Annotated in this window: 92 protein-coding genes and 1 pseudogene (1 of these 93 cut by a window edge); 50 read left to right on the top strand and 43 right to left on the bottom strand. The window is 62.2% G+C overall.

Annotation, left to right across the window (positions count from 1 at the left end; all coding sequences use genetic code 11):
• Positions 1 to 286: 286 nt before the first annotated feature.
• Both FCU66_RS03180 and FCU66_RS03175 read right to left on the bottom strand, forming a co-directional pair.
• On the bottom strand, positions 287 to 1,225 hold the full coding sequence (locus FCU66_RS03180) for a threonine ammonia-lyase (protein WP_136619320.1): 939 nt from the start codon (positions 1,223 to 1,225) through the stop codon (positions 287 to 289).
• A complete protein-coding gene (locus tag FCU66_RS03175) occupies positions 1,215 to 2,318 on the bottom strand; it encodes a succinylglutamate desuccinylase/aspartoacylase family protein (protein WP_246093751.1) in 1,104 nt (367 codons plus the stop codon). Before FCU66_RS03175 ends, FCU66_RS03180 begins: the two co-directional genes overlap by 11 nt.
• Before the next feature lie 95 nt (positions 2,319 to 2,413).
• Between FCU66_RS03175 and FCU66_RS03170 the strand changes: the two genes are divergently transcribed.
• The 10 genes and pseudogenes from FCU66_RS03170 to FCU66_RS03120 all read left to right on the top strand — a co-directional run bounded on the left by FCU66_RS03170 (position 2,414) and on the right by FCU66_RS03120 (position 13,232).
• A complete protein-coding gene (locus FCU66_RS03170) occupies positions 2,414 to 3,199 on the top strand; it encodes an IclR family transcriptional regulator (protein WP_136619321.1) in 786 nt (261 codons plus the stop codon).
• Between the two features lie 129 nt (positions 3,200 to 3,328).
• Positions 3,329 to 4,078 carry a GntR family transcriptional regulator gene (locus FCU66_RS03165; protein WP_136619322.1) on the top strand — a complete coding sequence of 250 codons (750 nt, stop codon included), beginning with the start codon at positions 3,329 to 3,331 and terminating at the stop codon, positions 4,076 to 4,078.
• Between the two features lie 68 nt (positions 4,079 to 4,146).
• Positions 4,147 to 5,694 (top strand): putative N-acetylmannosamine-6-phosphate 2-epimerase, encoded by a 1,548-nt coding sequence (locus tag FCU66_RS03160; RefSeq protein ID WP_136619323.1) that lies wholly within the window; start codon positions 4,147 to 4,149, stop codon positions 5,692 to 5,694.
• A gap of 53 nt (positions 5,695 to 5,747) precedes the next feature.
• Entirely contained in the window at positions 5,748 to 7,073 is a 1,326-nt protein-coding gene (locus tag FCU66_RS03155; RefSeq protein ID WP_136619324.1) for an ABC transporter substrate-binding protein, read from the top strand.
• Between the two features lie 56 nt (positions 7,074 to 7,129).
• Positions 7,130 to 7,996: a carbohydrate ABC transporter permease gene (locus FCU66_RS03150; protein WP_136619325.1), complete on the top strand. Its 867-nt coding sequence runs from the start codon at positions 7,130 to 7,132 to the stop codon at positions 7,994 to 7,996.
• 2 nt (positions 7,997 to 7,998) lie between these two features.
• The gene (locus FCU66_RS03145; protein ID WP_136619326.1) at positions 7,999 to 8,820 is read left to right on the top strand and encodes a carbohydrate ABC transporter permease; all 822 of its coding nucleotides are present in this window, start codon (positions 7,999 to 8,001) and stop codon (positions 8,818 to 8,820) included.
• Between the two features lie 137 nt (positions 8,821 to 8,957).
• A pseudogene (gene lhgO, locus FCU66_RS03135) lies at positions 8,958 to 10,133 on the top strand (L-2-hydroxyglutarate oxidase); the annotation flags it as partial.
• Positions 10,134 to 10,411: 278 nt separating this feature from the next.
• Positions 10,412 to 11,401 carry a sugar ABC transporter substrate-binding protein gene (locus tag FCU66_RS03130; protein WP_136619327.1) on the top strand — a complete coding sequence of 330 codons (990 nt, stop codon included), beginning with the start codon at positions 10,412 to 10,414 and terminating at the stop codon, positions 11,399 to 11,401.
• An 8-nt stretch (positions 11,402 to 11,409) separates the two neighbouring features.
• Positions 11,410 to 12,447, top strand: a complete 1,038-nt coding sequence (locus FCU66_RS03125; protein WP_136619328.1) for an ABC transporter permease — start codon at positions 11,410 to 11,412, stop codon at positions 12,445 to 12,447.
• Positions 12,444 to 13,232, top strand: coding sequence for an ATP-binding cassette domain-containing protein (locus FCU66_RS03120; protein ID WP_136619329.1), 789 nt, complete (start codon positions 12,444 to 12,446; stop codon positions 13,230 to 13,232). Before FCU66_RS03125 ends, FCU66_RS03120 begins: the two co-directional genes overlap by 4 nt.
• A gap of 7 nt (positions 13,233 to 13,239) precedes the next feature.
• Here FCU66_RS03120 and FCU66_RS03115 read toward each other — a convergent pair whose 3' ends face one another.
• Complete coding sequence (locus FCU66_RS03115) at positions 13,240 to 14,688, bottom strand: ROK family transcriptional regulator (protein ID WP_246093749.1); 1,449 nt, start codon at positions 14,686 to 14,688, stop codon at positions 13,240 to 13,242.
• A 19-nt stretch (positions 14,689 to 14,707) separates the two neighbouring features.
• Here FCU66_RS03115 and tkt point away from each other — a divergent pair, with 19 nt between their 5' ends.
• The 5 genes from tkt to FCU66_RS03090 all read left to right on the top strand — a co-directional run bounded on the left by tkt (position 14,708) and on the right by FCU66_RS03090 (position 21,521).
• Entirely contained in the window at positions 14,708 to 16,768 is a 2,061-nt protein-coding gene (gene tkt / locus FCU66_RS03110; RefSeq protein WP_136619330.1) for a transketolase, read from the top strand.
• Entirely contained in the window at positions 16,765 to 18,360 is a 1,596-nt protein-coding gene (locus tag FCU66_RS03105) for an FGGY-family carbohydrate kinase (protein ID WP_136619331.1), read from the top strand. Before tkt ends, FCU66_RS03105 begins: the two co-directional genes overlap by 4 nt.
• Positions 18,361 to 18,562: 202 nt before the next feature.
• Positions 18,563 to 19,579 (top strand): substrate-binding domain-containing protein, encoded by a 1,017-nt coding sequence (locus FCU66_RS03100; RefSeq protein ID WP_246093747.1) that lies wholly within the window; start codon positions 18,563 to 18,565, stop codon positions 19,577 to 19,579.
• Positions 19,580 to 19,713: 134 nt separating this feature from the next.
• On the top strand, positions 19,714 to 20,700 hold the full coding sequence (locus FCU66_RS03095; protein WP_136619332.1) for an ABC transporter permease: 987 nt from the start codon (positions 19,714 to 19,716) through the stop codon (positions 20,698 to 20,700).
• Complete coding sequence (locus FCU66_RS03090) at positions 20,700 to 21,521, top strand: ATP-binding cassette domain-containing protein (protein ID WP_136619333.1); 822 nt, start codon at positions 20,700 to 20,702, stop codon at positions 21,519 to 21,521. Before FCU66_RS03095 ends, FCU66_RS03090 begins: the two co-directional genes overlap by 1 nt.
• A 28-nt stretch (positions 21,522 to 21,549) precedes the next feature.
• Here FCU66_RS03090 and FCU66_RS03085 read toward each other — a convergent pair whose 3' ends face one another.
• The 6 genes from FCU66_RS03085 to FCU66_RS03060 form a co-directional block, all read right to left on the bottom strand.
• The gene (locus tag FCU66_RS03085; protein ID WP_136619334.1) at positions 21,550 to 22,278 is read right to left on the bottom strand and encodes an SDR family oxidoreductase; all 729 of its coding nucleotides are present in this window, start codon (positions 22,276 to 22,278) and stop codon (positions 21,550 to 21,552) included.
• 33 nt (positions 22,279 to 22,311) lie between these two features.
• Positions 22,312 to 23,418 carry an ABC transporter ATP-binding protein gene (locus FCU66_RS03080; RefSeq protein ID WP_136619335.1) on the bottom strand — a complete coding sequence of 369 codons (1,107 nt, stop codon included), beginning with the start codon at positions 23,416 to 23,418 and terminating at the stop codon, positions 22,312 to 22,314.
• 4 nt (positions 23,419 to 23,422) lie between these two features.
• Positions 23,423 to 24,256 carry a carbohydrate ABC transporter permease gene (locus FCU66_RS03075; protein ID WP_136619336.1) on the bottom strand — a complete coding sequence of 278 codons (834 nt, stop codon included), beginning with the start codon at positions 24,254 to 24,256 and terminating at the stop codon, positions 23,423 to 23,425.
• Entirely contained in the window at positions 24,256 to 25,194 is a 939-nt protein-coding gene (locus FCU66_RS03070) for a carbohydrate ABC transporter permease (RefSeq protein ID WP_136619337.1), read from the bottom strand. Before FCU66_RS03070 ends, FCU66_RS03075 begins: the two co-directional genes overlap by 1 nt.
• A gap of 64 nt (positions 25,195 to 25,258) precedes the next feature.
• Positions 25,259 to 26,545: an ABC transporter substrate-binding protein gene (locus FCU66_RS03065; protein WP_136619338.1), complete on the bottom strand. Its 1,287-nt coding sequence runs from the start codon at positions 26,543 to 26,545 to the stop codon at positions 25,259 to 25,261.
• 126 nt (positions 26,546 to 26,671) lie between these two features.
• Positions 26,672 to 27,688 (bottom strand): hypothetical protein, encoded by a 1,017-nt coding sequence (locus tag FCU66_RS03060; RefSeq protein ID WP_136619339.1) that lies wholly within the window; start codon positions 27,686 to 27,688, stop codon positions 26,672 to 26,674.
• 406 nt (positions 27,689 to 28,094) lie between these two features.
• On the opposite strand from FCU66_RS03060, the gene FCU66_RS03055 reads away from it, so the two are divergent.
• From FCU66_RS03055 to fghA, 4 genes are all read left to right on the top strand, one after another.
• Positions 28,095 to 29,357 carry an ADP-dependent glucokinase/phosphofructokinase gene (locus FCU66_RS03055; protein ID WP_136619340.1) on the top strand — a complete coding sequence of 421 codons (1,263 nt, stop codon included), beginning with the start codon at positions 28,095 to 28,097 and terminating at the stop codon, positions 29,355 to 29,357.
• 12 nt (positions 29,358 to 29,369) lie between these two features.
• Complete coding sequence (locus FCU66_RS03050) at positions 29,370 to 30,143, top strand: SDR family NAD(P)-dependent oxidoreductase (RefSeq protein ID WP_136619341.1); 774 nt, start codon at positions 29,370 to 29,372, stop codon at positions 30,141 to 30,143.
• A gap of 49 nt (positions 30,144 to 30,192) precedes the next feature.
• Positions 30,193 to 31,026 carry a DeoR/GlpR family DNA-binding transcription regulator gene (locus FCU66_RS03045; protein ID WP_136619342.1) on the top strand — a complete coding sequence of 278 codons (834 nt, stop codon included), beginning with the start codon at positions 30,193 to 30,195 and terminating at the stop codon, positions 31,024 to 31,026.
• A gap of 174 nt (positions 31,027 to 31,200) precedes the next feature.
• On the top strand, positions 31,201 to 32,052 hold the full coding sequence (gene fghA / locus FCU66_RS03040; protein WP_136619425.1) for an S-formylglutathione hydrolase: 852 nt from the start codon (positions 31,201 to 31,203) through the stop codon (positions 32,050 to 32,052).
• Positions 32,053 to 32,114: 62 nt separating this feature from the next.
• Here fghA and FCU66_RS40985 read toward each other — a convergent pair whose 3' ends face one another.
• From FCU66_RS40985 to FCU66_RS03030, 4 genes are read right to left on the bottom strand one after another with little or no spacing between them, the layout of a single operon-like run.
• Positions 32,115 to 32,288, bottom strand: a complete 174-nt coding sequence (locus tag FCU66_RS40985; protein ID WP_167458684.1) for a hypothetical protein — start codon at positions 32,286 to 32,288, stop codon at positions 32,115 to 32,117.
• Between the two features lie 32 nt (positions 32,289 to 32,320).
• The gene (locus FCU66_RS03035) at positions 32,321 to 33,445 is read right to left on the bottom strand and encodes a WD40 repeat domain-containing protein (protein WP_168991958.1); all 1,125 of its coding nucleotides are present in this window, start codon (positions 33,443 to 33,445) and stop codon (positions 32,321 to 32,323) included.
• 13 nt (positions 33,446 to 33,458) lie between these two features.
• Positions 33,459 to 33,782: a hypothetical protein gene (locus FCU66_RS40980; protein ID WP_168991959.1), complete on the bottom strand. Its 324-nt coding sequence runs from the start codon at positions 33,780 to 33,782 to the stop codon at positions 33,459 to 33,461.
• A complete protein-coding gene (locus FCU66_RS03030) occupies positions 33,779 to 34,252 on the bottom strand; it encodes a hypothetical protein (protein WP_136619344.1) in 474 nt (157 codons plus the stop codon). The genes FCU66_RS40980 and FCU66_RS03030 overlap by 4 nt, the downstream gene beginning before the upstream one ends.
• A 557-nt stretch (positions 34,253 to 34,809) precedes the next feature.
• On the opposite strand from FCU66_RS03030, the gene FCU66_RS03025 reads away from it, so the two are divergent.
• The 9 genes from FCU66_RS03025 (at position 34,810) to FCU66_RS02985 (ending at position 44,477) form a co-directional block, all read left to right on the top strand.
• Positions 34,810 to 36,483, top strand: coding sequence for an aromatic/alkene/methane monooxygenase hydroxylase/oxygenase subunit alpha (locus FCU66_RS03025; RefSeq protein WP_206077143.1), 1,674 nt, complete (start codon positions 34,810 to 34,812; stop codon positions 36,481 to 36,483).
• Between the two features lie 53 nt (positions 36,484 to 36,536).
• Positions 36,537 to 37,598: an NADH:ubiquinone reductase (Na(+)-transporting) subunit F gene (locus tag FCU66_RS03020; RefSeq protein WP_136619345.1), complete on the top strand. Its 1,062-nt coding sequence runs from the start codon at positions 36,537 to 36,539 to the stop codon at positions 37,596 to 37,598.
• A gap of 47 nt (positions 37,599 to 37,645) precedes the next feature.
• Positions 37,646 to 38,704, top strand: a complete 1,059-nt coding sequence (locus tag FCU66_RS03015; protein WP_136619346.1) for an aromatic/alkene monooxygenase hydroxylase subunit beta — start codon at positions 37,646 to 37,648, stop codon at positions 38,702 to 38,704.
• Positions 38,705 to 38,720: 16 nt separating this feature from the next.
• A complete protein-coding gene (locus FCU66_RS03010; protein WP_109661584.1) occupies positions 38,721 to 39,092 on the top strand; it encodes an MmoB/DmpM family protein in 372 nt (123 codons plus the stop codon).
• A gap of 73 nt (positions 39,093 to 39,165) precedes the next feature.
• Positions 39,166 to 40,188 carry an amidohydrolase family protein gene (locus tag FCU66_RS03005; protein WP_136619347.1) on the top strand — a complete coding sequence of 341 codons (1,023 nt, stop codon included), beginning with the start codon at positions 39,166 to 39,168 and terminating at the stop codon, positions 40,186 to 40,188.
• 5 nt (positions 40,189 to 40,193) lie between these two features.
• Entirely contained in the window at positions 40,194 to 40,991 is a 798-nt protein-coding gene (locus FCU66_RS03000; protein ID WP_136619348.1) for an iron-sulfur cluster assembly protein, read from the top strand.
• A 77-nt stretch (positions 40,992 to 41,068) separates the two neighbouring features.
• On the top strand, positions 41,069 to 42,700 hold the full coding sequence (groEL, locus tag FCU66_RS02995; protein WP_136619349.1) for a molecular chaperone GroEL: 1,632 nt from the start codon (positions 41,069 to 41,071) through the stop codon (positions 42,698 to 42,700).
• A 46-nt stretch (positions 42,701 to 42,746) separates the two neighbouring features.
• Positions 42,747 to 43,790, top strand: coding sequence for an NAD(P)-dependent alcohol dehydrogenase (locus tag FCU66_RS02990; protein ID WP_136619350.1), 1,044 nt, complete (start codon positions 42,747 to 42,749; stop codon positions 43,788 to 43,790).
• A gap of 189 nt (positions 43,791 to 43,979) precedes the next feature.
• Positions 43,980 to 44,477 carry a DUF1097 domain-containing protein gene (locus tag FCU66_RS02985; protein WP_136619351.1) on the top strand — a complete coding sequence of 166 codons (498 nt, stop codon included), beginning with the start codon at positions 43,980 to 43,982 and terminating at the stop codon, positions 44,475 to 44,477.
• Positions 44,478 to 44,581: 104 nt separating this feature from the next.
• On the opposite strand, the gene FCU66_RS02980 is transcribed toward FCU66_RS02985, so the two are convergent.
• Complete coding sequence (locus FCU66_RS02980) at positions 44,582 to 46,660, bottom strand: sigma-54-dependent Fis family transcriptional regulator (protein WP_136619352.1); 2,079 nt, start codon at positions 46,658 to 46,660, stop codon at positions 44,582 to 44,584.
• An 85-nt stretch (positions 46,661 to 46,745) separates the two neighbouring features.
• On the bottom strand, positions 46,746 to 47,219 hold the full coding sequence (locus FCU66_RS02975) for a hypothetical protein (RefSeq protein WP_136619353.1): 474 nt from the start codon (positions 47,217 to 47,219) through the stop codon (positions 46,746 to 46,748).
• Between the two features lie 445 nt (positions 47,220 to 47,664).
• On the opposite strand from FCU66_RS02975, the gene FCU66_RS02970 reads away from it, so the two are divergent.
• The 4 genes from FCU66_RS02970 to FCU66_RS02955 all read left to right on the top strand — a co-directional run bounded on the left by FCU66_RS02970 (position 47,665) and on the right by FCU66_RS02955 (position 53,063).
• Positions 47,665 to 50,214, top strand: a complete 2,550-nt coding sequence (locus tag FCU66_RS02970; protein WP_136619354.1) for a caspase family protein — start codon at positions 47,665 to 47,667, stop codon at positions 50,212 to 50,214.
• 17 nt (positions 50,215 to 50,231) lie between these two features.
• Positions 50,232 to 50,522 carry a hypothetical protein gene (locus FCU66_RS02965; protein WP_246093745.1) on the top strand — a complete coding sequence of 97 codons (291 nt, stop codon included), beginning with the start codon at positions 50,232 to 50,234 and terminating at the stop codon, positions 50,520 to 50,522.
• 188 nt (positions 50,523 to 50,710) lie between these two features.
• Positions 50,711 to 51,811 (top strand): OmpA family protein, encoded by a 1,101-nt coding sequence (locus FCU66_RS02960; RefSeq protein ID WP_136619355.1) that lies wholly within the window; start codon positions 50,711 to 50,713, stop codon positions 51,809 to 51,811.
• 73 nt (positions 51,812 to 51,884) lie between these two features.
• Positions 51,885 to 53,063: a caspase family protein gene (locus tag FCU66_RS02955; RefSeq protein WP_246093744.1), complete on the top strand. Its 1,179-nt coding sequence runs from the start codon at positions 51,885 to 51,887 to the stop codon at positions 53,061 to 53,063.
• A gap of 36 nt (positions 53,064 to 53,099) precedes the next feature.
• Here the strand turns inward: FCU66_RS02955 and FCU66_RS02950 are convergent, their stop codons facing one another.
• On the bottom strand, positions 53,100 to 53,693 hold the full coding sequence (locus FCU66_RS02950; RefSeq protein ID WP_181956523.1) for a DUF6931 family protein: 594 nt from the start codon (positions 53,691 to 53,693) through the stop codon (positions 53,100 to 53,102).
• 190 nt (positions 53,694 to 53,883) lie between these two features.
• Between FCU66_RS02950 and FCU66_RS02945 the strand changes: the two genes are divergently transcribed.
• Positions 53,884 to 54,420 (top strand): OmpA family protein, encoded by a 537-nt coding sequence (locus tag FCU66_RS02945; RefSeq protein ID WP_136619358.1) that lies wholly within the window; start codon positions 53,884 to 53,886, stop codon positions 54,418 to 54,420.
• Positions 54,421 to 54,433: 13 nt separating this feature from the next.
• Here FCU66_RS02945 and FCU66_RS02940 read toward each other — a convergent pair whose 3' ends face one another.
• The 8 genes from FCU66_RS02940 to tagH (FCU66_RS02905) all read right to left on the bottom strand — a co-directional run bounded on the left by FCU66_RS02940 (position 54,434) and on the right by tagH (FCU66_RS02905) (position 69,305).
• Complete coding sequence (locus tag FCU66_RS02940; RefSeq protein WP_136619359.1) at positions 54,434 to 56,059, bottom strand: caspase family protein; 1,626 nt, start codon at positions 56,057 to 56,059, stop codon at positions 54,434 to 54,436.
• 198 nt (positions 56,060 to 56,257) lie between these two features.
• Positions 56,258 to 58,651, bottom strand: coding sequence for a M23 family metallopeptidase (locus FCU66_RS02935; protein ID WP_136619360.1), 2,394 nt, complete (start codon positions 58,649 to 58,651; stop codon positions 56,258 to 56,260).
• Complete coding sequence (locus tag FCU66_RS02930; protein WP_168991960.1) at positions 58,648 to 59,058, bottom strand: DUF1036 domain-containing protein; 411 nt, start codon at positions 59,056 to 59,058, stop codon at positions 58,648 to 58,650. Before FCU66_RS02930 ends, FCU66_RS02935 begins: the two co-directional genes overlap by 4 nt.
• A gap of 105 nt (positions 59,059 to 59,163) precedes the next feature.
• Entirely contained in the window at positions 59,164 to 61,641 is a 2,478-nt protein-coding gene (locus FCU66_RS02925; protein ID WP_136619361.1) for a serine/threonine-protein kinase, read from the bottom strand.
• Positions 61,638 to 62,420, bottom strand: coding sequence for a PP2C family protein-serine/threonine phosphatase (locus FCU66_RS02920; protein ID WP_136619362.1), 783 nt, complete (start codon positions 62,418 to 62,420; stop codon positions 61,638 to 61,640). Before FCU66_RS02920 ends, FCU66_RS02925 begins: the two co-directional genes overlap by 4 nt.
• Before the next feature lie 159 nt (positions 62,421 to 62,579).
• Positions 62,580 to 66,143 carry a type VI secretion system membrane subunit TssM gene (tssM, locus tag FCU66_RS02915; RefSeq protein ID WP_136619363.1) on the bottom strand — a complete coding sequence of 1,188 codons (3,564 nt, stop codon included), beginning with the start codon at positions 66,141 to 66,143 and terminating at the stop codon, positions 62,580 to 62,582.
• A gap of 22 nt (positions 66,144 to 66,165) precedes the next feature.
• A complete protein-coding gene (gene tssL, locus FCU66_RS02910) occupies positions 66,166 to 67,671 on the bottom strand; it encodes a type VI secretion system protein TssL, long form (protein WP_136619364.1) in 1,506 nt (501 codons plus the stop codon).
• Positions 67,672 to 67,973: 302 nt separating this feature from the next.
• Entirely contained in the window at positions 67,974 to 69,305 is a 1,332-nt protein-coding gene (tagH, locus tag FCU66_RS02905) for a type VI secretion system-associated FHA domain protein TagH (protein WP_342778118.1), read from the bottom strand.
• Here tagH (FCU66_RS02905) and FCU66_RS02900 point away from each other — a divergent pair.
• The 3 genes from FCU66_RS02900 to FCU66_RS41790 are packed head-to-tail and all read left to right on the top strand — an operon-like array spanning position 69,272 to position 73,127.
• Positions 69,272 to 71,599 (top strand): type VI secretion system Vgr family protein, encoded by a 2,328-nt coding sequence (locus FCU66_RS02900; RefSeq protein ID WP_136619365.1) that lies wholly within the window; start codon positions 69,272 to 69,274, stop codon positions 71,597 to 71,599. The two genes, tagH (FCU66_RS02905) and FCU66_RS02900, sit on opposite strands and share 34 nt — an antisense overlap.
• A gap of 8 nt (positions 71,600 to 71,607) precedes the next feature.
• A complete protein-coding gene (locus FCU66_RS02895; RefSeq protein WP_136619366.1) occupies positions 71,608 to 72,033 on the top strand; it encodes a DUF6484 domain-containing protein in 426 nt (141 codons plus the stop codon).
• On the top strand, positions 72,033 to 73,127 hold the full coding sequence (locus FCU66_RS41790; protein WP_168991961.1) for a HEAT repeat domain-containing protein: 1,095 nt from the start codon (positions 72,033 to 72,035) through the stop codon (positions 73,125 to 73,127). The genes FCU66_RS02895 and FCU66_RS41790 overlap by 1 nt, the downstream gene beginning before the upstream one ends.
• Before the next feature lie 6 nt (positions 73,128 to 73,133).
• Here FCU66_RS41790 and FCU66_RS02885 read toward each other — a convergent pair whose 3' ends face one another.
• From FCU66_RS02885 to tssA, 17 genes are read right to left on the bottom strand one after another with little or no spacing between them, the layout of a single operon-like run.
• Positions 73,134 to 74,009: a hypothetical protein gene (locus tag FCU66_RS02885; protein ID WP_136619368.1), complete on the bottom strand. Its 876-nt coding sequence runs from the start codon at positions 74,007 to 74,009 to the stop codon at positions 73,134 to 73,136.
• 1 nt (position 74,010) lies between these two features.
• A complete protein-coding gene (locus tag FCU66_RS02880) occupies positions 74,011 to 75,066 on the bottom strand; it encodes a PAAR-like domain-containing protein (protein ID WP_136619369.1) in 1,056 nt (351 codons plus the stop codon).
• Positions 75,063 to 76,085: a hypothetical protein gene (locus FCU66_RS02875; protein ID WP_136619370.1), complete on the bottom strand. Its 1,023-nt coding sequence runs from the start codon at positions 76,083 to 76,085 to the stop codon at positions 75,063 to 75,065. Before FCU66_RS02875 ends, FCU66_RS02880 begins: the two co-directional genes overlap by 4 nt.
• Positions 76,082 to 77,170, bottom strand: coding sequence for a DUF2169 family type VI secretion system accessory protein (locus FCU66_RS02870; RefSeq protein ID WP_136619371.1), 1,089 nt, complete (start codon positions 77,168 to 77,170; stop codon positions 76,082 to 76,084). The genes FCU66_RS02875 and FCU66_RS02870 overlap by 4 nt, the downstream gene beginning before the upstream one ends.
• Complete coding sequence (gene tagF / locus FCU66_RS02865; protein ID WP_246093743.1) at positions 77,170 to 77,730, bottom strand: type VI secretion system-associated protein TagF; 561 nt, start codon at positions 77,728 to 77,730, stop codon at positions 77,170 to 77,172. The genes FCU66_RS02870 and tagF overlap by 1 nt, the downstream gene beginning before the upstream one ends.
• On the bottom strand, positions 77,712 to 81,248 hold the full coding sequence (gene tssM / locus FCU66_RS02860) for a type VI secretion system membrane subunit TssM (protein WP_136619372.1): 3,537 nt from the start codon (positions 81,246 to 81,248) through the stop codon (positions 77,712 to 77,714). Before tssM (FCU66_RS02860) ends, tagF begins: the two co-directional genes overlap by 19 nt.
• 1 nt (position 81,249) lies before the next feature.
• Positions 81,250 to 82,572 (bottom strand): type IVB secretion system protein IcmH/DotU, encoded by a 1,323-nt coding sequence (icmH, locus tag FCU66_RS02855; protein WP_136619373.1) that lies wholly within the window; start codon positions 82,570 to 82,572, stop codon positions 81,250 to 81,252.
• Positions 82,573 to 82,576: 4 nt separating this feature from the next.
• On the bottom strand, positions 82,577 to 83,911 hold the full coding sequence (gene tssK / locus FCU66_RS02850) for a type VI secretion system baseplate subunit TssK (protein ID WP_136619374.1): 1,335 nt from the start codon (positions 83,909 to 83,911) through the stop codon (positions 82,577 to 82,579).
• A gap of 39 nt (positions 83,912 to 83,950) precedes the next feature.
• Positions 83,951 to 84,403 carry a type VI secretion system lipoprotein TssJ gene (gene tssJ / locus FCU66_RS02845; protein WP_136619375.1) on the bottom strand — a complete coding sequence of 151 codons (453 nt, stop codon included), beginning with the start codon at positions 84,401 to 84,403 and terminating at the stop codon, positions 83,951 to 83,953.
• A gap of 3 nt (positions 84,404 to 84,406) precedes the next feature.
• Positions 84,407 to 85,879 (bottom strand): type VI secretion system-associated FHA domain protein TagH, encoded by a 1,473-nt coding sequence (tagH, locus tag FCU66_RS02840; protein ID WP_136619376.1) that lies wholly within the window; start codon positions 85,877 to 85,879, stop codon positions 84,407 to 84,409.
• Entirely contained in the window at positions 85,876 to 86,943 is a 1,068-nt protein-coding gene (gene tssG / locus FCU66_RS02835; RefSeq protein WP_136619377.1) for a type VI secretion system baseplate subunit TssG, read from the bottom strand. The genes tagH (FCU66_RS02840) and tssG overlap by 4 nt, the downstream gene beginning before the upstream one ends.
• On the bottom strand, positions 86,907 to 88,781 hold the full coding sequence (tssF, locus tag FCU66_RS02830; protein ID WP_136619378.1) for a type VI secretion system baseplate subunit TssF: 1,875 nt from the start codon (positions 88,779 to 88,781) through the stop codon (positions 86,907 to 86,909). The genes tssG and tssF overlap by 37 nt, the downstream gene beginning before the upstream one ends.
• Before the next feature lies 1 nt (position 88,782).
• A complete protein-coding gene (gene tssE, locus FCU66_RS02825; RefSeq protein WP_136619430.1) occupies positions 88,783 to 89,538 on the bottom strand; it encodes a type VI secretion system baseplate subunit TssE in 756 nt (251 codons plus the stop codon).
• A complete protein-coding gene (locus FCU66_RS02820; protein ID WP_136619379.1) occupies positions 89,525 to 89,986 on the bottom strand; it encodes an Hcp family type VI secretion system effector in 462 nt (153 codons plus the stop codon). Before FCU66_RS02820 ends, tssE begins: the two co-directional genes overlap by 14 nt.
• Positions 89,987 to 90,032: 46 nt before the next feature.
• Positions 90,033 to 91,538 (bottom strand): type VI secretion system contractile sheath large subunit, encoded by a 1,506-nt coding sequence (gene tssC, locus FCU66_RS02815; RefSeq protein ID WP_136619380.1) that lies wholly within the window; start codon positions 91,536 to 91,538, stop codon positions 90,033 to 90,035.
• Between the two features lie 3 nt (positions 91,539 to 91,541).
• Complete coding sequence (gene tssB / locus FCU66_RS02810) at positions 91,542 to 92,081, bottom strand: type VI secretion system contractile sheath small subunit (RefSeq protein ID WP_136619381.1); 540 nt, start codon at positions 92,079 to 92,081, stop codon at positions 91,542 to 91,544.
• Positions 92,082 to 92,087: 6 nt separating this feature from the next.
• Positions 92,088 to 93,260: a type VI secretion system protein TssA gene (gene tssA / locus FCU66_RS02805; protein ID WP_136619382.1), complete on the bottom strand. Its 1,173-nt coding sequence runs from the start codon at positions 93,258 to 93,260 to the stop codon at positions 92,088 to 92,090.
• A 314-nt stretch (positions 93,261 to 93,574) separates the two neighbouring features.
• Here tssA and tssH point away from each other — a divergent pair, with 314 nt between their 5' ends.
• The 4 genes from tssH to FCU66_RS02785 all read left to right on the top strand — a co-directional run bounded on the left by tssH (position 93,575) and on the right by FCU66_RS02785 (position 100,773).
• Positions 93,575 to 96,379, top strand: coding sequence for a type VI secretion system ATPase TssH (gene tssH, locus FCU66_RS02800; protein ID WP_136619383.1), 2,805 nt, complete (start codon positions 93,575 to 93,577; stop codon positions 96,377 to 96,379).
• A gap of 376 nt (positions 96,380 to 96,755) precedes the next feature.
• Positions 96,756 to 98,291 carry an FGGY-family carbohydrate kinase gene (locus FCU66_RS02795; protein WP_136619384.1) on the top strand — a complete coding sequence of 512 codons (1,536 nt, stop codon included), beginning with the start codon at positions 96,756 to 96,758 and terminating at the stop codon, positions 98,289 to 98,291.
• A complete protein-coding gene (locus FCU66_RS02790) occupies positions 98,288 to 99,064 on the top strand; it encodes a DeoR/GlpR family DNA-binding transcription regulator (protein ID WP_136619385.1) in 777 nt (258 codons plus the stop codon). The genes FCU66_RS02795 and FCU66_RS02790 overlap by 4 nt, the downstream gene beginning before the upstream one ends.
• Positions 99,061 to 100,773: a glycerol-3-phosphate dehydrogenase/oxidase gene (locus tag FCU66_RS02785; RefSeq protein ID WP_136619386.1), complete on the top strand. Its 1,713-nt coding sequence runs from the start codon at positions 99,061 to 99,063 to the stop codon at positions 100,771 to 100,773. Before FCU66_RS02790 ends, FCU66_RS02785 begins: the two co-directional genes overlap by 4 nt.
• Here the strand turns inward: FCU66_RS02785 and FCU66_RS40975 are convergent, their stop codons facing one another.
• On the bottom strand, positions 100,774 to 100,971 hold the full coding sequence (locus tag FCU66_RS40975) for a hypothetical protein (protein WP_136619387.1): 198 nt from the start codon (positions 100,969 to 100,971) through the stop codon (positions 100,774 to 100,776).
• A 227-nt stretch (positions 100,972 to 101,198) separates the two neighbouring features.
• On the opposite strand from FCU66_RS40975, the gene FCU66_RS02780 reads away from it, so the two are divergent.
• From FCU66_RS02780 to derI, 10 genes are all read left to right on the top strand, one after another.
• Positions 101,199 to 102,209, top strand: a complete 1,011-nt coding sequence (locus FCU66_RS02780) for a sugar-binding transcriptional regulator (RefSeq protein WP_136619388.1) — start codon at positions 101,199 to 101,201, stop codon at positions 102,207 to 102,209.
• Positions 102,210 to 102,242: 33 nt separating this feature from the next.
• Positions 102,243 to 102,899 (top strand): DUF2291 family protein, encoded by a 657-nt coding sequence (locus FCU66_RS02775; RefSeq protein WP_136619389.1) that lies wholly within the window; start codon positions 102,243 to 102,245, stop codon positions 102,897 to 102,899.
• Complete coding sequence (locus tag FCU66_RS02770; RefSeq protein WP_136619390.1) at positions 102,896 to 104,437, top strand: sugar ABC transporter ATP-binding protein; 1,542 nt, start codon at positions 102,896 to 102,898, stop codon at positions 104,435 to 104,437. The genes FCU66_RS02775 and FCU66_RS02770 overlap by 4 nt, the downstream gene beginning before the upstream one ends.
• A 26-nt stretch (positions 104,438 to 104,463) precedes the next feature.
• Positions 104,464 to 105,594, top strand: a complete 1,131-nt coding sequence (locus FCU66_RS02765; RefSeq protein ID WP_136619391.1) for an ABC transporter permease — start codon at positions 104,464 to 104,466, stop codon at positions 105,592 to 105,594.
• A 37-nt stretch (positions 105,595 to 105,631) separates the two neighbouring features.
• Positions 105,632 to 106,573 carry a D-ribose ABC transporter substrate-binding protein gene (locus tag FCU66_RS02760; protein ID WP_013533072.1) on the top strand — a complete coding sequence of 314 codons (942 nt, stop codon included), beginning with the start codon at positions 105,632 to 105,634 and terminating at the stop codon, positions 106,571 to 106,573.
• Positions 106,574 to 106,675: 102 nt separating this feature from the next.
• Positions 106,676 to 108,235 carry an FGGY-family carbohydrate kinase gene (locus FCU66_RS02755; protein WP_136619392.1) on the top strand — a complete coding sequence of 520 codons (1,560 nt, stop codon included), beginning with the start codon at positions 106,676 to 106,678 and terminating at the stop codon, positions 108,233 to 108,235.
• The gene (locus tag FCU66_RS02750) at positions 108,232 to 109,749 is read left to right on the top strand and encodes a glycerol-3-phosphate dehydrogenase (RefSeq protein ID WP_136619393.1); all 1,518 of its coding nucleotides are present in this window, start codon (positions 108,232 to 108,234) and stop codon (positions 109,747 to 109,749) included. Before FCU66_RS02755 ends, FCU66_RS02750 begins: the two co-directional genes overlap by 4 nt.
• Positions 109,749 to 110,687: a sugar phosphate isomerase/epimerase family protein gene (locus FCU66_RS02745; protein WP_136619394.1), complete on the top strand. Its 939-nt coding sequence runs from the start codon at positions 109,749 to 109,751 to the stop codon at positions 110,685 to 110,687. Before FCU66_RS02750 ends, FCU66_RS02745 begins: the two co-directional genes overlap by 1 nt.
• Positions 110,688 to 110,744: 57 nt before the next feature.
• Positions 110,745 to 111,512, top strand: coding sequence for a triose-phosphate isomerase (locus FCU66_RS02740; protein ID WP_136619395.1), 768 nt, complete (start codon positions 110,745 to 110,747; stop codon positions 111,510 to 111,512).
• A 34-nt stretch (positions 111,513 to 111,546) separates the two neighbouring features.
• Complete coding sequence (gene derI, locus FCU66_RS02735) at positions 111,547 to 111,984, top strand: D-erythrulose-4-phosphate isomerase (protein WP_126068158.1); 438 nt, start codon at positions 111,547 to 111,549, stop codon at positions 111,982 to 111,984.
• Positions 111,985 to 112,019: 35 nt separating this feature from the next.
• Here derI and dhaL read toward each other — a convergent pair whose 3' ends face one another.
• A protein-coding gene (gene dhaL / locus FCU66_RS02730; RefSeq protein WP_136619396.1) for a dihydroxyacetone kinase subunit DhaL crosses the window boundary here: on the bottom strand, positions 112,020 to 112,584 show its 3' portion. It continues 77 nt past the right edge of the window; the window shows 565 of its 642 coding nt (coding positions 78–642); its start codon lies off the right edge, out of view; its stop codon occupies positions 112,020 to 112,022.

The raw sequence follows: 112,584 nt of genomic DNA, 5'->3' as shown, positions 1-112,584 counted from the left end.
TCATGCGGACGAAGAAGGAATTCTGCAGGTCGATTGCCGCGAGCCCCAGAACCTTTTCCGCGGCAAGCGAGGGCGTCGCGATGGCGAGTGCGAGCAGAGCAATGGATGCTTTCAAGGAAATGCGCATGTTTCAGTTCTCCTCTTGTTGCGACAGGGCGATTCTTCGCCTCTTTTTCATGTCCCGCACGACGACCGTCCCAGCGACAGGCATTCCGGCGGTATTCCGCGGCACTCGTGCCGTATCCATGTCACGGCCGCGTCCTCCGTGGACCGGCCTTTCTCAACCTCAGCCGTTCAGGCCTTCGACACCGGCGCCGCAGACAAGCCCGGCGATGCAGGCGCCGCGCGGTGGCTTGAAAGCTCCGCTCATCAACGCGGCCAGCGACGCCGCGCCGCTGAGGTCGGCGGCAATGCCGAATTCGAACCAGAGCAATTCAGCGGCCTTCTGCATGTCGGCATCCTCGACGAGGACGATGTCGTCGACGTGCTTGGCGACGATCGCGTAGATGCTTTCGTCCGTGCGGCCGCAGGCCATGGTCGCCACCTTCGTCGTTATCTCGGGCAAGCGAACGACACGGCCGGCAGCCAGGGAGGCGTGAAGGGTCGGTGAACCGGTCGGCTCGACACCAATGATCCTGGCTTCAGGTTTGACGTGCTTCAGGACTTCGGACATGCCGCTGATGAGGCCGCCCCCGCCGATCGCGACGATGTAGATGTCCGCATCGGGAATCTGATCGACCATCTCCAGCGCCACGGTTCCCTGACCGGACACGATCTGCGCATCGGCGAAGGGATGCATGTAGAAGGCGCCGCACGCCTTTGCCTCGGCCAATGCCGCCTCATGCGCTTCATCCCAGACATTGCCTGCGAAGCGAACGTCAGCGCCCCATTTGCGCAGCTTCTCCGCCTTCAGCGGGCTCGCATTGTTCGGCAGGTAGATGGTGGCGGGAACGCCGGCCTGGGCAGCCACATAGGCGGTCGCCAAGCCATGATTGCCGCCGGATGCGGCGACCAGTCCGTTTTCGATCCGGCTCGGCGCGAGCGTTTTCACCCGGTTCGTGGCGCCCCGGATCTTGAAGGAGCCGCTCACCTGGAGGCATTCGAGTTTCAAATAGACATCATTTTGAAGATTTGCGCCCGTGGCATGGTCGAGCTTGACGACCGGGGTGCGCCGTATGAAGGGGGCAATGCGCCGGGCAGCCGCTTCGATGTCCTCATGGTCCATCGGTCAGTGCCTCCGGATATTCGTTGGCAAGCACGAAGCAGCAATTCCCCGGACGCACGCGGCCGGGCTGACGCTTGGCGAAAACGATGCCGTCGATAGGGTGAAGGAGATCGATGGGCGCGCGTGACGGCGTGTGGAGGAAGTGAATGCGTCCGGCAAGGTCGCCTTTGCTGACGGCACTGCCGAGCGGGCTCAAGGGCTCGAAGACACCGTCCTCCTCGGAAAGCAGATAGCCTTCGCTTCCGGGCACCTTGAGCACGCGTGCGTTGGCACCAGGGGCAATGTCAGGCGCGCCTTTCAGGACGCCTGCGTGTTTCAGCACATTGCGGATGCCCCTGCGGCAGATGGCCAGCGCATCCTGACTGACAAGGCCGCCGCCGGCCATCTCACTGCCGATCACGATCAGCCCCTGTTGGTTGGCGGACGCGGTCGAGGTGCGGGTTTCACCGAGATTGTCGACCATGACAACGGTCGGCGCCCCGAAGGCGAGCGTCGCCTTGATGTTCTTGCGATGCCCCTGCGCGGTCGGGGAGGGCTCGATGATCGCGCTCGGCAGGATCATCAGGGACGAACCGCCGGAATGGAGATCCAGGAAGTAGTCGGCCTTCGGAAACAGGATGTCATGCACATAGGCCGCGATCTGGCTTGTCAGCGTGCCGTTGAAATCGCCCGGAAAACTGCGGTTGAAATTCAACCCGTCGACCGGGGAGGTGCGGGTGCCGGCCTCGACAGCTCGAATGTTGATGGCCGGGATCGCGATGATGCGTCCGGCAATATCCCGTGGATCGATCTCGCGCAGAAGCTCGCCGAGCGCGATCGGCCCCTCATATTCATCGCCATGGTTGCCGCCCTCGATCAGGACTGTCGGACCCTCGCCATTCTTGATGACGGCGAGCGGAACGCGGACTGTGCCCCAGGCATCGTCATGCGGCGATTGAGGCACATGAAAGAAGCCGATCTGCTTGCCCTCGCGCTCGAAATCGACCGACGTGTAAACGCTGTTGGGCCGAGGGCTTATCGTCGGGCGCGCTGTGTTGGCAGGTCTCGGTACGGTCATCGGTTCGGCCTCGAAATTCATCATCTCGGGCATCATGTCAGTTTTATATATGGTGTCAAGTTTGGATATAAAACCAATGGCAATTCCGATTTCTTGTCTTTATCGTGCGTGGACCACCGGGGATTCTTCGAATGGCAGATGACGCAAAAGAGAGTGGCAAACCGACCTATTCGGCTCCGGCGCTGACCAAGGGCCTCGATGTCCTGGAGTTGCTGGCGGAGGCGAGGGCGCCCTTGACGATGAAGGAGATCGCGGAAGGCCTCGGCCGTTCGAAGAATGAGATTTTCCGTATGCTGATCGCGCTGCAGGAGCGTCAATATATCGAGCGCAACGCCGAGACCGACGCCTATTCGTTGACCGACAAGCTTTTCAAGCTGGGGCTGCACACGCCGAGCGCGCAGGATCTCATGTCCGCCGCCATGCCAGAGCTGACGCAGATTGCCGGGGACTCAAATCAGTCGCCGCACCTGGTCGTCTTCAATCATGGCTTGACCGTCGTGACGGCGGCCGTCCCCGGCGGCGAGGACATGGCGTTCACGCTGCGCCTCGGCTACGGCCGCCTAGCCACCGACGCGACCTCCGGCCACGTGATTCTTGCCTTCCAGCCGCCAAAGGTCGCGGCGCGGATGATCGATGAATGTGCGGCGCATTCCCCGGCGCCGCTGGATCGTGACGCGCTGGAAAAGCAGCTTCGTATCATCCGCGCCGACGGCTACTGGATGCGCGAGAGCCGTGACTTCGTCGGGATCACCGATATCTGCTGTCCGGTCATCGGACCGGACGGCAGCGCCGTCGCCTCCATTATCGTCGCCTATATCAATCGCCATACGCGTGAAAGCCGCCATGCCTATACTCTGGAGGTCCTGCGTGCTGCCTGCGATCGCATCTCCATGAAGCTGTCACCGCGGGTTCGCTGAGGGATCGTGGTGCGCCGAGGCGCGGACGAAGCACCGTCCGCGGGCCGTTTGCACCGGGTCGATAATACCAGTATAGGTCCAGTCAGGAATATTTTGATCCTGGGTGCTTCTCGCGCGGGAGGAAGGGCAATGGCAACCGTGAACCTGATCGGGCTTGTCAGTCGGGAAATGGAAGCGACAGCGTCCGATGTGCCGCTTTACAGACGATTGAAATCGGCGATCGAGGCAGCGATCCGTTCCAATGCATTGAAAGCCGGCGCGGTTCTGCCGGGCGAGCGGGTTCTGGCGGAAGCCCTGTCGATCTCGCGTGTCACTGTGAGAAAAGCTCTGGCGTTGCTCGAAGAGGAAGGGCAGCTCAATCGCCGGCATGGTTCCAAAACCGAGATCGGGTCGCGGGTCGAAAAATCGCTTTCGACGCTGACGAGCTTTTCGGAGGATATTCTGGCGCGCGGCCTGAAGCCTGGATGTCTGTGGCTTTCCAAGCAGATAAGCCGTCCATCCCCAGCCGAAATGATGGCCCTGGGTATTGCCGGCAATACCAATGTGGTTCGCATGCGTCGTGTGCGGACAGCCGATGGCGCGCCAATCGCCGTCGAGGTTTCGGCCGTGCCGGTTCGCTTCCTTCCTTCGCCCGAGATGGTTCAGGATTCCCTTTATGAAGCGCTTGATGCACGCGGCTTCCTGCCTCAGAGGGCAATCCAGCGCATGCGCTCGCGCGGCGCGTCGCTGGAGGATGCAAGGCACCTTCATTGCGAGGCGGGCGCACCGCTGCTGATGACCGAGCGCCGCTGCTTTCTCGCCGACGGACAGATCGTCGAATACTGCGAGACACGCTACAAGGGCGACGTCTACGATTTCGTCTTCGAGCTGCAAAGGTAATACCAGTTATGAACTGGTTGTAATCTGGTATTTTCCATTTATCGTGATGGCGACAGGGGAGTGCCGACGTGCAGCGAGAAGACATCGCCAACAGTCTCATCGTGTCCTGCCAGCCGGTTCCCGGCGGCCCGATGGACAGTGCACAATTCGTGACAGGCTTTGCCAAGGCCGCGCTTGCAGCGGGGGCTAAGGCCCTGCGCATCGAATCCGTGCTCTATGTCGCCACCGCCCGCTTGGCCGTGCGCGCGCCGATCATCGGTATCGTCAAGCGCGATCTCACCGACAGCCCCGTGCGCATCACACCCTATCTGGCCGATGTCGAGGCCTTGGCCGAGGCGGGCGCCGATATCATCGCTTTCGATGCGACGGACCGTGTCCGTCCCGTTGCTGTCGAAGCGCTTGTGAAAGCCGTCAAGGCCCGGAACAAGCTGACCATGGCCGATTGCTCTTGCCTTGACGATGCGCGCCGGGCCCTTGCCGCGGGTGTCGATTTCGTCGGCACGACGCTGTCCGGCTATGTCGGCGGGCCGGAGCCGGAGGATCCGGATATCGCCCTCATCGCGCAGATGCGAACCTTGACCCCCTACGTCATCGCCGAAGGGCGTATCCGGTCGCCGGAGCAGGCGGCTGCCGCAGCGCACGCCGGCGCCTATGCCGTGGTTGTCGGCTCGGCGATCACCCGTACCGAGCATGTCACCTCATGGTTCCACCAGGCGATTTCCGACGCCTATGCGGCGGGAGGCGCGCAAACCGTGCTTGACCCAACCATCCTTGGCCCAACCGTCCTGGGCATCGACATCGGGGGAACCAAGACCATGGCCGCGCTGGTCAGCGGCGGCAAGGTGATCGAGGACATGATCGTGCCGACCGCGCGAGAGGCCGGACCCGACGTCTGGCTTGCATCCTTGGCGCAAAGCACGTCGGCCTGGTCCGGCCGCTTCCATCGCATCGGTATCGCGGTGACCGGACTGGTCCAGGATGGGCGCTGGTCGGCATTGAATCCGGCAACCCTGGGTATTCCCGATGGCTACCCGCTGGTCGAAAGGGCATCCGCTGTTTTCGGCAAGCCGGTCTGTGCGTTCAACGATGCCCAGGCGGCGGCCTGGGGCGAATACAAATTCGGCGCCGGGCAGGGTCGCGACATCGTCTTTCTGACCATCTCGACCGGAATTGGCGGCGGCATTGTCTGCAACGGCCGATTGCTGTCGGGTCTTGCCGGTCACTTCGGTCTGATCCGTGGTCTGTCTGAAGACCGGGCCCCGCTCGAAGACAGCACCTCCGGCCGCTGGATCGCTTCGCAAGCCCTCAAGGCCGGCTTCAAGGCCGATGCCGTCGATGTGTTCGGGCGCGCGCTGAAGGGCGAGGCCTGGGCCGGCGCCATCGTCTCGCGGAGCGCCTTGCGGGTCGCGACGCTGTGCCGGGACATTCAGATGATATTCGATCCGAAATCGATCGTCATCGGCGGCAGTATCGGTCTTGCCGAGGGCTATCTCGACCGGGTGCGCGCGCATCTGGGCGAGGTTCCACCGCGCCTTTCCTCCGATCTCGTGGCGGCGAAGCTCGCAGGCCACGCCGGCGTCATCGGTGTTGCCGACCTTGCCGAACGGGCAGGGTAACGGCGCCACGCAGCCGTGCCATGCAAAAATCATCAAAAAAGAAGGGAACGATCATGAAACTGAACAGGACGTCTTTTGCGCTTATGGCCACCCTCCTTGCGGGGACGGCTTTGCCGACCTTTGCCAACGCAACCGTGACCGTGCTTGGCTGGCCCGGCGGCTCCGAGGAAACCGCACTGCGGGCAACCGTGGAAACCTATAACAAGCAGGCAAGCGATGCCGACAAGGTGGAACTGCTGTTCTTCAACCGCGAAGGCTTCTACGACAAGCTGCAGGCCGACATGGCGGCCGGATCCAGTGCCTTCGACTTGAACCTCGTCGCCACCTACTCGATCGGTCGCTACGCGCCCTATATGGAGCCGGTCGATCTTGGCGCGGACGCGGCCAAGGTTTTCGGCGAATCCGTTCTCAAGACGATGCAGTTCGACGGCAAGCAATACGGCGTGCCGACCGACCTTTCGCTGCACTTCATGTACTACCGCAGGGATCTCATCGACGCCTTGATGAAGGATGACGCCGCCAAGAAGACCTATGGTGAAATCGCCCAGAAATATCTTGGCAAGCCGCTGCAGCCCAAGGATCCGGACAGCTGGACCTGGGACGACTGGGCAGCCACCGCCCTCTATTTCACCAAGCAGGTGAACCCCGACAGCCCGGTGCGCTACGGCACGGTCCTGCAGATGAAGAACCTGCTGTTCAACATGATGGTCTTCCAGTCGCTGCCGCGTTCCTATGGCGGCGACTGGATGGACAAGGACGGCAATGTCACGGTCGATTCTGATGCCTACAAGACCTGCCTCGAACTCTACAAGAAGCTCTATGATGCCGGTTCGTCGCCCAAGGATTCGCTGAGCTACGAATACGCGGAAACCAACGCGGCCTTCGCATCCGGCCAGGCCGCGACAGCGCTGCAGTGGAACGCCGCGGCGGCGGATCTGACCAGCACCGAAAAATCCCCGGCCGTCGCCGAGGTGACCGGGATCGTCGCGCCGCCGGCAGGTCCCGACGGACGCGCTGATCATATCCACGGCCTTGGTCTGGGTCTCAACAAGAACGCCAAGAACAAGGAAGGCGCCGTCAAGTTCCTGAAGTGGCTCGCCACCGAGGATGCGGCCTTGCTCTATGCGCGCAGCGGCGGTTCGCCGGCATTGTCTCCCGACGTCGTCGCCAAGGTTGCGAAGGAACGTCCCGACCTCGTCAAGCTCGGCGAGTTCGCCAGCAAGTACGGCTACGTCATGACCGGAGCGACATCCGCGAGTGCGCTCCCGGTCTATGAGCTGCAGGCAAAGGAGTTCATCGGCTACTGGTCCGGCCAGCAGAGCCTCGAGGATGCGCTAGCCCACACCAAGGCGGGCATGCAGGATCTTCTCAAGAAATAAATCATTGGCCGGACGCCGGGTCGAGGCCTGGCGTCCGGCGTGTTTGGCGGATCGACATGGCCCTTGTGACACGTGCCGAAGGCAGGATGTATCTGACGCCGCTGGTCGGCTTCCTGCTTCTGTTCCTCGGCTTTCCGGCGATCGTCAATCTGATCTATTCCGTTTCGACCGTCACATTCGAGACGCTGCGCAGTCCGGTGTTGAGCGGTCTTGGCAACTATGTCGCCGTGTTGAACGACCGGGAATTCTGGAGCTCGGCCTGGTTCTCTCTGCGCTTCGGTCTTTTGACCGCATCGGCCGAATGTCTGATCGGCCTTTTCCTTGCCATTTTCCTGGCGCCGCTTCTGAGCAAGCGTCCGGTCCTGATGGCGCCGTTGATGCTGCCGCTGATGGTCGCGCCGGCCATGGTCGGTCTCATGTACCGGCTGGTGCTGCATGAATTCGCAGGCCCCGTCCCCTACTATCTCTTCGAATGGTTCGGTGACAGCCCGGCCTTCCTTGACATCAACAATGCCTTCCGCACCCTTGTTGTCGTGGAAACGCTGCAATGGACGCCTTTCGCCTTCCTGCTCTTCTACATGGCCTATTCGGCCATACCGCTCGACGTGCGCGAAGCCTCCTCGCTCGACGGTGCATCACCGCTTGAGATCGTCCGGTGGATCGACCTGCCGTTGATGAAGCCGACGCTGGTCATCGCGTTTTTCATCCGGTTCATCGACGGTTTCCGGGTGTTCGACAATGTCTATGCGCTGACCGGCAGCGGCGCCGGCGGCTCGACAACCTCCTTGTCGATCTACATCTACCAGGCTTTCTTCAAGGAAGGGGCCATCGGCAAGGCGGTCGCCGCTTCGGTTGTCCTGTTTCTGGCGTCGTTCATCGTTCTCCACGGCCTTAACCGGCTTGCCGGCCGCAGGAAGGGTTGACGATGGTGAAGGCACTGCGCTGGATCGTTTTTGCCATCGCTGTGCTGGCGATGAATTTCCCCATTGTCGTGACGTTGATCACATCGCTCAAAAGCCAGCGCGAGCTTTCGACGAACCCCGGTTTGTGGATCAGCCGGCCGACATTCGACAACTATCTGGAGGTCCTGACACAGACCAGCCGCTTCAACATCTATGCCTATCTGTTGAACAGCACGGTGGCGGCACTGATCGGAACCGGCCTTGCGATCGTGCTCGCGTTCCCGGCTGCCTATGCGATCGCGCGCAGCGAGGCGGGAAAGCGCTTGGTCCTGCCGATCGTCATCAACCTTCGCGCCGTGCCGCTGATCATCTTCGCGATCCCGCTTTACATGATGTATCAGTGGCTGGGCCTGCTCGATACGCGGATCGGGCTCGGGCTCATCCTGACGATCGTCAACGCGCCGCTTGCGCTCGTCATCCTGGTGAACGCGATTTCCGATGTGCCGGTCGAACTCGACGAGGCGGCGAAAGTCGATGGCGCAAGCTCCTTGCAGGTGATGATGATGATCGTCCGGCCGGTGATCCGCCCGGCGCTCGTCACAACCTTCATCTTCGGCTTCATCACCGCCTGGAACGAATTCCTCTTCGGCCTCATGCTGACAACCAGTCGTGCCGTCCCGATGACGGTCGGCGCATCCTTCTTTTTCGCCGCGAGCGGCGGTGGCGTAAAATGGGGGACCGCTTCCGCGGTCATGATGCTGGGCGCCTTGCCGCCGGCCTTGCTGGGGCTTGTGATGTATCGGCAGATATCGGGATCCATGACCGCTGGAGCGGTCAAAGGCTAAGGCGGTGACAGGTCATGGTGGAGAGATTCCATGGAGTATGCAATGCAACCGCCGTGCGGCTGGCGGAAGAGCCGCTTATCGTCGCGAATCTCGTCGGACCGCAGCCCGAGGGAAGCTGGATCGGACAGGAGGCTTGATTGATCTACGACTTCTGCGTGATCGGCGGCGGTATCGTCGGACTTGGCCCGGGAATTGCTGGCGCTGCGCCCGCAGGCCAGCCTGCTTCTGCTCGAGAAGGAGGATACGGTCGGCAAGCACCAGACAGGGCATAATAGCGGCGTCATCCACGCCGGCATCTACTATGTGCCGGGCAGCCTAAAGGCGCGGCTCTGTATCGAGGGGGCACGCGCGACCAAGGAGTTCTGCGACGAACATGCGATACGCTACGACACCTGCGGCAAGCTGATCGTCGCGACCAACCCGCTTGAGATGACCCGCGCCGACGCGCTCCATGAACGGGCGACGTCGAACGGACTCAGTTTGCGGCGGGTGGGAGAATCCGAGCTGAGGGAACTGGAGCCGCAAATTGCCGGCGTCGGTGCCTTGCTCAGTCCGGAGACGGCGATCGTCGACTACCGGGAAATATGCCGGAAAATGCTAGCGCTTCTGCAGGCCGCCGGCGCGACCAGCCATTTCGGCGAAACGGTGAACCGGATCAAGGAGACCGGCTCTATCGTTGAGATCGGCTCCAAAGGCGGGAGCTGGCAGGCGCGACAACTCGTCTGCTGCGCCGGGCTCCAGTCCGACCGGCTGGCGCGCATGGCAGGCGCGGATATTTCCTACAGGATCGTGCCGTTCCGGGGCGAATATTTCCGCCTGCCGCCAAGGCTCAACCGGATTGTCAGCCATCTCATCTATCCGGTGCCGGACCCCGACTTGCCGTTCCTCGGAATCCATCTCACGCGCATGATCGACGGATCGGTGACGCTCGGTCCCAATGCGGTGCTCGGCCTGTCCCGGGAGGGCTATCCGAAATTTTCCATCAAAGCCGCGACGCGGCCGACATGATAGGTTTTCCGGGATTCTGGAAGCTTGTGATGCGGCATCGGCGCCATGCGGCGCACGAGCTTGCCAATTCGCTTTCGAAGCGTGGGTATCTGGAAGAGTGCAGGAAATACTGTCCGACGCTCGAACTCGCGGTCCTGACGCCTTACCCGGCCGGCATCCGTGCGCAGGCGGTTACGGCATCTGGCGAGGCCGTGCACGATTTCCTGTTTGCACAGACGCCGCGCACCCTGCACGTTGGAAACGCACCGTCACCGGCGGCGACTTCGGCCATTCCCATTGGTCGGATGATTGCGTCCAAGTGCATCCAACACATGCGCCAAAGCTCCTACTCCCAGTTGGAAATCGTCCTGCTCTATCGCACCACCGGTCCAATTGGGAAACCGGGGGAGGTCGGCCTTCGGTTCTGTTGAACGGGCGCTTGTGCCCGGTCACGCATCGGCCCGTCGGCATCATGTTATGTTTAAAAATAAACAAAATTGACCTGTAATTTAGATGAAGATAGACATATCGATTGAGATGGCATATCGTCAGATGGAGGCTGACATCGGGAAGTGGCCTCGACACCCAGGGAGGAGACATAAAAATGAAATCGAAGCTGGTTTTGCGCGCTTCCATTGCGACCTTGCTTGCGGCAGGCTGCTGCGTCGCCTCTAGCGCTTTTGCAGGTGACAAGCCCAAAGGGCTGATGCTCTTTTCGTACCTCGGCGATCAAGCCTATGTTCGCCAGTACAATGTTGCCAAAGGCCGGGCGGGCAAGATTGAAGATGTCCAGATCGACGTCAAATCGGGGACCTCTCGCGGCGACGTCAATTTCTTCATTCAGGAAATCGTCAACGCTCCCGCTGAAGGCTACAAGGTTATCGGCGTCAATACCGGCGCCACCTCCAAGGAACTGGTAAGCGCGCTCAACGATGCGACCAAGCAAGGCATCAAGGTGCTGTCCTTCGACGGCGCGCCACCGCCGATCGACGACCTGACTGCGCAGGTGAATTATGATCCGGTCGGGGCCGAGAAGGCAGTCGTGCAGGAGTTTGCCAAACAACTCCCTGCGGGAGGCGAGATTGGCGTCATCCGCTGTATTGCGGGCCTGGCGGATACCGACGCGTTCATCAATGCTTTCAAGGACGCGTTGAAGGGTACGAAGTTCAGCATAGTTGCCGAGGGCGACGCCCGCTGCGATCCCGAGAAGTCGCGCACGATCGCCGAAGGCATGCTGAACGCGCATCCAAATCTGGTCGGCATTTACGACATCTTTGACGTCTCGGCACAGGGAACGCTGCAGGCGCTCGAAGCAGCTGGCTCCAATGTCATCGTGGGTTCAGTCGGCGGTCAGGAATACGCGCTCAAGGCGATCGCTGCGGGCAACAAGAACTGGAAGTTCACGGTGCCTTACCCGTTCGAGGTGATCGCCAGAACAGCCACGGACACCACCGCTGACCTGGTGCGCGGTAAAAGCGTTGAAAAGCTTGTGGTGGTGCCGGCGCAGCCCGTCCAAACCTCGGAGAATGCTGGCGGCATGCTGAAGACGGTCTCCGACGTGGTGGCCGGCAATGTTGATGACGTCGTGAAATAGCGCCACCGATGGAAGCGCATGTCGACATTGCGGGGAAGTCGTCCGAAACGGCGGCAGGACGCCGCGACTACCTCTCCGTCCTGCTATGGCTTCTGCAGGCCGGGCCGATCATAATTCTCGTAACCCTGGTCGTGGCATTCGGCCTGCTTGCCCCGCATTTCATATCGGTGCGCAATCTTCAGAATCTCCTGGCCCAAAGCGCGATTGTCTGCGCCTTGGGCCTGGGACAATTCCTCGTGATCCTGGTTCGCGGCGTCGATGTTTCCGTCGGCAGCGTCATAGCGCTGAGTGTCGTAACGGTGGCCACGTTGACCGGTGTCGATCAGCCCAGCTCGGTTGCGCTGGTCATCTATCCGCTTGTTGGCCTGATTGTCGGACTGATCAACGGCTTCCTCATCGTCAAAGGCGGCATTCCGCAGCCCCTCGTGGTCACCGTGGCGATGCTTGGCATTGTTGCCGGTGTCGCCTTGCTCATCAGCGGCGGCAACACGCTCGTGGGTGTTTCGCCTGCCGTGCATTGGCTGGCAAACGGCAAGGTGCTGGGCATACCTGCCGGCGCGTTGATGGTGCTGGTTCTTGCCGGCCTGTTCTGGCTCATGTTGCGGCGCACGCAATGGGGCCGCTGGCTCTATGCGGTGGGTGGCAATCCGGATGTCGCGCAATGGGTTGGCCTTCCGCGCGACAGGCTGATCATGAGTGCCTATGCCATCTGTGGTACCACAGCGGGTATTGCAGGCATGCTGTATCACGGTCGGACCGGGTCGGCTTCGCCTCTTTCCGGCATCGGCTATGAACTGGATGCCATCACGGCGGTGGTTGTCGGCGGGGCAAGTCTCTTCGGCGGTCGCGGCAGCATCACCAACGTGCTGTTCGGCGCGCTCATCATCGCCACCATCCGCAGCGGCCTTCAGCAACTCGACGTCTCTCCGTTCTGGTCGTCGGTGGCAATAGGCATCGGCATCCTGCTGGCACTTGAGCTCGATGTCTTGCGCAAACACATCGAGACCCGCATTCGAACGCTGCGCGCGAGACAGGTGAGCCAATGAGCGTCGCCTCGCCTGATAGTATTTCGAACGTGGCCTCCGCTGCGCGTCTGGCTCTCTCGGTGCGGGACGCGCGCAAGGCCTACGGGTTCGTAACAGCTTTGGCTGGTGCGTCGCTTGACCTTCATGAGGGCGAGATTGTTGCCTTGCTCGGCGACAACGGCGCCGGAAAGTCGACACTCATCAAGGCCATCACCGGCATAGTAACGCTGGATTCCGGTGACATCGAGCTTGACGGGCGCCCACTGCGGCTGCGTTCGCCCGCCGACGCGCGTGCATCGGGCATCGAGACCGTATTTCAGGATCTTGCTGTTTTCGACAATCTGACCGTATCCGACAATTTCCTGATCGGGCGCGAGCAGACGTGGCCACGCTGGCTCGGTCCGCTGGGCTTGCTTTCCGCCGGACAAGAGCAGAGACAGTGGCGGGAGCATGCCAGCGCGTTGAGCGTCAGCCATGTCTCGCCTTCCCAGGAGATCGGACTGATGTCGGGCGGCCAGCGTCAGGCCGTGGCGGTTGCACGGGCAGTGGCGTTCGCCCGCCGGGTGGTCATTCTGGATGAACCAACGGCGGCACTCGGTGTGCGCGAATCCGACGAGATATTGACGATGGTAAGACGCCTGCCGGAGCGAGGCCTGTCAGTCATCATCGTAAGCCACAACATGGACCACGTCGTGCGCGTGGCGGATCGTGCTGTCGTCATGCGGCAAGGCCGAAGTGTCGGCGAGATGACTGTACGCCAAGGCGTTCAGAAGGATCTTGTCGCAATGATCATGGGCGTCACCTGAAACAGCGTCATCCGGAAATCGTGCTGCTTTGTGAAAGTGGATTGGCGCGGTCGATGGCAAGTCGGTCGATGAGTTCCTCCACTTTCCCGAGGCTGAAGATATCCTCAAGCGCCAGATAAGCAGCGCCAAAAAGGGCACTGTCCTTCTGCGGGTTGGCAAGGACGATCTGCAACTCGCGCGTGGCAAGTGGAAGGCATCGCTGGTAGACGAGTTCGCGGATACCCGACAACAGAAACTCTCCACCCTTGGCGAGTGTGCCGCCTACCACGATCAGGTTTGGGTTGAGAATACTGACGACATCGGAGGCGACTTCGCCGATCACCCGCCCAGCGCTGCGCAGCAGCATCAGGGCTTCCGGCTTCTGCATTTCGACAAGCGATATGACATCACGGGCGTTCTCCGCCTTGAAGCCTTTGCTCGAGAGATCCCGGGCAATCGCCCAGCCGCCGGCGCGGGCTTCGACACAACCGAGCTTGCCACAGCGGCACAAAGGCGCGTTCTCGGAATTGAACTGGATATGGCCGATGTCGCCGGCCGCGCCCTGAGCGCCACGAAAGATCTTGCCGCCTGCGATAATGCCGCTGCCGATACCCGTTCCCGCTTTGATGAAGAACATGTCATCCACATGCGGGAAATTCTGGCGATGCTCGTGGATCGCCATGAGGTTCACGTCATTTTCGACATAGATCGGCACATCGAAGCGACGGCGCAGCCAGCTGATGATGTCGAATTCGTCCCACCCGTGAAGCACCGAAGGACCGACGACGCGGCCGCGTTTGAAATCGACCGGCGTGGGCATGCTGAGGCTGACCCCAAAAAGCGAGCCATGGCTGGTTCGAGCCTTCGCTGCGAGGATGTCGAACCCGTCGGCAATCTGCTCAAGGGAAGCCGCCGGTCCGTCCGACGCGTTGAATGGTATTGTGCTTTGCGAGACGATTGCGGGTTCGAGGTCCATGGCGGCAAGATGGATGTAGGTTTCGCCAATATTGGCGACGAGAAAGAAACCCGCCCGTTCATTGATCCCAAGCACGCGCGTCGGCCTCCCGCCACTCGGCATGGTGCGCGCCGTCTCGCGGATCAGGCCTGAGTCGATCAGCGCATTCAGGCGCTGGGTGACAGTCACGCGTGACAATCCCGACGCGTCGAGCAACGCCGACCGGGACGTGGCGGCACCGGTGGCAATCAGCGAGAGAATTTCACCGCTGTTTGCAAGGGCGGGATGCTCCGCCGTACCATTTGTCCTGACCATTTCCGCACTTCCCCGTTCGCCCTGAGATTTAGCCATAAACCCTGGGGAGATAAAGCCGTGTCCGCAAGAAAGCGGCACAACTTTTGTACAAAAATATGCAATAATACGTTGACTTAAAGATATATCGATGACTAAGAGGGTGTCGTCCGGGAGGAACGGATGAACCTGCGTGGACCGACTCGCGCTGTTCCGATGTTTCTCCGTCACTCGATCGACGGAATCTCACATGTTGTCAGCGCAAAAGGATTTCGCCCGCCCGGATCTCCTGGCGAATGCCATTCGTGCGCTGTCCATGGATGCGGTCGAGAACGCCAAATCCGGCCACCCAGGCATGCCGATGGGCATGGCCGAGATCGCAGTCGCGCTCTGGCACCGGCACCTTCGCCACAATCCATCCAATCCAGCCTGGACCGACCGCGACCGGGTTGTGCTCAGCAATGGCCACGGCTCGATGCTGCTCTACAGCGTGCTCCATCTCACAGGGTACGATGTCTCGATCGACGATCTGCGGCAGTTTCGGCAGCTTGGCAGCAGGACGCCCGGCCATCCCGAATTCGGCTATACGCCGGGAGTTGAAGTTACGACCGGGCCGCTCGGGCAAGGCCTCGCAAATGCGGTCGGCATGGCAATCGCCGAAAAGACGCTGGCCGCCGCATTCAACCGACCTGGACACGACATTGTCGACCACCATACCTTTGTCCTGGCCGGCGACGGCTGCCTGATGGAAGGCATTTCGCATGAGGCGTGCTCGCTTGCCGGAACGCTCGGTCTGGGCAAGCTGATCGTGCTTTACGACGACAATGGCATTTCCATCGATGGTCATGTCGAGGGCTGGTTTTCGGACGATACGCCGAAGCGGTTCGAGGCCTATGGCTGGCAGGTCATTGCCGACGTGGACGGGCACGATATCGAGGCGGTCGACCAGGCGATTTCAGCGGCAAAGGCGCATGCAACCCGCCCGACGCTGATCTGCTGCAAGACCACGATCGGCAAGGGGGCGCCGACGAAGGCGGGAAGTCACGATTGCCATGGTTCTCCGCTGGGCGCCGACGAGGTCGGCCGGGCTCGGCTGGCGCTCGATTGGCCGCATGCGCCGTTTGACGTCCCAACAGAGATTGGCGAAGCGTGGAACGCCTCGGCCCGAGGGGCTGTGTCGGACGCCGACTGGCGCCGCCGCTTCGAGGCATACCGCGAGGCCTATCCCAATGAAGCGGCGGAGTTCGAACGGCGAGCCAAACACGATCTTCCCATGGCCTTCGCCGCCAAGGCGAATGCGTTCGTTGCGCAAACCGTCGAAAAGGCCGAAACGCTGGCGACACGCAAGGCAAGTCAGAACGCCATTCAGGCCTTTTCCAATTTCCTTCCCGAACTGATCGGCGGTTCAGCAGATCTCGCCAGTTCGAACCTCACCCTTTGGAAGGGGGCCGAACCGATCACCTCCGTTTCGGGCGGCAACTATATCTATTATGGCGTGCGCGAATTCGGAATGGCCGCGATCATGAACGGTCTGATGTCCCATGGCGGGTTTCGTCCCTTCGGCGGCACGTTCCTGATGTTCTCGGAATACGCTCGCAACGCCCTGCGGATGGCAGCGCTGATGAAGCTCGGCGCCATCTATGTCTTTACCCACGATTCCATCGCGCTCGGTCAGGACGGTCCGACGCATCAGCCCATCGAGCAGTTGGCGACGCTCCGGCTGATGCCCAACATGGACGTATGGCGACCATGCGACACCGTCGAAACGGCGGTTGCCTGGCAGGTTGCGCTGAAGCAGGTGGCGACGCCGACTAGTCTTGCGCTTAGCCGCCAGAACCTGCCGTTTCAGCCGCGCGACCAAGCCCAGGTTCAAGCGGTGCGCAGGGGTGGCTACGTGCTGCGCCGGGAGGAGGGACCGTTGGATGCCGTCATCATCGCGACCGGGTCCGAAGTGCAGCTCGCTGTCGGCGCCCGCGAGCGGCTTGCGCGGCGAGGGGTTCAGGTTCGCGTGGTGTCGATGCCGTCCACCAGCGCTTTCGACCGGCAGGATGACGGCTACAAGGCCGAGGTGCTGCCGCGGGGCGTTGCCCGCATCTCCGTCGAAGCCGGCGTCACCGACTATTGGCGCAAATATGTTGGCCTCGAAGGCGAATGCGTCGGCATCGACTCGTTTGGCGAATCGGCCCCGGCCGAGATGCTCTACGAGCATTTCCACCTGACCGTCGAGGCGGTCGAGAAGGCGGTCTGCAGGGCGCTCGAGAAACATCGCCGTGTTGCGTCGCCGGAGTTGGGAAGGCAGCAGGCGAGATGACCGCTACCTATGTCATCGGACTGGACTACGGCACCGGATCAGCCCGCGGCGTCCTTTTGGATGCAGCAACCGGCGAGCAGATCGGCAGCCACACGCATGCCTATCGCCATGACGTCATGACGCAAAGCCTTCCTGACGGCACGCCCTTGCCGCGGTCATGGGCGTTGCAGAATGCCGCCGACTATCTCGATGCGGCGGAAGAAATCCTTGATGTGCTGGGGCGCGGACGGGTCATCGAGTCGATAGGGCTCGGCTTCTCGGCAAGCTCGCCGATGCCAACCACCACCGACGGCACAGCCCTTTCCGAACTTCATCCCGGCGAGCCTCATGCCTATGTCAAGCTGTGGAAACATCGCGCCGCGCAGCCCTACGCGGACGCGATCAACCGCCGGGGCGGAACCTTCCTGCGCAATTTCGGCGGCAAGCTTTCCGGGGAATGGCTGCTTCCGAAGGCCGCCCAGATCGCGGACGAGGCGCCGCACATCTGGAGTGCGGCGGGCAGGTTCATCGAGTCCGGCGATTGGCTTGTCTGGCAGTTGACCGGCTGTGAAGTGCGCAGTCTGGGTTTTGCGGCCTACAAGGCCCAGTATTCCGAGACCGAAGGCTATCCGCAGGGGATCGTGCCGGGTCTTTCCGAAAGGCTGTCGGTGCCACACCGTATTGGCACTCCGGCTGGAAGCCTATCCGAGGCATGGCGGACTCGCACCGGGATCAGCGGCCGCGCGATCGTCGCGGTGGCGGTCATTGATTCCCACGTCGTGCTGCCCGCGGTCGGGGCCGTGTCGTCCGGCTGTCTCGTCGGCGCGCTCGGAACGTCTGCGGTCTATCTCTTTTTGAACGAACAGTTCCGTCCATTGCCGCCCGGTATCGAAGGCGTGGCCAAGGATGGATCGGTTCGCGATCTCTGGTGCTACGAGGCCGGGCAGGCCGGGTTTGGCGACACGCTCGCCTGGTTCGTGAAGGCCTTTCCGCGTGGCGCGGACGAGGCGGAGAGTTTTCGTATCTACAACCGCGAGGCAGCCGGGCTCGAACCCGGCGCCAATCATCTCGTGGCGCTCGACTGGTGGAACGGCAACCGGGTGCCGCTTGCGGATTCAGACCTCAGCGGTCTGCTTCTCGGTCTCACAACAGAAACCACGGGCGTCGGCATCTACCGCGCACTGATCGAGTCGCTGTGTTTTGGCGCGCGCACGGTGGTCGACCTCTTCGAGGCCGGCGATTTTGCCATCAACCGCGTCATCCTGACGAGCGGGCTGGCCCAGAACAATCCATTGCTGGTGCAGATCATGGCTGACGTGCTGGGGCGCGTCGTGGAGGTTCCAAGCATTGCCCATGCAACGGCCGTCGGCGCGGCGGTTCATGGCGCGGTCGCGGCGGAACTGGTGAACGGCTTCGCCGAAGGCACGGCCCGGTTTGGCGCGCGCACCTTCACGCCCTATCACCCCCGCCGCGAAAACGCGGCCGCCTACCGGTCTCTCTACAAGAACTACCGGCAGCTCAGCGACAGCCATACCGTGCGCAACGCTATGCACGATCTGAACAGGGCGGCGTCGCTCGACCGGCCGGAGGAAGAAACGAAATCGGTGGCCTGAATAGGGGCGATTGCCAGCCGCGTCGATGTCTGTTGCGGGACCGCCATCCTCGTCGTGCAGAGCACGCCTGAGGCGCGACTCGTGTCTGCAATTATGTATAAAAACATACATAATTGCAGACATAATGTTTGACTATATGCAAAACTTATGCGTAACTCGGCGAGCCTTTGAGGAGAAAGGTTCAACAACTTGGGAGGAGTTCATGTCCACTTTGCCTATGTCGACCGGCACCAAATCCGGAACCATCGTGAAATCAGCCGTTGCGGGCTTTGTGTTCTTCGGGACCGCTTTTGCAGTGACCGGCCATGCCTCGGCTGAGGAAGTCATTGTCGGCCTCGTCACCAAGACGGAGGTCAATCCGTTCTTTGTGAAAATGCGTCAGGCTGCCGAAGCGGAGGCCAAGGCCAAGGGCGTCAAGTTGATCGCCCGTGCCGGCAAGTTCGACGGCGACAATGAAGGCCAAGTCACGGCGATCGAGGATCTGATCAGCGCCGGCGCCAAAGGCATACTGGTGACGCCGAACAATTCGACCGGCATGCTGGGTGTCATCAAGAAGGCGCGCGATGCCGGGGTGCTCGTGATTGCGCTTGATACCGCGACCGATCCGGCCGACGCCGTCGACGCGACGTTTGCCACGGACAATTTCGAGGCCGGCGTGCAGCAGGGCGCCTATGCCCGCAAGGCGCTCGGCGACAAGAAGCCGGTACTGGCGATGCTCGACGGAACGCCTGGCGGCACGGTCGATACGTTCCGGCACAATGGATATCTGAAGGGCTTCGGGCTTGCCGAAGGCGATCCGGCCATTGCCGGCTCGGCCATCACCAATGGCGCGCAGGACAAGGGCCAGGTCGGCATGGAAAACCTGCTCTCCAAGAACGGCGAGATCAATGCGGTCTACACCATCAACGAACCAGCCGCCGCCGGTGGCTACGCGGCGTTGAAATCCTTCGGCAAGGAAGCCGATGTCATGCTGACCTCGATTGACGGCGGTTGCGCCGGCGTCCGCGACGTCAAGGCCGGCAAGATCGCCGCGACCGTCATGCAGTTCCCCTACAAGATGGCGGCCATGGGTGTCGATGCGATCGTGGACTATGCGGCCAGCGGCAAGAAGCCGAGTGGGTTCGTCAATACGGGTTCGTTCCTGATCACCGACAAGCCGGTTGAAGGGATCGACTCCAAGGATACCGAATGGGGCCTCAAGAACTGCTGGGGCGACTGATTTTTAGAATCCTCCCGGCGGGACCATGCTGGACAGGCCGTCGACAAGGCGGTGTATCTGTATCGGCATGGTCCCGTTCGTTTCCGGCCCAACCCTTGAGGCCGGCAGACGTGGCGACCGTTCCAGAGGGCACTATGAATTCGGCATCAGCACTCTCTTTCGGCAGGACGTCCAGGATTGCCGCGAAGTTCGTCGGCACGCCATCGGTTGGTCCACTGCTTGTCCTGCTCGCTTTCGGCGTGATCTTTTCCCTGACCAATCCGCGTTTTCTCGCCACTCAAAACCTGTCGATCATTCTCCAGCAGACGGTGATCATCGGTACCTTGGCCATTGGCCAAACCTTGATCATCCTGACGGCCGGCATCGACCTCGCAGTGGGGGCGATATGCGTCTTGGGCACCATCCTTGCCGGAAAACTGGCCAACAGCGGCTATGATCCGGTCGCGGCCATGGTCTTGGCCGTTCTGGCCTGCTCGGCGGCCGGCGTCGCGGCTGGAAGCCTCATCAGCGGCCTGCGGCTGCCGCCCTTCATCGTGACCCTCGGTATATTGGGCATTATCACGGCCGCGCTCAGGCTGATTTCGGCGGGTGGAGCATTTTCGGTCACCGACGAATTTCTCGGCTGGACGGGAAACACCGTCCGCCTGAACGGCTTCATCGTGACCTACGGCGTCATCATCATGCTCCTCCTCTATGGAATGGTCTGGTTCCTTCTCAACCAGACCCAATGGGGACGACATGTCTACGCGGTCGGCAACAATCCGGAAGCCGCCCGGCTTGTCGGCATACCGGTCGGCCGGCTTCTCCTCTCGGTCTACGTCCTTGCGGCGTTCATCTATGGGATCGCGGCCTGGCTGGCGCTCGGCCGAATCCCCAATGCCGACCCCAATGCCTTGCAGACTGCCAATCTCGATTCCATCACTGCCGTCGTCATCGGCGGCACCAGCCTGTTCGGTGGCCGGGGCGGATTGATCGGCACCCTGATAGGCGCGCTGATCGTCGGCGTCCTGCGCAACGGGTTGACGCTCGCCGGCATTGATCCGCTCTGGCAGGATCTGATCACAGGCATTCTCGTGATCGTTGCGGTCGCGCTCGATCAGCTGACCAGAGGGAGGCGGTGATGGCGCCTGTCGAGCCGAGAGTGCAGGCGGCGACCACCCCAGGTGGCGTCATCCTCGAAGCCCGCAATTTGGTCAAACACTACGGCCACGTCACCGCCCTCGACGGTGTCGATTTCGAACTGCGCTCCGGTGAAATCCTGGCGGTGGTCGGCGACAACGGCGCTGGAAAGAGTTCGCTGATCAAGGCGCTGACCGGCGCAATCGTCCCCGACAGCGGCGACATCCTGCTGGACGGCCAACCAATCCATTTCAAGGGTCCGCTGGACGCGCGCAAGCTGGGCATCGAGACGGTCTACCAGGATCTCGCCGTTGCGGCCGCGCTCGATATCGCCAGCAACCTGTTCCTGGGTCGAGAACGCCGCCGCCCCGGATTCCTCGGCGATGTCCTGCGCATGCTCGACAAGAAGGGTATGCGCGCGGAGGCGGAACGCAGCATGGCGGAGCTGAAATTCCACCTGCCGTCGATCGGCAGCGCGGTCGAATCGCTGTCAGGCGGACAGCGTCAGGGCGTCGCGGTCGCCAGAGCGGCATTGTTCGCCAAGAAGCTCGCGATCATGGATGAGCCAACGGCAGCGCTCGGCGTGCGGGAAACGGGCCAGGTTCTCGACCTGATCCGGGCCATCCGGCAGCGCGGATTGCCGGTGGTCCTGATCAGCCACAACATGCCGAATGTCTTCGAAATCGCCGACCGCATCCACATCATGCGCCTTGGCCGACGTGCGGCCGTGGTCAGTCCGAAGACCCACACCATGGCCGATGTCGTCGCGATCATGACCGGCGCAGCGAAGTTCGAAGAAGCGGCATCACCACAAGCCGGTTAGCAAGCAACATCTGTCCCTGCCACAGGCCTCATCGGCAGGTGTAGCCGCCGTCGATGGGAAGGTGAATGCCTGTTATCATCGAGGCGGCGTCGCTGAGCAGGAAGACGATCGGTCCGGCGACTTCATCCTCCGTCGCCCAGCGGCCGAGCGGCATCTGCTTCAGGAACGGCTCGGCGACATGCGGCTGGCTCCAATGGCCCGATGAGATCGGCGTCATGACCACGGTCGGGTTCACGCTGTTGACGCGGATATTGTATTTGCCCAGCTCCAGGGCCGAACAGCGCGTGATGTTTTCCAACGCCGCCTTGGAGGAGCCGTAGGAAATGTGGCCGTCGAGCGCGACCAGCGCCGCCTGGCTGGAGACGTTGACGATCGCGCCGCCCTTGCCGATCGCCACCATCTGCCGCGTCGCATATTTGGTGACCAACAGCGCACCACGCGCATTGATGGTGATGACCTTGTCGAAAATGGCGATGTCGGTGTCCATCGGTGTCGCGATCTCGCCGCCGAAACCGCCGCAATTGACCACGCCCCAGAGGTCGAGCCCTTCGAGCGCGTCGCGGATCTCGTCTTCCGAGGCGAGGTCGAAGGTCACGGTCCGGCAGCCCGTCTCTCGGGCGATGGCGTCGAGCGCCTTTTGCGAGCGCCCGGCTGCAATCACATTGGCGTTGGCCCGCACCAGATGCCGCACAGTGGTGCCGCCAATGCCGCCGCTGCCGCCCGTCACCAGAATATTTCGTCCGTGAAAATCCGTCATGGTTCCCTCTTCGTGGTGTTCTTCAAGCTGGTGTCAGGCGGGCTCGGTGGCTGCCGCCGCATCGAAAATTCGTTGACCGGTTTTGTCGAAGAGATGGCACGCGCGGGGCGGCAAGGAGATCGCGATACGATCCCCCGCGCGCGCCATGCGGCCGCCGCTGTCGCGGATGACCAGGCTCTCTTCGCCTTCGCGAACATGGATGAAGGTGTCGCTGCCCAACAGTTCGACCACGCTCGCCTTCACGACGAACGCATCGGCCTGGCCCTCGGCGGACAGCACGATGTGTTCAGGCCGAATCCCGACAGTCACTTCGACGCCCGCCTGTGGCGCCTTCGAAACCGGCATTGTGAGCGAAAGCCCGATGTCCAGGCTAACCGTCACCTGGTTGCCCTCAACTCTATCGACACAGCCTTTCAGGAAATTCATCGCCGGTGAACCGATGAAGCCGGCAACGAACAGATTGGCCGGCCGGTGATAGAGCTCGAGCGGTGTGCCGACCTGCTCGATGCGCCCACTGTTCATCACCACGATACGGTCGGCAAGCGTCATGGCTTCGACCTGGTCGTGCGTGACATAGACCATGGTGGACGCCAGTTCGGCCTTCAGCCGCGCGATCTCCACGCGCATGCCGACACGCAGCGCTGCATCGAGATTGGAGAGCGGCTCGTCGAGCAGGAAGAGTTTCGGCTTGCGCGTCATGGCGCGGCCGATCGCGACGCGCTGGCGCTGCCCGCCGGAAAGCTCTCGCGGCTTGCGCTTCAGGTAAGAGCCGAGCCGCAGTTTTTCGGCGGCACGGCTGACACGTTCGAGGATCTCGGCGGCAGGCGTCCGGGCGATTTTCAGGCCGAAGCCGATGTTGCGGCCGACATCCATATGCGGATAGAGCGCATAGGACTGGAACACCATGGCCACGCCCCTTTCCGGCGGCTCGGCATCGCTCATATCGACGCCATCGACCAGGATCCGGCCGGAGCTGATGGGTTCCAGCCCGGCGATGATCCGAAGCAGTGTGGACTTGCCACAGCCCGACGGCCCAACCAGCACGCAGAACTCGCCGTCCTCGATCGTCAACGACAGTTCCGGAATGACCGTGGTGTTGCCGAAGGCCTTGGTGACTTTGTCGATCGAAAGCGTCGCCATGGATCTAGCCTTTTACGGCACCGGCCAGCAGGCCACGCACGAAGGCGCGCTGCACCAGCACATAGAGGAGGATGAGGGGGAGCGCGATCAGCGTCAGGATTGCGAAGAGGGCACCGGGGTTGGCCATGTAGAGGCCGGAATACTGCATCGGCACGATGGTGAGTGTCTTCATTTCGCTTTTGGTGAGGACGATGAGAGCGAGGAAGAACTCGTTCCACGTCACGATGAATTGCCAGATCGTGACGAAAACCAGGGCCGGTCGCACCAGTGGCAAGGCCACGTGCCAATAGGTCTGCCAGGCATTGCAGCCATCCACCCGCGCCGCCTCGAAGAGTTCGTGCGGGGCATCCTCCATGAAGGATTTGAGGATGACCATGGCAAACGGCACGCCGAGCGCCGCATAGGGCAGGATGAGGCCGATATAGGTGTTCACCCAGCCGAAGTTCTGAAGCAGGATGGCGAGCGGCAGGACCATGGAAGCGAGCGGAACCATCAAGGTCGTCAGCAGCGTCGTATAGAGGAAGATCGAGCCCTTCAGCCTCAGGATCGCGCAGGCAAAGGCAAAGAGCGAGGAGACCGCGACCACGATCACCACGGTGGCGACGGTGATGATCAGGCTGTTCAGGAAGATGGCTCCCAGCGGATTGTCGCGGATCACGGTGACGAAGTTGTCGAAGGTCACCGGCCAGGTGAACAGTTCGGCGTCGAAGGCCTGCGCCGGGGTACGCAGCCCGATCGACAGCATGTAGATTTGCGGGACCATCCAGAAGCCGAGCACGATGAAAAGAACCGCATGGATGACCATGCCGCGGATTCGGTTGCGGGCGAGCGGCGTCATCACGGGCGCTGCCTCCCGGCGGGCGACAGGCGGGCACCCAATGCCGCGATCTGGATCAGCGAGAGCGCGAGTGCGATGACCAGCACGATGACGGAGAGTGCGGCGCCGCTGCCGGTGTCGCCCAGCACGAAGCTCTGCTTGAAGATGAAAGTGCCGAAGACCTCGCTGGCCCGGTTCGGGCCGCCGCCGGTCATCAGGTGCACGATGGGGAAGGTCTGCAACGTGCCGATGACACCCAGAAGCAGCAAGGATTTCGTTGCGGGTGCCAGCATCGGCACGATCACGTGCACGGCAAGCCGCCAGCCCTTTGCGCCGTCTATGCGGGCGGCATCGAGCACCTCGCCGGGCAGGTTGGCGATGCCAGCGATGTACATGAGCATCGAAAAGCCGGTCCATTGCCAGATGTTGACGATGATCAGCGCGTAGATCGCGGTCTTCGGATCACCGATCGGCGACGTCACCATGACGATGCCGACATCCTTCAGATACTCCTGGGCGATGCCGTAGTAGGGCGCATAGATTTGCACCCACACCAGGCTGATGACCGAAACCGAAGTCACCACCGGCAGGAAGAACATGGTGCGAAAGAAGCCGCGAAGGGCATGCGTATGCCGCTCGATGAAATAAGCGAGCAGCCCGCCGATCAGCATCTGCACCGGTATGGTGATGACGCCCCACAGGAACATGTTGCGCACCACGGTCCAGAAGGTCGGATCGCCGAGAACCGTTATGTAGTTGGCAAGCCCGGCAAAGACCGCTCCGCCAGTTGTGCCGACATAGAGGCTCTGCCCGGCAACCCAGAGGATCGGATAGGCGATGAAAACGACGAACAGAAGCGTCGCCGGAAGCGCGAAAAGATAGAGCTTCGAAGCTCTGGATGCCGATCGCCGTTTGACCGCCGCGACGGCGGACCCGGCTCGCATGGCTTCTGTGCTCATGATGCTCGCCACTTCAGGCTGAAAGGGACCGGGCGCGCTTCGGCGCCCGGTCGTTCGTCTCAGGTTACTTTGCAGCAAGTGCCTTGTCGGTCGCCGCCTGAACGGTGGCGAGCGCTGCTTCCGGCTCGATGCTGCCGGCTGCGACACCGGCAAGCGCATTGTCGAGCGCCTCGGCGACTGCCGGCGAGGCAAAGCGCTGGTTTTCCGCCTTGGGCAGATCAGCCATGAAGCGGGCCGAAATCTCCTTCACATGATCGGTGATGTCGCCCTTCGGGGAATTGCCCTCGAAGGCGGGAAGGTCGTTGAGGTCGTTCAACGCCTCCTGCAGGCCGACGCCGTTGGTGAGTTCGGCAAGGAAGGTCCAGGCTTCGGGGTTCTTGCCACCGTTCTTGGTCAGGCCGTAGCCGATGTCGATGCCGCCGACGGGCGGGCTGGCGGAATTGCCGTCCTTGACGGGGGGCATGTAGAAGAAATCGAAGCCGTCCATGTTCTGGACATACTCCGAAAGCGGCGGCGGGAACTTGCTTTCCTGCATCCACCAGGAACCGAGCGCCATCATGCCGACCTTGCCTTGTGCAAAGAGCTGGGCGCCGGTCGGATAGGCATGCGCGCCAAGCGCTCCCTGCTGGAAGATGCCGTCGTCGAAAAGACCCTTCCATGCTTTCATAGCGGCGACGAGTTCCGGCGCCGTCCAGGGCGTTTCGCCAGCTTGAGCCTTGTCGACGATGCCAGGCGAGAACTGGTTGGCGAGCATGAGGAAGACGTTCTCGTTCTGCCAGCCGTCGGCCGCGCCCTGGAACATCGGGATGTAGCCGCCGTCCGTCAGGGCCTTGGCCGCCGCCTTCAGGTCGGCATAGGTCTTCGGGGCCGAAAGATTGAGCTTCTCGAAGATCTTGCGGTTGTACCAGATGCACAGAACCTGGGACTCCTGCGGAATGATGTAATAGTTCTCGTCGCCCTTCGGATTGCCCATCAGCATCTGCTTGCGGTTGACGGGGAAAACCTTTTCCGCCCACTTGTCGCCCCACTGCTTGGCGGCGCGTTCGTTCACCGCTTCGAGATTTTCGCGATACTGCTGGGTGAGCGAACCCGGCTGCAGGCCGATCACGTCAGGCAGGCTGCCGGATGCCGCCGCCGCCTTCAGCGCGGTGATGTATTCGGGCGAGTAGTTGTAGTAGGTATACTTGACCTTGACGTCCGGATGGACCTTCTCGAAGGCGGCGATCGACTTGTCCATCGTGCTCTGGATGAACCAGGACCAGACCGTCACCTCTTTCTGTTCGGCATTCGCCGAAGCAGCAGAAAGAGCGGCGCCGAGGATCGTCGTCGCAAGAAACAGCAGCTTCCTCATTTTATTCCTCCCTTTTTCTCCCACGTGGTGCGCGTCGCGAGCCTCCTACTCGCGGGCGCAGTGACCCATCGGGTCACGTTCCAAACGGAGCGATGGTTATCTCTCCACCGCTCACCAGTTCCGGCGTCAGGCGGCCTTGGCGGCCGCGACAGTCAACACGTCTTCCGTGATCGCCCGGTCATCGGCGAGCGAACGGTTCGGCGTCAGCCCAAGCTTCTGCAAGTCACCATGATAGGCGCGCACCGCTTCCTCCGGGCCGATCGTGCCGTCGGCAACCGCCCGCATCAAAACGATGAGGTGAAGTGGCGCCTCGGCGAGGTTGATCTTGCGGCCGAAGAGCGCCAGACGAGCGCCATAGCGCTCCGACTGGGCGACGAGCTCGAACGTGTCGCGCGTGGTGCCGGCACCGCCGCCGAGCACGCCGACGATCAGTTCGGAGTCGAAACTGGCGAGTTCCTCCAGCGCTTTCGGCCCGTTATAGGGCGTCTTCAGGAAAAGCGGACGTTCGGCCTGCGGCACGCTCGCCAGCGACTTGATGATGTGGTCGTTGACGAATTCGCCGATCTGCTCGCGGTCGAGCCCGATATCGACGCTCGGATTGAAGACCTCGTAGAAATATTTGAAGTTGGTCTTGGCCGCCTCGGCGCGGAAGGCGGCAAATTCATTCAGCGTGCGGATGTCGAGTTCGACATTGTTGCTGAAGGAAACCGAATAGAGGGCAAGGTCCGTACCGCGTTTCGGATAGCTGGCAATGGCGCGCGAGAGATTGGTATCGCGGAACGGCACTGACGGCTGCTGCGTATAGGCGCCGTGGCGCACGGCGCCCCAGCACATTGTTTCCAGATTGCCGCGGATCGCAGGTTTCATCTCGCTGCCGAAGAAGGCGCCGCGCTCGTCGAGAAGATCAAGGTTGGACTGCGACACCAGCATCAGGTCGACGATGTCCTGTTTGATGATCTCCTCGATCTGGGCGATGAATTCCTGACGGCTGCGGCGGCGCGGCGGCTTGACCGAATAGTCGAAGCCCGTAGCGGTCACGCCGGCGCCGACATCGCTGTCCTTGGCATCGGCAATGACGAAATCGGTCGGTTTGTAGCGGCCTGCGCGGATGTTCGCCAGCTTCCTGTCGAGTCTCGTGAGCATAGGTTTTCCTCGGTAGAAATGTTGTAAGGCCCTGCTGTCGGCGCTCTTCCTTCGCCGCTCCAGGCTCGGCGCCATATGCGGATATTTCTCATAATCTGTCAATAGCTATCTAAATCTTTCTAATTTTGCGCCGACGCAGGCCGGTTTCCGGCGCTACGTTGCGGATGCGCCCTGTTCGCCGAGAGGGGAATTTGCATTAGGTGATTGTTTACAAACAAAAAAATTTCTTCAGCCCGATGTATGAAGCAGTTTGAGCATTTGCAGCAAAATTTCTTGCTGCACTGCGCAAAGACAGGGTTTGTAATGGCATATCTGTGCAATTCAGGCGCGAGACGGCAAAAATCGCATTGACGATTTGGAAGATAATGATAGCAATTGGCAGCGTCGGGTGAGGAGGATCGCGGCCTTGAGTGATGGTTTCGCCACGTCGTGCGCAGAGCGCTATTCCGCCCTGATCGATCCACGGTCCGGTCCGCTTGGCACGGACGCCCTTTCGTCGGCGGGCCTTTTCTTGTGCGGCATCAGCGCGTGCGTCGATGCGCGGGTCGAGATGCACGACATCCAGCCGCTTCTGGACGCGCCCGCCGATACGCCAGCGGCGCGACTTGCCAATCTCCTTCTGTCCCGTGCGGCGCGCGGGGTGGGCGGCGAGGTCCGGTTCGACTGGCCGGAGGGCCCGGCATGGCTGCGCGAGCGGCTGCGGCCGCGCTATGCCCTGGGCGGAACCGGGCCCCAGGCAGCCTGGGTGCTCGGGCAACTTGGCGTTCGCTCTGTGGTCGCCCTCGAGGATCGCCACGCGGCAATGCTGCGGCAGATACCGGCAGGCGTTCTGCTGGCGGAAAGGGGGGCGCTCAAGACGTCGGATGCGGTATCGACCGCTGGTCCGCACATCCCCGAAATCTTCATCTTCGAATTCACGGCCGGCCGCGCGATCGGCGCTGTCGTGCCGCCTCGTTCCTCACGGGTCATCATCCGCTTCTGCGACCGCGGCATTCAGCGCGACAAGGATTTCGAAGTCATGTCGCGCCGGTTGGCGGCGTCGGCCGCCGCTGGGCTTCTTTCCGGATTGAACGACGAGGCGGTGGAGAATGTCGGCGCCGCCAGCCGGCACGTCTTCGCGCTCAGCCGCGACTGGAAGGCAGCCGGGCTCCAGACGATCCATTTCGAGCTGGCGGGCTATGCGACGCAGCAGGCAGTCGAGGAGCTCCTTTCCCACACCCACGGCGCAATCACCTCACTTGGAATGAGCCATTCCGAACTGCTTGCCATGAACCCGTCTGCTCATCATCCCATGGAGGCTCTTGTGGCGCTGGGCGAGCGGTTCGATCTCGAGCGAGTCTGCGTGCATGCCGATACCTGGGCCGCCGCTGTGACCCTGAACGATCCGAAGGAAGAGGAACGTGCGCTGATGGCAGGCTGCGCAATCGCCAGCGCCAGGGCGGCGAATGGAGAACCGGCACGAACCATCGCGATCGCGCCGACGGCCGAGTTCCATCCGCTTCCCTTCGAAACGCCGGTCCGCAAGGGTCGCTGGACCTTCGTTGCCTGTGCTTCTCCCTATGTGGAGAAGCCTGCGACGACGCTCGGCCTGGGCGACAGCTTCACCGCCGGCTGCCTGCTCATCCTCGGACGCAACCGCCACGCCGATGCCACCCTCCAACACGCCTGAAGGACAATCCTCATGTTTCTCGAACGGTTCCGCCTTGATGGCAAGACTGCCTTTATCACCGGCGGTGGCCGCGGCATTGGCCTGTCGACGGCCGAAGCACTCGCCGAGGCCGGCGCACGGGTCATCATATCGGACATGGATCCGCAGGTGCTGGAGACAGGGCGCGACGAGCTGAAGCGGAAGGGCCACGATGTCGAGGCGGTGCAACTCGACGTAACCGATTCCAGGGCGGTTGCCGCAGCTGCGCGATCCGCCAACGAGCGTCACGGCGCGGTCGATATCCTGATCGCCAATGCCGGGATCGCCTGGCCCGACACCGGCGGGGAGGAGATGAGCGACGAGGTATGGCTGAAGGTGGTCGACGTCGACCTGAACGGCGCCTATTGGTCCTGCCGGGAGTTCGCAAGACCCATGCTCGAACGTGGCCGTGGCTCGATCGTCACGCTCGGTTCCATGTCCGGACTGATCTCAAACAAGCCGCAACGTCAGGTGCACTACAATTCGGCGAAGGCAGCGGTCCACCACATGACACGTTCCCTTGCGGGAGAATGGGCCGAACGCGGCGTCAGGGTAAACTGCGTCGCGCCGACCTATGTCGATACCGTCATGTCGCGCGGCGGCTTCACCGACGACAGACTGATGCCGGTATGGATGGAGATGACGCCGATGAAGCGCGTTGCGCGCGCCGACGAGATTGCCGCGCCCATCCTCTTCCTCGCCTCGGATGCCGCGAGCGCCATGACCGGCGCGGTTGTGGTTGTGGATTGCGGTTATACGATTTGGTAGAGATCGATCAATCTGTCGACCTCGCTGTCGGCCATCAAGCGGGTGAAGCATGGAGTCTCCGAGCAAACGCGTCGATATCGTTCCTGCCAAACGGCAGGCGCTGATCCTGGAGCACCTGCGCGTCAGCGGCGCGGCCAGCATCCAGGAGCTCGCCGACACGATCGGCGGATCGCAATCGACGGTGAGGCGCGATCTCGAACATCTGATGGAAAAGGGGTATCTCGAGCGGACCCATGGCGGGGCGCACCTGCTGCAGCCGATGCGCGCCACCTTCGAACGCGAGATGACCGTCAATGCGGAGCTGCAGCATGCCGAAAAGGTTGCGATCGGCCGCGAAGCGGCGCAGCGGCTGAGCGCTCGCGACAGTGTCATCTTCGACAGTTCCTCGACCGTCATGGAGGTGGTGCGCGCCGCCGCCGAGCGGGATTTGCCGCTGACGGTGGTGACAAACAGTCTCCAGATCGCCGATTTCGCGGCCGACATCAAATCCTGGCGCATCATCCTGCCCGGCGGCACCGTCCGCCCCGGCTACCGGCACCTTGCCGGCGAGCCGGGCGAGAGCTTCATCAAGACGCTCCATGCCGACCTCTGCATGACCGGTGCTTCGGCTGTGACGGGCACGCTGCTGACGGAAACGTCGCTGGAGGTGGCGTCGCTCAAGCGCGCCATGATCTCGTCCGCCCGCAAGACGATCCTGCTCGTCGACAGCTCGAAGTTCACCGCGCCGGGCTTCTGTACGCTTTCGGATATTTCCGAGATCGACGAGGTGATCACCGACGAGGGCATCTCCCAGGACGCACTTTCGTCCTTGCGCTCCGCCGAGCGAAAAGTGACGGTGGTTAGCGTCAGCACTTTTCCGGCTCCAGGGCGTCCCAAATTGTGATGGCCCGGCGCCGGGACGCTCGGTTAATTCGAGTGCGTCCAACGCCGGCAAAGTGACCGTTGGCTGTCGCGCCCCCGGTCGATTCACCAGGGTTGCCGCGATCCCAACCGATGCCGTAGACACCACCCGTGGTTGGCGTTTGAAATTGGCGGAGAGAAGCACGTGTCAGAACAGATGAAGGTCATCTCCGCTGCCAAGTCGCATGGCGGCGTGCAGGGCGTCTATTCCCATGCTTCGGAGGCCTGCGCCTGCGACATGAATTTTGCCGTTTTCGTGCCGCCGCAGGCTCGTGAAACACCTTGCCCGGTTGTGTGGTACCTCTCCGGCCTCACTTGTACCCATGCGAATGTGATGGACAAGGGCGAGTACAGGCGGATGGCCGCGGAGCTTGGCCTGATCGTCGTCTGTCCCGACACCAGTCCCCGCGGCACCGATATTCCTGACGAGAAGGACAATTGGCAGTTTGGCAGCGGCGCTGGCTTCTACCTCGATGCGACGCAGGAGCCTTACGCGAAGAACTATCGCATGTACTCTTACATCACAGAGGAACTGTCGGCCTTGATCGCGCAGGCGTTTCCGGCCGACATGGGACGTCAGGCAATCTTTGGCCATTCGATGGGTGGCCATGGTGCGCTGACGATTGCCCTGAAAAACCCGAAACGCTTCAAAAGCTGTTCGGCGTTTGCGCCGATCGTGCAGCCAGCCACCGCCGGCTGGTCGAGGCCGGCCTTCGAAAAATATCTCGGCAAGGACGAGGCCTCGTGGCGCAGCTACGACGCCACTTCGCTCATCGAGGATGGGCGCCGTTTTCCAGAATTTTTCATCGATCAGGGCACCTCGGACGGATTTCTCAATGATGGGCTGAGGCCCTGGCTTCTGGAAGCGGCCTGCGCCAAGGCCGGCATTCCGCTGACACTTCGAATGCAGGACGGCTACGACCACTCGTATTTCTTCATTTCGACATTCATGGACGACCATCTGAGATGGCACGCCAAAAGATTGTCTGATGCAAAAGCTGGCGCATAGCCTGGTCGTGCGCCACGCTGTCCATTTCGCCTCGTTGCCCGAAGACGGACAATCTCGTTGGTTCAGTTCGTCTTCAGCTTGCCGACGCGGTTTTCGGCAATCCAGCGGGCGGCGAGCACCAGCGCGCCCATGCTGAAATCCTTGCCGTGCCTGGCCACCATCTCTTCCGACAGCTTGGCCAGCCGCTCGAAAAACTCGTCCTTGCTCTCGTCCTCTGCGGTGAGTTCGGTCTGCATTCTATCCTCCTGTTTGATGTGGACTGCGTCCGTTATTTGAACATCTGCGCGGGAAAGGTGACGATCGCGGCAGTGCCGTCGACGGCGCCCACCGCCAGGTGCCGTCCGTCGCCGGACCAGGCAAGCGCGGTGACCGCGCTGCCCAAAGGCCTGACGAGGAGTTCGTCGCGGGCGCCGATCTCGGCGACGGTGATACGGCCGTTGGCGTAACCCGCCGCAATCAATTTCTTCTGCGGATGCGCCGCCATCGTTTCGACCAGAACCAGTCCGGTGCGACCCGTCTCCAGCGCGCCAGAGGTTTCGCCGCCAACCGGCGGCGCGGTCATCGACCAGCCAGCGATCCGGAAGGCGCCCGAGGCAAACAGCGCATTCGCCGGGCTCCAGCACACGGTCCGCACCGGCGATGGAAATCCCGTGACGATGTCGGCGCGGCCATCGGCCATGCTGACCAGGGCAAAGCCTCCGGTTTCGAGCCCGCAGGCCAGCCACGTGCCGTCGCCACTCCAGCGGATCGACACCGGGCGCGCCGGAAAAGAGACATCGCGTATCAAGGCGGCGTCGCCTTCGACAGACCAGATCGATAGTCCCTCATCCAGGCCGCAGGCGAGGCGACGCCCGCCAGGTGAGAAAGCAAGAGCGTCCATGGACGATGTCACGGCATGTTTCAGTTGCACTGCGCCGCCTTGGCCGCGCGACAGGAAGACATCATGCCCATTGCTGATGCCTGTCATGTCCGTCCTGGCGCTGTGGTCGATGGCGACGATCGGTCCGTCGATCCTCACCGAGGGGGCCGCTGCTTCACCGTCGGCGGCCAGATGCAGCACATCGCCGCTGGCCGCGCCGACCAGAAAGCCGGAATGCGCATAGGCGGCGATCGGGACATCGCCATCTCCGAATGCCGCCGTGGCGATCAACGGGACGGGTGGCTTTTCCCTTGGCCGGATCGTCGTCTGCCCGAGATCGTTGCTCACCCTGATCCGCGTTTCCGGCGGCTCGTGATCCGCGACCGTGGCAATGGCGATGGTTCCATCCACACAGGTGAAGGCAACAGCCGAACCGTCGGTGCTGAAGCGCAGATCGGCGATTGCCGACGGGCGACGCCAACTCCGCGCCAGAAGGTCGAACAAGGTCAGGTTCTGCATTGTCTGCTGGTTCATGCCGTCTCTCCCGTCAGTCCTTGTTCGCCGTTGCGGCAAGCCGGCGATCAACGTCCTCGACATCGCCTTCCGCCGCAACGATGCGGTCCTCGCACGCCGCGCATGCCTGCATGACCGCCGCCGCGCTCTGCTCTGCCTCATGCAAGTCCCGCACCAGTTGCTCGCTGGCGCCGTTTCTGCCGATTTCCAGCTCCAGGCGCAGCACATCCATCTCGATGCCGGCGCGTTTCTGATTGAGCCGCAGCGCCTCGGCATTGAGCGCGGAGACGCTCGCGACTAGGTCGAGCCGGTGGGCGAGCAGCGCGTCGCGTCTGGCGATATCGGATCCTCCCGTCATTTTTTGCTCCCCAACGGCCCGGGTGGCTTTTCGAAAGCCGACAGCAATTTTGGCAACGTGCCTGCCTGTGACTGGAACTGTTTTTCGGCCGTTTCGATGTGGCTCTTGAGCTGATCCCAGATGTCGACGCGGATCATCGATGTCGTGTCGCCGGTCAGGCGCTCGATCTCGTCGACGCGGAACTGGCGCGTCAGCGAAACGCCGGAAAACACGAAGTCCCGCAACAGGATCGCGTGGTTTTCGATGAACAGATGGATCATCGGATGCGTTTCCGTGGTGACGCCGCCGGCGGCAAGCTCGGCCCGGATGAAGTCCTGGAAGTGGCTCTGCAGGCGATGTTGGCTCTCGCCCATGAAGCGCATAACAAAGACCAGATCGCGCGGCATCAGCCTGACAAGATCGCCGGTGACGCCGTCGGCCTGGCTGGACATTGGCCCAGGCGGCCCACTCCTGTCTCTATCGCTCGGCATTGTCTCTCTCCAGCGCGAGGCCCGTCCATGGGCGTCGCCTTCAAATAGTAGAGAAAGACGTAGAATTGAATAGATGATATTTGTTTTCGTATCTGCTGCGTGTGCTAACTACACATATTGCAGTTGCGAATAGACAATAAATATTACAGGCGTACGTTACGAATGTAAAAGAACGTTACAGTTGGCCGTATGCTCATGCGTTGCAAGAGCAGCGATTTTGTTTTGAGCCCCAGCCATGGGCGCCATTTCGGAACTGGCACGGCGCTTGCTTTGTACATTTCCACAAGAAGCCCATCGCGCTTTGACGCGGTGCCAAAAGAACGAAGGAACGGAGGAAGCAGGGGTCGCTTCGATACGCCCATCGCATATGCGGTTGGCGTCGCGGATCCTGCCAAAATACCTCGAAAACCTTTGCCGCGATCCACTTGAACGGCCGGACCATGAGTCGCGCCTGAATGCGCAACCCTTTGTCGTGCCGCTCGCACTCTCACTGGCGGTGCTGTGTGCCGCTTCATGCCGGGGTCAAGGGACCTGCGGCTCAAACCTGGTGGAGGCTTATGACCATGACGTCTCTGACGCTCAACAAGATTACCTCGCAACGCGGAATCTCCGTCGGCGAGGCAACCAAGAAGATTGCCGATCTCGGCTGGAATCCTTCCTACGTCCAGGAAGCGATGACGTTTCCGACCGACTACAAGATCAACAAGACGCCGCGCGATCCGATGAAGCAGGTCCTGCGGTCGTATTTCCCGATGCAGGAAGAAAAGGACAACCGCGTCTATGGCGCTCTTGATGCGGCGCTGCGCGGCGACATGTTCCGCAACGTCGAACCGCGCTGGGTCGAGTGGATGAAGCTCTTCCTGGCCATCATTCCCTTCCCGGAAATCTCGGCTGCCCGCTCGATGGCGATGGTCGCCCGCATCGCGCCTGGTGAGGAGCTCAGAACCGGCTTCACCATGCAGATGATCGACGAGTTTCGTCACTCGACGATCCAGATGAATTTGAAGAAATGGTACATGGAGAACTACATCGATCCGGCCGGCTTCGACATCACCGAGGAAGCCTTCGGAAAATGCTACGCCACCACCATCGGCCGGCAGTTCGCCGAAGGCTTCATCACCGGCGACACGATGACCGCCGCCTGCATGTACCTGACCGTGGTGGCCGAGACCGCCTTCACCAACACGCTGTTCGTCGCCATGCCTTCGGAAGCCGCCCGCAACGGCGACTACGCGTTGCCGACGGTGTTCCTGTCGGTGCAGTCCGACGAGAGCCGGCATATCGGCAATGGCCACTCGCTGCTGATGGCAGCGCTCAAGGAGCCGGAAAACCACCTCTTGCTCGAGCGCGACCTGCGCTACGCCTTCTGGCAGAACCACGCCATCGTCGATGCCGCCATCGGCACCTTCATCGAATACGGCACCACCAACCGCGACAAGAACAAGGAGTCCTACGCGGAAATGTGGCACCGCTGGATCTATGAGGACTACTATCGCACCTACATGCTGCCGCTCGAAAAATACGGCATCAAGGTCCATCACGACGACGTCCAGGCGGCTTGGGAGCGCATCACCAAGAAGAACTACGTCCACAAGGTCGGGCAGTTCTTCGCGGTCGGCTGGCCGGTCAATTTCTGGCGCATCGAAGCCCAGACCGACAAGGACTTCGAGTGGTTCGAGCACAAATATCCAGGCTGGTATGCCGAGTTCGGCGACTTCTGGAAATGGTATGCCAAGCTCAGCCACAAGGGCGAGAAGGTGCTGCTGTTCAACAGCGACGTCGGCTACGTCTACCCGCACCGCTGCTGGTCCTGCCTCGTTCCCTGCCTGATCCGCGAGGACATGGTGGTCGGCGAGATCGACGGCCAGCTCCACACCTTCGCCCACGAACTTGACAAGTGGACCGCAACGGTCGCCTTCGCCGACGAGTATCAGGGTCGGCCGACGCCCGCGATGGGCCGCTTCAGCGGCAAGCGCGAGTGGGAAACGCTCTATGACGGCTGGGATCTGGCCGATGCGATCAAGGACCTGAACTTCGTCCGTTCCGACGGCAAGACCTTGGTTCCGCAGCCGCATCTGCGCTTCGACGACAAGGAGATGTGGACGCTCGACGACGTGCGCGGCAACACGCTCGGATCGCCGCTCAACGCGCTGCGTGCCATGTCGCCCGCGGACCGCGAGAAGCACCTGGCGGAGTACGCCAAGGGCTTCACCATCAACCCCTGCAACTGATCAGGCAAAGGGGGGCGGGTTCGTCCCGCCCCTTCCTTTCACTGGAGGTCCGTATGTCGGAAACCCACACGGTAAGGCTCAGCCCGGTCGGCGTCGAATTCGATGTCGAGCATGGCGAAACGGTGCTTAACGCCGCGTTCCGCCAGGGCATCGCCCTGCCGCACGGCTGCAAGGAAGGGCAATGCTCGGCCTGCAAAAGCGTGTTGCTCGAAGGCGAAGTCGACATGCTGAAATACTCGACCTTCGCGCTGAACGACATGGAGAAGGAGAGCGGGCACGTCTTGTTGTGCCGCTGCATCGCCTTCTCCGACCTGGAAGTCGAGCTTCTCAACTATGACGAGGAGATTTTGGCGAAAGCGATCGCCGTGAAGACGTACAAGGGCCGGATTGCTCGCATCGAGCAGCTGACCCACGACATTCGCGGCATCGAGATCGAACTCGGCTCCCCAATGAAGTTCTGGGCGGGGCAATATGTCGACATCACGGTTACCACGCAAAAAGGGGAGACGATTACGCGCTCGTTCTCCATGGCAAATACGCCGGACCAAACCGAAAAACTCTCCTTCATCATCAAAAAATACCCTGAGGGAAAGTTCTCAGGCGAGCTCGATTCCGGAGGCATCAAGGCCGGAGCCGAAGTCACCGTCGTCGGACCCTACGGAACCTGCTTCCGCCGCGACGAACGGCAAGGACCCCTGATCCTGGTCGGCGCCGGCTCGGGCATGTCGCCGATCTGGTCGATCCTCAACGATCACCTGAAGAGTGGCGAGAAACGTCCGGTCTATTTCTTCTACGGCGCCCGCACCCGCAACGACCTGTTCTATCTCGACAGGATCGCCGAGCTGGTGGGCAATCATTCCGACGTCACCTTCATTCCCGTGCTGTCGCACGCGAACGACGACGCCGAATGGCAAGGCGAACGCGGCTTCGTGCACCAGAGTGTCGACGCCGTGCTCAAGCAACTGGCGGTCGATGGGCAGGGCGATGTCCATGCCTGTGGCCCGCCGCCGATGATCGATGCGCTGCAGCCGGTCCTGTTCATGAACGGCTTCGAAACGGAGCGGATCTTCTTCGACAAGTTCACCACATCGGCAGGTGCAACGCCGGCTCATTGAGGCCGGCCGCGCACAGCCAACCACAACTGCAACAAGGGAGAGAGACTATGCCTGCAACCTCGAGTTCAGTCGGATCAGGAGCCGCCGGCGCGGCAATCTTCGCCGACTCCGACAGCCGGAAATACCGGTATTTCGACCCGAAAGGCCAGCGCGCCACCCACTACGAGGACATGACGGTCGACGTCCAGCCCGACCCGGAACGCTATCTGATCCAGGACTGGATCATCTCCTTCGCCGACGGCAAGGGCGCCTATGTCAAGCAGAACACCGCCGCGCAGAGTTCCAACTGGCATGCCTTCCGCGCTCCCGACCAGGAGTGGGAACGCACGCACTACCAGCGCCAGTCGAAGATCGAGACGATGGTGCAGAGCGTCATCAACAACGCGCGCAAGTCGGGCACCCCGAAGACCTTCGACAAGGCTTGGGTCAAGATCCTGCAGACGCAGCTCGGCGCCTGGAAACACGCCGAATTCGGGCTCGGCACGTCGCTGATGCAGGCGCAGCGTTACGGCTACACCCAGATGATCAACAACGCGACGCTGACCAACTCGTCCTACAAGCTCAGGCTCGCCCAGGACATCACCCTCTACCTTGCCGAGATCGGCATGGACTTGCCCGACTGGGACGACGAGCTCGGCAAGAAGGCCTGGCTCGAGGACAAGAACTGGCAAGGCACGCGCGAAGCGGTCGAGACCATCATGGGCGCGACCGATTATCTCGAGCAGTATTTCGCCATCAACATCGTCTTCGAGCCGCTGGTGGGCGAAGTGTTCCGCTCCGGCTTCCTGATGCAGATCGCCGCCGCCAACCATGACTTCATCACCCCGGCGGTGATTTCGGCGGCCGAGGCCGACTACGAGCGCAACCTCGCCAACACGATCGACCTCATGCACCTGCTCGCCAATGACGAGAAGCATGGCGCCGCCAACAAGAAGCTCTTCCAGGGCTGGGTCAAGAAACACGGCGCGCTCGCCGACAAGGCAGCCGCCGGCCTGCAGCCGATCTGGTCGATGCCGCATTCCAAGCCGGTCGCTTTCGCGGACGTTCGCGCCAAATCCGAAGAGCGGATTGGCCAGATCCTCGGCGAACTCGGCCTCAAGCGCTGAAACAGGAGAAATCGTCATGTCACTATCAGCACGCGACGCAACGCATTCCAACATCTTCAAGGCGATGAAGGACATCACCTTCGAGCAGACGATTTCGCACCAGTGCGGCGTCACCATGAACGACTCGGTCGAGGCGAGGGCCATCGCTGAATTCATGGGTCTTAAGCCGAACGTAACCGTCACCTACCAACCGGCGATGATCCGCATCGATGGTACCGGCAAGCTGATCTTCAAGATGGACGAGATCAGCGAATATCTCGGCCGCGAGATGACGGCGGAAACCTTCGAGGTCAACAGCTCCACCCACTACGGGCGGATGGTGCGCATCGACGACAACACCGTGATCCTGTTCGGCAACATGGACGAGATGTTCGAATACATCGAATAGCCGTCAAAAAAATCCGGCGCGCCGCTGGGTGCGGCGCGCCGAACCGATCAACGCGATTGCTGCGGAGGCAACCATGTACAGAACACCGGAAGGCAAGGACATTTTCGTGGTCGACGGCCACACCCATTTCTGGGACGGCAGCCCGGAAAACCAGAAGAACATCCACGGCAAGCAGTTCATCGAGTGCTTCTATGCCTATCACACGGGCTTGAGCCCGAAGGACCAGCTGTGGGAGAAGAGCAAGTTCGAAAAATACAGCGCCGACGACCTCTATCGCGACCTGTTCATCGACGGACCCGATGATGTGGCGATCGTCCAGTCGACCTATCTCAAGGATTTCTACAAGAACGGCTTCAACACGATCGAGCGCAACGCCGAGGTGGCCAAGCGCTATCCGGAGCGGTTCATCGTCAACGGCGCCTTCGATCCGCGCGACGGCGAGAAGGCGCTGGAATACATCCACTTCCTCAAGGAGACCTACGACGTCAAGGGCGTGAAGATGTACACGGCCGAATGGAATGGCGCCTCCAAGGGCTGGAAGCTCACCGATCCCGATGCCTACAAGTGCTTCGAACTCTGCGACAAGCTCGGCATCCGGAACATCCATGTCCACAAGGGCCCGACGATCCTGCCGCTCTCGAAGGATGCGTTCGACGTTCATGACGTCGATCAAGCGGCGACGGATTTCCAGGGCCTCAACTGGATCATCGAGCATTGCGGCCTGCCGCGCCTCGACGATTTCTGCTGGATCGCGACGCAGGAAACCAATGTCTATGGCGGGTTGGCGGTGGCACTGCCCTTCATCCACGCGCGCCCGCGCTATTTCGGCGAAGTCATCGCCGAGCTGCTGTTCTGGCTCGGGCCGGAGAAGATCCTGTTCGGTTCCGATTACGCGATCTGGACGCCGCGCTGGCTGGTCGAGAAATTCTGGGCCTACCAGATCCCGCAGGACATCGCCGCCGAACGGGGTGTGCAGCTGACCGACGAGATCAAGGAGAAGATCCTCGGCCTCAACGCCGCGCGTCTCTACAACATCGACATCGAAGCCAAGAAGAAGGCGCTTGCCAGTTCGCCCTTCAGCATCGCGGCGGAGTAGCAGCCATGGCAACCGCCAATGTTTCCGGCGGCCGCGAGAACGAACTCTGGCGGCGCCTTGGTGAGGTCAACGACCCGGAACTCGACGAACCCGTCACCGAGATGGGCTTCGTCGAGCGGGCGCAGGTGACGAGCGATGGCAGCGTGGAGATCGACTTCCGCCTGCCGACCTACTGGTGCTCGCCCAACTTCGCGTTCCTGATGCTGGACGGCGTCCGCAAGGCGCTCGACCAGCTCTCCTGGAAGCCTGCCTATCGCGTCCAACTGCACGACCACATGTTCGCCGAAGAGGTCAATCGCGGCATGGCGGAGGGCAAAAGCTTCGGCGATATCTTCGCCGTGCTTGCCGAGGATCAGGATCTCGGCGGCTTGCGCGAAACCTTCAGGGTGAAGGCATTCAAGCGCCGCCAGGAGGCAGTCTTGCGCGGCCTCCGGCAGCACGGTCTGACCGATCGCGAAATCCTCGGCATGGACCTGCCGGCTTACGACGTCGCGCGGTTCGAACCGGGCGAGGCGGCCAAACAGCAGCCGAGGTACCGGGCGGCTCTGCTTGAGCGTTTTCCCGACCGCCGGGCGGACGATCCTGTCTTCGTGACCTGGGAAGGACAGAAAATCCCACCGGCCGCGCTCAGTGCCCATCTCGCCGAACTGCGCGGTGTGCGCATCAACATGGAGTTCAACGGCGCGCTGTGCCGGGGGCTCAAGCAGACCAGATACAAGGAACTGGATGTGGTCGACGGCGAACCGACGCTGGTCGATTTCATTCTGGATCGCGTGCCGCCCGGGACCGCACCGACCGCCTGAAGCAGAGCCGACAGCAACGGCCTCCCTCGCACGAGGCCCCTAACCAACAACCCGCCCGTAAGGCGGAAGGAGGAATCATGCCCAAGATAATGCTTCACAATTCCGAAGCCCGCCGGGCTCTCGCCCGTGGCGTCTTCCGGCTTGCAGCCGCTGTCGAGCCAACGCTCGGCCCCAAAGGCATGAACGCCATGATCGACCGGCCGATCGGCACGCCGATGGTGACCCGCGACGGTGTCAGCATCGCCTCCGAGATCGAGCTGCACGACCGCTTCGAAAACATGGGGGCGCAGGTCGTCCGCGAAGTGTCGATGCAGACCAACGAGATCGCCGGCGACGGCACAACGACGGCCATCGTGCTCGCCAACGCGCTTATCCAGGGCGGCGTCGAGGCGAATGAACGCGGCGTGAAATCCGTCGATCTGTGCAAGGGCATCGACCTCGCCGTGGCGGCGGTGGTGGCGGCACTCAAGGCATCGGCCAAGCCGGCCAAGGGCAACGGCATCCTGGCTTCGGTCGCCAATATCGCGGCAACCAACACCAAGCTTGGCGCGCTGGTGGCGGAAGCCCATCAGCGGGTGGGCGCCGAAGGCGTCATCACCACCGACTTCAGCGTCACCACCGAGACCACGCTCGATGTCGTCGAGGGTATGTCCTTCGAACGCGGCTACCTCTCGCATCACATGGTGACTGATCAGGAGAAGATGGAGGCCGTGCTCGAACGGCCTTACATCCTGATGACCGACCTCAAGATCAAGGAACCCGGGCAGCTCGATGCGGTTCGCCGCATCGCCGACGAGGATGGCCGGCCGCTGCTGATCGTGTCCGAGGAAATGTCGCCGGACGTGGTGGTCACGCTGCTCGGCAAGCAGGGACCGGGACGGTACCTCGTCGTCCACCCGCCGGAATATGGCCACTGGCGCAAGGCGATGATGGAGGATCTGGCCATCATCACCGGCGGCAAGGTGATCGCGCGCGATCTCGGCGGCCGGCTGGAGGATATCACCGCAGAGGATCTCGGCACGGCCGACCGGGTGAAGACCAGTTCGTCCTACACCTCGATCATCCGTGGCGGCGGCGACCATGCGGCAATCGCCTCGCGTCGCGCCCAGGTGCAGCGGCAGTATGAAGCCTCGCCGCCCAACATCGACCAGGACAAGCTGCGCGAACGCCTGGCCAAGCTCTCCGGCGGCACCGCGATCCTCTATGCCGGCGGTGTCACGCCGGTCGAGCAGAAGCGGACCATCCAGCTGATCGAGGATTCCTTGAACGCGGTGCGCGCCGCGTCCGAAGAGGGCGTGGTCGCCGGCGGCGGCTCGGCGCTTGCCCAGATCGCGCCGCTGCTCGACAAGGTGGCGGCTGGCGTCGATGGCGATGTCGCCGAGGGCGTGCGCCTGGTGCGCTCGGTTCTGTCGCGGCCGCTGTGGCGCATCGCCGCCAACGCCGGCGCCGATCCCGAAGCGGTGGTGACCGAGGTCACCCGCATCAATGGCGGCTATGGCTACAACGCGTCGACCGGCGCGTATCAGAACATGTTCGAGGCCGGGATCATCGATCCGGTTCGTGTCACCTACACCGCGCTCGCCAACGCGGCTTCGGTGGCGACCCTGATCCTGACCACCGAAACGCTGATTGGCGATCTTGCCGAAGATGAGGATCCGACGGCCGGCCCGGCGCGTGGCGGCGGCTCCGAAAAGCTCGGCCGCGCCTGAGGCGACAATTCCGACGGAACGATTTCGACGTTGAAAGGACACAGCCATGAAAGCTGCCAGACTCTACGAATACGACCCGAAGATGAACGTCCAGCTCAAGATCGAGGAGGTCAAGGCGCCGACAATCACCGCTCCCGACGAGGTGATCGTGCGGGTGGGTGCCGCCGGCCTCTGCCGCACCGACCTGCACATCATCGAGGGCGTGTGGAAGCCGACCATGGATCCCGAAGGCACGCTGTTGCCTTACATCATGGGCCACGAGAATGCCGGCTGGGTCGAGGAGGTCGGCAGCGGTGTCAGGTCGGTCAAGCGCGGTGACGCCGTGATCTGCCATCCCTTCCGATCCTGCGGCATCTGCCTCAACTGCCGCCATGGCGAGGACATGTATTGCGACAACGGCCAATTCCCCGGCCTTGGCATGAATGGCGGCTTCGCCGAGTATTTCATCACCAGCGAACGCTCGCTGATCAAGCTGAACGCCAACATCACGCCGATCGAGGTGGCGCCGCTGGCCGATGCGGGCATCACCGCCTACCGCGCCGCCAAACGCGCCGCCAAGCTCTTGCGGCCAGGCAGTTATTGCGTGCTGCTCGGCATAGGCGGGCTTGGCCATATCGCGCTCCAATCGCTGCACGCGATCTCGGGCTGCCGCATCATCGCCGTCGACCGCGAACCGGCGGCGCGGGTGCTGGCCAAGGATCTGGGCGCCGACTTCATCCTCGATGGCGGGCCGAACGTTGTCGAGGAGGTCGCCCAGATCACCGGCGGCGGTGCCCATGTGGTGATCGACTTCGTCGGCGAACTCGGCGTCGAGAACATCTGCTGGAAGATGGTGCGCAAGGGCGGGCAACTGTTCGTCGTCGGCTATGGCGGCAACATAAACGTGCCGACCGCGCATTTGGTCATCGAGGAGATCAACATCGGCGGCAGCCTGGTCGGCAATTTCACCGAGCTTGTCGAGCTGATGGAACTCAACGCCGACGGCAAGGTCAAGATGCACTACACCGAATACAATCTCGCCAGCATCAACACCGCCCTCGACGATTTCAAGAACCGTCGGTTCACCGGACGTGGCGTCATCGTTCCCTGAAGCATCCGGACCGGATGCGGCGCCGAACGGGTGCCGCGTCCGGTTCGATCTGACTGCTTGCCTGACCGGCAAGCCTTCCTTCTCGAGCTCCGTGGCTGATGCCATGGCATTTCCGTATCGGGCCGTCGGCGAAGCGCGATCCCCATACGAATTACCTTGCTTCGTGGTGTGGAAAAACGGGAGGACAACATGGATCTTGTTACAGGGCTGGCCGTCGTCATCGGCATTATGGGTGGCATTGCAACATGGGCGGCGATCACGATCGGCAGTCCTTATCTGCTAATCTGGGCGGTATTCGTCGGCTGGGGGAGCTTCTATCACTGCGGCGGCAAGGAAGCCGGGTTCAAGAGTTCGGCGGTTGCGAATTTGTGGGGCGCGATTTGCGCGGCCGGCGCATTGATCGCGCTGACGTCCATAGGCGTTACGGCGATCATGGCCGGCATTTGCGTCGGTATTTCAATCATCGTCCTGATCCTCGCCGCCAAACTGCCATTGCTGAGCGCCATTCCGTCAGCGGTCTATGGCTACGCAACGACCGCAGCACTTTTTCTGCTCGGTGCCGCCGCCTATGGCGAAGGCGCCGGCGGCATAGTCAAGGTCGCGGCGGCCGTGGTGATTTCGCTGATCATCGGCAACGTCCTCGGCTACGTCTCGGAGAAAGGTACCGGTGCGGTCGTAAAGAGCTGATCATCAAGAGCTGATCATCCCCGCGACCGCTGCCTGAAGGCAAATTCGGTCGAACGAACTTCCCCAACCCCGCGGCGCAAATGCCGCGGTTTTTTGTGTCGGGTCTAGAGGAAGCCGCGCCGGATGCCGTATTGACCGAGCTTGCGATAGAGCGTCGGCCGTGAAATGCCGAGCCTGAGCGCAACCTTGCTGAGATTGCCGCTCTCCGCGGCAAGCGCGTTCTTGATCGCCTGGCGTTCCGCGTCCTCGAATGTACATACGGGCGCTTCGAGCATGGCTGTGGGATGGTCGCCGTGCATGGCCATGGTGTTGCGATTGCCCGCATTGATTTCGCCGGGAAGATCCTCCAAGTCGATCGTGCTGCCGCGCGCCAGTATATGCAGGCGTTCGACCAGATTCTTCAGTTCACGCACATTTCCCGGCCAGCGATAGGCAAGCAGCGCATCGAGCGCGTCGTTCGAAAATTCTAGCGGATCATTGCCCGCCAGCTTCGCGATTTGCCGGTTGAAATGCTCGAGCAGCAGCAGCACGTCGTCGCCGCGCTCGCGCAAAGCTGGGACATGAATCGAGACCGCGCCGATGCGGTAATAGAGATCGCTGCGGAAGCGCCCTGCCGCGACTTCCTGCTTGAGGTCGCGATTGGTCGAGGCGACCAGTCGCACGTCCACCGGCCGACCTCTCGAGTCGCCGATGCGGTGGACCACACGCTCCTCGAGGACACGCAACAGGAAGGGCTGGATTTCGAGTGGCAATTCGCCGATTTCGTCAAGGCTGAGCACGCCGCCATTGGCGAGTTCGAAGATGCCCGGCTTGCCGTCACGCGAAGCGCCGGTAAAGGCGCCGGCGACATGGCCGAACAATTCGCTGCCGAACAGCTCCTTGGTGATTGCACCGCAGTTCATGGCGATGAACGGATCGTTTTCGGTGCGCCGGCTGCCGGCATGGACAAGCCGTGCGAACAACTCTTTTCCGACGCCAGTTTCGCCTTCGATCAGCAACGAGGTGACACCCTTCGACCCGGCCACCCGGGAGGCGACATCGACGGCGGCCAGCAACTTTTCGCTTTCGCCGACGATCATCGCCGCGGCTGTCCGCAGATGCTTGTTCTCCTCCCGGCGGATCACCGTCATGCTCGAGACGGCCGGCACCGAAGGAAACACCAAAGCCGCGCCACGAAGATCGCCATCAAGCTTCAGCGGCGTGACATGGCAGGATCGCAGATGCGCCGGCAGCGCGTTGGCGAGATCGGTGTCGGAGCCGGAGGCCGGCAGGTTCATCAGCCAACGACCACGCCCAGGTTCCATCGGGCCGTCCATCATCTCCGTCGCGTCGCCATTGGGCACATTGTTGCAGAAGATCGCGCGGCCACGATGATCGACGATCACCAAACCGTCTTTCCGTCGGTAGCTGGGTGCCGAGGAAATGAAGGCTTCAAGCAGGCGCGTGCGCTGCTCCTGCTGTTGTTCGGCGAGCGCCTTTTCAATCTGCCTGGCGGTGGCGGCGACCAGCGCCGTGTTGTGCGGCCGGAAGATCGGCGAATAGCCGGAAAGGTCGACAACGCCGATGATCTTGCCGTCCAGCGGATCGCGGATCGGCGCACCGGCGCAGGTCCAGGATTTGATGCCGGCGCAGAAATGTTCGGCCGCGTGGACGAAAATCGGTTCGCCAGTCCACAGCGCCGTGCCGATGCCGTTGGTTCCGACGGCGTCCTCGTTCCATTTGCCGCCGATGCCCAGATGAATGTCCATGCCGTCATGCAAGGTCTTCTTGTCGCCGATCGCGTCGATCAGCACGCCATCGCTGTCGGCGAGCACCAGCATCGCTCCCGTCCCTTCCAGCAACTGGCCAAGGGAGGCAAACGATCGCCGCGCCGCCGAAAGCAGCTCGGCGTTGGCACGGGTCAGATATTCGATCTCGTCACGATCGCTGCTCAGCGGCGCTTCGATGCCTTGCGCGTTGATGCCGCCGGTGGCGCTGCGATACCAGGAATCGTGGATCAGCGAGCGGACATGGACCGGATCGCGGGCGCATTTCGGCGCGTCAGCCAGAAAACTTTCCCAAGCGCGCATGGTGGCGCGCTCGTCATAGTCGATGTTGTCCAGAACCAACTGTCCGGCGGCCATCGACGCACGCGCCGGAAGAGCATCGGTCTTCATCTGATCGGGGCCGTTCGCGTGTCTCATTCAGTCATCACAGTACCTTTGAGGTATGCCATTTCTGTATGCTGTCGCGGATTGGGCGTGCTCAGCGACGCCCGAGTGCCGGTGGTCAGTCGATGCCGAGTTTCGCGCCGATGTCGGCGGCAAGCTGTTCTTCACCATAGGTCGCAGTCAGGTGGGCTCCGTCCAGTTCGGCAAGCGCCTCGGCGACGGTTTCGTCGACTGGTGAGAAAAAGCCGTTCTGCTTCGTTGCCAGGACGAAGATCTGTTCCCCATTCCGGTCGCGGACATCGCCGATATGATGAAGCTGGCGGCCGGTGTTCTGATCCTTGGAGATCACCCGGCCGTTCATGGTGACGCGGATGGACGGCTTGGCCTCAGTCACGGTGGCCGCACTGCCGCCAACATGGATGATCAGACCTTCCGCCTTGGGTTGCTGGCGCGGCTTCTTGGAAGCCGAATAGCCGCCGCCGCTAATCTGGTCGGCAAGGCGAACAATGGTCGAGCGGTTCTGCTCGATCAGCCTCTTGACCTGCATGTCCTCGCGCCGCGGGCCATCCCGCTTGGAGATGATTTCGACCATGAATCCTCCCAGATTCGCTTGGCGCCGTGAGTTCGGCTCAGTTCTTCTTGGTGCGAACCCTACACCGTCCCTGTGAAGTCCGCCATTCACATCAGGTAGCACTAAGATTTGTACCGATGGTAGCAACTGGCTGCTACACCGGGTTCGAGTGGACGCCACCGAGTTGCCTCTGGATCCGCGTTTCATTCTTCGGCGGCACCCGTCGCTGGATTGAGGCCTGGCGGGTGCGTCGGATCCAGACAACCATGCCGGTGCCGTTTGACACTCATTGCGGATGGTGCGGCTCTGAGGTAATTTAGACCCCAATCGGATGGGGAAGGTGCCTGCTGTCGCGACGGTTTTTCTTTCTGTTCCTGTCTCGGCGGATTGTGAGCTCTCTAACGGACCTTGATACCGCAACCTGGGGGCTTGTGGTCATCAGGTAGCGACGGTTGAAACAGTTGCCATGCTCCGACTTTGCGGATTCATCGCGGTCTTCCTCGTAGCGGCCTTTACGACCTTCAATGCGTCGGCCGATCGAAGGGTCGCCTTGGTGATCGGCAATTCTCAGTACCGCGACATCCCGGCTCTCAAGAATCCTGGCAAGGATGCCGAGGACGTATCCAAGACGTTTCGGTTGGCCGGTTTCGAAGTGTTCGTCGCCAAGGATCTCACAAAGCTGCAGTTCGAGGCACAGTTCCGCAACTACCTCGCGGCGGCGGACGGCGCCGATCTGTCCGTCGTCTACTATTCAGGTCACGGCTTCCAGATCGGTGGCGAGAATTTCCTGATCCCCGTGGATGCCTCGCTGAAGAATGCGGCCGACATAGAGGTCCAGGCGGTCAAGCTGGACGATGTCCTGCAGCAATTGCGCGCGAAATCGAAGATCCAGGTGATCATCCTCGATGCCTGCCGCAACAATCCGTTTCCGCGCAAGGATTATTGGCTGAGGGACCAGTTGATCACGGCCGGCAACACCGGCCTTGCGCAGGTCAAAAGCTCCTTGAACACGCTGATTGCCTTTGCCACCGAGCCAGGGGCGGTCGCCTATGATGGAGCGGGAGACCTCAGCCCGTTTTCATCCGCATTCTCTCGTCGCGCGCTGGCGCCGAACCAGGAGATACGCACGGTCATGGCCGCGGTGCGCCGCGATGTGGTCGAGGCCACCGACGGCAAGCAGGTTCCCTGGGAAAACTCCTCACTCATCGATGAAGTTGTCCTGATGCGCCGCACCAGCCGGCCCTCGCTGCCGCCGGTTCTGGAGAAGGTCGTGCCGTCGGGTGTCGGGCCTGTTGCCCTGGACTTGCCGGAACCGGTCGATGTCGATGGCGGATCAATCACCGTCAGCATCGAAAGGCCGCCTGCGCTCGGACGCCTGCTGCTGGACGGCAAGGCTGTCGCGGTGGGCGAACAGATCCAGGGCAAGGACCTGCCGCGCCTGAAGCTGGATGTGCCCAAGGGCGCCGGTGCGACGGAAGATGTGGACATGCTGGCCTACGCCACGCATGACAATTGGGGCGGCGAAGCCCAGGGCATCATGGTGTTCCGCGTCAAAAGCGGCCAGGGCGCCGAGGGCGAACAGATTGTGGCCTCGCTCGAGACCGAGCAGAAACAGCAGGTGCTGGAGCGAGGCATCCATATCACCGGCGCCGCCGAGGCGATCGAAAACCGGCAGATCAGCGTCCCGGTCGGTGTCGGCCCGGTTCCGCTGAAGCTGGACTTCCCGACCAAGGATCCCGCGGTCAGCCTGAAACTCGCGAGCTATCCGGCAACGGGTACGCTGTCCCTGCCGGATCGTGCCCTGTCGCCAGAGTCGAGCCTGATGGCCGATGAGGTCGATAATTTGCGCTATGAACCCCAGATCGGTGCCGCCGAAACGGTCGAGGTCGGCTTCGAAATCCGTGCGGACAGCAGTTCCTCCAAGCCCGCCACGATGAAGCTGTCGCCAAGCGTCGATCCTTGCGACCAGGCTGCGGGCGAGCCTCTCGATCTGCAAGGCGTGGTCCCCGGCCTGCTGCCGAACGAAATCGGCGCCGCGGCCGTGAAGGCCTGTGAGGCGGCGGTGAAGGCCTATCCCGATGTCGCCCGCTTCCGCTACGAGCTGGGCCGAGCGCTGCTGGCAGCCGGCAAGGTCGATCAGGCGAAGAAAGCCATTCAGGAGGCGGCCGATAAGGGCCACGTCCGCGCCGTGTTCGAGCTCGGCTACCTCAACGCGACGGGAACCGGAATGCCCATCGACCGCAAGCAGGCCAACACCTTCTACGCGGCGGCCTCCGACAAGGGCGATCCTTACGGGATGACGTCATGGGGGCGTGCCTTGTTCAATGGTTATGGGGTCGAACGCGACACTGGCAAGGGCCTGGACCTGCTGCTCAAGGGGGCGGCGATGGGACATACCTATGCGATGAACGATCTCGCCGCGATCTTCACGGAAGGCCGCAACGGCGTGCCCGCCGATCCAGCCCGCGCCGTTGCCTTTTTGAAGGCGGGTGTCGAGCGGCAAGACATGTATTCGATGAACCTGCTCGGCCGTAACTACTTGGCCGGTGTGGGCGTCGAGAAGGATCCCGGGCAGGCGCAAGGGCTATTCCAGCAGGCTATGGATCTAGGCCAGCCCTACGCTCCGGCCAGCCTAGCGCGCATGTACCGGGATGGCGTTGGTGTGGAGCAAAACCTCGACGAAGCGCAAAGACTGTTCGAGCTGGCCACGGCACGCGGCGATCAGTCCGGCGCATATGATCGCGCGGCGCTCGAAATGCAGAAGGGCGCCAATGCCGACCAGACGATAGCGGTACGCTATCTGGCCTTCGCGGTCGCGCTTGATCTTCGCAAGGAATTGCCGGGCGCCCAGACGACGCTGACGAAATTCGCAGTGAAGGCGAAAACGGCGGCGCTCAAGCAATTGCGCGACGAACTCAAGTCGAAGATCCCGGCGAAGGGCTCGCTTGACGACCAACTGGTCAATGCGGCCAGAGCGGTCTGGGAGCAAGCCAATCCGCGTCGGGACTTGTTTTGATCAATGAGGAGGCAATCGTGGGCAGGGCAGTGAAGCAGGCATTGATCGCCACAGTTCTATCCGGCGCTCTGGCGGCAGTAACGGGCTGCATGTCCGTCGCGCCCAAGGCCGAACCGACGGTGACGACGACAAAGCACAGGCCGAAGCTCATTCGCACGACGACCACGCCAAAGATCAGCCAGAAGAAGATCGTCGCCAAGAAACTCGTCAAACCGACTGAGGAAACCGCACCTGTCATCGTTCCACCTATGGGCGGTGGCAATGGCGGTGGAGGCAGCGGCGGTGGAGGCAGCGGCGGCTGGGGATGAGCGCTTGACAGCAGGTCAAGGTTTCGCGGCACCGCTTGCCGTGGCCGCCTGCTGCCATTTGGCACACCAGCTCCGCAGCTCGGACCTTGACCGGAAGACCGGTTGCAACTGCTCGCCAACCAGTCGCAAGTGCTCTATGCTCCCGCCAGGTGTCGTGTCGATACGGTGGTCCTGGGCAGGGGCGTTCCATGTTCGAAGTCGTCGCATTCTGGTGGAAGACGGGGCTGAAAGGCCCCGCCGCACGAGGTCTAGGCCTGATCGTCGCGCTTTCCGGCTTGCTGCTGCTCGGATCGCAAGCCGCCAACGCCGCGCCGAACTGGACGCTCGATCCCACGGCTTCAGTCATCACCTATCAGTCGGTGAAGAAGAACACGATCGTCGAGACAAACAAGATCAGGAACATCACCGGCACGCTCAGCTCGGCGGGTGATGCCAAGGTCACGTTCGACCTCAATTCGGTCGATACCGGCGTCGACCTGCGCAATGTCCGCATGCGCTTCCTGTTCTTCGAGACATTCAAATACCCGACGGCCGAGCTGACGGCCAAGGTGGATCCCGCCGCATTTGCCGATCTCGCGACAAAGCGCAGGGTGAAGTCAACTTTGCCTTTCCGTCTCAATCTGCACGGCGTCGACAAGGACCTCGAGGCCGGCATCGTCGTCACCATGATCAGCGACACCATGGTGTCGGTCGCTTCGGAGGCTCCGGTCGCTGTCCATGTGGAGGATTTCGGCCTGCTGCCGAACGTCGACAAACTCCAGCAGGCGGCCAATGTGACCAACATCGTGCCCACCGCGTCGGTGTCGTTCGATTTCGTCTTCACCGCCGACGGCAGCAAACCAGCCGCCACCCAAACCGCCGCGGCGACTTCGGCCGATGTGGGCCCCGTGGCCACCGACGCCGCCAAGGTGAACTTCAGCGATGAGGAATGCCTGAACAGGTTTGCCGTGCTCTCACGCACCGGCGCCATCTACTTCCGGCCGGCCAGCGCGCGGCTCGATGCGAAGAGCCGCCCGTTGCTGACGGAGGTCGAAGGTGTCGTCGGCAAATGCCCGAGTCTCAAGGTCGAGGTCTCCGGCTACACCGATTCCGACGGGTCGCCGGAGGCGAACAAGCAGCTGTCGGAGCGGCGGGCCCAGGCGGTTGCCGACGCTATTGTTGCCGCGGGCATTCCTCGCACGCAGATCACAGCGACCGGCTACGGCGAGGAGCGGCCGGTTGCCGCCAACGATACGTCCAAGAACAAGGCGCTCAATCGGCGGATCGAGTTTTCCGCCACCAAGCTCTGAGGTTCCGGTGGGGTGCGATCTGATTGCCCGTTGCGGTGGCTTCTTTCGCGCCGCTGGGTTTGCGGCGCTCGCCTTGCTTTTGACGTTGACGGCCGCCAGTGCCGAGCGCCGCGTAGCACTTGTCCTCGGCAACTCCCAGTACCAGCACGCGGCGCCGCTTGCCAATCCGGTGCGCGACGCTCAGGCCATGGCCGAGCGCTTGAAGAAGCTCGACTTCGAGGTGGTTTCCGGCTTCGATCTGACCAAGCCGCAGACGCAGGCGACGATCGCCCAGTTCGCAAAACAGGTGCGCGGTGCCGATATCGCGCTGTTCTTCTACGCTGGCCACGGCTTGCAGGTTGCGGGCAAGAACTACCTGCTTCCAGTCGACGCCGCGCTGGAGGACGAAACCTCCCTCGACTTCGAGGCCGTGTCGGTTGATTTCGTTTTGCGACAGATGTCGCGCGAGACCAGCATCAGGCTGGTGTTTCTCGACGCTTGCCGCGACAATCCTCTCGCCGAGGTGCTGGCCAAGACCGCGGGCGTCAACGGCGCAAGCAGCGGCCTTGCCGAGATCCCGATAGAGAACGGTGGCGCCGGCACGCTCGTCGCTTTCGCTGCCAGTCCCAATCAACTCTCCTATGACGGGTCGGGCGAACATTCGCCTTTCACCTCGGCGCTCCTCCAGCATATCGGTGAATCCAACGTCTCCATCACCGAGGCTATGAACAGGGTCACCAGCGACGTCTTCAAGGCAACCTCCGGCAAGCAGCGCCCCTGGATCAACGTTTCGCTGACCAAGGAGGTCGTTCTGCACAAGGTCGATCTCAATGCGCCATTGATCGTCGGCGAGGCGAGCGCACCTCAGACCGAAGGCGGCTCCGACGCGCGCAACACCGGCGCTGCAAGCGCATCGGGCCAAAGTGACGATCAGCTTGCGCTCGATGCGCTGCGTCAGAAGATCCCCAGGCTGGCTTCGGACGATCCGATCTTTTTCGACCATCCGATCGATTTCGGCGATCCGGCAATCGACGGCAAGAGCATCGCCCAGCTGATCAAGGGCAAGCCCCTGTTCAGCCCGGTGGAGGGATTGGACAAGTCGGTGTGGGAGGGCAAGCACTGCGACGGCTGCCATGAATGGGACGAGGCACGGCTGTGCGAACAGGCGAAGAATTTCGCCACCAACGATGTCTCCGTCTTGCGCCTGCAACATCCGCTTGGAACCCGCTTCAAGGTGGCGCTTGCCAAATGGGCTCAAGGTGGCTGCAAGTAAGGCAGACATCCGTCCGATTTCTGTCGGATAGAGGCCCTAGTAGGCATCCGCCGATTGGCGCAGCGCCTCGATCTCGGCCATCTGGATGCCCATTTCGACAAACGCGGAAAGAACGGCAAAGCGGTCCGCGAGTGCGACACGCGCCAGCCCGGCCAGAATCCCGGCATTGACTGCATGGGCGGCGGGAAACGGCTGCAAGGCCGATGGTGCTTCTGCGCCGACAACAGATCCGCCAGCAACAGAACCATTATCAGGCCATCCCGCCGCCAGGGCAATCCAGGCGCCCGGCGTTGTCGGCTGCGTTGCCTCAGCCTGGCTCACCGTGGCGCGATGGTGGGGGCTGTTCGGTTCACCGACCCAGTCGCGAACATAGGCGAGCAACTCGTGATCAGTTCCATCGAGCAGCTCGCTCAGATGGCTCAGGCATTCATGCGCCCACCACACCGCGGCCCGATCGGGAAGCAGGTAGGCACAGAACGTGATCGCCTCCTCGGGAACGCGCCCGGCGAGGAGGTCGCGGCAAAACTCGATCGACTGCTGTTCGGTTGGAAGGGTTCTCATGTCCCGGGCAATAGCGGGACAAACCGTGAAGAGATCCCGTGCCGTTTTGAATCGAAGCCCGTTGGCCATGACCGCCACGCTTTCATCGAGGAGCTTTGGCCACTCAAGCCCCAGGCGCGGCGCGGGTCAAGTCTCAACCGGTGACGCTGCAACAACTGCCGGCGCTGCCCTATCCCTGGCGTTTATCGACAGACAATTGCCTCGGAGTTTGGTATGATCACCACCATCGAAATCGGATGCTCAAGCAGGAGTAACCGCTATGCAGTGGGGCAGTTCAGCCTTTGTGTTGGCGGTCGTGTTTTTCTCGACCCACGCTTCCGCCGACCCTGTTCAGAAATCAGAAGACATCGTGAAGTTTTTTACCGGAGCGGCTGACCTCGGCAAGTCGCGAGGAATTTGTGTAGGCACCGAGGAGGAGTGCAAAAGCAAGAGCAAGGCGAAAGACGCGCCGGGAGAAAAATCCAGCCTCGATATGCTGATCAATTTCGGGTTGGATTCGGCCGAGCTCGACACCACTGCGCGCGCTGAACTGGGCGAGTTCGCCAAAGCGCTGAAGGACAACCGGCTGAGCACATTCAACTTCGTCGTCGAAGGTTTCACCGACGCCACCGGCACGGTGCACTACAATGAAGGCCTGTCGCAACGGCGGGCGCAATCGGTGGCTGCCTTCCTGACGGCCAGCGGTGTCGAGCCTGCCCGCATCAACGCGATCGGCATGGGCGAAAAGAATCCGCGCAGCCCCAACCCGTACGACCCCGTCAACCGCCGCGTGGAAATGCGGATAAAGACGCAATAGCGCGCAGCTGTCACTATTTGAGCACGCCGCCCACGGCCACACCGGCGCCGAAGATCAGTGCTTTGGCGAGGAAGTCGTTATTGTATCGGCGTGGCGGAGGATCATCCTGCCGCACTATGATCTCGCGGTTGCGCCACTTCTGAACGGCCTGCTGTTGTTTGCGGGGTTTCCGTGCCACCGGTCTCTGCGTGCGGACCTTCTGTACCACCTGCTTTTTCGGCTGTGTCGCACGGGCCTGATCGGCAGCATGTCTGGCACGCACGGCTTCCATCATCGGATCTGTCTGGATCACGAGGAACGCCAGTTGCTGGCGCGTCAGATAGCTGGTCTGCGGCAGGCCGTTCTTCACTTGCCAGATGCCGATCGCCTGGCGGGTCTGTGGGCCTAAGTTTCCGTCGACGTGGCCAAGCTCGTTGCCCAACGCTTCGATGCGCAATTGCAGGTCGATGCGACCCTGGCGGTCGAGGCCAATGGCACCTTCCGTCAACTCGGTGCCCGGTGTTTGCTTCACCTCGTCCGGGACGCCGACCGAGGTGCGCACGGCAGAGCCGGAACTGGCGTTCGCCTGGTCCGCATCAAGTGCCGCGACCTGCCGGTTTTGAGCTTTCGGGTCGTTCAATTCGTCGACGTTCAGCCGCGCCACAGTGGCGAAGCGACCGTTAGGAAACTGGTCGAGATAGGCTTGGTAGAACGGAACAGAATTGTGCTTCGAAGCCTCATCCCAAAGACGTTGCTCGACTTCCCACGAAGGCGGACCACTGGCAACGGGGGCGGGAGAGGATGTCGCTGCGTCGCTCGATGCGTCAGCCACGGGATTTGCAGCAGGCGCCGCTGCCGCGCCCGGTTTTCCCAGGAAAACCTCGCGTCCCAGCGATGCGTTATGCCAAGGCCGCTGGCGACCTTGCGTGGTTTCGGTCACTTCGCCGCGCACGCGCGTCAGCGCGCTCTGGATTTCGACGCCGGGTTCGGTCAGGTGCCTGGCCAGCGCTGTTGAGTAAGGACTGTCGACCCCGTTGCCGTCGAAGGCGATGGCGCCCGGATCCGTTGCATAGGCAATCAGGAGACCGCCGGTGCCGACGCCGTCCGATATTGCTTCGACCGGCGCCAGACCTGTGCCCAGCGAGGTGGAGCGGCTTTTCGGCAGCGAGGCCGCCAGCGTCCTTGCCAGCGGATTGTCGCGGCAGGCATCGAGGATGATGACGCCAATCGCCGGGTCGGGCGGTAACGCAGCCATGAAGTCGTCGATCTGAATGGTACGGGTCTTGAGATAGGCCGGCGACGTCAATTCGGCGTCGACCGGTATCAGGTAGTTCTTGCCGTCGACCTGCATGCCGTGACCGGCATAGAAAATGACCGCGACGTCCGCGTCGTAGGATTGCTCGGTAAACCGGCTGATGAGGCTGTGCATGCCTGCATTGTCCTGGTCGACCCCTTCGATCACCTCGAAGCCGGCATTGCGCAGCGTCGATGCGATGAGGTGGGCATCGTTGGCGGGGTTGGGCAAGGTAACCGCATGGACATAGTTGCTGTTGCCGATCACCAGCGCGACGCGCTTGGTGTCAGGCGCGGCAGCCTGGGCGCCGAGGACGGCAAGGAAAAACAGGATAATCCCGCTCAGAAACACTGTGAACGCTTTCATGGACCAGCCCTCTACCCACCAGGGTGCACTGTTGATGTCTGCGCATGCTTAATTTCGTCAGCGACTGGGTCGCTTGTGCCAAAAGATGGCTCTCGAGCGTATGTGGTCTCGACCACGGTTTTGGTTCACACAGGACCCGAAAAAAGGTGCCTATGGTGACACCAATAGTCTGAGCGACTAATGCCGTGACAGGCAGGTTCAAAGCGTATTCTGAATCGAGCTTATGACGGCCGTGACGGCTTGCTTGTATTTTTCGAACTCCGGCGATGTCTGGCGGATTTCCGTCGTGCTGGTTGTCTGCTGGCTGGCGTCAGTCGCCACGCGAGCAACCTTCTGGCCCATCTTCCTTTCTGCCCAATCCACGACATAGGCGGCGGTCTTGCCCGTGAGAAAGGGGTTGGCTTGAATGACAGCGGACCCGAGCACGGCGCTCAATTGCGCCGAACCCGACGCCGACAGCACCTGATGCGCGCCTTCCATGCCCAGGAAATGGCAGAGATAGAGCCGGCCGGCTGTGATTTGATGGCCGCGTGCCCGAAGATAGGCTTCGCCTTCCCGCGCCAGATTTCGCACCATCTCGCGCGAGATCGTGGCGTCGTAGCGCAGAGCGAGCAGGTCGGCCGTCGACAGCGTTCGTGCCAGTTCAGGGCGGTAGGTGTTCATCATCCGGATCCAGGTCTTCGTTATGAACTGGCCGGCGCCGGTCGCTGAAGAATTCGGGTTCTTGGCGCGGGCGCTGCCGCCACTTTCGACATGAACGATACGCTCGGTCAGCGTTTCGACAGCGACATCGCCGGAATTGCCAGAATTGCCAGTATCATAGGTGGCGACCGTGGTGATCGTCCCCAGCGGATCGATCGCCTCGCCGTTCTGGTAGAGCTCGAAATGCAGGTGCGGGCCGGTCGAAAGCCCAGTGGTGCCGATATAGCCAATGACGTCGCCGGCCTTCACCTTGGTGCCGACGCCGCTCGCAATGGCGAATTTTTGCATATGCGCGTAGCGCGTCTCGCGTCCGTTGGGATGCGCAATCTTCACCAAATTGCCGTAACCGCCGCCGTCACCCTGGAAGGTGATCTCGCCGTCGAAGGCGGCTGCGATCGGCGTACCCACGGGGGCCGCCCAATCGACGCCCTTGTGGATGCGAACCACGCCCAGAATTGGGTGCTTGCGTGGACCGAAGGTGGACGTCATGACCCCGTTGACCGGCGTGACCATGCCGTTGGTGACCGTCAGCGAACGAACCTGATCATCGCCGGTAACGCATGCAAACTGACCGTCGCTTTGCTGGAAGACGAAGCATTCGAGGCTCTTTTCAGTGCCCTGCACACCGACATACAGCACGCGTCCGTCGGTCTCGCTCTTGCCGCGCGGCGTTTGCGAATAGATCAGGACAAGGCGCTGGTCCTCGCTGGCGAAGGCGTCCAGATCCTGTCCTCTCGACAGGTACATGATTGCTTCGCCGATCACGCCGGTCGGGACTTTGTTGCGCGCCGCCGTCGAATAGATTGCATCGAGCAGGCGATACTGCCGCTTGTGCGTGCCTTCCTCCGGTGCGCCCGAATAGTTGAACAGATCTTCGCGGACCCAGGGATCGACACCCGATACGAATGCGCCCGCGGCGTTGCGCGTCAGCGTGCCGACAAAGACGTTCTTGGCGTAGATCGACACCTGCATGAGCGACATTGTTGTCGTCTCGCGCGTCGGCCTGAAACCACGCATGGCGACGACATAACCCGGTTCCAGGCCTTCCCGGTTGAAAAGCGCCTTCAGCGCTTCGCCTGCCAGCTTGGCGTCCTCGGCGGAGAAATGGGCATCGAGCGCAACACTGTCCAAACTGCGGTCGTTGAGGATTTTCACGAACGTGTCTTCGGTCGCCTCGAACCGCTGATACTCATTCGTGACGGTTGCGACACTCGTGTTGTTTTCGATCTGTGTCTTCTGGAATGCGGGGAGGGCTGCCTCGCCTGCATCGATTGTTTCACCCCAGCCGGCTTCGGGATCGTCGGTGCCCATCTGCTGTCCCGCGGCAGCCGGAGCCTCGTTGGGAGCAGGCGAGGGCTGAAGATCGTTCTGCAGATCCCCCGCCGGTGGCTGAAGATCGACCTGCAGATCGTTGGACGGCGGCGGGGGGGTCTGCCGTTGCGCCTGGAAGAATGCGAAGTCCTCCTGCGTCGACGGTATTGTCGTCATGAATTTTTCGCTAGCGCTGAGCATCACATCCGACAGGATTTCGATCTGCGGAGAAACCCCGGCCTGATCGAGATCCGCCGGCCTCGCGATCGAATGGCCCTTCGACGTGGTGTCGGCGTCGGGGGCAAGGGTAATCCACATCGGGTCCCCGGCAAGGTCGATGATGGCAGGCACATAGACCGATGCATCGGCCGGTACGTCGTCCACCCCTTCGACCGCGTGGAGTTCTTCGTCTTCGTCGCCGAACGACCAATAGTCCGCGGTAAGGTAGAAGCCCACGGCGATCGACAGCATGACAATCGCGGCAAGACCGGCAAGCAGCCGGCGCCAGAGCTTGCGTCTGCGAAGCGCAAGGCGCGCCTGCTTCTTCTGCCTGAAGCTCGTGTCGATACTGTGCGTCACTGGCTGCTTCCGGTCAGGAAGAACGTCCACCGCACCTGTTCAAGCGTATCGACTTCGAGAAATTGCGCCGCGATATGGCCGCGCTGCCAGCATTCGTCGATGCCGCGGATCGAGAAACGTCGTCGCTCGATACACATTTCGGTCGATCCGGTGAGGATCGCATGGCCAAACACGTCCGTGGCATAGATGTAGATGTAGCGGTTCGTCAGTTCCTCGCGGATGACGTTCACGCATTGATTTGCGCCGATGGTCCACCAGCCGTCGGTCTGGTCCGCATTTTCGATCTTCTGGCCGACCGCGAGATTGACGACGTCGAGTGTCTGATTGCAGACCGTGAATTCGGCTCGCGCTTCGCCCGATGATAGCACGGCCAGCAGCGCGGCGCCCGAGATGACCACAAGCTTCATGCGACCCGTCAGGGCAAGCAGGGCTCGAACCGGATCACGCTGCTTTATGGGCAGGCCGGCAGACGAGTGGGGCAAACACGAGCAGCGTTCCATCGGGCGCCCATGCTATCCGCCGAGCCGGAAATACTTGGCAGTGGCTGAGAACTGAGATCCGTCGGTCTCGATTTCCTCGAGAATCTTGGGTAGCAGCACCGAGGCTGGCGTCGGCGTGGAGAATGCAGCCGCCTGAATATCCTGCGGCCCCGTGATCACCATTATGATCTGCGGCACAGCCTTTCCGGCGGCCTTGTCGGCGGCGCCGAGGCCAATCGGGATGCTGAAGGTAGCCTTGTCCGATTGTGCGACGATGCGGTCGTCGAGATTGAACACCATGCCTTTGTGATCGATCAGCAGCACGCTGGAAATGAGCCCGCCACGCGTCACCAGCGTGCCGCTGATCGGTGTACCGTTCGGCACCGATGTCCGGTCGAGAACAAGCTGCGGCTTGTCGGCCGCGGTCTGCCCCAGAAAGCGCAGAAAATTGGTGACTTCGCATTGGCTCGGCTCAATGAGGCGGACGCTGATGTCCGGCTCGACATGGAATTTTGCCTGGAAATCGCCCAGCATCCGTTCGAATGGCTGGACCGCCGTTCCAAATCCTTCGATCGCGGCAGCGCTGTCGGTTGTCGAATTCATGGTCGCATAGAAACAGTCGCCGCCGCCGAAGTCGCGAACCCAGGAGACACGTTGTGCGATGTCGTCGACGGCCGGGGGAACCGCTGGTTTGGGCACGTTCAGCGCGACGACAGGTTGGTCCGGCTGTTTGGCTGCCGGTGACACGGTCTTTTGGCTCTCGGCGTTCGCGACATCCGTCTGGCTTGCAGTGGGTTTGGGCGCCGGCGCGGCCACCTTGGGCGCGACCGGCTGGCTGATCTGTGGCTCGGGCTTTTGGCTTTCCACAACCTCTGGCTGGGCCGGCGGCGTCTTTTCGGATGGCTGCTGCGCGTCCGTTGCCAATGACTTCGGGGGGGCCTCGGTCTGCGCGGGGACAGTGGGCTTCGCCGGCTCCGGCGTTTGCACTGGCTTGGCATCTGCCTGGCTTCCGGCCGGCGGCGGGCTTGCCTCTGTTTGCGGTTGCGCTTCCATTGCCGGCGGCTTCGCGGGTTCCTCGGTCTGCGAAGGGAGTTCGACGGGCTTGGCCGGCTGCGGCTTTTGAGCCGCCGCGGCATCTGGCTGGTTTTCAGCCGGCGGTACGCTGGGCTGAGGCTGCACGGGCGGAACTGGCTTTGCCGGTTCAGGGGCGTTCGCGACTTTGTCGGTGGAGGTCGGCTTTGACGTTTCCGGTGCAGGCTTTGATGGTTCGGGCGCGGAAAGCGATGTCTTGCCGGTAGTCGGCGCCGCCGGCGTCATCAAGCCGCTCACATACAGACCCGCGCCTGAGGCGACAGCCAGTGTCGCCAAGGCGGCGATCGCGATGGTTCGGGTCTTTGTGGATTTCTTGGGCATATCCGCCGTGACCGCGCGTGGCGGGCCAGCGACCGGCGAAGGCCGCGGTTCGGACAAATGCGCGGGCCGGACATGCGGGACGAAGCGCTGCTCGCCCGGGCCCGTTGCGGTCGGCGCGTCGTGTCCAGCGGCATTGGATGGCTGGGGCTGGCCCTTGGGATCAGGAGCAAGGGTTTGCCCGGCTGGTGGCAAAGCTGGCCGATTGCGGGGCGTGATGGACGTCGGCGGCGTTGTTCCTTCGTCTTCACCACGCGTCATCCTGGCGATGTCCGCCATGCTGACCGGCCGGTCTCGCGGATCCGGTTGCAGCATGGCTTCAACAATGTCCCGAAAATCGTCGTCGATGTCGGAGAGGTCAGGCACGGCCCGGCGCTTTTCGATGATCTCGAACTGCGACCCGCTCATGTCGATCGGTTTCCCGCGCAGAGCAGCAGCCAGCACCAGCCCAAGGCTGTAGATGTCGGACTGTTCACTGACGTCGCCGCTGTACAGCCCGAGCTGTTCGGGTGAAACGTAGTTGTACTTTCCCGCGAACTTCCCGCCGATCAGTGTCTCCCCGCCGACGGTCGCTGATCGCGCTATACCGAAATCGATGATCTTTGCGCGGTCGACCCGGCCTCCCGGCAGGATGATGTTGTCCGGCGAGAGGTCGCGATGGATTGCTCCCGCTTGATGCACGGCACTCAGGCCGGATGCGAGGCGATGGCAGAGCTTGCGCACCTCTTCCGTCGGCATCGGGCCACGTCGCATGATGTCGTACAGCGACTCGCCGTCGACGAATTCCATGGCAAGGTAGGGACGGCCGATCCCGGGATCGATGGTGAAGACGTGGTATCGCACGACTGCGTCATGCGACAAATGGTTGAGGATCGAGGCCTCCTTGCGGAACAACGACAAGATCGTCTGGTCACGGGCAAACTCGGGCAGGACGATCTTGATCGCGACGTGGTCTCCGGTCTGGATGTTGTGGCCGCGGTAGACCTCGCCCATGCCGCCGAATGCGATCCGCTCGTCAAGTTCATAGATGCCGCTGAGCTGCGTGCCTACGGCGGTATTGGCCACCTGCGGCGATATTCGCGTCTTGTCGTCGGCGCTCATCGGCCTCGGCCCTCCGCTCCGGACAAATCAGAGTGGAGCGATTGTCCGTTGCGCCCTTTTCCGATCTTGACCAGCACAATGGTGACATTGTCTGTTCCGCCCCGCGTCAGCACCGTTTCCAGCAGATTTTCGCACGCCGCCTGAGGTGTCGCCGATACGACGGCGGCCTCGATCTCCGCGTCGGTGACATGCGCCGTCAGCCCATCGGTGCTCAACACAAAAATATCTCCCGGCATCAATTCGCCTTGTTGGAAATCGATGACGAATTCGTCGCTGACGCCGACCGCATGCGTGATGACATTGCGGCGTGGCCAGGTGAGCGCCTCGGCTGCACTGATCATGCCTCGATCGAGGAGTTCCTGCACTTCGGTGTGGTCTTTCGAAATCTGCGAGATCGAGGCGTTGCGGATCAGATAAATCCGGCTATCGCCCGCCCACAGGCAGGCAAACCGTCCGTCCATCGCCAACAGGGCGGCGACCGTGGAACCGATGGTTATGCCGCGAGATTCCGATATGCCGCGGATCTCGGCATTGGCGCGGCTCAGCCTGTCCTCGAAGCGCGCCCGTAGATCCGGCGCGGAGCTTGCGATGCCGATCGTGGCCAGATGGTCGACAATGCTGGCGGAAGCGACCTCTCCGGCCTCATGCCCGCCCATTCCGTCGGCCACCACCCAAAGGCCGGTTCGTGGCTCGAGCAGATAGTTGTCCTCATTGTGCTCGCGGACACAGCCTTTGTGGCTCACGCCGAAACTGTCAAAGGGAAGGGCGACATCGTTCAACTTGCCACCAAGCGCTTCTCAAGCGCCCTCTGCGGCGCACCGCCGGGCGCCCGCTCGAGCCACTTTGCCACAGGCTCGAACATTAGAGTATCGAAATTAGGGTCTGGGCGCCTGAGGCTCATGCAGGGTGTCACCGCATTGAAAAGCTCGAAGCCCATCTCAAAACGCCTTCGGACAGCTGAATCCGGAAAGTGCGGAAAGGAAGAAGGGGCTGGGGCCTGAACCAGTCTGGATCGTATAGGTGACGTCGCGCCCGCCGATCACGAAGCGCGCTTCGACATTGCTGTCGTGGCCAGTGATGGTCGCCTTGTCCAGCAGCCGCTTCAGCGCCCACGGCCCTTCGAACTTGATGGTGGATTCGCGGCCCGGCATTTCCGGCGTCAGGCTCAGGCTGGCGGACCCGGAGGCCGTGCCGCTCGGCCAGGTCACGGTGCTTGGCGCGTTGCCCGCCTGGTTGCTCTGGACAGTCTGGCCGTCGACATCGAGCACCGCCGCATCGGCGTCGCCATGCAGCGAGAACGGCGTGAAGGTCACGCTGACCGAGGGCACCGAACCGCCCTGGGGGAAAAAGGCGCTGCGGATTTCGGCGGCCAGCTGGAAGTCTTTCAGCGTCGACTTCGACAGGTCTCGCCCGAAGCGCGCATCCTGTTTCCAGCTCCAGTCCTGACCGGTCATGTCGATCAGCGATGCGAGGTTCTGTGCGAAGAACCGGTCCATCAGCCCACCCGGAGCGAACAATTTGGCGAAATCCGCCATCGCGATGTCCTCGGTTCCATTGCCAGAGAAAGGATAACGGCCGTTGACCGCCGCCTCGCAGGGCTGTGTGACCGTCTGGTCGAGCATCTGGTTCAAATTCGCCACCGAGGTCTCGGTGACGTTGCCTTCAAACTCGTCTGCCGTCGCATTGACCATCCGGCCGAGTTGCTTGGGCAGTCGCGAGACATTGGCGCGAAGGGTGGCTATCTGGAGCTGCAGATTTGCGTTGACGCGTTCAGTCTGGGAGGGAACGTCGGTCGCCAGTTGCAGGCTCTGGTAGATATCGCGGAAATTCTGGGTCAAGGCATCGATCGGGCGGTGTCCGGCAGGACCGCTCACCAGGGCCTGGAACGACCTGAATTGTGCTTCGATGTTGGCCCCGGGATTCTGGTTTTCCGCGTTTGCGGATCCTGTGCCGGCACGGCTTTGCGATTTTCCGGTGGCGAGTTGAATGCCGATGCGAGCCAGACCCTTGGCCATGTTTGCGGCGTCCTGCGACTGGCCTTGAACCGTGCCGCCTTCAACCCCGGCGCCTGAGTCTTTGCCCGAAGCAGCGTCCCGCGTCAGCGCTGTTTCGTCGGCGATCGCCGTAAACAGCTGTTCGATCGGCGAGGTTGGCGAGGCGACGGCGGAAAGCGCGATATAGTGCGGCTTGTCCTTCAGCATCGCTTTGAATTTCAAGCTGTCGAGAACACTGTTCCACGCCGTTGCGAACTCCTTCCCATAGCGATCGAGAAGTTCGGGGCCGAGCTTGGGCAACTCCAGATCGATGCCGCCTTGCTCGCCGCCGCCACCGAGGACCCACTGGTCGTCGACGAGCGTCTGGGCAATGCGCGAGAGTTGCCCGAGATAGAAGGTGTTGAAGCCGGCATAGGTATAGAGGCCGGGAACACGAAGGCCCGACAGATCGCCGCCATCGACGCGCTCGAACAGCAACTGCGCCTCCGGGCCGCTTTTCAGGGAAACAGAAAAATCATCCAGCGCTGCCGCGTATACTGCGGATTTGACCAAAGCGGAGGCACGGTCGGCAAGGCTCATGCGCCCGAGCGACCGTTGAGCGGCTTCGACGAGCGGCTGGTTGAGTTCGAAAACCGGATCATAGGCATCGTCCAACGCAAGCATGGCGCGCAGGTGCTTTTCGAGCTGCTCGCGTCCTTCGCGGTTGTTTTCGCCTGGATACCGGTTCTGTTCCCAATCCTGTTTCATCCAGGAAACGATCAACGCGTCGTCGACCTTCGGCGCTTTGCCGCCAAGCATCAGATAGATTTTCAATGGTTCGTAGAGCGCGGCGGGATCAGCCATCCTGGCCTGGATCGTCCGCTCGGCCTGGATCAGCAGGCGCGATCGCAACATTCGCTCCAGCGCTTGCCGGTAAGCCGTCTTGGATGCCGAAAGAAGTCTCTCCCGCTGGCTGAGGCCGAACGTCTCCTCGATCGGTGTCGGCACGTCACTGGTCTCGTATCCAGCCGGCAGATTGCGCAACTGGTCGAGCGGGCCAATGACGTTTTCGAGGTCGACATCGGTGACCTCGGTGCTTTTGAGCAGCGCGTCCGCCGTCTGGCGATACTGGCGCATGGCCTGCGTGGTGGAGGCGATCAGCGACCTGTTGGCTGTGAAGCTCAGGGCAAGGGTGCCGAGGACTGCAGCAGCGATCAACGCGATGGCGCCAAGGCTGCCGAATCTGGCGATCGCTGCACGTCTTACGGCTGATTTGTCATATGAAACCCAGCCGGATTCGGCGAAAATGACGCCCGTCAGCAGATCGTGCAAAAAGAAGCTTTTACCGGTTCCGGAAAGATGAGCGCGGGAATTGCTGCCGAAATTGCGGCCGATCGCGCCCAACACCTGATCGATTGGCGTTCCCTCTTGCGTGCCTGAAGAGAAATAGAGTCCACGCAGGCTGACATTCACCTGGCTGCGGGTCGGATCGAACAGGCTGGCGACAAAATTCGTAACTCGCTCCCTCAGCGCGCCAAACTGCGCCGGAAAGCCAAAGACGGATATGCGCGCGACCGGATCAGCCTCTTCCTGCAGGCGGTCAGGCATCTCCTCTGCCAGGCGTCTTGCCAGTGCATCGAATTCTGCCGGAGCCTCGGCGGCCATATTCTTGTTGCGATCCGTGGTCTGGAATGTCGCGCCCCAGACCTTGCGCCGGCGTGGCTCGTCGAAGCCGCCGAAGTAATCCATGAACCCGGAAACCAGGTCGGCCTTGGTGAACAGCAGGTACACCGGAAACTGGATTTTCAGCGTCTCGTGGATTTCCCGCAGACGACTGCGTATCTCGACGACGTGAGCGTCAAGCTGCCGATCGTCGAGGCTGACCAGATCGGCAAGGCTGATAGCCAGGATGACGCCGTTTATCGGTTGCCGTGGGCGGGCTCTCTTGAGCAGCGACAAGAAGGCGAGCCAGCTCTTCTTGTCGCTCTCGGCACTGGAATCCTGCGTCGTGTAGCGTCCGGCGGTGTCGATCAGGACGGCCTGGTCGGTAAACCACCAGTCACAGGAGCGGGTGCCGCCAACGCCCGCAACTGGCTGGGCATCACCCGAACCGGCCAGCGGAAAATTCAGACCCGAATTGACCAGCGCCGTTGTCTTGCCTGCGCCGGGCGGGCCGATGACGACGTACCAGGGGATCTCATAGAGGAAATTGCGCTTGCCGCTCGACCGCTTGAGCGCCGCCACGGCCTCATTCATGCGGGCTTCGAGCACCCGCGAGTCGTCATCGCGATCGTCATTGTGTGCGACCGCGGTTTCGAGCTCTTTTTGCGCTTTTCTCGCTTGCCACAAACGCAGGCCGTAGAAAAGCGCGAGCGCTGCCAAGATCACACCGATGATAGTGGCGCGCAGCCAGGCAGGCCCGAGAGGACGGGTATCGGCGAAGCGGATCAAGGGTCCGGCAAACCACACCGCCGCCGCGAGACCGGCCAGCGCGATCATGCTGAATATCCGCAACAGCCAACGCGTCATCGGCGCTTCCAACTGGCTGTGCTCACAATGTTTCCTCCTTGGCGATCATCACATCGACACGGCGGTTCTTGGTGCGGCCTTCCGGCGTCGCATTGTCGGCGATTGGCTCATCCTCGCCCTTGCCGTCGACCGTCAGTCGCGAAGGATCGCTGAACTTCGGTGCCATCATTGTCTCGACGGCCTTCGCCCTGGCGACGGAAAGATCGAAGTTGGACTTGAACGGGCTCGATTTTCGCGGCTTCACATTGTCCGTATGGCCGACGATCTTGATCGGTCCGCGTTCGGGTTCCAGGGCGGCGGCGATATCGGCGGCAATAGGCTGGAACTCCGGCTTCGCCTCGGCCCTGCCGGACTGGAACAGCAGGAGATTGTTGATTTCCACAACAATGAAGTCGCCCTTCGTGCCGATGGTCAGCCCGCCGCCTTCGACGTCCTTGGCCAGTGCCGAACGGATGCGATCGATCTGCGTGGTTGTGGCGGCGGGTGGGACGACTTTCGCCGGCTCGGCCAACGGCGCCACGCTGGCGCGCTCGATGGCGATCGGCGTCGATGGGGTGAGCGCCAGCAATTCACCGGCGGCGGCGTCGCCTTCATTGGTGATGAAGACCCGCAGTGCGAAGAATGCAGCAGTCAGCAGCGCCGACGCAGCTGCCGCGACGACCCAGAGCGGCACGCGTGTCGACGATTGCGTCATGGTCGACGCCAAGCCCTGCCAGTGGGGCGAGATGTCCTCGTCCGCGCGTGCCCTGAAATAGCGAAGCGTTTCGTAGACGTCGCGCCGAACGCGTTCGAGATTGCTGTCTTCGCGTGTCAGGCCGCGATACTGGCCCTCGAACCCCAGCGACAGGCAGACATGCATCAGTTCGAGCAGATCGTAGTGTGCCTCGGGACTGGCCAGGATCTTGTTCAGCGCTTCGAAGAAGCCTGTGCCGCTAGGCTCGACGTGAAAGAACTGCGACAGCATGCTGTGCGGCGCCCAGGCGTCCTTCTGTGGCCAAGGCAGGTTGCCGATGAGATCGTCGGCGGTTTCGCAGAGGACAAATTTCGCAATCCGCGCATCCTCCTCGGCAACACCTGATTTCTCCAGCGTCCTGTCGAACCTATCAATCGCCTCAGTGACATGTTCGGCCAACGGCCCGGCTTGTCTCTCGACGGCGATAAGCCTGAGTTGGCCGAACAGCATCAGCAATGGTGCGGCCGCGGCAAGGATCGGGTTTGTCGCGGAATATCTGACACTGTCCGTGACACTGAGCAGGGTCTCCTGCCGCAGAGCCGACGCCGCCGCAGAAGCGACGCCTCCTGCCGCTCCGGAAGGAGCTCCTTGATAAATCACGGTCCCGGATGTCCAGCCCGGCGGTGTGTGCCGGCCGACGCCGGGATCGAACACGGTCGAATCCTTGATTCGCGAGGCTTGCCCGTCATTCACTGCGGGCTCCTGAGGGACCGGCGCCGGTTTTCGCTCACGCCGTGGAGGGGCACGAATGACGGTCTTGCCCGCCGGGCCTAAAGGATCGTCTTTCGAACTCATGGCCGATCGTCCGTGCAGGCGGTGTGCCCGCGACTGGGCGAGACAGGCGCAAAACGGTTTCTCGTCAGGTCAAGGAAATGCAACCTCTGCCGACCCTGGCAGTGTCCGGAGGAAGGTCGGCTATATCTTACTATCCCGCCGAAAGATGACATTTGCCGCAGACCCCCAGGTCGATCAGCCTTACCCGCTTAGCGAATTGTCGTATGCGATCGTAATCTCACAAACTCTCGATTGAAACCGGATGCCGCGCACCGAAAAGGTTTTCTTCGCCGGCCTCAGTCTCGCATCCTCTTTGGGCCGGTCTATTTCTGCTTGTCGGCCTTGGCATAGGCTTCGCTGAAATAGGCCAGGAATATGTCCAGCATGCCGTTCTCGTGAGCTTCCTCCATGGTTCGCCAGGTCGCGACAAAAGCGTCCCAGGCCTGGCTTTTCTTCGACGAGAACGACGTAGGGGGGAGTTTCCTTCCGATCGCCTCGGGCGACAGGTCATCAAGCAGCCGCGACAGCGCAGCTTGCATGGCGGCATAGGTGGCGAATTCGTGCGTCTTGAGATCGCGGAATGCATCTTCGATACTGCGCCTGGCATCAAGATAGCCGGCCCTGCGGCGGGCGAACATGATTTCGAGGATGTCGTCGGTTCCCGGGACGAACTTCAGGGGATTGTTGTCGGCGGCGCTGATCATCGTTCTCTGTGTGCTCTTGGCCAGCATTTTCGCGGCCGCGCGTGCTTTCAAAAGCATGGTCAGTTCCTCGACCACTGTCCGCAGGACCGTGCCGATTTCGGCGGCAACTTCATGCGGGTCGCGCGATTGAAGCAATTCCGGCGAGATGCCGGCCGCGATCGCAATTTCCCGCAGCACTTCGTCTCTGGTCGAGGGCAGAGGCGGTTGCGACGAGAACGCCGGAGCCGGAACCCGCTGCCCGGACTGTTGCTCCGATGGAGTGAAGAACGGCTCGGCGGCGAATTCCAGCGGCCGGCCTGTCGCGACCGGCATTTCTCGTTGTGTCGAACTGTGGCTGGGATGACCTGTCGAGGCGCGCTCGTCGTCGATCGATACGAACAAGACATAGCGGCCGATCAGCACCCGGTCGCCATGGCTCAGTCGATGCGGGGCAGTCATGCGCTGGCTCGATCCGTTGATGTAGGTTCCGTTGCGCGAGACGTCGTGCAGCCAGAACGCGCCTGCCTCGTAGCGGACCTCGCAATGCCGGCCCGAGATGAACTTGTCGGGGTCTGGCAGGGTCCAATCACAAGCCTCGCGTCCGATTTCGAAGCCACGATCACGCGCCGCGTAGCCGGTCGAGACGCCCGCAGGCAAGGCGTCGACATTGTTGATTTGCAGACTGATATACATCCAGGATCGCCGTCGAACGCTGATCGATACTCCACATTCTAGCAGTTTGCACATCCAACAGGACAGCGGCGTTTCGAGCCGATGCATCGACAGGGCAAGGTTTTTCCGCTGTGCATCCTCTTTGGTCGGCAGGACAACATGTGGTAGGCTCAACATAGCTTGGTGCGGCGGGCGCAAAAAAGTTTCTGGATGCGGGAACTTCAAATCCACCGCGCCGGCGGCCGCGTCCAGGAGGGGCACGACCCATGCCGAACGAACGTGCCACGGTTGTGCAGACACCGGTTGGCGCCGAGCTGTTGACCTTCACGCATCTTGTCGGTCGCGATGAGATCAGCCGTTGTTTGGCCTATACGGTAGGGTTCGTCAGCCCCAGCCCCGATATCGATCCGCTGAAGATGCTGGGGGGTGTCGTTTCGGTTGAAGGCGAATCCGATCCGAAACGTTGGTTCAGCGGCCTTGTGTCCGAGTTTCGCCTGACCCGCATCGAGGATCGGCTGGCCTACTACGAAGCGGTCATCAGGCCATGGCTCTGGTTTCTTGGCAACACCACCGATTGCCGTATTTTCCAGAACAAGAGCGTCGTCGACATCGTCAAGGACGTTTTCAAGAAATACAGCACGGCGGAATTCGATCTGCGTCTGCAGGGATCCTACCCTCCGCGCGAATACTGCGTGCAATATGACGAGACCGATCTGGATTTCGTCCAGCGACTGCTCGAGCATGAAGGCATCCTGTATTTTTTCGAGCATGACGAGGGCAAACACACGCTTGTCCTGACCGATGCGATGAGCAAGCTGAAGCCGGCGCCGGGCTACGAGAAAGTGCCGTATCACTTTGAAGGGCAGGGCTCCCGGCGCGATGTCGAATACATCACCGAATGGATACCGGGCAGTTCGGTCCGCCCGGGCGCCTATGCCCACACCGATTATGATTTCAAGAAGCCGGGCGCCGACCTTATGGCCAAGTCGGCCCAGCCGTTCAGTCACAAACTGGCCGCCGGCGAAAACTATCGCCAGCCCGGCGCGCATCTCGAAGTCGGCCGGGGCGACAACCTTGCCGCGATCCGGCGCGAGGAAATCCAGGCCGTCCACCAGCGCATCGCCGCGGTCGGCACCGTGCGCGGCCTGTATTCGGGCTGCACGTTCAAGCTGGATGGCTTTCCGCGCGAGGACCAGAACCAGGAGTATCTGGTTGTCAGTGCCGAATACAGGCTGTTCGATCCCGGATACAGAAGCCATGCCGACGTCGACAGCGAGAATTTCAAGGTGATCCTCGGCGTGGCGCCTACCGCCTTGCCCTATCGTCCGCCGCGCATCACGCCACGGCCGATCATGCGCGGGCCGCAGACGGCAACGGTGGTCGGTCCGTCAGGCCAGGAAATATTCACCGACAAATACGCACGGGTGAAGGTGCAGTTCCACTGGGACCGCCTGGGCAAGAAGGACGAGAACAGCTCCTGTTTCGTGCGGGTCTCGCAGACCTGGGCCGGCAGCGGCTGGGGCTTCATCCAGATACCGCGCATCGGCCAGGAGGTGATCGTCGACTTCATTGAAGGCGACCCTGACCTGCCGATCATCACCGGCCGGGTCTACAATGCCTCGCAGATGCCGCCCTACGGCCTGCCGGCGAATGCCACGCAATCCGGCTGGAAGTCGAACTCCTCGCTCGGCGGCGGTGGCTACAACGAGCTGATGTTCGAGGACAAGGCCGGCTCCGAACTGGTCAATTTCCAGGCGCAGAAGGATCACCACCTTCTGATCAAGCATGACCGCACCAAGCTGGTGCAGCACGATCAGTCGGACCGCATCGATCACGACGCCAAGCATTCCGTCGGCCACAACCTCGACGAGGACGTCGGCAACAACAAGACGGTCAAGGTCGGCGTCGACCAGACCACCAATATAGGCAGCAACGACACCGAGACGGTGGGCAAGAACCGGTCGCTGACGGTCATGGCCAACGAGACGATTCATGTCGTGTCGAACTCGACGGAGAATATCGACGCCAATCATTCGCAGACCGTGGGCCTGGTTCAGACAGTCACCATTGGCGCGGCTCGCATCGACACCGTCGGTGCCGCGGAGACGAGGACCGTTGGAGCTGTGCAGACCAACACCATCGGCGCGACGCGCTCGGTGAGCGTGGGCATCAGCCAGACGCACAACATAGGGACGAGCGATACCTGGACCATCGGCGCCGATCAGAGCATCAGCATAGGTGCCGGGCAGACCGTCGCCATCGCCGCGTCGCAAGCGACCGATGTAGGCGCCTCACGCATAGCCAACATCAAATCCAACGACAGCACTGACGTCGGCGGCGGGCACATGCTCAAGATCGCCAAAGGCAGCAAGATCGACGTCGGCGAAAGCGGAGTCATCGACGTTGGCAAGAACTTCACGCTCGACGCCAAGGAGTCCATCACGCTGAAGTCTGGAAGCGCGCAGATCGTGATGAAGAAGGACGGCACGATCATCATCGAGGGCAAGGATATTACCGTGAAGGGCTCGGGCACGATCAACATCAAGGCGTCGAGCGATGTGATCATCAAAGGCTCGAAGATCAACGAGAATTGAGGGCGACGATGAGCAAGGTCAGGAACAAGATCGACGGCGTGGTGATCGGCGCCTTCCTGGGATTCGGGGAGGAGTCCCCGTTGGTCGTTTTTCCCGGCAATCCGGAGAAGACGGCGTTGCCAGCGCGCAGCCTGTGCGAATTGTCGTCGGACATGATCGGCTGTGAGGTGGCCTTGCTGTTTCAGGAAGGTGACCCGCGCCGGCCTCTGATTGTCGGCCGGATCGTCGAGCCCAACCGCCCCAAAGCGACCCCACACGTGATCCGGGATGAACAGCGTGTGCAGATCACCGCCGAGGACCGCCTGGAATTGCGATGTGGCAAGGCGACGATCCTGATGGAGGCAGACGGCCGCATCACCATTCGTGGCGCTCACATCACCAGCCATGCCAGTGGTGCGCAACGCATTCGCGGCGGCTCGATCAACCTGAACTGATGCGAACTTCGTCGAAGACAGAAGGGGAGCACCCGGTCCGCATCGCGACGGAGGTCGTGCGCCAGCATGCGGAACTCGTCGCCTTCCTGTGGGCGCAGCGTGACACATGGTCCGCCGAGGATCCCCCGGACGCCAAGGTCATAGCCGAAATCGACGAGCGACTGGAGACAAACCTCGACGGCCTGCGCATCGCGGGCGCCGCTACATGGCCATTTCTGATCGCGCAGCACCAGAATTTTCCTGAGAAAGGCGAGCTGTTCGCGTTCGCTTGGATGGCACTGGAACTGGCTGATGGCGAGAAGGTGGCACAAGCGGTCGAATTCGCGCGCCTGACGGCCGATGATGCCAAGGGCTTGGTCGGCGCGCTTGCGTGGCACAAGCCGGCGGCGATCGGGCCTTCTGTGCGCGAGTGGATCGGTGGCCAGGACGCCTTCACCCGTTTCCTCGGCGTCTCGTCATGTATCGTGCACAATGTCGACCCGGGCGCGACTTTGGCCCGGCTGGTCAAAGACAACGATTCAAGGGTGCGTGCCGCCGCCTTGCGTCTCGTCGGTCAGCTTCGACGTTTCGATCTGGGGCGGGATGTCCAATCTGCGCTGGAACACGGGGATGAACGCGTCCGGCTATGGGCTTCATGGGCACTGGTCGAACTGGGGTCAGGCGATCTTACGCGCCAGGAACTCAGGAAAATCGCAACCGCCGCCGGACCCGACGCCATGGTTGCGATGCGCGCACTGGTCAAGGCCGGGCCGGACAGGGATGTCCGTGCATGGATGGGCGGGCTCATGAAGTCGCCCTCTACCGCTCCCATCGCCGTGCGCGGCATCGGGATGCTTGGTGACAGGTCGGTGCTGGGCTGGCTTGTGGAGCGGATGAAGGAACCGCCGCTTGCGTTGGCCGCCACGGCCTCCTTCCTGGAACTCTTTCCGGAGGCTCGCCAGGAAAGCAAGCTGTTCACGGGGGACCCGCCCGATTTGGGCAAGTCGTTCGCGACATTCTTCGCGGACAGAATCGTCATTTTGTCGCTGGCTGAAAAGGTGTCGGAATGGGCGGGATTGAACGCGCTTGGACCGGCGAACAACGGCCCTCAATAGGAAGCGTCACTCTGGAATCGGATGACCGAAGAAATAGCGCTGTCCCGGACGGAATCGACTGACGTCGTCGCTGTCCAGAAAGCCCTCGACGATTGCCGCCGCAGGCAAGCGCAAAAGCGTACCGTTCTCTGTATAGAACGAACGTGTGTCGAGCCCGGTGGCAGCCTCGAAGGCGACTCGCTCACGGTTGATGCGACCAAATTGCCGATCATCGGATCGCAATCGGTCGAGCAACCTTTGTGCGAGTTGACCCACATCATATGTCTTGCCTTCGTAGACGGGCGTGGCCTCCGACGGCAGACTATCGCGTACATCGCGGAAAGCTTTCTGGACCACGTCGAAGTATGACACACGATCCACGATATACCGCAGCGGCTGGTCGTCATCGTCTGGAATGTCGAGAGTCTGAGAGGCGCCGTCCCACACCGGCCCGTCGTCCCCCTCCAGGAGGTAGGAAAGGTGGTTCTCAATCTGGTGCCGCGACTCTTCATCTTCGGCCTCCTGATGGAGTTGCAGCAGCGGCGTCACCGCCTTGAGATTGCAGGATGCGCCCAATGCCGAGGCAAAGAAGTATTGGAAATCGGAATTCGAGATTCGCGACTCGAAGTACGAGAAAGCGCCGGAGATTGCTTTCCAATTGCCCGCATAGCCGATGATCTCGGTGGTCGCCCGCCAGAAGAAATATCCCTCCGTCTTCGTCATCAGGGCGGGAAGCCGGCCGAGCCCGGCGAAATTCCCGGACTTGCAAGCTCTCAGGACAGCCAAGTAGACCGTCCAGGGATCCTCGCTATGCGCCGCGGAAACTGGATCGAACTCGTCGCCCAGGGATGAGTCCGCATAAAATCCGTCATAAGCGCGGGGGCTGATTGGTGCCTGAGCCATCCTAGGCCGTCGTCAATTGTTCGAGGGTCTTCTGCCAAGCTTCGATGTCCTGACACTCCTTGGGGGAAGCTTTCAAATATTGGTCAGGCAGTACGTTGTTTGCTGTTGCGCACCCGCCTGCCATCATCGGCGTCTTGTGGTGCATCGTCTTGCCTTTGAAATCAGGTGGGGGTTGACCTGGCTTTGTGTTCGCCTCTGTCCATTTTTTCACGGCGATATCCTTCAGTCCGTTGTCGTCGAAATGATTTCGCCCGCTTTTCGCCTGTCTTTCCACACGTGTTCCGCTTCGCGGGCTGGTGTATTTGGATTTAGCACCGCGAGGCACGTCAAAGTAGAGAGCGCAGGGCCCATCTTCCGTCTTGTGAACGTTTGGACAGCCATCACCGCCCGCCGCGCTTGCCGCGCGAGCCTTGTCCTTTGCGGGCAGCATCAAATCCAGCGCCTTCTTGAAGCGATCGCGGGCCTTATCGGTTGTCAGTTCTTTGGCCCGCGCGTCCCAGAAGTCTTTTTCCTTCATCAAAGGGAAGGGCTTGTCGCTCTCATCCTTTTGCCACTCGTGCAATGCCTCGTGGCAGCAGGGACATTTGCCCTCTTTCCACAAATCCTCGGATTCCGCGAAGGTCTGCGTTTCAGGCGCGGGAGCGGGGGGAGTGGATGGAGGGTCTGAAGCATGATTGCTTGTTGTCAGATCGAGATGCCGGCAGACGTTCTTGCCCTCAAATTTCACATCCATGCACCATGCCTGGAAGAACGTCTTGCCAGTGATCTGATGCGTGATGACCGCCGCCCCGAATGCGCGCGTTGCAGCCTCGTTTCCCAGGACGGACTCCTGGTAGTAGGATTTCTGGGCGAGCGCCGCGCCCTTGCCGCCGATCTTCACCGTCGACGAACCCGACTTGAGTGTATTCGAGAACGAGGTGTTTGGATAAGGGATCGGGATCGGTCCCGCGGGCGGCGAAGGCGGCGACATACAAACGTCGGGGAACCGCGCGATCGACTTGTTCATACCGTTTTCGGCGGCGATTTCCCACTTTCCGGCAAAGACGTTCTTAGTCATCTAACGTCCTCAGCCGAGACCACGGCGGCCGCGCGACCGCCGAACGACATCGAACTGCCGTGTAACGCGGCGAGATCACCCAGCGCATAGCCGCGTCTGAAGGCCTGCTCCACCCAGGCGAACTGGATCATGCCAGTCGCCAATCCGCAATCGCCCATGCAGTCCGCCGCGTGCCACACGGGCTGTTCCGGACGCGTCTTGCGCATGTTGCGCATCTGCGCCAGCACCAGTTCCTCAAATGCGTAGGATTCGCCCCCGACATCACTGAGACGGAAAGCAACTTCGTGCATCTGGACGCCTGCTTCGCCAAGTGCGGCTTTCAGTGCCGCGCTGAGGCCATCCGCCCGGAACGGTTCCTCGTTGCTCGCTGTTGCCTTCTCGATGGCGAGGCCCAATCCGCGTAACCGCAAGGATCCGTCGACGATCAGGCGTTTGCTGACGACGAGAATGCAGGCCGCTTCGCCGGGGATGAGGCCATCCGTCACTTCGCTCGTCCTCAGTCGCATCTGGCTGTCCAGCCAGTTGAGCGAGCGCGCGTCGATCAGGCTGTCGATCGCCATGATGATGCAAGCCTCTACATCCCCCTTATTCACCAGCCTGCGCGCCTGTTCCATCGCGACAAAAGCCGAAATGTGGCCATGGGCGACTTGGAATGTGCGCGACCCCACCAATGGCGTCCCGTCTGGAATCGCAAGCCCCGCCAGAATCCCGTTGATGCGGGCGCCCGGCATGTCGGCGTCGCGCGTACACAGGATGAACGGCATCTCGCCCCACGGAAGCAAGGCCGCAGCCTTTTCATCGATCTGCTCAACAGCGAGCCGAGCCAATGCCTGAAGACGGCTGCGACCGTGCTTCTCAAGTGGGATAGCGTCGACCCTGGCACCGCGAATCGGCTGGCCGTTGCTGTCCCGATACATCAATTCCTCGAACACCGAGATGCTCGCCCGCATCGCGGCCGCAGAACTTGCGGGCGTATAGCCGACCGGGCATACGAGGCTGATGCAGGTAACCGTAGTCATGTTGTTTTCTTGCGTATCCCGGCCAGGGCCGCCACAGCCTCCTTCAATCCGGCGTAGTGTGGCTTGGGGCTTTTCGGTTTCGGTTCGCTACCCACTTGGACCTGTTGCAATTTCACAAACTTCCGCGGCAGCTTCGTGCTTACCCGTCCGACCAGAACGATCCTCGCCTCGTGAGGCAGGATGGTCAGGGTATCTGGCGCCGCCAGTTTGTGCTCGGTTCTGTCGACGAACATGAACCGCACCGGAACCGACATCGCCGGCAGCTTCACCTTGAACTTGCCGCTCTCGTTCATGCCCAAGCAGCCGAAGATCATGCCTTCGGAAAGCCTGTCGAGCCACTGATCCGGGGGGGCCGCCTGGAAGTAGCGGTCGTCGAAATCCTGCGGCAGGAAGGGCAGCACATTGTCCATCCAATGCTTGTCATAGGTGCCGGCATAGCGCGCTCGTTCCTTGGCAAAGCGTGGTACAGGACCAAAGCCGATCGGCTTGGGCCGGTCGTTCCAGATGCGCATCCGCGATTGCGGGTGCTCGACACAGGGCAGCGGCGTGCCGTCAATGTTGCTCTGGCCGACAAGGTAACCGCTTCCGATCGGGTTGACGGCGTCGCTGCGATGCTTGGCGGGATCAGGGTCGGTTCGGTCGGTGCCGCCGAATGCGAGGTGCCATGCCAGCGGCATTGAGATGAAGGGGTGCGGCCGTGACGCCTGGATGCCGAGCCCACCTCTGAACCAGCGTCTTTGGCCGGTGACCACCGCGCGCTTGTCCAGTCCCGGCCCAACCAGGCGCACTTCGATCGCTTCCGCCGGCCTCCCCTGCGGAGCGACCGCCATGGCGTCGAGCAGAACCTCGCATTTCGGTTTGATCGGGGCAAAGTCGGTCTCGACGCGAATGGAGGTGAATTCCGGATCGCCATAATGGGTATCGGCGTAGACGAAAGGCGACTGCTCCTTGCTGGGCGTGCAGTTGCCTTGTTCATCGACGTCGTACGTCGCCCGGATCACGGCAACACAAAATTTCACGCAATGCTTGTCCTGATAAGGAAAAGTCTCGGCGAGAAACGGTGTCGTGTTCTGGCTGACGAACATCAGATTTGCCCCTGCATCGACTGGGCTTCCCAACTGGCAGTGAGAACTTGTTCCAGCGTCATTTGCGGCGATTGCGGATCGATGTCGAAAATGTCCGAACGGGCCGTCCACATCACCATATCGCTGATGACCTCCTCACCCGGCTCGATGGGCGGCACCGGCAGTCCGGCGAGCGCGGCATCCAGTTCGTCGGGCGTCAGCTCGCCGTTCTGGGCCGCGATCGCCGCTTCTTCGATCCTGGAAAACCATGCCTCGGCATCAGCCAGCCCAACGGAAGCTTCAGAAAGCTGCGCGACGACGCTCAAGGGAAACTGCCTGCCAACCCTGTCGGCGCTTTGCACAATGATGCCCGCCGATGCGCCGAAGCAAGCTGGACCAGCCAGGAAGCGCAGCGCGGTTGTGCTTGGCCAAAATTCCGAGCCGAACAGCGGGACGAGATGCTGCGCCAACCAGCGGTCCCAGCCGCGAACAAAGTCGCCCGTCAGCCGCCGCGTCACGAAATCGCCGGTGGCGGGCATTTTGCCGTAAAAGCCAGGCAAGGTCATATCTGCGGCGGACATGAGAATTTCTTGAACATTTGCAGGTTGTAGGGGTTTTCGACACTGGCGGCCTTGAGTTCGAAATCGGCGTACATGCCTTTCGTCCCCAGGCGCAGGCTGTAGACATCGGACAGCGAGGTCCCGGTGAATCGGCCACTGCGCAGCATCCTCAGCCACGCCCAGCTGCCGGTCTCGTTGAGCATGATTTCGGGTGAACCATCGATGGGCTGGAAGGCGAGCGAGATGACTCCCGTGCCGTCCTTGCCGGGCCAGGTCATCGGTTGCGGCCGTGTCGCGTTGTTGAAGTAGACGAGGGTCTGGCCATCGAGATTGAGCGTCACGCGCGTGACGTTCGGAGACAGATCCTTCGGTTCGAGCGTGAAGCTCATCACCGGTCCGGTACCACCGGGAAACAGATCGTCGCGGATATGCCTGGCCTGCTCGAACGCCGCCAGCGCCGAAGGATCGAGGCCGAAATCGGCGCGCCATTTCCATGGTTGGCTGGTCGTGTCGACATAGTTGATCAGGTGGTCGTTGATGAAACCGTCGATCAGCCCGGCCGGTCCGAACAGCCTGGCGAAATCACGCACATTGACGTCCACCGCGCTCTCGGCGCTGAATGGATAGCGGTCGTTCAGCGCTGCCTGGCAGAAGGGCAGTATGTCGGCCCGCCAGATGGCGTTGAGCTCCGAAGTGACCGCCTTCTGAGTCAAATTGCTGGTGTCGCCGGCAATCCCGCCCAGCCAGTTGTTGATCGGGTCGGGCAGGATCTGTGCCTGCCTGGCCACCGCACCCGTCAGTTCGGCAAGGCCGCCCTGCTTCTTGATGGCATCCTGCGGATTGGGGTTCGCAGTGACCGTCTGCAATACGTTAGAAAGCGCGGTCAGCGCGACAACGGCGGCATCGAGTGCCGGCGGCTGGCCGTCGACCTCGGCAATGGTGCTCTTGAGCGGTTTGAAATGTTCGGCCACCAGATTGCCGGTCAGGTCCACCTCGCTGGCTGACCCGGCGCGGGGAAGCAATTTCGCACCGCTTGTCGCCAGCTTGCCGAGCTTGCCAAGCTTGCCGAGCAGTTTGGAGGCACCCTTGGCTGCCGCTTTGTCGTCGGCGGGCGCCTCGTCGGAGCGCGTCAGTTCGGTCTCCTGAACGACCGCCGTCAGCAGCCGCTTCAGGGCTGAATCGGCACTCGAGAGATCCTTCAGATTTTCGCTGGCGACATTGAGATCGGTCAATGGCGCGAGCCGCATGTCGCGCAGGAAGCTGTCCCATTGCGCGATGTAGTCGTCATAGTAGAGCTTCAGAATATCCTCGGACAGCGCGGAGACCGAGGTTTCGGAATTTTCCGAGCAGCCGCCGGCGAAAACCGCACGATCGAGCGCTGCCTGGGCGGCAACATCGTCGATGCGGTCGAGAATGGCGTCGTGGAAGCCGGAATAGGTGAATGCTCCGGAAATGCCGACGCGAAGTGTCTTGTCGGAACGCCGCGCAAACACCTTGCCCCCGTTGGGGCCGGCGAAATTGGCCGGGATCCATTCCTTGAGACCGGCCACCGCCGGATCGGCCAGCAACTGCTTGTAGGCGCGCGCCGGCAATGAAATCGTGCACACCGTTTTCAGCGCTTCGGCAACCAGGGCCTGGTCGGGCTCGATATAGCTTTCGTCGACCGTCATGCGGCGGATGGCGGCAAGCTGATGCTCTTCGGCATCGGCGGTTGGAAATGGGGCTGCGGCCGCGAATTCGGGCAGGCTGTTCACCCACCAGTTCTGGGCGTAGTCGGGATCCATCTGCGACAGACCCGTCATCATGCGATAGGTCTTCAGCGCGCCGAGCATGAAATCCGGATCGCGGATCTGCCGCCACATGGTCGCCTCGAGCAACGCGACCATGCGCGGCTCGAGCACATTGCGCAGGGCGTGATCGTACGTATCGGTCTGTGCCCGCACCAGCTCCGCCGAGGCCGATGGCCCCAGCAGATCCTGGGGCGCGCCCGGCGGTGCTGTCCGGGCATTCGCGACCGCGTCCATCGCCTCGAGCGCGCCGTCTATGGCAGGCTGCTGCACCGATGCCGGGTTTGCGGCAGCGGAGGTCAGCGGCGTTTGCAGTGCTTCGAACTGGCTTGCCTGAGCCGTGATCGCGTTGCGGTTGTCGAAATAGGACCATGTGAACAATCCGCCAGCCAGCAAGGCCGCCGCCGCGAATGCGGCCGCGGCACCGCGCCAGATCCAGGCGCGGCGGCGCTGCGCCAGCGGATCGAACGTGCCGAGGCCGGCTTCCCGGAAGATGACGTCGGTGAGCAGGTTCTTCAGGAAGAAGCTGCGTTTCTCGACTCTTGGTGCGGGCAGGGCCCGCCGTGGCGGAAGACCGAAGGACGACGACAGCGCCGCGGTCAACCGGTCGATGGGTGCGCCTTCCTGGGTCGCCGATGTCAGATAGAGGCCGCGCAGCCATGCGGCCTCTTCATACCGGCTTTCGCCGAACATCGCCTCGACCAGCACCTGGATCGGTTCGGACAGGCTTGCCAGTTGGGCAGGAAACCGGAAGATCTCGGCACGGGCGGCGAGTTTTTCCTCATCCTCCAGGCGCGGCACCAGCCGCCGCTCGAGTTCCGTCGCCAGTGTAGAAATTTCGCGTTCGATGGTCTTGGCATCCACGCGCGCATCCAGCGCGAAGGTCGTTCCCCAGACCTGCTCGCGCGAGGCGGTGGACAAGCCGCCGAAGAAAGCCTCGAAACCCTTGATCAGATCGGCCTTGGTCAGCATCAGATAGACCGGAAGGCGGATTTCGAGCCGGTCGTTGAGCTCGGCCAACCGGCGGCGGATCTTGCGGCCGTGCGCCTTGATGGCTTCGTCGCCCTCCGAAAGCACATCGATCGAAAGCGCGACGATCACGCCGTTGAGCGCGCGTCGACCGCGATGCTTCTTCAAAAGGTCGAGGAAGCCCAGCCATTCCGCCGCGTCGACGTCGGGCTGGCTCTCCTGCTGGACATAGCGGCCGGCGGTGTCGATCAGAACCGCGTTCTCGGAAAAGAACCAGTCGCAGTTGCGGGTGCCACCGACCCCCTGCAGGTCGTCCGTGAGGTCGATCGGAAAATTCAGTCCGGACTGCCGCAAGGCCGTGGTCTTGCCGGTGGCCGGCGGCCCGACGATCACATACCAGGGCATCTCACGCAGAAACTTGCGTCCGCCCAGCTTGCGGCGCTTCAGTTCGGCCATCACCTCGCCGAACTTGGCACCCACGGCAGCGACGTTTTCTTCGCCGGGGCTCAGCGGCTTTTCCACCGCAGGCGCGGCAATTTCCGCGACGAACATGCGGTTGGCGCGGATCGCCCGGCGCTGGGCGACGATCAGCCAGATCAGCCAGAAGATAACCAGCAGCGCGATGATGACGATGCGCACATTTTCGGAGGCGAACGGCTCGTAGGGACCGACCCTGACGATCGGGCCGAACACCCAGATGACCAGGGAAAGCAGCGTGATGCCGATCAGCGTCCACAGCCAGCGCGATGTCAGAACCGCCCAGAGGAAGCGCAGAATGAACATCTCACAGCCTCTTTTCGACAAGCACCTCGACGCGGCGGTTCAAGGCTCGCCCCTGGCGCGTGCTGTCGCTGGCCACTGGATCGGTGGCAGCGCGGCCCTCGGAATGGACGCGGTCCCGTGGCACTCCGTTCTGGACCAGCATGTCGGCAATCGTCTGGGCGCGAGCCTCGGACAGTCGCTGGTTGGTCGACAGCGGATTGGTCTTCTGCAGAGGAACGCTGTCCGTATGACCGATCACCGTGATGTTCCCGATCAGCTCCTGATTGGCGAGGATCACCTTGGCTATCGAACCGATCAGGGGCTCGAAGCCTTCGGTCAGTTGTGGTCGCGACGACTGGAACAGTTCGGGGTTGGAGGCCTGGATGACCAGCTTGGCCAGCGAGACGCTCTCGGTGCCGCTGAGGGCGGATCTGAGGTCGGCTGGCGCTTCGGCCTGAAATTCCGGCAACAGCGCAAAATCCACTTTCTCCGGCGGCGGGGCCTCGACCTTGGGTGACGTACGGCTGATGTCGCCACGTGCAGGCGGGGGCAAGGCGCGCACAAGTGCGGAAAGCTCGACCGCCTGGCTGCTCAGCCCCATGGAGAGCCCGATATGGATTGCCGTGGCAACAACCGCCGCACCGAGCGCCATGACCCAGATCGGAACGATGAAGCGCTGCGGCTCGTCGGATGCGATCACGCCCTTCCAGTTTGGCGACAGTGGTGCGCCTTCGGCGTCGGCATCGCGCAGGAAGCGTGCCGCCGCCACGCGTACGGCGTTGAGCGAGCGGTCGCCTGACCGGCCCGGCACGCGATATTTGCCGCGAAAGCCGAGCGCCATGCAATCATACTGCAGTTCCAGCAATTCGCGATCGCGGTTGGGATGGCGTTCCAGTTCGTCGAGACGCGTGAAGAACTGCGTTCCGGCATCGACATCGCCGCGCAGCATGACCACAAGCGGCTGCCGCGGCCAAGCGCTGGCCCCGCCCCATGGCGTGTTCAAAGCCAGATCGTCGAGCAACGCAGCCACGACCCAGGCTGCCTGGTCGGCACGCTCCATCGAGGATCCCGTCGACATTGCCGTGTCGCGTGCCCGGACCAGTTCTTCGAGCAATCGGGTGCGCAACGCTTCCGGATTCTCCGGCGGCAGCGCACTTTCAAGCTCGGGAGCGAATTCGAGCAAGGGCGCGAATGCGTTGACAAGCGCGTTCGGGTGAGTGCGAGACCGCTTTACCGCCGCGCCCGGCAAGAGCGGCGCCATCGGTCGCGGCATCGGCGCGCCGGTCAGGCGTATGCGGGTGCGTTCGCGATCCTCCGACAGTCCGAAAGGATCATCGCGGCTCATGATCTCACCTGTTCACCGAATAGCAGTCCACCTGCGGCTCGCTCGGCAACACGCCCGAAACGCCGATGACGAAGCCGGGAGCATCGAGCAGCGACGCCCAGTGCTCGCTTTTCTGGTCCAGTTCGAGACACAGCCGGTCGCCATCGTAGGGGATCTCGCGCGGCTGGGAGTGAAGCGGTTTCAGCGGAATGCCGGGCAAACGCGATTTCCACAGACCCTCGAACTGGTCGGCCGAGCCGACAGTCGCCTGATTGACGAATATCTTGCGCAGCGCGTCCTCCGACAGCTCCGAACCGACCCGGATGACGATCCGGCTGGCCACCAGCAGCTTCGGGTTGTCGATGCGGATTTTCCAGACATTGGTCGAATGCCGCATGACAGGCAGCGCACGCGATTTCGGCTCGATGTAACGCAGGCTGAGGATGAGCGAGCGCAGCGCATCCGCCAGCGCTGAATAGGCGGGGCCTGGCGCCATGTGATCGTAGGCGGGCAACTCGCCCAGCCGCCGCGCGCTCGATCCGTAGGTGGCCATCGAACCGGCGAGCCCGGCAAGTTCCAGGTAAAGCTCGGCCGGATGGAAGACATCCTGCGCCAGCATGTGGGCCAGCCGCGGACGCGCGGCATTGGCGAGATTGAGCATCAGCAGATCTTCGACGCTGCGCCCAGGCCCGCCCATGACCATCTTGCCATGCGCCTCGGCGATCTGGTCGAGGCCCGTGACAACCTCCAGAAGCAATTGCCGATACCAGGCCACCGCGCCGGTAATCAGTGTCGGCGGCAGGAAGGCCTCGTCCACGGAGACGCCGCCATCGGCTCGAACCCCCTTGAGGTCGGCTATCGGCAGGGCGGTGTAGCCACCGATCGACTTGCCGGGTGCAAGCAGCAGCGCCTGCGGACGGGCGATCTCGATTTCTTCAGGATCTGAACCCCCCTGGACGGCGTCACGCACCGAAACGATCCGCCCGTGATAGCGTGCTCCCGAGGCGGCGGCGTGTGCCGGATCGAAACCGACACCGCCCGGAGGCTCCAGCGGCAAGGCAACCATCACCGGCCCGGCGCCCGTGTCTGGGGTGACCAGCAGTGGTCGCGGCGCGTCCATCATGTCTGGAATGGAGAAAGGTGTCCCGTCCGGAAAGATGCCCCGTGCCGACAGGATCGAGATCTGGCCGGCATCCAGCAAGGCCTGATCCAGCGTCAGCTGCTGAAAGCCGAACGTATGCAACTGCCCGGCCTGCAACGCGCCGCGCACCGTCGCCTCGAAGAAACGATCCTGCTGCTGGAAATGCTGGGTCCGGAGAAACAGACCTTCGGACCACAACACCCTGTTTGCATCGCTCATGCCGCTACTCTCTGCATTGAGCTCCCCTTGCCCTGGCCGCTAGGCGGAAATGCCGCCGCTGCCAAGCGTGACATTGATTGTGAATTTTGATCCCGCCGACACTGACTTGGTCGTCCGCCAGTTCCTGCCGGTGGGCTCGCGGATCAGTGCAACGAAGCCCAGCGCCGTCGCGTCCGGCTCGACCGTGATGGTCTTGGACGCGGATTTTCCCGGCCCGACGGCGATCTGGTCGGACCCGATAAGATCGCCGGCCAGCGCGGAACCGGCATCCCCCTGCAGGGCAAAATAGTCGGCGGAATTGAACTTGCCGGTGCTGCGCAGCCGCATCACGAGGACCGTCACCGGCCGGTCGCCGCCGCCTGGTCCCGGGTTCATACCAGCCCCGCCGCTCACGTTGACGGTGATCACCGATGGTTTCGGTGGGCCGCTCTGGCAAGCCGTAAGCAGCCCGGTTGCGCCCAGGGCAACGATGAATTCGCGTCGATCGATCATGTCTCACTCCTCCTCATATGCATCCCGAAAATCAGCGCCGATTTCACCCAGGAAGCTTTTTTCCGCGCTCTCGGCGATGTCACGGTGGCGTTTCTGGTAAAGCTCCCACAGCTTGGCGCCGCGCCCGCCCGAAAGCAGGGTGCCGATCGCGGAATTGGATTTCAGCTCTTCCTCGATCGCTGCCGGGTCAAAACGGTCGATCATCCGCCGCAAGGCGCCCTGTACGCCGCGCCAGGCGCGCACGTGATGTTGAGCGAGATCGCGAACCGCATCCGCGATTGCCGCTTCGCCGGCGAGAAATCCGGGGCTGCGCTCGGCGAGGAGCGTGACGATGGCGTCGTCCACCGTCGGCAGAAACTTGAGCGGATTGACTTCGGACGCCCCGACCATGGTCTGGGCGACGCGAGCGTTTCCCTTTTCCTCGGCCCGCTTGCGCAGAAGCTGCATCAGGCCTTCCATCATCAGTCGATATTCGCGGCCAAACTTCTCCATTTCCGCAATGCTGTCGCGCCCGGGGAAATCGGCTTCCTCGACACCCATGCCGCGCAGGAATGCGGAGCGAAGCGCCATGTCCCCCAGCTGCGGCGCTGCCGGCCGGCGAGCGGGTTTGGGGGAGGCACCTGTCCGCGCTGGCGGCGGGACGTCAGCCGCTTGCACGGGCAAATCCCAGGGATTGGCGGATTGTGGTCGTTGGGCGATGCGCTCGCGCTGTCCGGCCGAGCCGGTGCCGTTTGCCGAACCGGGCGCCGCGGCTGATCCGAAACCAAAATCATCATTGAAATCGGACGGCTTTCCATGATCGCGTTCGGCCCCGCGGCGGGGGGACGGCACGGGGTCGAGGCTGAATGGGTCCGCCTGGTTCGCCGCGTCGCCCGGTTCGAGGTAAGGGGCGGCATTTTTCGACACAGGCGTTGAAACCGGATCGAGGCTGAACGGGTCATCGAAAGCAGGCGAACTGCGCTGGCCGGAGGTGGCACGCTCGAACGCGCCCGGAACCGGCTGCTCGAACGGGTTCGGCAGGTCCGCCGGACGTGGCCGTCGCGGCTCTTCTTCGACCGTGGCGGAAAAGAAGTCGTCGCGGCCGATGCTCACCGGCGCCCGGGATGCCGGCGGCAGGCGTTCCGGAACCGGCTGGCCGGCTGTGGGTGCTTGGGCGGTTGGCGTCTGCAGATCGACATAGACGACGTAGTCACCCAGTCTTAGCCGCATGCCGCTTTGAAGGCGCGTCGACTTGCCGGCGCCGAGCGGACTGTCAGAGTCGTTTATGAACAATCCGCTGCTTGACGTATCGGTGACGAAATATCCATCCCGCCCGCCCGAGATCCTGCAATGAGCGCGCGAAACGAACATGTCGGGATCGTCGATCTGCCAGCCTGCGTCCGCGCTGCGGCCGATCACCAGCTCGCCCTCGTCCAGCCGGGTCTGCCGTACCGCCTGGGTGCGTGGCCCTCGCTCCAGCGTCAGCAGCAGGCTCATGCCGCGACCCCCGCCATTTCCGGCCGCCATCCGACGATTGTCCGCAGCCGCAGATCGTCAGCATCGCCCCTTTCAAAGGGTCGCGCAAGCCAGGCGGTTCGGCCGAGCTGGACCGCACCGAGACGGGGCGGCGGCACGGCTTCGCGTGCAAGCACGACCCGCAGGTCGACGTCGAGCGATTCCCCGACCATGTCGCGAACGGCTTGCTTGAACAGTTTGAGCCGCTGGCCGCCAGGCAGGAACGCCTTGAAGTCCTCGTACCCCAGCGGGCCGACACGCAGTTCGATCCGGCTTTGGCGGTTGAAGACGCGCGGGCCTATCGTCGCCCCCCGGCCGAGCCCTGCATAGGCTGTTGCAAGGCGGGTCTGGAGCCCGGCTGGGATGGTTATCCAGGCGGCGATGAACTCTTTGATCTGAACCGGCACCTTGAACGCTTCCGCCAGGAACAGCGTCAGCCGTTCCGGGCCGTCGACCTGGCTGGCGAGCGAAGCTGCCTGGCGAAGCTTTACTGTATCGAGATCGGTGCTCTGGGTGCCGGGAAGTCCTATTCCCGCCATGGCTTCAAGCATGGCGCGAACGCGCCCACCGACCGCGCGTTCGACCTGTACGGCCGGATGCGCATCCGCCCATGCCCGATAATACAGGGCGATCATGCGGTGCTGCAGAATGTTGACGAAGTCCAAGAATGTCGTGTCGCTGGTTTGCTGGGCATCGGCGCCGGTGAACCAGCGCTGCGACAGACGATCGAGCACCCAGCGTGTCAAATGCAGCGGCAGCGGACCTTCGGGTCCCATCAGGCCGAGATTTGCGACCGTGACCCTGGCCGGAGCCTTGTCGTTCGCTTCGCGGAATTCAACCACGTCCCTGGCCGAAAAGCTGAGACGCACATGCTGTCCGAGCCTTGCGGGCTCGCGCTCCGGCGAGCCGGAATAGCCGAACAGCCCGCCCCTCCGTTCAAGCCGGCGCAACAGCTCGAAGAAGTCGAACGTCTCGGACAGCGCCTCGACCTGGTTCGGGTCGAATGTGCCTAGATCAGGTAGCGATTGCCGGGCGTCATCGGCCATGGCACATCCTCCTGCTTCTGCAGCAGCCGCGTGCGGGTTCGCACAAAGCCGTTTATACCGGCATGACGGGCAAACAGCCGTGCAAGCAAGGCCGAAAGCAGCAATGTGCTTTGCCCTGCCAGGACCGACTGGTCGACATGCAATGTCACTTCCGTGCCGCGTCCGAAGCACATCGGCCCGTCGATCTGCAGCCGTTCGATGACCGACCGCGAGTCTATGCGAACGATCGAATGCACGTTGCGGGCAAGGCTCGGATCTCCCCGGTCGGCGTAAAGATCGAGCAGCGCATGCAGCGGATCGACGCCGCGGCCTTCCTTGGCAAGGCTGAGAAAGTTGAGCGCCAGTTGCGCCACCAGCCGCCAGGCGAGATTGTCGGCGCGGGATTCGCCCGCCGCGCCCAAAGGCAGCGCCGCCGGGATGGCCGGGCGAGGCGGACGCAGCGCGCCGAGAAGCCGCACCGTTTCGACCGGGTCGCCGGCCTCCAGCGTCAAAGTGGGATTGTCATCGAGGATCGGCAAATCGCGGTTGGTGCAAAGCGCCACGATGTCGACACGCTTCAGCGGCCGGTTCGCCGGGCTTTCCACCGGGCGTGAAATTGCCAGGAAGACATCGTCCCCTGCGTAGGAGGTGCGGGTCAGTCCGTCGCGCCGCTCGTCTTCCGTCGCGCGACGAGGGCGCCGCTCGGTGGAGTAGACCCAGCCACTGCCGCGGTTCTGACCCAGGCTGAAGAGCTCTGGAATTTCGGCATCGCTGCCCCCGGTGTCTGCGTCCTCCACGCGGATGACCCGATAGATTTCGAAGTCGCGCGCCCGCGTTCGGTCGGCGTGCAGCACCTGGCGCGTCTTGCGCGGATCAAGCTCGATGACGTTGCACTCACGCTCGAAGAGATTGATGATCGGCGTTGCGAAAAGTTCGAAATCGGCCGGTGTCAAGTCGGCAAGCTCGGGCACCGGACGCCTGAACATGAAGATGATCTCGAGCCCGGCCGCGCATCGGCGCACGACGGGCTGCAGCCCGGAAACCCGCGCATAGTGAAAGCGCTCGGGCATCATGAAATATTCGCGCAGCAGACGGTACCCCTCGAATGTCGGACGGGTACGAGGCATCAGGGACTCGTCGTCGCTGATGCCGATCATTTCGGGTTCCGGCAAGGGCGATAGGGGATTGGTCTTGCCTTCCGCGCGCGCGCCAACGGCCGAGCAGGCGCCGAAAATCGCGTCGAAAAGCAGGGGTGCCTTGGTACGCCCGGCAAAGTAGAGATCAAGCCGGTCGAGCGACAGTTCGTCGAGCCTGCCTTTTCCGGTTCGGGTCAGCACGATGCGGAGCGCCGCCTCGCCGGCCACACCGCCGATCGGCGCTATGCCCGCCGTCGCCAGCGCGCTGCGATCTTGAAAATAGCTTACCGAAGTGACCGCTATCGGCCACAGCGTGATGTCCTGGGCGGTGGTGAAGGTGCAGCGCGTCGAAAGGCCGGGTTGCAGGCCGGAGACCAGCCGGGTGTTGCGCTTGACGACATGGCCGGCAACCATCGTCTGGACCTGCTGGCCGGGTTTCAGCACCACCATCGCCGTTGCCGGTGCCGGCGTGACCAGGTCGGGATAGAGGACATCCAGCACGCTGCGTGAAAACCGCGAGCGTTCGGCGTCGACTTTCAGCCGGGTGCGCGCCGCCAGGAAAGCGACGCCGTCAAGCAACCGCTCGACATACGGATCCGGACACGGCACCGTGTCGAGCGAGAGATTGCGCGCCACCGCCGGATGCAGGTCGGCAAATTCCGCCGCCAGCGCGCGGATATGGGTCAGTTCCTCCTCGTAATATTCTACGAAGACCCGATCCATCTCAGGCCTCCCTAAATTCGGTCCGCGCCAAGCCGTTATCGAGATTGATCGTGGTGCGCAGGCGCATGCGTTCCGGCGTCGGCGTCATGATCAGCACGGCGTCAATCTCGATCTTCAAACCCACGCTCTTGTCGCCAAGCGTCACCGTGACCTTCGTCGTACTTTCCTTGAGGCGTGGCTCGAACGTCGCAAGCACCGAGCGGATCTCGCGTGCCAGCGCCTCACGATCAAAGTCACGGGAGGAACGGCCCGAGAAGGAGGGTACGCCGTAGTTGATCACGCTTCGACGCACCTCCGGAAAATCGGCGAGCGACGGCGGGTTGTCCGCTGCCTGCTCGCTTTCGAGATCGGAAAGAAGCGGAACAGCCTCGAAACGCTCGGTGTTGAACAGGGCCTCGATGTCGCGCCGCACAGCCTCCCGGAGCACGCGGGCCGACACGACCACGCCGCGGCTTTCCATCTCCACGCGGTGCTGGGTCTGAAAGGCCAGGCGGTGCAGACGCCGCTTCTGATCGGCCGTCAACTCCGCATCGGCATCGATGAGCCGCGCGCTGCCCGCAACCAAGCTCTCCAGCCGGTCCACGCCAAGCTCATCCTGCAGGGCCTGGCGCAGCCCATCTATCTCGGAGGTCATGCCCGGCAGGTCGTTTACCAGGCGGTCCCAGAGAGAGGGCTGGACCGCTTCGCGTTTTGCTCGCGAACTACCGGTAACCTGCAGCTTGTCCGCGTCGGGCCGCCGGCCCTCACTTGCCGACATAGACATCCATTTCGATCTCGTCGTCCTTGTCGTAGACGAACTTGATCTTCTTGTAGGCAAAGCTGACTTCTTCCTCGATCAGGTCGGCCTCGTCTTCGGCCTGCTGCATGTCGTATTCCATGATCGAGGCGTCGGTCAGGGTGACGACCAGGTAGTCGCTGGTTTCTCCATCGATTGTCCGGCGTGCCGAAAACACCACTTCGTCGAGCGCCTTGTTCTCGAACAGCGCTTTTTTCAGATAGGGCGAGGACTTGTCGTAATGCTTGGTGAACTTGATCATGCCCAAGGAGACCCGGCCGCGCCGCGAGAGCGAATTCGGATCGTATGGCGCGACGATCTTGTAATCGACCCCATGAACTTCGATTTCGTCCTCATGGCCGTCGCGCTTGCTCGGCCCCTTGATATCCGGAACTTTCAGAAAGCCATCGATCTTCGTAGTTGTCGGCATTATCTTTCTCCACCGCTTTCAAAAACCAGGATGTTGTTGCTGCAAATCAAGTCTTCACGGACGGCAGCTCCGACACCAGTCGGAGCGAGGCATTGATGCCCTCGAGCTGGTAGTGCGGGCGCAGATAGAAGCGGGCGTTGTAATAGCCCGGCCGCCCCTCGACGCTGTCCACCTGAACCTCGGCCGCGGCAAGCGGGCGCTTGGCGCGCGCCTTGTCGTCGGCAAAGGCCGGGTTGGCCAACACGTATCGGTTGATCCATTCGGTCAGCCAGATCTGCATGTCGGAGCGCTCTTTGAACGAGCCGACCTTGTCGCGCGCAATGGCCTTGAGGTAATGCGCAAAGCGCGAGACCGGGAAGAGATAGGGCAGGTTGGCGCTCAGCCGCTCATTGGACTGCGCGTCGGGGTCGACCAGCCGTCCCGCCCGTGTCTCGTCGTCCTGCAGTGAGTGTGCGCCGATGAAGGCCGCGAGATCGGTATTCTTTCGATGCAGGATCGGCATCAGGCCAAGCTTGGCCAGTTCCGCTTCGCGCCGGTCGTCGATGGCGACTTCCGTCGGACATTTCATCGCGATCGACCCGTCGTCGGTCGGGAAACTGTGCACCGGCAGGTTGAGGACTGTGCCGCCATTCTCGACGCCGCGGATCTGCGTGCCCCAGCCATAGAGCTTGTGGCTGCGGTTTATGTTTACGCCCATCGGGAAGGCGGCGTTCATCCAGACATATTTGTTGTGATCGCCATGCACCTCTTCCTCGAAGGTGAAGCCCTTCACCGGAACGGTATCCGTGCCATAGGGCAGCCGTGCCAGAACGCGCGGCATGGTCAGGCCGATATAGCGGGCGTCCTCGCTCTCGCGCAGCGACTGCCACGAGGCATAGGCCGGGTTGGAGACGATCTGCTGCAGATCTTGCGGGTTCGGTAATTCCTGCCAGCTGTCCATGCGGAACAGGCGTGGCGAGGCGGCTGCGATAAACGGCGTGTGCGCCGAAGCACAGATGCCGGAGATGTTGCGCAGCAGACCGACGTCGCGCGGGTGGTTCGAGAATTCGTAGGCGCCAATCACACAGCCGATCGGCTCGCCGCCAAGCATCGAATACTCGTCCGTATAGACTTTCTTGAAGATCGGGCTCTGGTCCCACATCTGGCCTTCATAGTCTTCGAGCGTGTCGGCCAGTTGCTCCTTGGAGATGTTCATCACCCGGATCTTCAGCTTCTGATCCGTCTCGGTGTTGTTGATGAGATACCAAAGGCCGCGCCATGTGCCTTCCATCTCACGCACTTCGGGCGCGTGCAGGATCTCGTTGACCTGTGTCGTCAGCATCTTGTCGATGCCCGCGATCAGCGACTTGATCGACTTGATCGCATTGGACGAGATGGTGGTGGTATCGGAACGGGACTGTGCTGCGAGGGCGAGATTGCGCACGAGTTGCTGCAGCTTTTCGCTGTCGTCCTTCTTGACCTTGAAATCCTTCTCGAGGAGCCCGCTGAATTCTCCAAGGTCGATGGCTTCGGCCTCGGCGGCGACGGCGGCGGTCTTTTGCTGTTCGGCCATGATTTACTCCCCTGCCTTGTCGTCGTCGGCCAGCGCCTGGCTGGCGATCTTGCCAAGAAGCGGTTCGTTGTTCAGAAGCTGCGCGATGCGTTTTTCGGCGTCGACACGGCCATCCATGAAGCCGAGCAGTTCCTCGAGTTGGCGACGCATCTTGAGGATCTCGGCCAGTTGCGGAACTTGCTCGGCGATCTTGTCCGGGGCGAAATCGCCCATTCTGGAAAATGTAAGATCGAGCGCCAGTTCCTCGTCCCGCTCGGCGCCCTCAGCCTGCGGCAGTGTATTCTTCACGCGGGCCTTTACCCGTGGTCCGAGCGCCTCCATGAACTTGGGGAAGCGGTTCGCGTCGGTCTCGACAAAGGAGCGGTCCAGCACCGACTTTGACGCTTCCTTGGTCTGCGAAGCACCGGAAAGGTCGGCCATCACGCCCATGACGAACGGCAGTTCGATCGTCGTCGGGCTACCGTAGGTTTCCACGTCGTAGGCGATCTGCACCCGCGGCGCGCGATTTCGTTCGATGACCTTCGCTTTGCTTTCGGCTGGCATGTGTTGTTACCTTTCATCCTTCTGAGCCGTCTTCTTGACGTCGGGAACGCCGGCAAGGAGCCGGAATTCCTTCAGCCCCGACGGGGCGAGATCTTCCATCAGTTCAACGAAATCCATATGCACCATTCGGCGCACACGCCGCGCCAGGTGCGGAATCGGGCTCGACGGTTCGGTGCGGTCATAGAAGGCGACGACGAGGTCGAGGCATTTCACCACGTCGTCGCGCGAGGAGATCCGGTCGGGAAGCCCCGTGCTCGAGTCCGCGTAGCTTGCCGCACTTGCCATAGTATCGGCTCCATGACCGTTTCGAGCAGGCGTTGCCGGTTCTGCCGGCGTGGGCGGCTTGGCCGCGCCATTCGCCACGGCGCCGGCTGCCGAATTCCGTTCGAGGGTCGTCAGCAAACGCTGCAGAAACCGTTTTAATTCCGGAACAGGAGCGCCGCTGCTCTCGAGACGAGTGTTGAGGGCGGTCTCGACCGCATCCAGGGCCGCGATCGCTGCCCTGGCGTCGGCGACGAGCAAGACCATCTCTGCGTTGGCTTGATCCATCTGTGCCGCACATCCGGCACGCACCCGGTTCAACAATTGTCCGTGCGCACTAACCAGTGCGGCCTTTTCTGCCGCATTCAATCCCGAGGCGGCTTCCTGGAGCATGACACGGTCGTCGAGCGCACCCTTTTCCAGATCCTTGCCCTGAATCGGGCCGATTGCACGCGGCGCAAAGAACGTCATTTGCCGCAGGTTCGCCAACAACCCCTCCTGACCATTCTGGAGGTCGAGCAGCGCGTTGATGCGGCGCAAGGCGGCATCGCGTGGCGAAGCGTTGGGCCGCAGCGCCGGATGCATGGTTTCCCAATGCTGATCGAAGGTCTGCGCAATAAGGGTCAGCCCCTGCGCGAGACCGGCCAGTCCTTCTTCATTGGCCAGCGCGCGCGTGACGATGACGAGCAGGCGCAGGTCCCGGCCATGCGCGCGCAATTCCTCCGCCTTGGCGAGCACCGCAGGCCAGTCGACCGGAATGGTGCTTTGCGAGGCGGGTTTGTTTTGGCCGTCGTGGACGACCTTGATCTCGGGTTCCGTCAGGCGCTCCAGCTCATGAAAAGCCGGGTCGTTGCGCAAATCCTCCCCTGACGGATTTTCACCGTCGAGCGGAGCAAGCCAGAGTGCGACATCAATCACACCAACCCCCAGCGATCGGCCTTCAAACCGTACGTGACCCTACGGTATCACACGGTTGCACTTTACCACAATTCAAGCACTGCTCAAAAAATTAACGAAAGCTGACCAGACCGCGTCTGCGGTGCCGAAACCCTTGGCCAGATTGCCGGCCTTGCATGTGAAATGCATTGCATGAAGGCGGGCAATTGCGTGGTTGTTTGCAGCCGATGGTGCGGTACTTTCCACAAATGGAAGGGGCGCTGTCCACCACGCGCTTTGTCAAGTGACGGCTTATGTGGCAGGTTATCGACTGGCAGATTGCAGGAGCACGTTCGATGGAACAGCGCCGGTCATCGCAGACCTTCAAACGCAAGGAACTGGTCGGCAAGCTCAATCCTGTCGGTGTGCGCGCCTTCAAGGCCGCGGCCGACACCGCCAAACTGCGCGGCAATCCTTACGTCGAGCTCGTCCACTTCATCGAGCAACTGGTGCTTTCCGACCGCTCGGATGTGCAAATGATAATCGCCGATGCGGGCGTGGATGCGAGCCGGCTCACCGCCGACATGACCCGCGCCGTCGACAAGCTGCCTTACGGCGCAACGTCGATCGAGGAATTTTCCGACCATATCTTCCATGCCATCCAGGAAGCCTGGAACCTGGCGACGCTCGAGTTCGGCGTCGAGGAAGTCCGCAGCGCCCATATTCTCCTTGCCTGCCTGAAGACGCCGGTGCTGGAAGGCCTGCTGTCGAAGATCAGCGGCGAGTTTGACAAGATCGACGCCGCCGCGGTCATTGCACGGTTCGCCGATGTCATGGAGGGCTCGCTCGAAGCCCGCGCAGGCATAGCGGTTTCCGCGGCCGAAACGCCGAAGCGCCCTCCGGGCGGGGATTCGGCGCTGGCGAAATACGCCACCGACCTGACCCAGCGCGCTCGCGACGGCAAGATCGATCCGGTCGTCGGCCGCGATCCGGAGATCAGGCAAATCGTCGATATCCTGATGCGACGTCGGCAAAACAACCCGATCCTGACCGGTGAGGCTGGCGTCGGCAAGACCGCGGTCGTCGAGGGCTTTGCCTTGCGTATTGCAGCAGACGACGTGCCGCCCACACTGCAAGGCGTCAGTGTGCGCATGCTCGATGTCGGATTGATGCAGGCGGGTGCAAGCGTGAAGGGCGAGTTCGAAAAACGGCTGAAGGCGGTCATCGATGAGGTGCAGTCTTCCGAAACGCCGGTCATCCTGTTCATCGATGAGGCCCACACCTTGATTGGCGCAGGCGGCGCGGCTGGAACCGGTGACGCGGCCAATCTCTTGAAGCCGGCGCTGGCGCGCGGCGAATTGCGTACGATCGCGGCAACGACCTGGGCCGAATACAAGCAGCACATCGAGAAAGACCCGGCGCTGACCCGCCGCTTCCAGGTGGTAAAAATCGACGAGCCTTCGGAGGCGGTGGCCGTTCTCATGTTGCGCGGTGTCGCCGGCGTTCTGGAGCAGCACCACAAGGTGCAGATACTGGATGAGGCGATCGAAGCGGCGGTCGGCCTGTCGCATCGCTACATCCCGGCGCGGCAACTGCCTGACAAGGCGGTGAGCCTTCTCGACACCGCTTGCGCCCGTGTCGCCATATCGCAGCACGCTACACCGGCCGAGGTCGAGGACATCATCCGTCGCCGCCAGGCGCTGGAGGTCGAGCGCGGCATCATCGGTCGCGAGGCTGCGATCGGCATCGAGGTGAACGATCGGCAGGCACGCGTCGACACCGGGTTGGCCGAAACCGAAGTCACGCTCGCAGCCGCGCAGCAGCGTTGGGATCGGGAAAAGGCACTCGTTGCCGAAATACTCGAACTGCGCGCCAGGCTGCGCGGCGAAGGTGTCCCACTCGATGCGGTGGAGACGCCGGAGAGCGAAACGGCCGGCGCGGACGCAGTTGAAGCTCCGCTGCCCAAGACCGAAACGCCCAAAGCAAAAGCGCCCAAGACCAAACCGGCCAAGACCAAACCGGCCAGGACGAGCGAGGAGGCAGCGGCGGCGACCGATGCCCCTCTACCCGATCCGGCCGCCGATCTCACCCGGCTGCGCGAACTGATGGCCGAACTGGCCGAGGCGCAAGGTGAGACGCCGCTGATCCTGCCGTCGGTCGACCGCAACGCCGTGGCGGCGGTCGTTCAGGACTGGACCGGTATCCCGACGGGGCGGATGCTGTCGAGCCAGACCGAAAAGGCGCTGCGGCTGGCCAGCACTCTGTCCGAACGCGTGGTCGGCCAGGATCACGCCATGGAGATGATCGCCAAGCGCGTGCAGACCAGCCGCGCCGGGCTCGGCGCGCCGGAAAAGCCGGTGGGCGTGTTCCTGCTCTGCGGCCCCTCGGGCGTCGGCAAGACCGAAACCGCATTGGCCTTGGCCGAGACGCTCTACGGCGGCGAGCAGAACCTCATCTCGATCAACATGTCCGAGTTCCAGGAAGCGCACACGGTCTCTACCTTGAAAGGGGCGCCGCCTGGATATGTCGGCTACGGCAAGGGCGGCATCCTGACCGAGGCGGTCCGCCGCAAACCCTACTCGGTGATCCTGCTCGACGAGGTCGAGAAGGCGCATCCTGACGTGCACGAAATCTTCTTCCAGGTCTTCGACAAGGGGATGATGGACGACAGCGAGGGCCGGCGCATCGATTTCAAGAACACGCTGATCCTGCTCACCTCGAATGTCGGCTCCGAAGTCATCATGGATCGGACCAGGAATGGCACGCTGCGGGCAGGGCTCGACGATCTGGACACCGCACTGCGCAGCCCCTTGCTGAAAGTCTTCCCTGCGGCCTTTCTCGGTCGGGTGGTGACCATTCCTTATTACCCGCTTTCGGATTCGATGATCGAAGCGATCACCCGCCACCAGTTCGCCAAGATCGCTCGCCGGCTGCGCGCGACCAACGACGCGGAACTGGTGATCGGCGATGGCGTCATGGATCTGGTCAAGGCCCGCTGCACCGAGATCGAATCCGGCGGGCGGATGATCGACGCCATTTTGACCAACACGCTTCTGCCGGAATTGAGCCGTGGCGTGCTGAACCGGTCGCTCGAGGGCGAAAAGATGACGAAGGTGACGGTTGGCGCCTCCAAGGAGGGCTTCACCTATTCCTTCGAGTAGCTTCAGGCGAATGTCGATGAAGCATCAGTAACCCAGGCTTGCCAGGGCGCAGCGTCGGGCGAACGGAGCCGATCTATGGCACCCGCCGGCCGATTGAACGATCTGGATGGGATATTTCATAGGCAAAAAATTCAAATAAATCAGTCAGTTTTGCAATCTGTCATCGCTAACAATGCCCGTTTCGACGGATGGAACAAAAGAATTGTCTCACACATTGACGTTAAATTAACACCAAGATATGGTTCTTTGATTCATTGGGTGCTCGTCGCTTTGTATCACCGTTGCTCGTCGATCGTTGCTATGTCTGTCGCCCTTGTCCCAGCCTGCAGGATTGCCTTGCAGTGCGCATCGCCAGTCGCTGAAAGAGGCGGTGACCATGCCCAGTCTGCTCGGAATCGATAACGGTCTCACGGTCACCAAGGCGGTGATCTTCGATGCCGATGGCACGCAGTTGTCGGTGGCGCGTCGACGGGTGCCGCAGTCGATGCCCCATGCGCGCTGGGTGGAGCGCGACATGGCAGGCCTCTGGCAAGCGACCGCCGACGCAATCAAGGAAGCGATCGCCCTTTGTGGCCGCCCGGCAGACGACATCAGGGCGGTGGCGGCGACCGCGCATGGCGACGGTCTCTATCTGCTCGACAAGGATCGTCGGCCGCTGGGTCCCGGGATCCTTTCGCTCGACAGCCGCGCCGGCGAGATTGTCGAACGATGGTCGGCGGATCGGGTCTTCGAAGACGCGTTGGCGCGCACCGGCCAGGCGCCGCACGTCTCGGCGCCGTCGGCGCTGCTGGCCTGGATCAGGAAGAACGAACCCGACCGCTATGGGCGCATCGGGCATATACTGGCCTGCAAAGACTGGCTGCGCTTTTGCCTGTCGGGCACGATCGGCACCGACCGTTCGGAGGCCAGCACCTCATTCACGGATTTCCGCACGCAGGCTTACGCGCCGGAAGCGATGCGCATCTTCGGATTGGACGATCTCTTCGAAGCGCTGCCGCCGATGGCGCACTCCGCCGAGATCGTCGGGCATGTCACCGCCGAGGCCGCCGAAATGACCGGCCTAGCCAAGGGAACACCGGTTGCGTGCGGACTGCATGACGTGACCGCCTCCGCGCTTGGCATGGGCGGCCACGAGGAGGGCGTGCTCGCCATCGTCGCCGGGACCTATTCCATCAACGAAGTCGTCTCTTCGGAGCCGCGCGTCGACCCGCGCTGGTTCTGCCGCAACGCCATCGACGCAGGCTGCTGGAACAACATGGCGATCTCTCCGGCCTCGACCGCGAACTACGACTGGTTCCTCGACACGTTCTGCCGTTCTGAGCAGGAGAAGGCATCGGTCGATGGTGGCTCGATCCACGAGTTTCTGGCAGCAGAAATCGACGCAGCGCTGAAGAAGCCCTCGACCATCCTGTTTCACCCCTATCTGTTTGGCTCCCCCTTTGGCGATATCGCCAGCGGCAGCTTTGTCGGCCTGCACGGCTGGCACAATCGCGGCGATATGTTGAAGGCGGTTCTGGAGGGCATTGCTTTCAATCACCGCACCCATGTCGAAGCCTTGCGCGAGGGCTTTGCTATCAGCGCAATCCGCCTGACCGGCGGCGGCTCGCGCAATCCGGCCTTCGTCCAGATGTTTGCCGATGTGCTGAACGCGCCGGTCATCGTCACCTCGACCGACGAGGCCGCGGCCTTTGGCGCTGCCCTTTGCGCGGGTGCCGCGGTCGGCATCTTCGCGACGCCGCAACAAGGCGCCAGGCAGGTCGGCATGACGGCGCGCCAATACGAGCCTGTGCCGGCCTCAAGCGCTGTGTTCAACGAGCGCTTTTCCCTCTATGGCCGCATAGCCGGTGCGCTCGAACCGCATTGGCCGGAGATCGAGAAGCTGGCGCGGCCAGACACTGGGAGAGGCGCATGATCAAGGCCGACGAACGACGCGAAGAGATCGCCGACTATGTGATCAAGCTCGGCCAGGTGCGCATCGACGATCTCGTCGAGCATTTCGGCGTATCGCGCATGACCATCCACCGGCACATCGACCGGCTGGCGCAGCAGGGCGTGCTGCGCAAGCTGCACGGTGCGGTGACGGTTCAGCCTTCCGGCCTCTATGAAAGCGCCTTCCGCTACCGGGTGACGGTCAACCGGGCCGAGAAGGATGCGCTGGCGCGGGCAGCACTCGATTATGTCGAGGCTGGCCAGGTGGTGATGCTGGACGATTCCTCGACGGCAAACGCCGTCGCCACACTGCTGCTCGACGTCAAGCCGCTGACCGTCATCTCCAACAGCGTGTCGACGGCGGCACAGCTGATCAATGTCGACGACATCGATTTCATCTGCCTCGGCGGCCAGTATCACGGTACCTACAATGCCTATATCGGCATCGTCTGCGAGAACGCCGTGGCGCAGCTGCGCGCCAATGTGCTGATCTGTTCGGCTTCGGCCATCACCGGAACCACGGCCTTCATCCAGGATCCCAATGTCGTGCGGGTCAAGCAGGCGATGATGGCCGCATCGGTCAAGCGCATCCTTCTGATCGACCATGCCAAGTTCGACAGGATTGCCCTGCATGTCTTCGACGATCTGACCAGCTTCGACGTCGTGCTGGCGACCGAAGGTCTGGGCGATGCGCGGGCGCAAGCCCTCGAGCGGGCCGGCGTGAAGCTGCGCATCGTCAAGACGAAAGCGCCATGAACCCAGCTGAGGGAACACGTACGGAAAACCCCGCCGGGCGTCTGGCCGCCATGGCCGGGACCGACGAGGTCGACGTCGTCATTCTTGGCGCCGGCATCAACGGGGCGGGCCTGTTTCGCGACCTGTGCGCGCAGGGCGTCAGCTGCCTGATCGTCGACAAGGCGGATTTCGGCTCCGGCACCAGCGCCGCGCCATCGCGGCTCATTCATGGTGGCTTGAAATATCTAGAAACCGGCGAGTTCGGGCTGGTGGCGCAGTCGACGCTCGAACGCAATTTGCTTTTGAAAAACGCGCCGCACTATGTCAGTCCGCTGCCGACCGTCATTCCGATCTTCTCCTGGAGCAAGGGCATGCTGGCGGCGCTGCGGACGCTGTTCGGCTCGACCAGCGCGCCGCGCAGCCGCGGCGCCATCCTGATCAAGGTCGGCTTGATGATCTATGATTTCTATGGCTCGCGAAACCAGGTCATGCCGCGTCACCGCATGGTCGGGCGGCGCCAGGCGCTCAGTGAGATGCCGGCGCTCAACCCTTCGATCGTCGCCACCGGCACCTATTACGACGCCAAGATAAGCCACCCCGAAAGGCTGGTGCTCGAACTGATCCTCGACGGGCTGCAGGCAAATGCGGCCTCGGCCACCGCGAACTACACCGCGCTGGTGAAGTCCGCCGATGGCGTGCTGACCTTCCAGACGGAAAACGGCGCGGCCTTTTCGGTGCGGCCGAAACTGGTGGTCAATGCCGCCGGTCCCTGGATCGATTATGTCAACGATTTGCTTGGCGCGCCATCGAAGATGATCGGCGGCACCAAGGGCTCGCACGTACTGTTGAAACACGACGAACTGGTTAAAAGCCTTGCCGGGCGCATGCTATATTTCGAGGCCGATGACGGCCGTATCTGCCTTGTCTACGACTATCTCGGCCTGGCGCTGGTCGGCTCCACCGACATCAAGGCCGACAATCCCGACGCGGTGCGCTGCGAGCCTGACGAAGTCGAATACCTGCTCGACAGCGTCCGGACGCTGCTGCCGGGAATGGCGTTCGAGCGCGACCAGATCGTCTATGCCTATAGCGGCATCCGGCCGCTGCCGGCTTCGGATGCATCGCTGCCCGGGTTGATCAGCCGCGATCACTCGGCCCCCGTCGCCGAGCCGGACCGGAACAGACCTTTCGCGGTCATCTCGCTGGTCGGCGGCAAGTGGACGACCTTTCGTGGCTTTGCCGAGGAAGTCGCCGACACCGTGCTCGGTCGTCTGCAGCGCAGCCGCAAGGTGACGACGCAAGCCATGCCGATCGGCGGCGGCAGGGATTTCCCTGCCGCGGCGGCGGCACGCTCAGACTGGCTGGCTCGCGCGCGGTCGCAAACGGGCATCGAAGAACGACGTCTTGACCAATTGCTGTCGCGCTACGGGACCAGAGCCCTGGAGATTGCCGGACACGGGCTGAATGGTGAAGGCCAGCTGCCGGACTCCGGCAGCTACAGCCGATCGGAAATTGACTACATTGTCCGCAACGAATTCGTCGAACATCTGGCCGATATCGTCATGCGCCGCAGCACCCTGGCGATATCAGGTTCGCTGACAGGCCGGGACCTGCAGGAGATTGCCGCGATTGCCGGACGGGCGCTGGGCTGGAGCGCCGGGCGCCTTGCAGGGGAAGTCGAGGCCGCAATTGTGGAACTCGAAGGCCGGAACCTGATGCGACTGGACTGATCACTCCGTCGCCGATGCTCTTTCCCAAGGCAATCCGGTCGGTTTGCCCATGGATGCGCCGCATCCACAAATCGCCCAACTCACAGATAGATTGGGATTTTTCTGCTGGCGGATATTATTTATTAAAAACAAATAGTTGATGATAAATAGGGTGGCAACCAGCAGCGCAATCCTGCCGATCTCGGCAAGAAATAACACAGATTGACGTTAAATTATCATCGAAGTATGATCACATAACATGCTTACCTCCTAGTGGATCGATGTTGCCTGCCGATACCCCGGCAGACCGGCGTTTCTAGAAGGGGCGAGGCCTGTGAATTCCCCGCAGGCGTATGCGCCAAATCCGGCGAGGGATTGACAGCGATGCAGGGATGTGAAAATTTTTGCACACAAAGATAATAATATCATCTCAGGGAGGAGATGGCTTGAAATCCGGCGGAACCGCTAACCGTGACCATGAATCCAGCCTCGCCACGCGCGCGGCCTGGCTTCACTATGCCGGGGGTCTCACACAGGCCCAGGTGGCCAAGCGGCTTGGCCTGACCAGCCTCAAGGCGCACCGGCTCATCACCAAGGCCAATCAGGAAGGTCTGGTCAGGGTCTTTATCGACGGCGACGTCGCCGAGTGTGTGGAGCTGGAGCAGCGCCTGACCGCCGCATATGGGCTCGACTATTGCGAGGTGGTTCCGGACCTGGACCAGGAAGACCTGCCGCTCAAGGGACTGGGCATCGCCGGCGCGCAGTTTCTGAAGCGCGAGATCGATCGCGGCGAGGACATGCTGATCGGCGTTGGCCATGGCCGCACCCTCGCGGCAAGCGTCGAGTATCTGACGCGGACCGCCGCCGCCCATATCCGTTTCGTCTCGCTGCTTGGCGGTGTGACGCGCAAATTCGCGGCCAACCCGCACGACGTCATGCATCGACTGGCCGAGCGGACCGGCGCGCAGGCCTATGTGATGCCGGTGCCTTTCGTCGCCAACTCCGCCGAGGACCGTGAGGTGCTGCTTGGCCAGCGCGGCATCAGCGATGTCTTCGACCTCGCAAGCCGGTCCGACCTGATGTTCGTCGGCATAGGCACCGCCGAGCGGGAAGCCTCGCTGGTCGCTACCGGCATGATCGAACATTCCGAAATCGATGAGGTCAAACGCGATGGCGGCGTCGGCGAGCTGCTCGCCCACTTCTTCGACGACAAGGGGCGCCCGGTGGAAACGGCGCTGTCGGAAAGAATTCTGGCGCTCCCGCGGGACCAGTTGAAAGGCCGCCGGATCGTCGCCGTCGCCGGCGGCAAGGTCAAAGTACGCGCCATCAAGGCGGTGCTCGAAAGCCGTTATCTGAGTGGCCTGATCACCGACGAAAGCACCGCCCGTGCCCTTGTCGAACAGAACCAATCCAATGGTGCGGAGCGCCATGTGAACGGAGGATCGTCAAATGCGTGACAACGGCAGATCTGCCTTGCTGGCGGTTGCGTCATGAGCGCGAAGGCCGCCACCGCATCGACCCGGCCGGCCTCGCCCGGCCTGCGCCGGGCACTTGCCGGCGCCGCGGTTGTCGTCTTGCTCGGCGCCATGGCGCTCGACACCAAGGTGGTCAGGATCGGCTCCGCCGGCGATGTCCGCAGTGCCGTGTTTTCCGCCGCCGACTACGGCAAGTCGGAATTTCCCAAGGTGCAGGCCGATGTCGAGGCGCGTGGCGCCGACGCGGTGACGGTGGCGACGGCGATCGCCAAGGACAGGGCGACGGCAGAAAAGGAATACGGCGTGCCTGCGGGTGTCGGACCGGTCATCTCGGTCAAGTTCAGCGGCGTCGTCGGCGAAGGAAAATCGGGCATCTACAAGGTCGCCGTCGACGGCGTGCCGGATACGTTGATGATCCGCGTGCAGACCGGGCCGGCGATCAACGGAACGGAACTGCGCGACGCCACCGGCAAGATCACCTTCGGCCAGTTCACCAACCAGATCGAATACCAGGACGCCGGTTCCGCGCTGAACAACGAGATGAAGAAGGAAGTCCTGGCCAAGATCGATACAAGCACCTTGACCGGCAAGACCATATCGGTGGTCGGCGCGTTCAAGCTGGTCAACCCGAAGAGCTGGCTCGTCACTCCCGTGAGACTGGACGTCAAATGAAACCGGCTGCCGACACCGGACCCGCGAATGGCGACGCCGTGCTTTCGGCGCGCAACATCGTCATGTCGTATGGCGGCGTCCATGCGCTCAAGGGCGTCAATTTCGACATCCATCGCGGCAAGGTCACCACGCTGTTCGGAGAGAATGGCGCCGGCAAGTCGACGCTGATGAAGATCCTGTCCGGCGTGGTCACGCCGACATCCGGCGACATCGTGCTCGACGGCAATCTCGTCAGTTTTTCCTCGTCCTCGGACGCGCGCGATCGCGGCATCTCGATCATCCATCAGGAACTCAGCCTCGCGCCGAACCTCAGCGTTCGCGACAACATCTTCATGGGCCGCGAACTGCGCACCAGGACCGGTCTCGACTTCGCCGAGGAGCAGCGCCAGGCGCGCGCCCTGATGGCCGATCTCGAAGAGGACATCGACCCGATGACTCTGGTCGAGGATCTGCGCTTGGGCCAACAGCAGATCGTCGAGATCGCGCGGGCGCTGTCGGTCGATTCCCGGATCCTGATCATGGACGAACCGACCTCGGCGCTCAGCGCGACAGAGGTGGAGGTGCTGTTCAAGGTGATCCGCGATCTGACCAGCCGCGGCGTCTCCATCGTCTACATTTCACATCACCTCGAAGAGGCGCTGCAGATCACCGACTATGCCGTTGTCCTGCGCGACGGCGCGATAACGGCGACGGCCGAAGCCAGGGATATCGATCTCGAGTGGATCGTGCGCAACATGGTCGGCGAGAACTTCGATCTCGGCTCGCCGCCGACCGGTCATGAATTCGGCGAGGTCGCGCTGTCGATCGAGGATGTCAGCGTCGTCGACGCTTCGGGTTCAGGCTATTCCGTCGTCGATCACCTGTCGCTGGACGTCCGGGCAGGCGAGATCGTCTGCATCTATGGGCTGATGGGCGCCGGGCGCACGGAATTGCTGGAAGCCGTCGCCGGACGGATGCCGATGGCAGGCGGCCGCGCGCTTCTGGAAGGCGAGGACGTCTCGGGACTGAGCATTGCCCAGCGCATCTCCAGAGGTCTTGTGCTGGTCCCCGAGGACCGCCAGCGCGACGGGCTGGTGCAGACGATGACCGTCGGCCGCAATCTCTCGCTTGCCAGCATCGAGGCGTTCGCCAGGGGGCTGTTTCTGTCCCGCTCCAGGGAGCGTGGGCTGGTCGAGGATTCGATCCGCAAGGTGACCATCAAGACTGCCGGCGGCAACGCCATGATCGGCTCGCTGTCGGGCGGCAATCAGCAGAAGGTCGTCATCGGCAAGATGCTGACCACCAACCCAAAAGTTATCCTCCTCGACGAGCCGAGCCGCGGCATCGATGTCGGTGCCAAGGCCGAGGTCTTCCGCTTGCTGAGCGAACGCGCTTCGCAGGGCCTTGCGGTCGTCTTCTCGACCTCTGAGGTCAACGAATGCCTCAGCATCGCGCACCGGATCGTCGTCATGCGGCGCGGCAGGATTTCAGCCGAATTCGACGCCAACGCCACCAAAGAGCAGATCATGGCCGCCTCCGGCGAAGCCGTGGTCGCCTGATCACCAGGAATTTCGGAGCCCAGACCATGACCGACGTCAGCCAGGCCAGCAAACAGTCCAGTCCAAGCGCAAGCGAAGGCTTCGATCTCGCCAAGCTGCTGCTCGAGGGCCGGGCGTTCTTTGCCTTGATCGTCATCATCGTCGTCTTTTCGATCCTGTCGCCCTACTACCTCTCGGTGGCGAATTTCCTGACCATGGCCTCGCATGTCGCCATCTTCGGAATTCTCGCGGTCGGCATGCTGCTCGTCATTCTCAATAGCGGCATCGATCTGTCGGTGGGGTCGACGCTGGGCTTGGCCGGCGTCGTCGCCGGCTTCCTGATGCAAGGCGTGACGCTGACCTGGCTTGGCGTCGTCCTCTATCCGCCGGTCTGGGTGGTCGCGGTGCTGGCCTGCATGCTGGGCGCTGCTGTCGGGCTGATCAACGGCGTGCTCGTCGCGCGCTTCAAGGTTCCAGCCTTCGTGGCGACGCTCGGCGTCATGTACATGGCGCGCGGCCTGGCGCTGCTGATGACCAGCGGCCTGACCTACAACAATCTCGGCGGCAAACCGGAGCTCGGAAACACCGGCTTCGATGCGCTTGGCTTCAACCGCCTGTTCGGCGTGCCGACCGGCGTGGTGGTTCTCGCGGTCATCGCGCTCATCGGCAGCATCGTCTTGAACCGCACCGCCTTCGGGCGCTGGCTTTACGCGTCGGGCGGCAATGAGCGCGCGGCCGAGCTGTCCGGCGTTCCGGTCAAGACGGTGCAGATATCCGTCTATGTGCTGTCAGGCATCTGTGCCGCCATTGCCGGCCTGATCCTGTCCTCGCAGCTGACGTCGGCTGGACCGACCGCCGGCACCACCTACGAGCTGACGGCCATCGCGGCCGTCGTCATCGGCGGCGCGGCACTGACCGGCGGGCGCGGCAACATCCGCGGAACCCTGCTCGGGGCCTTCGTCATCGGCTTCCTGTCCGACGGTCTGGTGATCATCGGTATCTCATCCTACTGGCAGACAGTGTTCACCGGCGCGGTCATCGTGCTCGCCGTGCTGCTCAATGCCGTTCAGTATCGCCGCCGTAGCAAGCTCCCAGCTTCGACGGGCGGCCAACCGACTTCTCAGCAACGGGGGAAGGCCGAAACGGCCAATCCTGCCCAAGGGAAGACTGCCAGGTGACTGGCAGCAACACCGCGTAATCATTGGAGGAATGTACATGAAAACCATGCTGAAAAGTCTGCTTGCCGCCGCGATGGTCGTCGGGTTCACGGCCGCCGCGTCGGCCGCGGGCCTGATCTCGATCATCGTCAACGATCCGGCCAACCCCTACTGGCTGACCGAGGGCAACGTTGCCAAGGCCGAGGCCGAGAAGCTCGGTTATACGGCCAATGTCGGCGCCCACAAGGGCGATACCAACACGGAAAGCAACCTGATCGACACCGCCATCACCAACAAGTCGGTGGCGATCATCCTTGACCCGGCCAATGCCGATGGTTCTGTCGGCGCGGTGAAGAAGGCGATTGCCGCCAACATCCCGGTTTTCCTCGTCAATGCCGAGATCAACCAGGAAGGCCTCGCCAAGGGGCAGCTCGTTTCCAACAACGCGCAGGGTGCTGCTCTCGGTGCCCAGCAGTGGGTGCAGGCAGTCGGTGAAAAGGGCAAATATGTCGAACTGCTCGGCGCGCCGTCGGACAACAATGCGGCCACGCGCTCGAACGGTTACGCGACTGTGCTGAGCCAGTATCCGGATCTCGAAAAGGCTGCCTCGCAGGTCGCCAATTGGGATCGTACCCAGGGCCACGACAAGATGCAGAGCATGCTGCAGGCCAATCCCGACATCATCGCCGTGATCAGCGGCAATGACGAAATGGCTCTCGGTGCGGTTGCGGCGCTGAAGGAAGCCGGCAAGCTTGCCGGTATCAAGGTCGGCGGCTTCGACGGCTCCCCTGATGCGGTTGCGGCCATCAAGTCCGGTGAACTCCAGTACACCGTGCTTCAGCCGGTCGCCATCTTCTCGGCCAAGGCCGTGCAGCAGGCGGACTCGTTCATCAAGACGGGCGCCACCGGTGCGGCGACCGAAAAGCAGCTGTTTGATTGCCTTCTCATCACCAAGGACAATGTCGACAAGTACACGGCACCCTTCGTGCTGTCGGAATGAAACCCGTACAGGGGGTGTCCTTGCGGACACTCCCTGCCTCTTCTACGAGATGACAAAGACTGGCCTCGTGAATTGCCTTCGTAACCAACCGGAATTTGCCGCATGAAAGACCTGCTGATCGGTATCGACGCGGGAACGTCGGTGATCAAATCGGTCGCTTTCGATCTGTCCGGGCGACAGCTCGCCATGACGTCGGTGCCCAACAGCTTCGTCACGCTGGAAGGTGGCGGTGCCGAGCAGGACCTCGACCAGACCTGGCGCGACATGGCGCGGACCGTTCGCGATCTCGCAGCCAAAGTCCCCGATCTCGCGCAACGAACCGCGGCGGTTGCCATCACCGGGCAGGGCGACGGAACCTGGCTGATCGATGGCGACGGCTTGCCTGTCTCGCGCGCCTGGCTATGGCTCGACGCCCGCGCCGGACATCTGGTCGACGAGATGCGCGCCGACCCTCGGGATCGCAGGCGGTTCGAGCTGACCGGCACGGGGCTTAATTCCTGCCAGCAGGGTGCCCAGCTTGCCTTCATGAAAAGAAACAATCCGGACATGCTGAAGCGGGCGGCGACCGCACTGCATTGCAAGGATTGGCTCTACTTCAAGATGACGGGCGAACGCGCCACGGATCCCTCCGAGGGAACCTTCACCTTCGGCGATTTTCGGTCGCGCACCTATTCCGACGAGGTCCTCGACAGTCTGGATCTGACGACGCATCGCCGCCTGTTGCCTCCCATGCTCGAAGGCACCACCGACCATCAACCGCTGTCTCGACCGGCGGCGGGAGAGACCGGCCTGCTCGAAGGCACGCCGGTGGTGCTGGGTTACGTGGATATGGTCATGACGGCGCTCGGAGCCGGCCTCTATGATCCAAGCGGCAATGTCGGCTGCACGGTCATCGGCTCGACCGGCATACACACGCGCTTCGCAGCCACTCCCGACGATGTCATTTTGAACGACGATGGCTCCGGCTACACGATCGCCATGCCTGTTCCGGGTGGCTATGCGCAACTGCAGTCCAACATGGCGGCCACGCTCAACATCGACTGGCTGCTTGGCCTTGCGCGCGACGTGCTCGCCACGGGTGGCGGCAAGCCTTCTCATGACGAGTTGCTGAAGGCACTCGATGTTTGGGTGGAAGCATCGGAGCCGGGATCGCTGATTTACCAGCCTTACATATCGCTGGCTGGCGAAAGAGGGCCGTTCGTCGACCCTGACGCACGCGCGGGCTTCATCGGCCTTTCGGTCAAGCACGGCTTCGGCGATCTGGCACGCGCAGTGCTCGAAGGGTTGGCCTTCGCAGCCCGTGATTGCTACCAGGCGATGGGCACCGTGCCGAGTGAGATACGCCTGTCGGGCGGCGCCGCGCGCAGCCCGTCGTTGCGTCGCATCATCGCGGCAGCGACCCGGGCGCAGGTGCGAACGAGCAGCCGCCAGGAAGCCGGCGCGGCAGGTGCCGCGATGATGGCCGCGGTTGGCCTCGGCGTCTACGGCTCCATGGAAGACTGCGCCGCCGAGTGGGTGACGCCGCTTCTCGGCGACTGCGATGCCTATGACGAGGCGCTTTCGCAAACCTACGATGCGCTCTTCCCTTCCTTCGTTGCAGCGCGTCAGGCGCTTCGGCCGGTGTGGAAGGGCATGGCGCACCGCACAGGAGCAAGATCTTGAGCAATACAACAGATGTCGTCGATCTCTTCGTGATCGGCGGCGGCGTCAATGGGGCCGGCATAGCGCGTGACGCGGCAGGGCGCGGGCTGTCCGTCATCCTGTGCGAAAAGGACGATCTCGCGCAAGGCACCAGTTCGCGCTCCGGCAAGCTGGTGCATGGCGGCCTGCGCTACCTCGAATATTATGAATTCAGGCTGGTTCGCGAAGCGTTGATCGAACGCGAGGTGCTGCTCGAGGCGGCGCCGCACATCATCTGGCCGATGCGCTTCGTTCTTCCGCACAGCCCGCAAGACAGGCCGGCATGGCTGGTCCGGCTCGGACTGTTTCTCTACGACCACCTTGGCGGTCGCAAGCGGCTGCCGGGGACACGAACGCTAAACCTGAGAACAGCGCCCGAAGGAGCGCCTCTCAAGGACGAATTCAAGCGCGGTTTCGAATACTCCGACTGCTGGGTCGACGATGCGCGCCTGGTGCTGCTCAACGCGCTGGATGCCAAGCAGCGCGGCGCAAAGGTGCTCACGCGCACTGCCTGTGTCGCGGCGCGCCGTGAAGACGGACTGTGGTCGATCGACATGCAGGACGGTCGGACGGGCGCCGTCACGAAGGTCCGCGCGCGGGCACTGATCAACGCGGCAGGGCCCTGGGTCAACGACATTGTCAGCCGCGTCGCCGGGCAGAATTCGACGCGCAATGTTCGCCTTGTGAAAGGCAGCCATATCGTCGTGCCCAAATTCTGGGAGGGACGGCAGGCCTATCTCATCCAGAACAGCGACAAGCGGGTGATCTTCGTCAACCCCTACGAAAATGATCTGGCGCTGATCGGCACGACCGACATTCCCTACGACGGCAGGCCCGAGGAAGTTGCGGCCGAGTCCAGCGAAGTCGATTATCTGATCAAGGTGGTCAATCGCTATTTCAAGCGGCAGCTGACGCCTCAGGACGTGGTCTACAGTTTCTCCGGCGTGCGTCCGCTCTATGACGACAATGCCGACAATCCAAGCGCGGTGACGCGCGACTATATTTTCGAACTCGACGCCTCCAATGGCAACGCGCCGCTGCTTTCGGTATTCGGCGGCAAGATCACCACCTTCCGCAAGCTGTCCGAACATGCGCTGGAAAAGATCCAGCCGTTCTTTCCGGCGATGAAGAAAGCCTGGACGGCCAAAATTCCCTTGCCGGGGGGCGATCTTCCCAATGCGGACTTCGAACAGTTCCTGAGCGATCTGCATGCCGAGTTTTCGTGGCTCAACCCGTCGCTGGTGAAGCACTACGCTCGAACCTATGGCACCCGCGCCAGACAATTGCTCGTCGGCTCACAAAGCGAAACCGATCTCGGCCGCCGCTTCGGGCCCGATCTGTATGAACGGGAGGCAAGGTTCCTGGTCGAGACCGAATGGGCCGGCACATCAGCCGATATACTGGAACGCCGCACCAAACATGGCCTGCATATCGATGCGGCCGAGCGGCAGGCATTCGAAGACTGGTTCGGTAACATCATGGCGACGGCAGACTGATGGCCTTCACGCTTTCCCTCAACACCAATCCACTGGTCAATCGCTTCGCCGATCCAGACGATTTGATCGACGCGATCGCCTACGGCATCGGCATCCGCGACGTGCAGCTGACGCATGAATTCGTCAACCCGGGTTGGCCGGCGGCGACGATTGCCAAATTCCTGCGCCTGTTCAACAGCGCCTTGGCGCGGACCGGTGTCAGGATCACCTCCGGTATGACCGGACCCTATGGCCGGCTCAACCATTTCGGCCACCCGGATGCCGATGTCCGGCGCTACTATGTCGACTGGTTCAAGACATTCGCCGACATTTCCGCCGAACTTGGCGCATCAGGCATGGGCACGCAGTTCGCCATCTTCACCTACAAGGACTTTGACGATCCGCAACGACGGGCGGCATTGCTCGACATCGCGCTCGAATGCTGGCGCGAGGTGGCCGAACACGCCAGGGCGGCGGGTCTGACATATCTGTTCTGGGAGCCGATGTCGGTGGGCCGCGAGTTCGGCCACACGATCGAAAGCTGCGTCACGCTACAAGGCGCCATCGATGCGGCGAAGCTGTCCATCCCGATGAAGATGATGGTGGATATCGACCATGGCGACGTGACCTCGCCCGATCCTGCCGATACCGATCCCTACGCCTGGGCGAAAGCGTTTCCACTGCAATCGCCGATCATCCACATCAAGCAGTCTTCCATGAACAAGGGCGGCCATTGGCCGTTCACGGCCGCCTACAACAAGGATGGCCGCATACTTCCGCAAAAGCTGCTGGATGCGGTTCGCCAGGGTGGCGGTACCGACAATGAAATTTGCCTTGAACTTTCCTTCAGGGAGAGGGAACCGGTGGACCATCAGGTTATCGAGATGATCCGCGAGTCGGTGGATTTCTGGGCGCCTCATATCGACAGTGGCCGCGACAGTCTCAAGCCTCGAGCCTGAGCGAATACGTCGCCCGAAAGCCGGCCTCGGCCGCAAAAGGATCGAAGGAGAAGAAGAATGGCCCCATATTGGGTCGGCACGAGCTGGAAGATGAACAAGACGCTGGCGGAGGCGTTGCAGTTCGCCGATGCGCTGGCGGCCTTCGTGCCTGACTTCGATCAGGCGATACAGCCTTTCGTCATTCCGCCCTTCACTGCCGTGCGTCAGGTCAAGGCGGCGCTGGCAAACACCCGCGTAAAAGTCGGTGCCCAGAACATGCATTGGGCCGACGCCGGCGCCTGGACCGGCGAGGTTTCGCCGGTGATGTTGAAAGAGTGTGGGCTGGATGTGATCGAACTTGGCCATAGCGAGCGCCGCGAGCATTTCGGCGAGACGGATGCGACTGTGGGGCTGAAGACGGCGGCCGCGGTCAGGCACGGTTTCGTGCCGCTGATCTGCGTCGGCGAGACGCTGGCTGAGCGTGAATCCGGCCGCGCCGAGGCGGTGTTGACGGCACAGGTTCTCGGCGCGCTGCAAGAGCTGAGCGGCGATCAACTGAAGGCGGAAATCCTCTTTGCCTACGAGCCGGTCTGGGCGATCGGCGAGAAGGGCATCCCTGCTAGCGCCGACTATGCCGACAAACAGCAGGCGCTGATCAAGCAGGTTGCCGCCGACCGGCTGCCGATTGCCCCGCCTGTGCTTTACGGCGGCAGCGTCAATCCCGGCAATGCGGCTGAGCTGATCGGCCAGCCGCATATCGACGGCCTGTTCATTGGCCGCTCGGCGTGGCAAGCGGAAGGCTATATCGACATTCTGAGAAAGGCGTCGGCCGCCATCGGGCGCTGACCGCCAAAAGCCGAAAGAAAAGGAGTTCATCATCATGAAGATCGCACTCGGAGCCGACAGCGCCGGCAAGCCGCTGCTCGATGTCATCGCCAAGCATCTCGCCACCAAGCCCGAGCTGCAGGTCGTCGACCTGAGCCAGGCCGGATTCTACGCCGATATCGCCGCCAAGGTCGGCCACGAAATTCTCGACGGCAATTATGACCGGGCCATCCTGTTTTGCGGCACCGGCATCGGCGTCAGCATATCCGCCAACAAGGTGCCGGGCATTCGCGCCGCATTGACCCACGATACCTATTCGGCAGAGCGCGCCGCCAAGTCCAACAATGCCCAGATCATCACCATGGGCGCTCGCGTCATCGGCCCGGAACTGGCGAAATCGATCGCAGACGCGTGGCTAGCCTCGGAGTTCGACCCGAACGGCCCCTCTGCCGCAAACGTGCAGGCCGTCGACAAGCTCGACGCCAAGCGCTGAAAGGCAACCGTCGAAAGATGAGGGTCCGCTGCTGATCAGTCGGTCAAGGCGATCCGCATCGCCTCGATCACGGTCACTGCGGACGCGGCGCCCGGGTCCATATGGCCAAGTGAGCGTTCGCCGAGGCGGGAGGCCCGGCCCTTGGTGGCGACCATCGTCTTGGTCGCCTCCGCGCCGGCCTTTGCCGCCTGCACCGCCGCCTCGAGACTGTTCGCCAGACCTTTGCCGGAGGCCAACGCTTCGCCCGCCGCTTGCGCGGCCGGCGCCCATGCATCGATCATGGTTTTCTCGCCTGGCTCGGCCTTGCCGCGATCCTGAATGCCCTTGGCCATGGCCTGGAACAGGGCGACCACGTCCGCGTCGTCAAGCGTCGTCTTGCCCTTGACGGCTGCCGCGCCGCGCATGAACGCGGTTGCATAGAGCGGACCCGAGGAGGCGCCGACGGCATTCAGGAACGACTTTGCCGCCGTGTTGAGCAAAGTGGTCGGATCGGTTGCCCCTGCATCCAGTGCAGCTACCGCATCGCGTGCAGCGGAAAATCCAAGCTCCATCGCAATGCCGTGGTCGGCGTCGCCGATAACCCCGTCTAGCGCGCACAGC

This window comes from Mesorhizobium norvegicum (genome assembly GCF_004919685.1).
Taxonomy (GTDB): Bacteria; Pseudomonadota; Alphaproteobacteria; order Rhizobiales; family Rhizobiaceae; genus Mesorhizobium; species Mesorhizobium norvegicum.
The sequence above is the reverse complement of the archived record's forward strand: the minus strand, read 5'-3'. Positions and strand labels throughout refer to the sequence as shown.

What these genes read in the sequence shown, in the direction of transcription:
- icmH (WP_136619373.1), bottom strand. Translation starts at nt 82,572, where the DNA reads ATGAGCCGCGATGATCCTTTCGGACTGTCGGAGGATCGCGAACGCACC.
- tssE (WP_136619430.1), bottom strand. Translation starts at nt 89,538, where the DNA reads ATGTCGGCAAGTGAGGGCCGGCGGCCCGACGCGGACAAGCTGCAGGTT.
- FCU66_RS03095 (WP_136619332.1), top strand. Translation starts at nt 19,714, where the DNA reads ATGAATTCGGCATCAGCACTCTCTTTCGGCAGGACGTCCAGGATTGCC.
- FCU66_RS02770 (WP_136619390.1), top strand. Translation starts at nt 102,896, where the DNA reads ATGAAACCGGCTGCCGACACCGGACCCGCGAATGGCGACGCCGTGCTT.
- FCU66_RS02950 (WP_181956523.1), bottom strand. Translation starts at nt 53,693, where the DNA reads ATGGCCAACGGGCTTCGATTCAAAACGGCACGGGATCTCTTCACGGTT.
- FCU66_RS03060 (WP_136619339.1), bottom strand. Translation starts at nt 27,688, where the DNA reads ATGCTCACGAGACTCGACAGGAAGCTGGCGAACATCCGCGCAGGCCGC.
- FCU66_RS02900 (WP_136619365.1), top strand. Translation starts at nt 69,272, where the DNA reads ATGCCGAACGAACGTGCCACGGTTGTGCAGACACCGGTTGGCGCCGAG.
- FCU66_RS03015 (WP_136619346.1), top strand. Translation starts at nt 37,646, where the DNA reads ATGCCTGCAACCTCGAGTTCAGTCGGATCAGGAGCCGCCGGCGCGGCA.
- tssJ (WP_136619375.1), bottom strand. Translation starts at nt 84,403, where the DNA reads ATGATCGATCGACGCGAATTCATCGTTGCCCTGGGCGCAACCGGGCTG.
- FCU66_RS03035 (WP_168991958.1), bottom strand. Translation starts at nt 33,445, where the DNA reads ATGAACCAGCAGACAATGCAGAACCTGACCTTGTTCGACCTTCTGGCG.
- FCU66_RS03125 (WP_136619328.1), top strand. Translation starts at nt 11,410, where the DNA reads ATGGAAGCGCATGTCGACATTGCGGGGAAGTCGTCCGAAACGGCGGCA.
- FCU66_RS03065 (WP_136619338.1), bottom strand. Translation starts at nt 26,545, where the DNA reads ATGAGGAAGCTGCTGTTTCTTGCGACGACGATCCTCGGCGCCGCTCTT.
- FCU66_RS02790 (WP_136619385.1), top strand. Translation starts at nt 98,288, where the DNA reads ATGATCAAGGCCGACGAACGACGCGAAGAGATCGCCGACTATGTGATC.
- tssH (WP_136619383.1), top strand. Translation starts at nt 93,575, where the DNA reads ATGGAACAGCGCCGGTCATCGCAGACCTTCAAACGCAAGGAACTGGTC.
- FCU66_RS02975 (WP_136619353.1), bottom strand. Translation starts at nt 47,219, where the DNA reads ATGGTCGAAATCATCTCCAAGCGGGATGGCCCGCGGCGCGAGGACATG.
- tssB (WP_136619381.1), bottom strand. Translation starts at nt 92,081, where the DNA reads ATGCCAGCCGAAAGCAAAGCGAAGGTCATCGAACGAAATCGCGCGCCG.
- FCU66_RS03145 (WP_136619326.1), top strand. Translation starts at nt 7,999, where the DNA reads ATGGTGAAGGCACTGCGCTGGATCGTTTTTGCCATCGCTGTGCTGGCG.
- tssM (WP_136619363.1), bottom strand. Translation starts at nt 66,143, where the DNA reads ATGACGCGTTGGCTGTTGCGGATATTCAGCATGATCGCGCTGGCCGGT.
- FCU66_RS03045 (WP_136619342.1), top strand. Translation starts at nt 30,193, where the DNA reads ATGGAGTCTCCGAGCAAACGCGTCGATATCGTTCCTGCCAAACGGCAG.
- derI (WP_126068158.1), top strand. Translation starts at nt 111,547, where the DNA reads ATGAAGATCGCACTCGGAGCCGACAGCGCCGGCAAGCCGCTGCTCGAT.
- tssC (WP_136619380.1), bottom strand. Translation starts at nt 91,538, where the DNA reads ATGGCCGAACAGCAAAAGACCGCCGCCGTCGCCGCCGAGGCCGAAGCC.
- FCU66_RS02745 (WP_136619394.1), top strand. Translation starts at nt 109,749, where the DNA reads ATGGCCTTCACGCTTTCCCTCAACACCAATCCACTGGTCAATCGCTTC.
- FCU66_RS03090 (WP_136619333.1), top strand. Translation starts at nt 20,700, where the DNA reads ATGGCGCCTGTCGAGCCGAGAGTGCAGGCGGCGACCACCCCAGGTGGC.
- FCU66_RS03175 (WP_246093751.1), bottom strand. Translation starts at nt 2,318, where the DNA reads ATGATGCCCGAGATGATGAATTTCGAGGCCGAACCGATGACCGTACCG.
- tssM (WP_136619372.1), bottom strand. Translation starts at nt 81,248, where the DNA reads ATGTTCATTCTGCGCTTCCTCTGGGCGGTTCTGACATCGCGCTGGCTG.
- FCU66_RS02820 (WP_136619379.1), bottom strand. Translation starts at nt 89,986, where the DNA reads ATGCCGACAACTACGAAGATCGATGGCTTTCTGAAAGTTCCGGATATC.
- tagH (WP_136619376.1), bottom strand. Translation starts at nt 85,879, where the DNA reads ATGAGCCTGCTGCTGACGCTGGAGCGAGGGCCACGCACCCAGGCGGTA.
- tkt (WP_136619330.1), top strand. Translation starts at nt 14,708, where the DNA reads ATGTTGTCAGCGCAAAAGGATTTCGCCCGCCCGGATCTCCTGGCGAAT.
- FCU66_RS02755 (WP_136619392.1), top strand. Translation starts at nt 106,676, where the DNA reads ATGAAAGACCTGCTGATCGGTATCGACGCGGGAACGTCGGTGATCAAA.
- FCU66_RS03030 (WP_136619344.1), bottom strand. Translation starts at nt 34,252, where the DNA reads ATGCCGAGCGATAGAGACAGGAGTGGGCCGCCTGGGCCAATGTCCAGC.
- FCU66_RS03075 (WP_136619336.1), bottom strand. Translation starts at nt 24,256, where the DNA reads ATGACGCCGCTCGCCCGCAACCGAATCCGCGGCATGGTCATCCATGCG.
- fghA (WP_136619425.1), top strand. Translation starts at nt 31,201, where the DNA reads ATGAAGGTCATCTCCGCTGCCAAGTCGCATGGCGGCGTGCAGGGCGTC.
- FCU66_RS03085 (WP_136619334.1), bottom strand. Translation starts at nt 22,278, where the DNA reads ATGACGGATTTTCACGGACGAAATATTCTGGTGACGGGCGGCAGCGGC.
- FCU66_RS03080 (WP_136619335.1), bottom strand. Translation starts at nt 23,418, where the DNA reads ATGGCGACGCTTTCGATCGACAAAGTCACCAAGGCCTTCGGCAACACC.
- FCU66_RS03100 (WP_246093747.1), top strand. Translation starts at nt 18,563, where the DNA reads ATGTCCACTTTGCCTATGTCGACCGGCACCAAATCCGGAACCATCGTG.
- FCU66_RS02925 (WP_136619361.1), bottom strand. Translation starts at nt 61,641, where the DNA reads ATGAGCGCCGACGACAAGACGCGAATATCGCCGCAGGTGGCCAATACC.
- tssK (WP_136619374.1), bottom strand. Translation starts at nt 83,911, where the DNA reads ATGAGCGATGCAAACAGGGTGTTGTGGTCCGAAGGTCTGTTTCTCCGG.
- FCU66_RS03150 (WP_136619325.1), top strand. Translation starts at nt 7,130, where the DNA reads ATGGCCCTTGTGACACGTGCCGAAGGCAGGATGTATCTGACGCCGCTG.
- FCU66_RS02885 (WP_136619368.1), bottom strand. Translation starts at nt 74,009, where the DNA reads ATGGCTCAGGCACCAATCAGCCCCCGCGCTTATGACGGATTTTATGCG.
- FCU66_RS03000 (WP_136619348.1), top strand. Translation starts at nt 40,194, where the DNA reads ATGGCAACCGCCAATGTTTCCGGCGGCCGCGAGAACGAACTCTGGCGG.
- FCU66_RS40985 (WP_167458684.1), bottom strand. Translation starts at nt 32,288, where the DNA reads ATGCAGACCGAACTCACCGCAGAGGACGAGAGCAAGGACGAGTTTTTC.
- FCU66_RS02980 (WP_136619352.1), bottom strand. Translation starts at nt 46,660, where the DNA reads ATGAGACACGCGAACGGCCCCGATCAGATGAAGACCGATGCTCTTCCG.
- FCU66_RS02740 (WP_136619395.1), top strand. Translation starts at nt 110,745, where the DNA reads ATGGCCCCATATTGGGTCGGCACGAGCTGGAAGATGAACAAGACGCTG.
- FCU66_RS03105 (WP_136619331.1), top strand. Translation starts at nt 16,765, where the DNA reads ATGACCGCTACCTATGTCATCGGACTGGACTACGGCACCGGATCAGCC.
- FCU66_RS02875 (WP_136619370.1), bottom strand. Translation starts at nt 76,085, where the DNA reads ATGACTACGGTTACCTGCATCAGCCTCGTATGCCCGGTCGGCTATACG.
- FCU66_RS02765 (WP_136619391.1), top strand. Translation starts at nt 104,464, where the DNA reads ATGACCGACGTCAGCCAGGCCAGCAAACAGTCCAGTCCAAGCGCAAGC.
- FCU66_RS02870 (WP_136619371.1), bottom strand. Translation starts at nt 77,170, where the DNA reads ATGTTCGTCAGCCAGAACACGACACCGTTTCTCGCCGAGACTTTTCCT.
- FCU66_RS03130 (WP_136619327.1), top strand. Translation starts at nt 10,412, where the DNA reads ATGAAATCGAAGCTGGTTTTGCGCGCTTCCATTGCGACCTTGCTTGCG.
- FCU66_RS03005 (WP_136619347.1), top strand. Translation starts at nt 39,166, where the DNA reads ATGTACAGAACACCGGAAGGCAAGGACATTTTCGTGGTCGACGGCCAC.
- FCU66_RS03120 (WP_136619329.1), top strand. Translation starts at nt 12,444, where the DNA reads ATGAGCGTCGCCTCGCCTGATAGTATTTCGAACGTGGCCTCCGCTGCG.
- FCU66_RS02785 (WP_136619386.1), top strand. Translation starts at nt 99,061, where the DNA reads ATGAACCCAGCTGAGGGAACACGTACGGAAAACCCCGCCGGGCGTCTG.
- FCU66_RS03180 (WP_136619320.1), bottom strand. Translation starts at nt 1,225, where the DNA reads ATGGACCATGAGGACATCGAAGCGGCTGCCCGGCGCATTGCCCCCTTC.
- FCU66_RS02990 (WP_136619350.1), top strand. Translation starts at nt 42,747, where the DNA reads ATGAAAGCTGCCAGACTCTACGAATACGACCCGAAGATGAACGTCCAG.
- groEL (WP_136619349.1), top strand. Translation starts at nt 41,069, where the DNA reads ATGCCCAAGATAATGCTTCACAATTCCGAAGCCCGCCGGGCTCTCGCC.
- FCU66_RS03070 (WP_136619337.1), bottom strand. Translation starts at nt 25,194, where the DNA reads ATGAGCACAGAAGCCATGCGAGCCGGGTCCGCCGTCGCGGCGGTCAAA.
- tssL (WP_136619364.1), bottom strand. Translation starts at nt 67,671, where the DNA reads ATGAGTTCGAAAGACGATCCTTTAGGCCCGGCGGGCAAGACCGTCATT.
- FCU66_RS02945 (WP_136619358.1), top strand. Translation starts at nt 53,884, where the DNA reads ATGCAGTGGGGCAGTTCAGCCTTTGTGTTGGCGGTCGTGTTTTTCTCG.
- tssF (WP_136619378.1), bottom strand. Translation starts at nt 88,781, where the DNA reads ATGGATCGGGTCTTCGTAGAATATTACGAGGAGGAACTGACCCATATC.
- FCU66_RS03010 (WP_109661584.1), top strand. Translation starts at nt 38,721, where the DNA reads ATGTCACTATCAGCACGCGACGCAACGCATTCCAACATCTTCAAGGCG.
- FCU66_RS02760 (WP_013533072.1), top strand. Translation starts at nt 105,632, where the DNA reads ATGAAAACCATGCTGAAAAGTCTGCTTGCCGCCGCGATGGTCGTCGGG.
- FCU66_RS02930 (WP_168991960.1), bottom strand. Translation starts at nt 59,058, where the DNA reads ATGAAGCTTGTGGTCATCTCGGGCGCCGCGCTGCTGGCCGTGCTATCA.
- tssG (WP_136619377.1), bottom strand. Translation starts at nt 86,943, where the DNA reads ATGGCCGATGACGCCCGGCAATCGCTACCTGATCTAGGCACATTCGAC.
- FCU66_RS02985 (WP_136619351.1), top strand. Translation starts at nt 43,980, where the DNA reads ATGGATCTTGTTACAGGGCTGGCCGTCGTCATCGGCATTATGGGTGGC.
- FCU66_RS02880 (WP_136619369.1), bottom strand. Translation starts at nt 75,066, where the DNA reads ATGACTAAGAACGTCTTTGCCGGAAAGTGGGAAATCGCCGCCGAAAAC.
- FCU66_RS03020 (WP_136619345.1), top strand. Translation starts at nt 36,537, where the DNA reads ATGTCGGAAACCCACACGGTAAGGCTCAGCCCGGTCGGCGTCGAATTC.
- FCU66_RS03165 (WP_136619322.1), top strand. Translation starts at nt 3,329, where the DNA reads ATGGCAACCGTGAACCTGATCGGGCTTGTCAGTCGGGAAATGGAAGCG.
- tagF (WP_246093743.1), bottom strand. Translation starts at nt 77,730, where the DNA reads ATGTCCGCCGCAGATATGACCTTGCCTGGCTTTTACGGCAAAATGCCC.
- FCU66_RS03050 (WP_136619341.1), top strand. Translation starts at nt 29,370, where the DNA reads ATGTTTCTCGAACGGTTCCGCCTTGATGGCAAGACTGCCTTTATCACC.
- FCU66_RS03170 (WP_136619321.1), top strand. Translation starts at nt 2,414, where the DNA reads ATGGCAGATGACGCAAAAGAGAGTGGCAAACCGACCTATTCGGCTCCG.
- FCU66_RS02795 (WP_136619384.1), top strand. Translation starts at nt 96,756, where the DNA reads ATGCCCAGTCTGCTCGGAATCGATAACGGTCTCACGGTCACCAAGGCG.
- FCU66_RS03025 (WP_206077143.1), top strand. Translation starts at nt 34,810, where the DNA reads ATGACCATGACGTCTCTGACGCTCAACAAGATTACCTCGCAACGCGGA.
- FCU66_RS41790 (WP_168991961.1), top strand. Translation starts at nt 72,033, where the DNA reads ATGCGAACTTCGTCGAAGACAGAAGGGGAGCACCCGGTCCGCATCGCG.
- FCU66_RS02970 (WP_136619354.1), top strand. Translation starts at nt 47,665, where the DNA reads ATGCTCCGACTTTGCGGATTCATCGCGGTCTTCCTCGTAGCGGCCTTT.
- FCU66_RS40980 (WP_168991959.1), bottom strand. Translation starts at nt 33,782, where the DNA reads ATGACGGGAGGATCCGATATCGCCAGACGCGACGCGCTGCTCGCCCAC.
- FCU66_RS03155 (WP_136619324.1), top strand. Translation starts at nt 5,748, where the DNA reads ATGAAACTGAACAGGACGTCTTTTGCGCTTATGGCCACCCTCCTTGCG.
- FCU66_RS02775 (WP_136619389.1), top strand. Translation starts at nt 102,243, where the DNA reads ATGAGCGCGAAGGCCGCCACCGCATCGACCCGGCCGGCCTCGCCCGGC.
- FCU66_RS02940 (WP_136619359.1), bottom strand. Translation starts at nt 56,059, where the DNA reads ATGAAAGCGTTCACAGTGTTTCTGAGCGGGATTATCCTGTTTTTCCTT.
- FCU66_RS02960 (WP_136619355.1), top strand. Translation starts at nt 50,711, where the DNA reads ATGTTCGAAGTCGTCGCATTCTGGTGGAAGACGGGGCTGAAAGGCCCC.
- FCU66_RS02895 (WP_136619366.1), top strand. Translation starts at nt 71,608, where the DNA reads ATGAGCAAGGTCAGGAACAAGATCGACGGCGTGGTGATCGGCGCCTTC.